Origin of the sequence: Undibacterium sp. (assembly GCF_030683615.1) — a bacterium.
In the GTDB taxonomy this organism is placed as follows: Bacteria; Pseudomonadota; Gammaproteobacteria; order Burkholderiales; family Burkholderiaceae_D; genus Undibacterium; species Undibacterium umbellatum.
In genome coordinates this window covers 1-115,343 of sequence record NZ_JAUXQE010000010.1, presented here as the reverse complement: position 1 = coordinate 115,343, position 115,343 = coordinate 1, and the positions used below count along the sequence as shown (strand labels likewise).

At 51.4% G+C, this 115,343-nt stretch carries 104 protein-coding genes and 1 riboswitch (1 of these 105 running past the window's edge); of the genes, 48 read left to right on the top strand and 56 right to left on the bottom strand.

From position 1 onward, the window contains the following. The 19 genes from Q8K39_RS06195 to Q8K39_RS06105 form a co-directional block, all read right to left on the bottom strand. Positions 1-588 carry the start of a hypothetical protein gene (locus Q8K39_RS06195; RefSeq protein ID WP_305258749.1) on the bottom strand. The gene continues 876 nt to the left of window position 1, outside the view, so 588 of the gene's 1,464 nt are visible here — the first part of the coding sequence; it begins with the start codon at positions 586-588; its stop codon lies beyond the left edge, outside the window. Further along, the gene (locus Q8K39_RS06190) at positions 567-1,100 is read right to left on the bottom strand and encodes a GNAT family N-acetyltransferase (RefSeq protein WP_305258748.1); all 534 of its coding nucleotides are present in this window, start codon (positions 1,098-1,100) and stop codon (positions 567-569) included. Before Q8K39_RS06190 ends, Q8K39_RS06195 begins: the two co-directional genes overlap by 22 nt. A gap of 9 nt (positions 1,101-1,109) precedes the next feature. Further along, positions 1,110-1,304: a hypothetical protein gene (locus tag Q8K39_RS06185; RefSeq protein WP_305258747.1), complete on the bottom strand. Its 195-nt coding sequence runs from the start codon at positions 1,302-1,304 to the stop codon at positions 1,110-1,112. Positions 1,305-1,381: 77 nt separating this feature from the next. Next, positions 1,382-2,866, bottom strand: a complete 1,485-nt coding sequence (locus tag Q8K39_RS06180) for a hypothetical protein (protein ID WP_305258746.1) — start codon at positions 2,864-2,866, stop codon at positions 1,382-1,384. A 52-nt stretch (positions 2,867-2,918) separates the two neighbouring features. Further along, complete coding sequence (locus Q8K39_RS06175) at positions 2,919-4,343, bottom strand: hypothetical protein (protein ID WP_305258745.1); 1,425 nt, start codon at positions 4,341-4,343, stop codon at positions 2,919-2,921. Next, on the bottom strand, positions 4,333-4,491 hold the full coding sequence (locus Q8K39_RS06170; RefSeq protein WP_186956421.1) for a hypothetical protein: 159 nt from the start codon (positions 4,489-4,491) through the stop codon (positions 4,333-4,335). Before Q8K39_RS06170 ends, Q8K39_RS06175 begins: the two co-directional genes overlap by 11 nt. A gap of 2 nt (positions 4,492-4,493) precedes the next feature. After that, complete coding sequence (locus tag Q8K39_RS06165) at positions 4,494-5,330, bottom strand: hypothetical protein (RefSeq protein WP_305258744.1); 837 nt, start codon at positions 5,328-5,330, stop codon at positions 4,494-4,496. A gap of 38 nt (positions 5,331-5,368) precedes the next feature. Next, the gene (locus Q8K39_RS06160) at positions 5,369-5,782 is read right to left on the bottom strand and encodes a hypothetical protein (protein WP_186956423.1); all 414 of its coding nucleotides are present in this window, start codon (positions 5,780-5,782) and stop codon (positions 5,369-5,371) included. 8 nt (positions 5,783-5,790) lie between these two features. Continuing rightward, complete coding sequence (locus Q8K39_RS06155; RefSeq protein WP_305258743.1) at positions 5,791-6,570, bottom strand: hypothetical protein; 780 nt, start codon at positions 6,568-6,570, stop codon at positions 5,791-5,793. Continuing rightward, a complete protein-coding gene (locus Q8K39_RS06150) occupies positions 6,570-7,178 on the bottom strand; it encodes a hypothetical protein (RefSeq protein WP_305258742.1) in 609 nt (202 codons plus the stop codon). Before Q8K39_RS06150 ends, Q8K39_RS06155 begins: the two co-directional genes overlap by 1 nt. Then, a complete protein-coding gene (locus Q8K39_RS06145; RefSeq protein ID WP_186956426.1) occupies positions 7,175-7,459 on the bottom strand; it encodes a hypothetical protein in 285 nt (94 codons plus the stop codon). Before Q8K39_RS06145 ends, Q8K39_RS06150 begins: the two co-directional genes overlap by 4 nt. Then, positions 7,459-7,764, bottom strand: coding sequence for a hypothetical protein (locus Q8K39_RS06140; protein ID WP_305258741.1), 306 nt, complete (start codon positions 7,762-7,764; stop codon positions 7,459-7,461). Before Q8K39_RS06140 ends, Q8K39_RS06145 begins: the two co-directional genes overlap by 1 nt. A 114-nt stretch (positions 7,765-7,878) precedes the next feature. Beyond that, a complete protein-coding gene (locus Q8K39_RS06135) occupies positions 7,879-8,802 on the bottom strand; it encodes a DUF5309 domain-containing protein (protein WP_305258740.1) in 924 nt (307 codons plus the stop codon). 24 nt (positions 8,803-8,826) lie between these two features. Next, positions 8,827-9,807, bottom strand: a complete 981-nt coding sequence (locus tag Q8K39_RS06130; protein WP_305258739.1) for a hypothetical protein — start codon at positions 9,805-9,807, stop codon at positions 8,827-8,829. Between the two features lie 374 nt (positions 9,808-10,181). After that, on the bottom strand, positions 10,182-10,466 hold the full coding sequence (locus tag Q8K39_RS06125; RefSeq protein WP_305258738.1) for a hypothetical protein: 285 nt from the start codon (positions 10,464-10,466) through the stop codon (positions 10,182-10,184). Then, positions 10,450-12,804 carry a hypothetical protein gene (locus Q8K39_RS06120; protein ID WP_305258737.1) on the bottom strand — a complete coding sequence of 785 codons (2,355 nt, stop codon included), beginning with the start codon at positions 12,802-12,804 and terminating at the stop codon, positions 10,450-10,452. The genes Q8K39_RS06125 and Q8K39_RS06120 overlap by 17 nt, the downstream gene beginning before the upstream one ends. 8 nt (positions 12,805-12,812) lie before the next feature. After that, positions 12,813-14,060, bottom strand: a complete 1,248-nt coding sequence (locus tag Q8K39_RS06115; RefSeq protein WP_305258736.1) for a PBSX family phage terminase large subunit — start codon at positions 14,058-14,060, stop codon at positions 12,813-12,815. Further along, entirely contained in the window at positions 14,050-14,370 is a 321-nt protein-coding gene (locus Q8K39_RS06110) for a hypothetical protein (RefSeq protein ID WP_305258735.1), read from the bottom strand. The genes Q8K39_RS06115 and Q8K39_RS06110 overlap by 11 nt, the downstream gene beginning before the upstream one ends. Beyond that, positions 14,363-14,590: a hypothetical protein gene (locus tag Q8K39_RS06105; protein ID WP_305258734.1), complete on the bottom strand. Its 228-nt coding sequence runs from the start codon at positions 14,588-14,590 to the stop codon at positions 14,363-14,365. Before Q8K39_RS06105 ends, Q8K39_RS06110 begins: the two co-directional genes overlap by 8 nt. Before the next feature lie 1,012 nt (positions 14,591-15,602). Here Q8K39_RS06105 and Q8K39_RS06100 point away from each other — a divergent pair. Continuing rightward, entirely contained in the window at positions 15,603-19,130 is a 3,528-nt protein-coding gene (locus Q8K39_RS06100) for a CHASE domain-containing protein (protein ID WP_305258733.1), read from the top strand. A gap of 5 nt (positions 19,131-19,135) precedes the next feature. On the opposite strand, the gene Q8K39_RS06095 is transcribed toward Q8K39_RS06100, so the two are convergent. From Q8K39_RS06095 to Q8K39_RS06085, 3 genes are all read right to left on the bottom strand, one after another. Beyond that, complete coding sequence (locus Q8K39_RS06095) at positions 19,136-20,740, bottom strand: sensor histidine kinase (protein ID WP_305258732.1); 1,605 nt, start codon at positions 20,738-20,740, stop codon at positions 19,136-19,138. A gap of 243 nt (positions 20,741-20,983) precedes the next feature. Continuing rightward, positions 20,984-22,144, bottom strand: coding sequence for a porin (locus Q8K39_RS06090; protein ID WP_305258731.1), 1,161 nt, complete (start codon positions 22,142-22,144; stop codon positions 20,984-20,986). Positions 22,145-22,180: 36 nt separating this feature from the next. Beyond that, positions 22,181-22,597 carry a hypothetical protein gene (locus tag Q8K39_RS06085; protein WP_305258915.1) on the bottom strand — a complete coding sequence of 139 codons (417 nt, stop codon included), beginning with the start codon at positions 22,595-22,597 and terminating at the stop codon, positions 22,181-22,183. 98 nt (positions 22,598-22,695) lie between these two features. Here Q8K39_RS06085 and Q8K39_RS06080 point away from each other — a divergent pair, with 98 nt between their 5' ends. From Q8K39_RS06080 to Q8K39_RS06070, 3 genes are all read left to right on the top strand, one after another. After that, positions 22,696-23,043 carry a hypothetical protein gene (locus Q8K39_RS06080; RefSeq protein ID WP_305258730.1) on the top strand — a complete coding sequence of 116 codons (348 nt, stop codon included), beginning with the start codon at positions 22,696-22,698 and terminating at the stop codon, positions 23,041-23,043. A 148-nt stretch (positions 23,044-23,191) separates the two neighbouring features. Next, entirely contained in the window at positions 23,192-23,404 is a 213-nt protein-coding gene (locus Q8K39_RS06075; protein ID WP_305258729.1) for a hypothetical protein, read from the top strand. A 40-nt stretch (positions 23,405-23,444) separates the two neighbouring features. Further along, complete coding sequence (locus Q8K39_RS06070) at positions 23,445-23,756, top strand: integrase core domain-containing protein (RefSeq protein ID WP_370868573.1); 312 nt, start codon at positions 23,445-23,447, stop codon at positions 23,754-23,756. A gap of 392 nt (positions 23,757-24,148) precedes the next feature. Here Q8K39_RS06070 and Q8K39_RS06065 read toward each other — a convergent pair whose 3' ends face one another. The 4 genes from Q8K39_RS06065 to Q8K39_RS06055 form a co-directional block, all read right to left on the bottom strand. Further along, on the bottom strand, positions 24,149-25,210 hold the full coding sequence (locus Q8K39_RS06065; protein WP_305258728.1) for a hypothetical protein: 1,062 nt from the start codon (positions 25,208-25,210) through the stop codon (positions 24,149-24,151). 78 nt (positions 25,211-25,288) lie between these two features. Continuing rightward, complete coding sequence (locus tag Q8K39_RS06060) at positions 25,289-25,663, bottom strand: hypothetical protein (protein WP_305258727.1); 375 nt, start codon at positions 25,661-25,663, stop codon at positions 25,289-25,291. 48 nt (positions 25,664-25,711) lie between these two features. After that, positions 25,712-25,795, bottom strand: coding sequence for a hypothetical protein (locus tag Q8K39_RS24935; protein ID WP_370868572.1), 84 nt, complete (start codon positions 25,793-25,795; stop codon positions 25,712-25,714). Positions 25,796-25,812: 17 nt separating this feature from the next. Then, entirely contained in the window at positions 25,813-26,274 is a 462-nt protein-coding gene (locus Q8K39_RS06055; RefSeq protein WP_305258726.1) for a hypothetical protein, read from the bottom strand. 382 nt (positions 26,275-26,656) lie between these two features. Here Q8K39_RS06055 and Q8K39_RS06050 point away from each other — a divergent pair, with 382 nt between their 5' ends. The 9 genes from Q8K39_RS06050 to Q8K39_RS06010 all read left to right on the top strand — a co-directional run bounded on the left by Q8K39_RS06050 (position 26,657) and on the right by Q8K39_RS06010 (position 35,654). Continuing rightward, positions 26,657-28,855 (top strand): TonB-dependent hemoglobin/transferrin/lactoferrin family receptor, encoded by a 2,199-nt coding sequence (locus tag Q8K39_RS06050; RefSeq protein ID WP_305258725.1) that lies wholly within the window; start codon positions 26,657-26,659, stop codon positions 28,853-28,855. A gap of 34 nt (positions 28,856-28,889) precedes the next feature. Further along, the gene (locus Q8K39_RS06045) at positions 28,890-30,002 is read left to right on the top strand and encodes a hemin-degrading factor (protein ID WP_305258724.1); all 1,113 of its coding nucleotides are present in this window, start codon (positions 28,890-28,892) and stop codon (positions 30,000-30,002) included. Then, the gene (locus tag Q8K39_RS06040) at positions 29,990-30,907 is read left to right on the top strand and encodes a hemin ABC transporter substrate-binding protein (RefSeq protein WP_305258723.1); all 918 of its coding nucleotides are present in this window, start codon (positions 29,990-29,992) and stop codon (positions 30,905-30,907) included. The genes Q8K39_RS06045 and Q8K39_RS06040 overlap by 13 nt, the downstream gene beginning before the upstream one ends. Then, on the top strand, positions 30,904-31,986 hold the full coding sequence (locus tag Q8K39_RS06035) for an iron ABC transporter permease (RefSeq protein ID WP_305258722.1): 1,083 nt from the start codon (positions 30,904-30,906) through the stop codon (positions 31,984-31,986). Before Q8K39_RS06040 ends, Q8K39_RS06035 begins: the two co-directional genes overlap by 4 nt. Before the next feature lie 20 nt (positions 31,987-32,006). Next, positions 32,007-32,816, top strand: coding sequence for an ATP-binding cassette domain-containing protein (locus Q8K39_RS06030; protein WP_305258721.1), 810 nt, complete (start codon positions 32,007-32,009; stop codon positions 32,814-32,816). 31 nt (positions 32,817-32,847) lie between these two features. Then, entirely contained in the window at positions 32,848-33,240 is a 393-nt protein-coding gene (locus tag Q8K39_RS06025) for a VOC family protein (RefSeq protein ID WP_305258720.1), read from the top strand. Beyond that, entirely contained in the window at positions 33,233-34,066 is an 834-nt protein-coding gene (locus Q8K39_RS06020; protein WP_305258719.1) for a ChaN family lipoprotein, read from the top strand. The genes Q8K39_RS06025 and Q8K39_RS06020 overlap by 8 nt, the downstream gene beginning before the upstream one ends. A gap of 30 nt (positions 34,067-34,096) precedes the next feature. Continuing rightward, positions 34,097-34,369, top strand: a complete 273-nt coding sequence (locus Q8K39_RS06015) for a hypothetical protein (RefSeq protein ID WP_305258718.1) — start codon at positions 34,097-34,099, stop codon at positions 34,367-34,369. 61 nt (positions 34,370-34,430) lie between these two features. Then, on the top strand, positions 34,431-35,654 hold the full coding sequence (locus Q8K39_RS06010) for a DUF2325 domain-containing protein (RefSeq protein WP_305258717.1): 1,224 nt from the start codon (positions 34,431-34,433) through the stop codon (positions 35,652-35,654). Between the two features lie 50 nt (positions 35,655-35,704). Here Q8K39_RS06010 and Q8K39_RS06005 read toward each other — a convergent pair whose 3' ends face one another. After that, complete coding sequence (locus Q8K39_RS06005; protein ID WP_305258716.1) at positions 35,705-36,757, bottom strand: DUF5694 domain-containing protein; 1,053 nt, start codon at positions 36,755-36,757, stop codon at positions 35,705-35,707. Positions 36,758-36,934: 177 nt separating this feature from the next. Continuing rightward, a complete protein-coding gene (locus tag Q8K39_RS06000) occupies positions 36,935-37,858 on the bottom strand; it encodes a LysR family transcriptional regulator (RefSeq protein ID WP_305258911.1) in 924 nt (307 codons plus the stop codon). Positions 37,859-38,081: 223 nt separating this feature from the next. Here Q8K39_RS06000 and metE point away from each other — a divergent pair, with 223 nt between their 5' ends. After that, positions 38,082-40,385, top strand: a complete 2,304-nt coding sequence (gene metE, locus Q8K39_RS05995; RefSeq protein ID WP_305258715.1) for a 5-methyltetrahydropteroyltriglutamate--homocysteine S-methyltransferase — start codon at positions 38,082-38,084, stop codon at positions 40,383-40,385. Positions 40,386-40,606: 221 nt separating this feature from the next. Here the strand turns inward: metE and Q8K39_RS05990 are convergent, their stop codons facing one another. The 4 genes from Q8K39_RS05990 to Q8K39_RS05975 form a co-directional block, all read right to left on the bottom strand. After that, on the bottom strand, positions 40,607-40,822 hold the full coding sequence (locus Q8K39_RS05990; RefSeq protein WP_305258714.1) for a hypothetical protein: 216 nt from the start codon (positions 40,820-40,822) through the stop codon (positions 40,607-40,609). 268 nt (positions 40,823-41,090) lie between these two features. Beyond that, the gene (locus Q8K39_RS05985; protein WP_305258713.1) at positions 41,091-42,425 is read right to left on the bottom strand and encodes a type II toxin-antitoxin system HipA family toxin; all 1,335 of its coding nucleotides are present in this window, start codon (positions 42,423-42,425) and stop codon (positions 41,091-41,093) included. 2 nt (positions 42,426-42,427) lie between these two features. Further along, a complete protein-coding gene (locus tag Q8K39_RS05980; RefSeq protein ID WP_305258712.1) occupies positions 42,428-42,697 on the bottom strand; it encodes a helix-turn-helix domain-containing protein in 270 nt (89 codons plus the stop codon). A 539-nt stretch (positions 42,698-43,236) separates the two neighbouring features. Further along, complete coding sequence (locus Q8K39_RS05975) at positions 43,237-44,121, bottom strand: hypothetical protein (RefSeq protein ID WP_305258711.1); 885 nt, start codon at positions 44,119-44,121, stop codon at positions 43,237-43,239. Between the two features lie 130 nt (positions 44,122-44,251). Continuing rightward, positions 44,252-44,539, top strand: a riboswitch (cobalamin riboswitch). A 282-nt stretch (positions 44,540-44,821) separates the two neighbouring features. Between Q8K39_RS05975 and Q8K39_RS05970 the strand changes: the two genes are divergently transcribed. From Q8K39_RS05970 to Q8K39_RS05925, 10 genes are all read left to right on the top strand, one after another. Next, on the top strand, positions 44,822-46,333 hold the full coding sequence (locus Q8K39_RS05970; RefSeq protein ID WP_305258710.1) for a CoA-acylating methylmalonate-semialdehyde dehydrogenase: 1,512 nt from the start codon (positions 44,822-44,824) through the stop codon (positions 46,331-46,333). 12 nt (positions 46,334-46,345) lie between these two features. Then, positions 46,346-47,506 (top strand): acyl-CoA dehydrogenase family protein, encoded by a 1,161-nt coding sequence (locus tag Q8K39_RS05965; RefSeq protein WP_305258709.1) that lies wholly within the window; start codon positions 46,346-46,348, stop codon positions 47,504-47,506. After that, the gene (locus tag Q8K39_RS05960; protein ID WP_305258708.1) at positions 47,503-48,303 is read left to right on the top strand and encodes an enoyl-CoA hydratase; all 801 of its coding nucleotides are present in this window, start codon (positions 47,503-47,505) and stop codon (positions 48,301-48,303) included. Before Q8K39_RS05965 ends, Q8K39_RS05960 begins: the two co-directional genes overlap by 4 nt. Next, positions 48,300-49,481 (top strand): enoyl-CoA hydratase/isomerase family protein, encoded by a 1,182-nt coding sequence (locus tag Q8K39_RS05955; RefSeq protein ID WP_305258707.1) that lies wholly within the window; start codon positions 48,300-48,302, stop codon positions 49,479-49,481. Before Q8K39_RS05960 ends, Q8K39_RS05955 begins: the two co-directional genes overlap by 4 nt. A 76-nt stretch (positions 49,482-49,557) precedes the next feature. Further along, entirely contained in the window at positions 49,558-50,457 is a 900-nt protein-coding gene (mmsB, locus tag Q8K39_RS05950) for a 3-hydroxyisobutyrate dehydrogenase (protein ID WP_305258706.1), read from the top strand. Between the two features lie 57 nt (positions 50,458-50,514). After that, positions 50,515-51,867: an SWIM zinc finger family protein gene (locus Q8K39_RS05945; protein ID WP_305258705.1), complete on the top strand. Its 1,353-nt coding sequence runs from the start codon at positions 50,515-50,517 to the stop codon at positions 51,865-51,867. A 7-nt stretch (positions 51,868-51,874) separates the two neighbouring features. After that, positions 51,875-54,661, top strand: coding sequence for a DUF6493 family protein (locus Q8K39_RS05940; RefSeq protein ID WP_305258704.1), 2,787 nt, complete (start codon positions 51,875-51,877; stop codon positions 54,659-54,661). Between the two features lie 302 nt (positions 54,662-54,963). Further along, positions 54,964-56,310, top strand: coding sequence for an HlyD family secretion protein (locus Q8K39_RS05935; RefSeq protein WP_305258703.1), 1,347 nt, complete (start codon positions 54,964-54,966; stop codon positions 56,308-56,310). Positions 56,311-56,896: 586 nt separating this feature from the next. Beyond that, positions 56,897-57,691 carry a CPBP family intramembrane glutamic endopeptidase gene (locus Q8K39_RS05930; protein WP_305258702.1) on the top strand — a complete coding sequence of 265 codons (795 nt, stop codon included), beginning with the start codon at positions 56,897-56,899 and terminating at the stop codon, positions 57,689-57,691. Between the two features lie 129 nt (positions 57,692-57,820). After that, on the top strand, positions 57,821-59,935 hold the full coding sequence (locus Q8K39_RS05925) for a peptidase domain-containing ABC transporter (protein WP_305258701.1): 2,115 nt from the start codon (positions 57,821-57,823) through the stop codon (positions 59,933-59,935). Positions 59,936-59,961: 26 nt separating this feature from the next. Here Q8K39_RS05925 and Q8K39_RS05920 read toward each other — a convergent pair whose 3' ends face one another. The 4 genes from Q8K39_RS05920 to Q8K39_RS05905 all read right to left on the bottom strand — a co-directional run bounded on the left by Q8K39_RS05920 (position 59,962) and on the right by Q8K39_RS05905 (position 65,244). Further along, positions 59,962-62,694 (bottom strand): diguanylate cyclase domain-containing protein, encoded by a 2,733-nt coding sequence (locus Q8K39_RS05920; protein ID WP_305258700.1) that lies wholly within the window; start codon positions 62,692-62,694, stop codon positions 59,962-59,964. 141 nt (positions 62,695-62,835) lie between these two features. Beyond that, positions 62,836-63,684: a hypothetical protein gene (locus Q8K39_RS05915; protein WP_305258699.1), complete on the bottom strand. Its 849-nt coding sequence runs from the start codon at positions 63,682-63,684 to the stop codon at positions 62,836-62,838. After that, positions 63,677-64,618 carry a glycosyltransferase gene (locus tag Q8K39_RS05910; protein WP_305258698.1) on the bottom strand — a complete coding sequence of 314 codons (942 nt, stop codon included), beginning with the start codon at positions 64,616-64,618 and terminating at the stop codon, positions 63,677-63,679. The genes Q8K39_RS05915 and Q8K39_RS05910 overlap by 8 nt, the downstream gene beginning before the upstream one ends. 41 nt (positions 64,619-64,659) lie before the next feature. After that, positions 64,660-65,244 (bottom strand): hypothetical protein, encoded by a 585-nt coding sequence (locus Q8K39_RS05905; RefSeq protein WP_305258697.1) that lies wholly within the window; start codon positions 65,242-65,244, stop codon positions 64,660-64,662. A 248-nt stretch (positions 65,245-65,492) separates the two neighbouring features. Between Q8K39_RS05905 and Q8K39_RS05900 the strand changes: the two genes are divergently transcribed. Beyond that, a complete protein-coding gene (locus tag Q8K39_RS05900) occupies positions 65,493-66,272 on the top strand; it encodes a metallophosphoesterase (RefSeq protein WP_305258696.1) in 780 nt (259 codons plus the stop codon). Positions 66,273-66,303: 31 nt separating this feature from the next. Then, positions 66,304-66,576 carry a hypothetical protein gene (locus tag Q8K39_RS05895; protein WP_305258695.1) on the top strand — a complete coding sequence of 91 codons (273 nt, stop codon included), beginning with the start codon at positions 66,304-66,306 and terminating at the stop codon, positions 66,574-66,576. Positions 66,577-66,693: 117 nt separating this feature from the next. Here the strand turns inward: Q8K39_RS05895 and Q8K39_RS05890 are convergent, their stop codons facing one another. Beyond that, on the bottom strand, positions 66,694-68,193 hold the full coding sequence (locus Q8K39_RS05890; RefSeq protein WP_305258694.1) for a DUF4214 domain-containing protein: 1,500 nt from the start codon (positions 68,191-68,193) through the stop codon (positions 66,694-66,696). Positions 68,194-68,528: 335 nt separating this feature from the next. Between Q8K39_RS05890 and Q8K39_RS05885 the strand changes: the two genes are divergently transcribed. Then, on the top strand, positions 68,529-68,837 hold the full coding sequence (locus Q8K39_RS05885) for a hypothetical protein (protein WP_186955102.1): 309 nt from the start codon (positions 68,529-68,531) through the stop codon (positions 68,835-68,837). A gap of 97 nt (positions 68,838-68,934) precedes the next feature. Continuing rightward, positions 68,935-69,441, top strand: a complete 507-nt coding sequence (locus Q8K39_RS05880) for an HAD family hydrolase (RefSeq protein ID WP_305258693.1) — start codon at positions 68,935-68,937, stop codon at positions 69,439-69,441. Between the two features lie 48 nt (positions 69,442-69,489). Here the strand turns inward: Q8K39_RS05880 and Q8K39_RS05875 are convergent, their stop codons facing one another. Together Q8K39_RS05875 and Q8K39_RS05870 are read right to left on the bottom strand one after the other, a co-directional pair. Next, on the bottom strand, positions 69,490-70,278 hold the full coding sequence (locus tag Q8K39_RS05875) for an ABC transporter substrate-binding protein (RefSeq protein ID WP_305258692.1): 789 nt from the start codon (positions 70,276-70,278) through the stop codon (positions 69,490-69,492). An 8-nt stretch (positions 70,279-70,286) separates the two neighbouring features. Next, positions 70,287-71,909, bottom strand: coding sequence for a methyl-accepting chemotaxis protein (locus Q8K39_RS05870; RefSeq protein ID WP_305258691.1), 1,623 nt, complete (start codon positions 71,907-71,909; stop codon positions 70,287-70,289). Between the two features lie 296 nt (positions 71,910-72,205). Between Q8K39_RS05870 and Q8K39_RS05865 the strand changes: the two genes are divergently transcribed. From Q8K39_RS05865 to Q8K39_RS05855, 3 genes are all read left to right on the top strand, one after another. Continuing rightward, positions 72,206-72,721 carry an O-acetyl-ADP-ribose deacetylase gene (locus Q8K39_RS05865; protein ID WP_305258690.1) on the top strand — a complete coding sequence of 172 codons (516 nt, stop codon included), beginning with the start codon at positions 72,206-72,208 and terminating at the stop codon, positions 72,719-72,721. Positions 72,722-73,146: 425 nt separating this feature from the next. Beyond that, positions 73,147-73,530, top strand: a complete 384-nt coding sequence (locus Q8K39_RS05860; RefSeq protein ID WP_305258689.1) for a lysozyme inhibitor LprI family protein — start codon at positions 73,147-73,149, stop codon at positions 73,528-73,530. 3 nt (positions 73,531-73,533) lie between these two features. Beyond that, positions 73,534-74,142, top strand: coding sequence for a hypothetical protein (locus Q8K39_RS05855; protein WP_305258688.1), 609 nt, complete (start codon positions 73,534-73,536; stop codon positions 74,140-74,142). A gap of 12 nt (positions 74,143-74,154) precedes the next feature. Here the strand turns inward: Q8K39_RS05855 and Q8K39_RS05850 are convergent, their stop codons facing one another. The 3 genes from Q8K39_RS05850 to Q8K39_RS05840 form a co-directional block, all read right to left on the bottom strand. Then, complete coding sequence (locus tag Q8K39_RS05850) at positions 74,155-76,590, bottom strand: ATP-binding protein (RefSeq protein WP_305258687.1); 2,436 nt, start codon at positions 76,588-76,590, stop codon at positions 74,155-74,157. Between the two features lie 12 nt (positions 76,591-76,602). Continuing rightward, entirely contained in the window at positions 76,603-77,598 is a 996-nt protein-coding gene (locus tag Q8K39_RS05845) for a substrate-binding domain-containing protein (protein WP_305258686.1), read from the bottom strand. A 311-nt stretch (positions 77,599-77,909) separates the two neighbouring features. Next, positions 77,910-79,817 carry a methyl-accepting chemotaxis protein gene (locus Q8K39_RS05840; RefSeq protein WP_305258685.1) on the bottom strand — a complete coding sequence of 636 codons (1,908 nt, stop codon included), beginning with the start codon at positions 79,815-79,817 and terminating at the stop codon, positions 77,910-77,912. Between the two features lie 638 nt (positions 79,818-80,455). Here Q8K39_RS05840 and Q8K39_RS05835 point away from each other — a divergent pair. Continuing rightward, on the top strand, positions 80,456-81,076 hold the full coding sequence (locus Q8K39_RS05835; RefSeq protein WP_305258684.1) for an RDD family protein: 621 nt from the start codon (positions 80,456-80,458) through the stop codon (positions 81,074-81,076). A 746-nt stretch (positions 81,077-81,822) separates the two neighbouring features. On the opposite strand, the gene Q8K39_RS05830 is transcribed toward Q8K39_RS05835, so the two are convergent. Continuing rightward, a complete protein-coding gene (locus Q8K39_RS05830; protein ID WP_305258683.1) occupies positions 81,823-83,574 on the bottom strand; it encodes a DUF4214 domain-containing protein in 1,752 nt (583 codons plus the stop codon). A gap of 318 nt (positions 83,575-83,892) precedes the next feature. Here Q8K39_RS05830 and Q8K39_RS05825 point away from each other — a divergent pair, with 318 nt between their 5' ends. Genes Q8K39_RS05825 through Q8K39_RS05815 form a run of 3 tightly spaced genes read left to right on the top strand, consistent with a single transcriptional unit; the run spans position 83,893 to position 85,508 of the window. Next, positions 83,893-84,486: a purine phosphorylase gene (locus Q8K39_RS05825; protein WP_186955114.1), complete on the top strand. Its 594-nt coding sequence runs from the start codon at positions 83,893-83,895 to the stop codon at positions 84,484-84,486. A gap of 9 nt (positions 84,487-84,495) precedes the next feature. Further along, positions 84,496-85,137, top strand: a complete 642-nt coding sequence (locus Q8K39_RS05820) for a Vat family streptogramin A O-acetyltransferase (protein WP_305258682.1) — start codon at positions 84,496-84,498, stop codon at positions 85,135-85,137. A gap of 41 nt (positions 85,138-85,178) precedes the next feature. Further along, on the top strand, positions 85,179-85,508 hold the full coding sequence (locus Q8K39_RS05815; protein WP_186955116.1) for a DHCW motif cupin fold protein: 330 nt from the start codon (positions 85,179-85,181) through the stop codon (positions 85,506-85,508). A 12-nt stretch (positions 85,509-85,520) separates the two neighbouring features. Here Q8K39_RS05815 and Q8K39_RS05810 read toward each other — a convergent pair whose 3' ends face one another. Both Q8K39_RS05810 and Q8K39_RS05805 read right to left on the bottom strand, forming a co-directional pair. Beyond that, positions 85,521-86,903, bottom strand: coding sequence for a NarK family nitrate/nitrite MFS transporter (locus Q8K39_RS05810; RefSeq protein ID WP_305258681.1), 1,383 nt, complete (start codon positions 86,901-86,903; stop codon positions 85,521-85,523). 59 nt (positions 86,904-86,962) lie between these two features. Continuing rightward, complete coding sequence (locus Q8K39_RS05805) at positions 86,963-88,207, bottom strand: nitrate/nitrite transporter (protein WP_305258680.1); 1,245 nt, start codon at positions 88,205-88,207, stop codon at positions 86,963-86,965. A 297-nt stretch (positions 88,208-88,504) separates the two neighbouring features. Between Q8K39_RS05805 and Q8K39_RS05800 the strand changes: the two genes are divergently transcribed. The 6 genes from Q8K39_RS05800 (at position 88,505) to Q8K39_RS05775 (ending at position 96,141) form a co-directional block, all read left to right on the top strand. Beyond that, entirely contained in the window at positions 88,505-89,740 is a 1,236-nt protein-coding gene (locus Q8K39_RS05800) for a hypothetical protein (protein WP_305258679.1), read from the top strand. After that, positions 89,737-91,359 carry a hypothetical protein gene (locus Q8K39_RS05795; protein WP_305258678.1) on the top strand — a complete coding sequence of 541 codons (1,623 nt, stop codon included), beginning with the start codon at positions 89,737-89,739 and terminating at the stop codon, positions 91,357-91,359. The genes Q8K39_RS05800 and Q8K39_RS05795 overlap by 4 nt, the downstream gene beginning before the upstream one ends. 390 nt (positions 91,360-91,749) lie before the next feature. Beyond that, positions 91,750-92,259: a chemotaxis protein CheW gene (locus tag Q8K39_RS05790; protein ID WP_305258677.1), complete on the top strand. Its 510-nt coding sequence runs from the start codon at positions 91,750-91,752 to the stop codon at positions 92,257-92,259. Positions 92,260-92,314: 55 nt separating this feature from the next. Next, the gene (locus Q8K39_RS05785; protein ID WP_305258676.1) at positions 92,315-94,066 is read left to right on the top strand and encodes a methyl-accepting chemotaxis protein; all 1,752 of its coding nucleotides are present in this window, start codon (positions 92,315-92,317) and stop codon (positions 94,064-94,066) included. A gap of 278 nt (positions 94,067-94,344) precedes the next feature. Beyond that, a complete protein-coding gene (locus tag Q8K39_RS05780) occupies positions 94,345-95,652 on the top strand; it encodes an amidohydrolase family protein (RefSeq protein ID WP_305258675.1) in 1,308 nt (435 codons plus the stop codon). Positions 95,653-95,763: 111 nt separating this feature from the next. Further along, positions 95,764-96,141: a hypothetical protein gene (locus Q8K39_RS05775; protein ID WP_305258674.1), complete on the top strand. Its 378-nt coding sequence runs from the start codon at positions 95,764-95,766 to the stop codon at positions 96,139-96,141. A gap of 71 nt (positions 96,142-96,212) precedes the next feature. On the opposite strand, the gene Q8K39_RS05770 is transcribed toward Q8K39_RS05775, so the two are convergent. The 6 genes from Q8K39_RS05770 to Q8K39_RS05745 all read right to left on the bottom strand — a co-directional run bounded on the left by Q8K39_RS05770 (position 96,213) and on the right by Q8K39_RS05745 (position 101,483). Next, the gene (locus tag Q8K39_RS05770; protein ID WP_305258673.1) at positions 96,213-96,533 is read right to left on the bottom strand and encodes a hypothetical protein; all 321 of its coding nucleotides are present in this window, start codon (positions 96,531-96,533) and stop codon (positions 96,213-96,215) included. Positions 96,534-96,567: 34 nt separating this feature from the next. Next, positions 96,568-97,305 (bottom strand): S9 family peptidase, encoded by a 738-nt coding sequence (locus Q8K39_RS05765; protein ID WP_305258672.1) that lies wholly within the window; start codon positions 97,303-97,305, stop codon positions 96,568-96,570. Continuing rightward, positions 97,302-98,852: an apolipoprotein N-acyltransferase gene (gene lnt / locus Q8K39_RS05760; RefSeq protein WP_305258671.1), complete on the bottom strand. Its 1,551-nt coding sequence runs from the start codon at positions 98,850-98,852 to the stop codon at positions 97,302-97,304. The genes Q8K39_RS05765 and lnt overlap by 4 nt, the downstream gene beginning before the upstream one ends. A 13-nt stretch (positions 98,853-98,865) precedes the next feature. Then, positions 98,866-99,744 carry an HlyC/CorC family transporter gene (locus Q8K39_RS05755; protein WP_305258670.1) on the bottom strand — a complete coding sequence of 293 codons (879 nt, stop codon included), beginning with the start codon at positions 99,742-99,744 and terminating at the stop codon, positions 98,866-98,868. A 255-nt stretch (positions 99,745-99,999) separates the two neighbouring features. Beyond that, positions 100,000-100,482, bottom strand: coding sequence for a cache domain-containing protein (locus tag Q8K39_RS05750; RefSeq protein WP_305258669.1), 483 nt, complete (start codon positions 100,480-100,482; stop codon positions 100,000-100,002). Between the two features lie 170 nt (positions 100,483-100,652). Next, positions 100,653-101,483: a helix-turn-helix domain-containing protein gene (locus Q8K39_RS05745; RefSeq protein ID WP_305258668.1), complete on the bottom strand. Its 831-nt coding sequence runs from the start codon at positions 101,481-101,483 to the stop codon at positions 100,653-100,655. 164 nt (positions 101,484-101,647) lie between these two features. On the opposite strand from Q8K39_RS05745, the gene Q8K39_RS05740 reads away from it, so the two are divergent. The 6 genes from Q8K39_RS05740 (at position 101,648) to Q8K39_RS05715 (ending at position 109,961) form a co-directional block, all read left to right on the top strand. Continuing rightward, the gene (locus Q8K39_RS05740; RefSeq protein WP_305258667.1) at positions 101,648-102,700 is read left to right on the top strand and encodes a PAS domain-containing protein; all 1,053 of its coding nucleotides are present in this window, start codon (positions 101,648-101,650) and stop codon (positions 102,698-102,700) included. Then, positions 102,697-103,338: a response regulator transcription factor gene (locus tag Q8K39_RS05735; protein WP_186955130.1), complete on the top strand. Its 642-nt coding sequence runs from the start codon at positions 102,697-102,699 to the stop codon at positions 103,336-103,338. The genes Q8K39_RS05740 and Q8K39_RS05735 overlap by 4 nt, the downstream gene beginning before the upstream one ends. An 85-nt stretch (positions 103,339-103,423) precedes the next feature. Continuing rightward, positions 103,424-105,268, top strand: coding sequence for an ATP-binding protein (locus tag Q8K39_RS05730; protein WP_305258666.1), 1,845 nt, complete (start codon positions 103,424-103,426; stop codon positions 105,266-105,268). 25 nt (positions 105,269-105,293) lie between these two features. Then, positions 105,294-106,865: an MFS transporter gene (locus tag Q8K39_RS05725; protein ID WP_305258665.1), complete on the top strand. Its 1,572-nt coding sequence runs from the start codon at positions 105,294-105,296 to the stop codon at positions 106,863-106,865. Between the two features lie 126 nt (positions 106,866-106,991). After that, positions 106,992-109,412 carry a WD40 repeat domain-containing protein gene (locus tag Q8K39_RS05720; protein WP_305258664.1) on the top strand — a complete coding sequence of 807 codons (2,421 nt, stop codon included), beginning with the start codon at positions 106,992-106,994 and terminating at the stop codon, positions 109,410-109,412. Positions 109,413-109,613: 201 nt separating this feature from the next. Continuing rightward, complete coding sequence (locus tag Q8K39_RS05715) at positions 109,614-109,961, top strand: DUF1304 domain-containing protein (RefSeq protein ID WP_370868571.1); 348 nt, start codon at positions 109,614-109,616, stop codon at positions 109,959-109,961. A gap of 1 nt (position 109,962) precedes the next feature. On the opposite strand, the gene Q8K39_RS05710 is transcribed toward Q8K39_RS05715, so the two are convergent. From Q8K39_RS05710 to Q8K39_RS05690, 5 genes are all read right to left on the bottom strand, one after another. Then, complete coding sequence (locus tag Q8K39_RS05710) at positions 109,963-110,859, bottom strand: ion channel (protein WP_305258663.1); 897 nt, start codon at positions 110,857-110,859, stop codon at positions 109,963-109,965. A 64-nt stretch (positions 110,860-110,923) separates the two neighbouring features. Then, positions 110,924-111,430 (bottom strand): rRNA maturation RNase YbeY, encoded by a 507-nt coding sequence (gene ybeY / locus Q8K39_RS05705; protein WP_305258662.1) that lies wholly within the window; start codon positions 111,428-111,430, stop codon positions 110,924-110,926. Next, a complete protein-coding gene (locus tag Q8K39_RS05700; protein ID WP_370868570.1) occupies positions 111,414-112,529 on the bottom strand; it encodes a PhoH family protein in 1,116 nt (371 codons plus the stop codon). Before Q8K39_RS05700 ends, ybeY begins: the two co-directional genes overlap by 17 nt. After that, positions 112,526-113,866, bottom strand: a complete 1,341-nt coding sequence (miaB, locus tag Q8K39_RS05695) for a tRNA (N6-isopentenyl adenosine(37)-C2)-methylthiotransferase MiaB (RefSeq protein ID WP_305258660.1) — start codon at positions 113,864-113,866, stop codon at positions 112,526-112,528. The genes Q8K39_RS05700 and miaB overlap by 4 nt, the downstream gene beginning before the upstream one ends. Before the next feature lie 62 nt (positions 113,867-113,928). Further along, the gene (locus tag Q8K39_RS05690; protein WP_305258659.1) at positions 113,929-114,318 is read right to left on the bottom strand and encodes a hypothetical protein; all 390 of its coding nucleotides are present in this window, start codon (positions 114,316-114,318) and stop codon (positions 113,929-113,931) included. 194 nt (positions 114,319-114,512) lie between these two features. Here Q8K39_RS05690 and Q8K39_RS05685 point away from each other — a divergent pair, with 194 nt between their 5' ends. Beyond that, complete coding sequence (locus tag Q8K39_RS05685; RefSeq protein WP_305258658.1) at positions 114,513-115,028, top strand: flavin reductase family protein; 516 nt, start codon at positions 114,513-114,515, stop codon at positions 115,026-115,028. Positions 115,029-115,343 lie beyond the last annotated feature (315 nt).

Sequence of the window (115,343 nt, the reverse complement as noted above, 5' to 3'; positions counted from 1 at the left end):
GCCGTAAATTAAGTTTCTCAGTGCCGGATTTAAATTTAAATCGTTTTGGCTGGGTGCGTTGATCTGTGCTGCTGGCGCTGCGGTAGCAATACCTGCACGTTCTGCAGCATACCCATTGGGCGCGAAGCTAAGTGCAGCCTGCATCGGATTTGTGTAATTGCTGTACGCCGCCAGCATGTGGGGCGATGACAGCGGATTATTCATCAGATTTAAGGCGCTATTTCGTTGCTGCTCAAAGTCGTAAGCAGAAAATTTGCCAACATAGTTGTCTGACGCCTGATTAGATATGGCCAACCCTGCATTTTGTGGTTGATCCAGATAGCCCTGGAACCTGCTCAAAAGCCCTGGCGTGCCTGCTGTGTAATCGGAATCGGCGTAAACTGGTTGTCCGTTCTCGTCGGTACCATTTGATTTTGCTCCTTCTTTTAAGGTTCTTCCCGTTCCATACAGCATTGCAGCCATGCGCGGGTCAATTTCATTTTTTACGGTTTGATTACTGGGGGCTGATGAAGACGGTCCCCCCTTGTTCATGGCGCTACTGGCTACAGCACCTGCTACTGATGCTATCACTGGTCCTGCGACTGGCATATCCACTCCTTCCTCGTCATACCGAGCATAATCTGGTCAATCAGTTTTCCATCTTTCAGATAGCTTTCACGATTAACGCCTTCAATTTTCATTCCATTCACCTTCGCGAATCTGAGTGCTAATTTGTTGTAATCTGGCACGTTGGTTATTACTTTTTTTACGCCAAGCTGATGAAATAGGTACTTACTCAGCAATTTAACAGAGTCATTCGCTTTCGCTCCCCAGATCCGTGGAAGCAGGCATGTATGCATTTCCACACAAGACTGATTATGATAGTGAACCATGTAAACTCCGGCTGCCCCTTCTTTGTCAGAAATCAGCATCCAGTGAAATGCACCACTATCAGGAGGCACAATTTCGTTTAATCCATCTTCATGAATATGTGGAAATATCGCAGGGTGAGACAATATATCTTTCACAGTCTTCATGTCATGAGTCCGTTCCAACTTCATTTCCATTCCTCCAACTCGTATCTGCTGGCACTGCAGATGCGGATCAAGCAGTATCAGCATGCTTCATTTCTAACCTAACAATACCCACGCAGATGTTGCACCTTTATAGTAATACACCCCTACGCCTGAACCCGGGTTCCAGGATATGCCATCCGCATAACGAACATCGCCATCCCTGGGTTTGATAGGAGCGGCGGTTGTCTTATCCAGATGTCCCAGCCCGATCAAGCTGATAGCGACTGATATTTTCTGTAACTCAGACATAAAAAAACGCTGCATTTCTGCAGCGTCTGTAGGTACTTGCCCAGGGGCGTAATTAACAGTGCCAAGATTGGATGCTCTCACCATGCCCCCATTGTTTCTACGTCAAAATCGAAAGAATCAAGCCGCCATTGAAATGCGGTCCCCGTTGCGAATTTGATGGCTATGTAACGACCTGAAACGAACAGGTCCGATGCGACACTTGAACCTATGGTATAGGTCACATCCGTATAAGTTGGGTCTGCATAAGGTGTCGCCGCTGTTCCTACACTAATGATTACAGTTTCCCCAACGTTCCCGGATATTCTTGCTCTGATACCCCTGACGCATTTGATGCTTTCAGCTGTATCAAACGAAAGCCCCCGACGTTCCAGATAAGCTGGGGGTATGCTACCGTTGAAGCTTGCTGAGGCATCGAGCATGTACAGTTTTCTGTCATTGGATGCCATCAAGACACGGGCAGAATCCGGTGTATAGTCTGGTCCATTCCAGAATGTCAAATCTGAATCCCACGAATCGGAGTCTTGCCCCCAGGCTCCGCCCAAGTCTGTGGACACAGATCCGTAACTTGCATGATTGACATTTGGCAAATCACGAAATGACACCGTTTTGTCTACGAAGTTGTACACCATGGCCTGGTTGCAAGCGCTTGCCCCGATTGAAGGATAAGCGAGGTAAATTTCGTTCAAGAAAGGATTTTTGAAACAAAATACCAATCCCCGGTTTGTCACATCAATGTTTTGAAAAAATGACCTGCGTGTCTGTTTGTCTAGTACAGATGTGGCCGACTGCCCATCATGAACGATGACATCTGAGCCAGTAACGACAAAGTGCCAGCCGTCAAACTCTACCGCGCAATTGCGATTCAGCATGCCAGACATTCCCATTATTTTAGAGAATCTGAATACTGATTGCCCGCCAACATAATCCATTCTATGGGTAGAGTTTTCTGTATAAATGATGAATGAATCCCGCAACGACAAGCCATCCACGATAGGACTGATGGCTTCAGCAAGATCAGTTTCACCAGCATCCTTGGTGGTATCTGCCGAGTCCCACGTTGATGGAAATGCCCCTGGATCAGCAGGATGCGACCATTTCACCAGAAAAGGTTTATTGATGCCAGCAGCGGTGACATTCAGGGCAACCAGAAAATTTTTGTAAGCCCGTAAGGACTTACAGTAAGTATTGGTAGGCCAGTTGACCAGATCAACGAATTTGTTTGAGCCATTCAAGTCCCAGGTCATTGGTATTTTAGACGTGTCACCTACATTCACTATTGGCAATCCAGATAAGAGGGCATGCGTCCATTGATTGACGACACCATTACGCGGTGTCAGATGCGTTATGTCAGTATGTGTTACAGAACCACCCGAATAAGTCACAGCATATGCTTTTCCCGCAGACAAATATACCCAATACCGATTCCCGGATATAGTTACAGCAAATACATACTGGGGTATCACTGCAGGTGAACTATAAACCTCACCATGCCCATAAAATTGATATGCATAGCCGTCAATGAAACGGATGTTCCGGGCATCTGTCCAGGCATTGATGGGCAACTCATGCTGTGACAAGTCTTTGTTGACACCATATTGACCAACTTGCTGCACTTTAACGAGAGCCATATGCACTTAGCAATCCGTAGCGATTTTGACTGACCAGTTGTTGCCCCTGATCTAAGAGACCTTTTGGCTGCTGGAAACTGTTTTGAAATCCCTGGTTTTGCTGACCATACGGGTTCTGCTGATTTTGTTGACTATGTAAACCATACGGGTTTTGCTGGTACTGCTGAAATGGATTTTGTAAATGACTGTTCTGTACGCCATAGCTATAGGGATTCGGGTGTCCTTCTTGTGATTGCTGATTTGCCTGCTGCTGCCCCCAAGCCCCTTGGTTGTGCCAATAGTCCTGCGCTCCGGGCTGATTCGGACTAGACCAGTCCGTATTCACTGCCTTGTTATAGGCGTCTGTCCGCTGGAACGGCTGCACATAGGGGTTTTGTGCTTGCTGTTGTTGCGCCTGTGCTGTCTGTTGTTGATTTGCAGGAGCCTCCATCCCAGCCATGCCATATGCCTGACGCAGATTGAATAACTGCTGCTGCGCATTATTGTATGCGCCATTGTTGTATGCTTTTGCATACGTCTGATGCTCTTCGTCAATTCCACCCAATTGCTTCAATTGCTGAGGAGCCAGCTGAGACATTTGTTGCCGCAGGAATTCCTGCTGAGCAGGATTCATGGATTGCGCCTCAGCAATCCGGCGCTGCATATCGATCAGTGGATCGCTGGCGTACATACCAGATGACTGAACACTATCAAATGGCTTGACCGCCATCTGTTTTTGGCGATTGGCAGCAGCGGTTGCCAATTCGGATTGCATGCGCATAGCGGCAAGTTTTTGTTCGTAATCCGGGCGACCACTTGCGCCAGGCATACCCAGATCACCAGCCTGATAAGGACCACCAACATTTCCCAACGCTGCCATCCTCGCGTTCTGGGCAGCCAGGTATTCCGCTGTGGGCATCCCATTTGCTGTCACAGATTTTGAACCGGCATTGCTCGCTTCTATCGATGTGGCGTCATTAGCTTGCGTACTCGCAGCACTTTGAATATTGCCAGAACCTATACCCTTGCCGCTTACCATGTTTTGTGCAGCAGCAACCTGGAAAGCTTCACGAGCTGAAACTATGCCCTTACTTTTAATCTCCTTGTTCCAGTAGTCGATGCCTGCCTGATCACCCACTTTGCCAAAAGGCGTGTAAAAATCAGCCGCCGAAATTCCGTTGGTGTGAACAGAGCCTGATTCCTGAACATTACCAACACCTCGACCTGAGATTAAATTGTCGCTGGCCGCCTGGTAGAAAGCTCGCTGAGCTAACTCCTGACCTTTGTTGGCAATTTCCCGGTTCCAGTAATCAATACCGGCTTGATCTCCGGTTCTACCAAATTGCTTATACCATTCAGCTGCATTTCTATTATTCAGTTGCGAGCGTAGATCAGTCGGATCTCCAGCAACACCGGTAGCACTAACTGCCATGAATTTTCTCCTCTATTAATGGTTTGGTGAATGCCTTGCCATCCCAATGGTCGCCAATGGAAACCGTATCATCACAAGGGATGTAAGTAGCCACCATGCCTAAAGCTATATTAACTACGATGCCTTCTTGAATTTCTGCGCTTTTCATGATTACCACCAGTAAATGATTACAAGGCCGTCACCGCCCTTGCCAGTGACTGCGCCAACAGTTCCGTCAACTCCACCGCCACCGCCCCCCGGCAACCCGCCGTCTACACCAGTTGCTCCCGGCGAATTTGCGCCTCTACCTCCCCAACCACCGCCGCCTTGCAGTGCGCGCAAAATGCCATTTTTTGGTGAATAAGACCAGGAACCGCCAGGTGCATATTGACCTGATGCGCCACCCAATTGCTGATAGCCTCCCCCACCACCTGCAGAAAAAATACTGCCGCCACCTTGATTCGAGACACCTGCACCTCCGCCACCCCATATAGCGTTTCCTGGAGACGTCGAGCCATGAGACCAACCATGTGCTCCACCATAGTCAGAGGATGCGTTTGCATTGACGCCACCTGAGAGTCCATTCCCACTTATAGAGGGATTTCCCCCTACGTTACCAGAGCCTGCGCTTGCTATCCCGCCACCACCAGCACCGCCACCGCCTCCCCCTGCGCCGCCATAGGCTTCCACAAAAATTCCTAATGCTGGACTACCAAATGACGATTTTCCTCCTGTATTCCCCACCACGTGGTTGCCTGGCGAAATTACCGGCGCTCCGCCCGCACCAACCACAACAGGACAAGTTGTGCCTGGCTTGAGCGTCAAAGCTATGAAAAACTGCCTATTTCTTGCTCCGCCCCCTCCCCCACTTGAAGCAGAAGCAGACCCTGCGGTGTAGCCACCGCCACCACTACCGCCGCCACCAAACACGTCTACAATAAAGTTCAGGGCTTGCGGCAAAATGAAACTGCCGGACCTTTCGAAAATCTGGTAGTTTGGCGATCCCATTGGTGCGCCTGGAAATCCTGGAAAACCTGAAGACATAATCAATAATCCCCCATATGTACACGCACACGCCAGCCTGCAGTCACTGAAGTACCGACAGTGGCATAGAGTGTATAACCAGCTGGAATAGCGCGATTCAATGGAATAACAACTTTCGTCTGACCCGCGACCTCGCTCAATACAGTGGCAGGCAGACTAATTTCTTCCCACAAAATATTATTTGCAGACGTCGTCGTAGCAGAGCCATTATTGAGAAATACACGCAAGACTGATGCCGCATTTGTTCCAACTGGCAAGGCTTCAACGCTCTCCACGAACGCGCCATTCGGGCCTGCTGCAAGAGAAATTTGCGTGACAGGACCAGTACCATCTTTACTGGTATTTGCTACAGTGATCGGAGCTGATATCAGAACCCTGGGTATCAGCGGGAAAATTGGTGAAATATTTGCTGCCATACTTATCCTCAGAAATTGTTGTATAAATACAGTACACTCGCGGCGTTTGTCCCCCAACTCGCGTTAGCACCATCCGTCGTCAGCACCTTGCCCGCATTCCCGGTTTGTCCAGGCAAAACAGGAGAGAAAGCCTGCGCGACAACAAAAGCGCATGTAGCGACTTCGTTGGTAGCCGTTCCTGTCGTTTTGGTTGCAGCGGTGATTGTTGCAGCAGTAAAGTCCTGAGCTCCTGCCCATACTTGGCCATCAACATTACCCTTCGCTGACATGCCAGGTCCACTCAGTTTGCCCGACACCGAAAAATCACCTGTGACGATCTGATTCCCGACCATAGTCAAGTTCCCCGTCATGGTCTGATTCCCAGTCCGCAGCAAAGTCTCTGACCCTGCAATAATGACGAAATTTGTACCGTCATACATCAACAGCAATGGCTGGTTGGCAACAATGTCACCGGCAGTAGGCTCTGCCCCCAGCAAAGTCTTGACAGGTTTTGCGCCGAGTCCAGACACATTCACGGTCAAAGCACCCGTCCCTGCATAGACTGGTCGATACAACAGCATCAGCCCGGTCGTATATGCTAACAAGGCAGTTGCTGGATTCAAGACATGCGCTGCCGCTGTACCCGTTTCTGCCGCAGTAATAATCACAGCGCCTGTGAAACCTGCGAAGCATTCCTTCAATACCGTTTTCAACATGCGGATATGATCATCGCCCTGGGATTTAGGGTCAGATGCTGTTGGATTTGTGATCGTCAGATCATTGATATAGTTTGCAGTTTCTAATGCCATTATTTAGCCCTCACTTGCATGGTTGAACCTGAATACCAGTCTATGGAATTAATGGCGTCCACACTTTGTAAATACAGTTTTTCAAAGGTAGGAATACGCGCATCATTCATGATGAAAGGCTGGGCTGCGCACAAAGCAGCGTACAGGTAGACGTTGGGAAAAGCCGCCAGCAACCAGTTCGTCGTATTGATAGTTGACAAAGCTGGTATGCGCTGCTGATAAGTCAATTCCAGTTGATAAGCTGCATCCGGTACCGGTGCCAATTGCAGCTGTTGGCCAATGACAGAAAATGCTACTGGCTTGCCATTTGCGGCACCTGCGTGATCAGCGCTGAGCTGATCTGGAGAAGCATAACGCAGCACCGTCACCGGATCACTGCGTAATATCAACCTCCTCATTTCCAGCATATCAAGCGGCAAGTTCACATAGGCATTGCCAGCTATTGTCGGTAGATTGCTGTGTACATCCATGGGTCGTGCAACAATATCCGACGACATCTTGGCCTCAGCCAAAGCAATAAAATCAGCAATGAACGGTGTCAGATCAGTACGATGCAACCAGCTACTCACGGCTGTCTGCAGACTTGCATAATCAGTGATAGCGCTCATACCTGGCCTCCCCAGACACGAAAGGCAGACAGTGCAGGATCAGCCAACATGCTCTTCACATGCACGGCTTCCGCCATGAATTCCTGGAAACTGATACCTTTGTCATTCAGATATTTCTCTACGATCACCATGGGGAAAGACGCTGCATGCCGCATATCAGCCGAACCATGCTTTCCTTCCTTGTGCAGAGCTTGAGTATGCTCAGCAATGGCCGTGCAATCCTGCACACGCTCAAACGTAACATCACCACCTTCTACATGGATATTGGTCGTGACTGCCATTACATGTTCTCCAGCGGGGACACCTGTACCACACCCGCAGCAGCCACCTGGATAGCAGCGATCCTGTCATTGCCATTCACACTCAGGATGACCGCATCACCGGGCTGTACCTGCAAATCCGTGCTCAAAGCAGTCGCAGATGATTTGCCAAGCCTCACACAAGCTGGCGCGGTCGCCGCGACACGAATAAAGCGCGGCAATTCGCCGCTGGACATTGTTGGAATAGTTGCAGATGCAGACGTAGCCGAAGTGGCTATTGCCACTCCGGTGGTCTGACACGACACGGTGATGTATCCACCATTCATAAAACCTCCTGCGCTTCACAGCGTTTTAATTCAATTGAAAAAGGCGGGACTTGCACCCGCCAGCTTTTTATGTCGCCATCAAAAACCGATGGCTGCATATTCGAACATCAACAATTACAAGACGTCGTAAATCGCACCATGTGCTTTCGGTGCACGGCATTCCAGTGTGTACTCCACCACCAGTTCACGCTGTACTGCATCGCCTGTCGTCGCCAGTTCGATCGTGCTGAACGGGCGCAGATAAGCCAGAGCCAATTTATCTGCCTGCAAGACAAACACATCACGCGACGCCTGGAAGCGGTTCGGTACCACCTTCAAAGAACCAAAGTCAGATACATACACATCAATCGCCGCATACAGCTTGGCATCTTCTGACTTATCGAAACGTGTTGCATTGCCAGAAAATGTCGAGAAAGTCTGTTTCTGCGCCGGGCCAACCATGATGGTGTCAGGCTCACCACCAGCGCTATAGCATTTCTGCAAGACGTTCTTCAACTGTGCTTCAGTAAAAGCGCGCGGTGTACCGACCGTGCGGCCAGTGTTACCGGTATACGATGCCAAAGTACCGGCATTGTTATCGACGTTATCAACCACCCAACCGATCAAACCACGTGCCTGGCGTGGCGAAGTTGCTGCCACATCGAGTTGACACAGGGCCGACTCCATATCACGCTTCAATTCCAGCGAAGCCATGGACAACTGATAAGCCAGTTCATCCTTGCGACCCGCCGGGTTCATTGCTTGCTGGGTGCCAGAGACTATCACGGTCTTCGATGCGATTTGTGTACGATTACTCAAACGCACAGTCGGTGTCACGCTCTTGGCCGTAGCATTGTCGCCCTCTGCTTGCGCATTGGTGGTCACTGCGCTGGCCAAGTCCTGCGTTTGCCATTCATGCAAAGTATTGCTGGCCTTGGCCTTGGCGGCCATGTTCATCAAAGGCGTCGTGGTTGGTGAAATACGATAAATGATATCGCTGAGATCTTCCTTGTTACCAATTGCGCTGGTTGTTACAAAAGTATTGCTTGGTGCTGTCATAGATTTCTCCGGGGTCTCGCGACCTTAAATAAATTTTGCAAAAAGGGATGCAGCATCTTCAACTCTGCCGGATTTGGCAAGACGCTGCATGGCAGCCTGACGACCATCACCACCGGGCGATTCGCCCACACCCGGTCTGACTACTTTTTGCGGGATGCTCGTCACACGTTTGGCTGCCGCATTGGCTTTGGACATCATGGCGTCGTACAGCATGGCTTTGCGTCCCAGCAAAACTGCCTTGTGGTCAGCAATGCTGTCCACCAGTTGATGTTCAAAACCTTGCTCCAATAAATATCGGCGAATGGCGTTACTTTCGGCCTCAGCCTTTCTGCTGTCTTTCCAGTCCGGTAGCTTGGCAAGAAGTTCTTCCTGCTGCGTATGGAGCACAGACTCCAGATGGTGCGCCTGCTCTGCCTGGGCAATATGCGCCAGGTGTTGTTGTTGCTGAATATTTTTCTGATAAGCCGCTTGTCTCCTTTGATAGAGGTGCTGCTGTTTCAGATATTCAGCTGGGTTGTTGTCCAGCAGATGTTCCCAGTCTATCTGCTGTTGCTGGTTCAAAGCGCCTTCGATTTGCACCGCCATCTTTTGCAGATTGCTGGCATATTCCTGGCGCTCCTGTGTGGCCTTATGGATTTCAGCATCGGCAGCCTTGCGCTGCTCAGCCACTTCCATGGTCTTTCTGGTGTAATCGGATTGACGCAAGCCATTTTTATAGGCATCTGCCAGTTCTGCCTTGGACAAATTGACGGTCTTGCCATCTACTACAATGGTGACAGCCTCATCATCTCCGGCATACAAGTCCTGCTCTGCATCCTCAATGACTGGCTCGGCAGACAAAGTATCATTCCTGTCTCTTCGGCCACTCAAGTCATCCAGAACTTCCTTCTCCAGCGCCTGAGCACTCTTTTCATGTGCCTGCGGCTCCAGAAAAGCACCCAAGGCTTGCGCTGCACCATCTACATTTAAAGCACTACTTGTGGGTTCAGCTACCTGATTATCCATATTCTATCTCCAATCAATGAATGGGATTTCCACCCATTCCCGGCGCCTCGCGGCGTTAAGGCTACGCTGATTAAGTCCTGCTCGTAAATTTTACCTCTTTGTGAATCAATGACTTATCAAAGGTAATGTCGTTATTCGGATACTTGTTCAGCATAGCCTTAAGATTTATCCAGCAGAAAAACCGCTATCGCGGCCATCCAGCGTGCCGGACCACCACTAGACTTTAATAAGTTCACCACTATTGAGCTGATAAGCAGCCTCGCCACATGCAACCCTGACCCAGCCCTTGGCTGTCTGTATCATCGCCACGGTGGGCTGCGGATGAAAAGCCATGGCCACTGAATCCTTCCAGCCCTTGAAGTCTTGAACTACCTTTACCAGCTCTTCAAACGATGCATCAGGCCTTGCTTGTGTTCCACTTCCAGTTGCGCCAGCTTGCCGGTTTCCAGTGTCGTGTCGAGCTGGCTTTTGAGTTTCTTCAACATGGCCAGATACATCCAGAGTTTTTCCCGCCCCTCGACGTCGCGTGCTGGTGAGTTTTTCCATTTTTCTGTGACCTCATTTTCTATATCAGCAAAGGCCTGCTGATAGGCTTCATTCTCCAGCACTTCCCTGGCGCGGCTGGCTGCGTGTACGCGTTGTTCAAATGTGCTCATCATTCACTCCTGTCAGTCCATTTGTCATTTCGGTAGTCATTCCATCCACGAAGCAAGTATCCAGTTGTGGTTGCGGTTGCATCTTTGCCTCCGCTGTAATACGGGCGACCATCATCCTGGTTTCTGCCTCCAACTGCGCTTTCCAACGCTCAAACTCCATGCGTTGTTGAGCTAGTTGAGCATCCAGTTGTGCTTTATGCTGACGTTCCTGCATGTCGTTCTGCGACTGTGCCTGCTGTTTTTGCGCTTCCAGTTGCAGTTCACGTTCACGCAACATGGCTTCCTGCTGCAATTCGCGTTCGCGCATTTGCATCTCCATCATGTGTTTTTCTTTACTCGCCTGCATTTGCATTTGCGTCTTTTGTTGCTCAGCCTGCATCTGCATTTGGGCAGGATCAGACGGTGGTGGCGCTGGCGGGTTTTTAGCCGGATCGATAAAAAACTTGTCGCCATTCTTAAATCCCAACAAGCGCGCGAGTTCAGAGCTGGATTGATAAATCCCTTGCGGATTCGCTATCCCCAAAGGAAAAACCTTTTCCTGCTGCGCCAGCAAAGCCATCAGATGATTCACTTTCTGGTCTTTATTACCCAGGCCTATGCCGACGTTGATACTCACATCGAACTGGTTGCGCCATTCACGCGGATCAATATCCACCCAGCCATTTGATAATCTGACCTGTGCCTTCTTATCCTGATGCTGGCATATCAATTTCAATACCAGTTTGAACAACTCAGTAAAGCCTTCAGCAAAATTGCGTGAGATCAAATCCAGGCGCATGTCTGCCTTGTTGGTAATGATATTCATCCCCTGCGCAGTCTGGTTCAATCCGTCAGAATCATTGCCCTGGCTATAGCGCGTCCAACCCGTCTTGTTTTCCAGGTCTTGCTGTATGTAGTCCAGCAAACCCATTGCTTCACCCGTATTTCCTTGCGCCTGATCAAGCCTGCCTACCGCGCCAGGCTGTTTGATACGCACCACGCCACCAGGGCGTGAAGTCAGCAAATCATCCAGATTAACCTGGCCTTCTACGGCGTAATAGCGGCCATTGACGTTGAGATAAAGATTATCGAGCTGGCTGCGCAGGATACTGGTCTTGGTCTTCTGGCTTTCCATCGCCAGGTCGGCAATCGACAAACCAAAGAAGGTATGCGGCAATGGTACTGGCGTGATATCCACGAAAGGAATGAAATCCACCTCTTCATTGTCGAGCAACTCATTACCGGCCACCGTCACCTTGCGCAATTCACTGATACCATCACCATCAAAATCACAACGCACATAAGCTTCCGTAATCCAGATCTTGCGCTGGCTGTCATCGGTATTCGTGACTTCGTCAGACAAATAGGCATTTTCATCATTCCAGCTCAATCGCTGTATGCGTTCCAGATTCAAGGCTTGCCCCTGATCTTCGCCACTGATATTGTCCAAGTTCTTATAGCCCATGGATTTTAGCTCAGACACTGTGCGCTGCACCCTGTGCCCGACAAATTTGGCCGTCTGTATATCCTTGGCATTGCGCGCTATCAAAAATTCTTCAGGTGGCACATTGTCTATCTGTATCTTGCCGCCAGTCTTCACGCGCTTGCAAGTAATGTCATAAAATATTTCAGGTGGCTGTGACTGGATTTGCTGAAGCTGCGCTTGCAGTTGCTGTACAGCTGAATTAACTTGCTGATTTGCTGGCGGCATGTTCGGCTGGCCAGGTGGCTGGCCGGGATGCTGAACATTCGCTTGCGGTGCCTGCATCGCCTGCTGAAGTTGCTGGTTGATTTGCTCTATCGCCTGCTGACGCTGTTTGGCATCATCCTCATCTGGATAAGCCTGCTGGGCAATGACTTCAACTTCCGGGTCATCCAGAATTTGCGCCAACTCAATCTGGCTCAAGCCTTTGTATTCTTCTTTTGCTTCTTCAAAGCGGGTATCCCACCACACCTTGACGATGCCATTTTTTTGCAGCAATGCATCCTTCATCCACACATAGGCGATCTTGTGACCATTGTTCTTTTTAAAGAACAGGTAATTGATATACTCCGTCGCGGCCTTGGCTCTGGCTTCATCATCCGGGTTTTGCGGTTCAAACTCCACGATGGAATCGCCACCACAAAACGTCACCATCAATTGCGGCAGCATTGACTCTATGGTGTCACGCACATCGGTAGAAACCACCGATGAACGGCCATCCACTTCTGGTGGTGACAAGTCACCAACCGCCAGGCCCAGATAATAATACTCCGCCTTTTGCCTGGCTTGCGACAAGCGCGAAGATGAATAACCCAGGCTCTGGCGCATTTCTGTCTGCACCAGTGCTTTCAATTCGTCTTGAGATAAAGCTTTAGCCATTCCATCCTCTATGCATAAGTAAATTTAGGGTAAGTCAGTTTGCCGCCCCATTCTTCATTCGACATCGCCTCTACATTGATGCAGATATAGCGCAGGTTATCCGCACCATGGCTGAACTCGTCATGCAAGGGTGCGCCAGCTTCATTGGTGCTTTGATTGATCACACGGCGATAACGCTTTACGCATTCAATCAAGCGCGCAGTTTTATCCGCATCAAACCACAAGCGCCCAAATGTCATGCGCGTCAGACGTATGCCATCTTCCACACTCATGCTGGGTGTGATTGCCACGTCCCAGCCCAGGGCTGTCATGATTTCTTCTGCGCTCTTGCCGGTTTTAAAATCCTTGTTGCGGCCATCGTGAGGTAAAAATAGTTTTCCCCAGTTCATATTCTTTTGCTTCAATAAAGCTGAGTAATAATCCAGGGTTTGATGGCTGTCTTCCAGGTATTCAATCACCCGCAATTCCGAACTTTGTCTTTGCACCAGGCTGATCGCCATCGCATCATTCCAACCCAGGTCAACCACCACATGCACTTTCAGCATCGGGTCATACGGCACATGACAAATCCTGCCCAGTGCGCCAGCCACTTCGTGGTAATAAATCGCTCCACTGACAGCGGGTTTGCATTCACCATCCCAGATATTTTTATAAGCTTCAGGTTCACGTTGCATGCAGGTTTGCCTTTCCCTTTCCAGCACTTCAGGGAACCAGGGGTTATCCCGCCAGTTCATCAAGATCGAGACACAATCATGCGGTGGCCTTGCGACAAAGCGCTGATGGGTAGGATCAGTTTCCAGTTCAGGGTTGTAAGTCACCCATATTTCTGATCCCGCAGTCCGTATCGTCGGTATCAAAATACTCCAGGACCTGTCCGATACACTCTGGCCTTCTTCTATCCAGACCTTGGTGCAGCCTTCAAAGGATTTGATACTGTCAGCTGTCTGGTCAGACAAACCGCTGAAATAAAAACGCGTGCCATTCATGCCGCGAATTTCTGACTCATACACCTGGTAAAAGTGACTTAGCCCAAGAGCCGCAATCTGGTCACGCAAAAGCTGGTGTACCGATTGCTTGATGGATTTCTGCAATTCACGTGCACATAAAATCCGCTCCACATTCTGCACACCCAGCAACAACAAGGCGCGGGCGAAACCCCAGGACTTGCCACTGCCTCGTCCACCACGCGCCACCTTGTAACGTGCTGGCTGGAACAGGAATTCCAGTTTTTCAGGGAACTCACATTCAATCTGCATTTGGCTTGACCAGTTTGATGGCGATATCACTAATCAGATGTTCACCGTTTTCTCCTGCACCATTGACTTGCAGAGGCAATATCTTCAAATATAAAACTGTCCAGAATGCTTTTTCATTGGTTGGGTCTTCCCGTGCCCATTGCGCCAGACGCAAAGCACCGCCGAGTTCTTCACCGGCTTTGGCAATCGCATCCCTGACAGTCGGTGTTGATAGGCTTACTGCTTTCTTTGGTCGTCCACGTGTCTTGGTAGCAGGTTTAGTCGCGGGCTCTGATGCGACCGCGGCCTTCACAATTTTGCTTTCACTCATTTGTTTCCAGGATGCCTTGCGGCTTGTCCTGCTCCAGGTTTATCAGCATAGACATCATCGATGTATCGTGGGCAGCGCATGCGCACATTCCCATGACTCCCGTCAACGCCCTAAAAGATTTACCTGTCTGCTGCTTCGCGATCAGTATGGTCAGCACTATGTGGAGGGTGATACGCTTGCGATCACAAACAGGTAAAAGCCTGAGCGCCAGCACAAACATGTTGCGCGGCGCGATTCCGTCGAATTTCTGCGCTCATCAACAAAACTCGCCAACAACGCGCAGAAAACAAAAAGCCCCGCTGCTTTACAGTAGCGGGGCCAGATCAACTCTAACAAATCAAATTCTTTAGGACGCAAAACGCCCTGAGTAGAACTATATACTGATTATTTAATCAGTGCAAATTTTTCTTAAGCTCCAACATTGGCAGGGAAATTCCCTGAGAATACGGCGCAGAAGTTTAAGAAAAATCCTGCAGGTCAAAACCAAAAACCCCACTTTTTACAAAGCAGGGCTCGTGGTTTTTATCTGAGGGATACTACAACTTGGCAACAGGACGCAGCTCGCCCTGAACAACACTATATACTGATTATTTAATCAGTGCAAATTTTTCTTATTACAGCTTAGCACTTAAACGAGGCAAGAAAACAACATCTAGATTCGACCCAACGAAAGTTTTAATAAATAAAAATAATCAATAAAAACAAGGCTTTAAAAACCAAAAACCCTACTTTTTTCAAAGCAGGGTCCGTGGTTTTTATCTGAGGGATACTACAGCTTGGCAACAAGGCGCGACTCGCCCTGAACAACACTATACACTGATTATTTAATCAGTACAAATTTTTCTTAACACAGTGTTTCGTATGAGAATCACAAGAAAAAACAGCGTAGATAGCGGCAGACAGCTACGCCTGCAAGCCTGTGTATTAGCAAAGAAATAGGCGTGCAAATTCCACAAGATCAATATAGACACAAGGGCTTGCTTTCAGTCATATAATTATCCAAAGCAAATTTTTGACTAAGAACCTGTTCACGATCTGTAGCGAGCGGGCGTCAGCGGGGCCTGGGGAACAAGAACGCAGCACAAAAAGCGGAGTGTACTCGAGTGCATGAGCATTTTGAGCAGCAAATGATCCCCGCGTAGACTCCGGTTGCGCACGCGCAGTAAGATCGTGAACTGGTTCTAAGATCGCAAACAGGTTCTAAAAGTGTTCACTATGGGGAGCCAGGTATCTTGCCCGCATCATCCTTGAACAATGCCGACGCTCTGGTCGTGAGGAATCTGCAACTTGCTTTCGTCTATATCCTGTTTGGACGTATCGCCTTGTTGCTGGCAATTCCTCCCGGCTATGCCATTGCCGTATTCCCTCCGGCAGGCATTGCCGTCATCGCCGTACTGACCGGAGGTTATCGCCTCTTGCCGGGTGTGGCCCTGGGTTCATGCCTGTTCAATCTGTGGATAGGCTGGGAAAGCCAAGGGCAACTCACGGTAGCTACAATCGCTCTTGCCCTGCTGGTTGCCACCGGTGCCCTGTTGCAAGCCGTGGTCAGCACCTATCTTATCAAAAGCCTTGTTGGCTACCCGGCTGCACTGGATACTGAGCGCCATGTTGCCCTCTTCCTCCTACTGGCCGGTCCGGTTGGTTGCCTGATCAATGCAAGTATTGGAATTTTTTCCCTGTTCACCCTGGGGTTACTGCCAGTGACTGACATGTTTGGCAACTGGCTTACTTGGTGGATAGGTGACATCCTTGGTGTCCTGATCGTCGCACCATTGGTCATGATACTGATAGGACAACCTCGTACTATCTGGAAATCCCGTCGCCTTAATGTAGGCGTACCTTTGCTATTGACCTTATCCGTCGTTGTTTCCATCTTCCTCTACGTGCGCGAATCTGAAGTAGAAAGGCAAACAAAAGAGTTCGAAACCGAAGCCAGCCGAATGGTGCAAGCCATACAGCATAGATTCGATTTCCAAAGCGAATTCCTGTGGAATATGGAACGGTTTTTTACCAGCTCCGAACATGTCTCGCGGGAAGATTTCGGCAGCTTCGTCAGCAAGGTACTGCAAAGAGAAAGCACCATCATCGCTGTCGATTGGGCGCCCGTGGTGATGCATGGCGACAGACCCGCCCATGAAGCCAAAGTCAAAAAAGAAACTCACATTGCATCCGGCATCAAAGAGAGCCTGGACAACATTAATTTCCGGCCTGCAACAGAACGCCCGTTTTATCTGCCCATAGAATATGTCGAACCATATGCAGTCAACCAGGCCGCAATGGGATTTGACCTCTACTCTGAAGCTGGCAGAAAAGCTGCCATAGAAAAAGCGCGTGACACCGGTCAGTTGATTGCCACTTCACCACTCAACGTTATCAGGACGGACAGATCAAAAAGTGGCACTGGCAGTCTGATTATTGTGCCCGTCTATGCACGTAACAGTCCAGTGTCAACAATAGAACAAAGGCGCGCTGCTTTTCGTGGCGTCGTCCTCAGCGTATTGCACATAGATGAACTAGTCAGGCAGGTTTTTTCTGAAGAAACACGCGCCCAGGTCCTGTTCCGCTTGCGTGACCTCAATAGCCCCGCTGACAAGAGCGAAATCTACAACACCCTGGGCCAGTATCCCACAACAACCCGATTCCACAGTAGCATCCTGCTCGGCGACCACCAGTTTGAATTCACCGCCCGCCCCTCGCCTGTCTATTGGCAACTGCATCGTTCATTGTCTGCCTGGGCCACCCTGATAGGCGGCTTATTCTTTACCAGCCTCATCAGCGTGTATTTACTGGTCGTCAGCGGCAATGCCTTTCATATCGAACACAAAGTCAGACAGCGTACGCTGGAACTGCAAGCCAGCAAAGAAGAATTGATACGCAGCGGCCTGCTACTGCAAACCGTCATGGAAGGCACAGAATCCTACATCCATGTACGCGATCTTGATGGCCGCTACCTTTACATCAACAAGGAATACGAAACCGTCTTCCAGATGAAGCGTGAACAACTGATAGGCAAAACCATAGAAGATGTTTTCCCCCCAGATCTAGCGAGGAAGTACCGCAGTGCAGAACAAACCGTCATCGCCACCAAGACCGCCTTGCGCACCGAAGCCATGGTGCAGCAAAAAGATGGCATGCATACTTACCTCGTCGTGCGTTCCCCCCTCATCAATGCCAATGGTGAAGTCTTTGGGGCTTGCGGTGTCGGCACCGACATCACACAGCGCAAGCGGGATGAAATTGTCCAGTATGAAAACCTCATGTTGCTGCAAGCGGTCATGGACAGCACCGCATCGGCTGTCTGCTTACGCGACAAGAATGGCTACTACCTCTACGCCAACAAAGAATACGACAAGCTCTTCAAGCCCGCCAATATCGCCAGCCTGATCGGCACAAGCGTCTTTTATGTCTTTTCCAGAGACAAGGCAGAGCAATACATGCGCATGTCTGCTGAAGTCATCCAGACCGGGACCATACGCCGCACAGAAATCTCCCTAACAATCGAAGGGATCGACACCACCCACATCCTCATGCTCACGCCCTTGCGCAATGAATCGGGCGAAATTTACGGTATCTGCACTGTCGGCACAGATATCAGCCAGCGCAAGAAATCCGAAGAAGCCATCCTTGCCCTCAATGCTCAACTGGCAGCCACCACCGCCTTGCAAAACGCCATACTTGACAGCGCCAACTTCTCCATCATCGCCACCGACACCACTGGCCTCATACAAGTCTGGAGCAAGGGCGCAGAACTCATGCTGGGTTACTCTGCAACAGAAATGATAGGCGTGCAAACACCAGCCTGTCTGCATGACATGGCTGAGCTGACGCACCGGGCCGCAAAACTCAGCCAGGAATTTGATATACAGGTAAGTGCGGGCTTCGGAGTCTTTGCTTTGCGTGCATTGCGGGGCTTGGCCGATGAGAGTGAATGGACATATAAACGTAAGGATGGCAGCCACCTGCCCGTCATGCTCTCAGTGACTGCACTGAAGGACAGCAAAGGTGATATATCCGGCTTCCTCAACATCGCCTACGACATCACCGAGCGCAAAAAAGTCGAAGTCATGAAAAACGAATTCATTTCCACCGTTTCCCATGAATTACGCACCCCACTGACCTCCATACGCGGCGCACTGGGTTTGCTGATGGGCGGTGCGCTAGGAAAGATGCCTGACAGTGCCGAAAAAATCCTCGACATCGCCACCAAAAATTGCCAGCGCCTTGTCAGGATGATCAACGACATCCTCGACGTAGAAAAAATAGAATCAGGCAAGATGGAATTCAATTTCGCCCAGGTACATTTGATTCCCGTATTGGAACAGGCCATCGCCGCTACTGCCGCCTACGCAGAACAGCATAAGGTCAGTCTCAGGCTGCAAACAGCAATTCAAGGCGAAGATGCCGACATCGTCAGAATAGACACCGACCGCATCACCCAGGTCCTCATCAACCTGCTCTCCAATGCAGCCAAATTCTCACCCCACGGTGCCAGCGTTGATGTGCTGCTGACCTCGCAGCCAGGGCAATTGCGCGTCGCCATCATCGACCAGGGCATAGGTATAGCGGATGAATTCCGCGATCGCATCTTCCAGAAGTTCGCCCAGGCTATTACTTCTGAGCTCCAAAGAAAAGGCGGTACTGGCCTGGGTCTGAGTATTTCCAAAGCCATCATAGAACATCATGGCGGACAAATTGGTTTTATCAGCACCATCGGTAAAGGCAGTGAATTCTTCTTTGTTCTGCCGATAGACAACAAATGACTATGTCAGCTTCGCGACGGTGCGATCAAGGGAAGTTTAATCAGAAATTCTGTACCCTTACCAATGACAGATTGCACCGATATGCTACCGCCAAGTACACCATGAACAATATTATAAGAGATATGCAGACCTAATCCTGATCCCCCCTGTCCCAGTTTGGTGGTAAAGAAAGGGTCGAATATTTTTAAGATATTCTCTTTCGATATTCCGCAGCCGTTATCTTGAAAAGAAATAATCAGCTTGCCATCGTTGTCATTATCTGTGCTGGCAACCAGTCTGATCATGCCTTGCTCGCGTCCATCGAAAGCGTGGATCAGTGCATTGTTAAACAAGTTGACAATGATTTGCGTCAGTGGTCCAGGAAAACTGTCCATGTTAATGTCTGGCTCGACATCAATTTCCAGGCTGATTTTCTTTTGCTTTAACTGCAATCGCAGTGTCAATTCGAGCTCAAGAAGAATTTTTCTCAAGTTAAAGCTCCTGCGCATCTCACTGGTCTGATCAACTGCGATAGTTTTAAAGCTGCTGATGAGCTCCGCAGCACGTGAGATATTATTGACCAGCAAGACATCAGCCTCGCTAATTGTCGAAAAGAGACGATCTAAATCGGTTCTTTTCAGCCTGCCATTTTCATAAGCTTGATGCGCTTCCTTGATTTTATCAGACAGTGTAGTCGTAATAGTCAGCGCATTACCTAGAGGTGTATTGAGCTCATGCGCTACTCCTGCTACAAGCGATCCCAGGCCAGCCAACTTCTCCGAATAAACAAGTTGGTCTTTTGTGTCCTGAAGATGCTGCAGGTGCTCTTCTTGTAATTTATAGGCGTGTGCCAGCTCACTGGTTCGTCGCGCCACACGATCTTCAAGTTGTTGGTTCAACTCTGTTATCTCAGAAATTTTCCTATTGATTTCGTTTGCCATGATATTGAAGTGCTGGCTCAGGATTGCCAGTTCATCGCTACCAGATACCTGAATAGAATGAAGATAATCACCTGAGACAATTGCCTGACTCGCCAGGGTGATTTCCTTGAGACGCCGGGAAATTCTCATACCCAGAAAAAACATAATCGCGAAAACAACAAGTAGAACTGTGCAGCTTCTCACTAGCGAGTTACGCTGCTCCTTGACTACCGCATCGACAAGACTCCTGGTCGATAAGCCATACTGCAAATACCCCTCTTCACGTCCGGGCAGCAAAAGTGGATTGCGAATATGAATTTCAGTGCGTTTTAGGGCCGAGGTTTCAAGTTGATCGAGTGTGTCAGGAGCTGGAATCTCGCGGGGAGATGTAAAGGTGCTCAGCAGGATACGCTTATCATTGCCACCGATAACAACATAAGTCACGCCATTATCAACTTGCTCATCAAGCATCTCAGTAAAAAAAATGCTTACTGTCTTCAGGTCACCTTGTCCCAGATAAGTTGACACCGTCATGTTCAACAGCTTCGAAGTCTGAGTCACGTTGGCTTTAACATTTTGTATGACCGCAGTTTCCAGAGTACGACTGCCGTCATACAGCACTGCAAGAATCAACAAGGAAAAGGACAAGACGGCAGTGACAGTGAAGTAGCCAAGCAGTGAATTTAAAAAAGAAAGGGCTTTGACTCTCATTGAATTTGCACAATATTAAGTGCCGGTCGAATATGCGCTTGATACAATTTCAGCCGCCTTCAGACTTTAATAATTTTCGGCCCAGGAGTCAATTGCCCATCCTGTAAGCGGTGCATATGGTCAATAGCAAGCTTGATTCCCATGATGGACCACTCAAGACCTGACGAACCAGACGCTGGACACTAATACCAAATGGACTGCCGTTGGCAGTCCATTTCGCTACTGAAAATTTTCTATGCCCTGTCAAAATGTCCCTTGAACAGAAACCGACAATAGCTTGGAATCACCAAAAAATTTATACGGATAACGAGACTTGTCTTTGGAAATGTCGTACTGCACCTTGAGTGAAGTATTTTTCATAAAATCCCAGCGCAAAGACAATACATGCGTTTTCCTGGATTCAATCGGCTCATTCACCGTTGTGTATTGCGAATAAGTGTACATCGGTGTGAGTGAACCATAGTTGTAGCCAACACCAATCAAAGCATACTTATAGACATTATTGATCCCAAGTGAAGGCTCCACTTGTTCAAACCTGTCGATCTCAGATTTGATCAGCCAATTCTTGTAGTCCATATTTGCAGAAATGCCCATGATTTTCGTCGGCTGGTCCTTGACGATATAAGTTGTGCCCAGAGTAGGATCACTTTGAGATGCTGTTTCATTATGACGCATCATCATTGCACGAAAATCAAAGATGCCGTTGTTCACCGATATTGATCCACCCAAAATCTTTTTCCATGAATCATCGGTAGGCGTGGTATAGTAAATTTTCGTGTAATAAGCATTATTTTTTTGAGTGAAGCTACCTGTCCATGCCGCTGCCGTCATCGCCCAGTTGGAGTCACCCAACTGCCTGCGGTAGCTGACGTTGGCACCGTTATAAGCATAAATTGGCCAGCCATACACGTCTGGCGCAGGACGTACCCAGGGATAAGCGTAACCTATGTAAAGATAATCACTGTAGTAATACAAGGGAATACGGAAACGCCCCGCCTGGAAAGTGAAATCCGAGTCAACTGATGGCTGCCAGGTGATGTAAGCCCAGTCTACCGTTGGCTTTGAACCTTCGTTAGGATTGAGTGCGCGCGAAACAAATTGCGCCGTCGCAGAAAGAGTTGGGCTGAATTCTTTTTTGATCTGTATGCCAACTAATGACTCCTGATCAAACTGCCAGCCCTTTTCTTTTTCATAGACCCCAGTATATTCCCATGCCTGCACGGTACAAGGGCACTTCCATTGCTGGTAAGTCCAGGGGGCAGAACTCCCTTGCGACGAACCACTCAAGACCTTGGCACCTGTCAGGCTATAAAATCCGGTCAGCTTTAGCGAACCACTTTCATCCAGATCAATGGCATTGGCCAAAGCGGGTAACAACATCAACGCCAGCAATATTTTTTTCATCGCATATCTCCTAAATGGCTTATCAGCGCTTCATGTTCAAGGAACAAGGGCGACCACTTTAACGCTGTCATCGACGGCAGATTTGTCTATGTAACCTATGGCATTTTGATTTTCACTCACATACTTCTTGACCTCAGCACCTGTCTTGAATTCCTTGGGCGCTTTCGCCTTTCCTGTAAAAAGCAGCTTGGACCAAATAGCCTGAACTTGTGCAGGTTCTTTTTCCAATACCTTTTTATAGAAATCGGCGCGTGCTGGTGAGTTTTCCGGCAACTCTACCGGAGAAAAAAGTGTAGAGCCGCCCAGATAGAATTGTGCGACCTGAGAGAGAAACATCTTTGTGGCTGGATTTTGCGGATGAACGATAATCGCTAACTCCGCCTTTGCTGAAACGCTCGCCAATGAGAGTAAAAGAGCAAGGACAGCAACCCGCTTATGGAATTTGAAGATCATCACACTTCCTCCAAGAAGGGCAGCAATAGGAGAAACAATCTATACCCTCGTATTGCCGATTCAAAACAGACGCACATGAGATTCTTAAGCTAAAACCAATGAACCAGAATGAAGCATTCCTCGATTTTTCGTTTTACCAAGCAAATTCACTATCCATTTCTAAGCCTAGAGTAACATTGTCCAGAGCAGAATTGAGTGAGACAACTCGACTTTCATCAGGCCACTGTTGTATTCCTTTCACAGCGATCGTCGAAGCTCACTGGACAGATGCACTTCCGACATCAGTCTTGGTATTTGAAAAATCTTCCCAGCAAACGACATTGACAGACACCGATTTCCAGAATGATGTAAACACGACATTAGAGCATCGCTCTAACATCCTTGAATCGGTAAACGTGCCAGCAATCCTGATGAAAGAGTATCGATCGCCGATGACCGTTTCATGACATAGAGCAAGAGGCCGTTACTGCGCTCCCTGGCCGTGGCGCTACCTATGCCAACACCGTCATACAGAAAAGTGATTGCCAATGGCAATGCTGATTTATCTAAGCACACCGCGCTACAGGCCAACGCCCAGGAATAGACATCTCCCCAATGAGAGAACTGGCCGACACTGTCAAACAAAACACCGCTGGTGCCGAACATGCCAACAACAATGCCCTTTTCGCATCAGCCTTGGCGCAGGAAGGCGGCATTGCCTTCCAGACCATCATGCTCGCCTTGAACTTATCTGTAGGAGCCACTCGCGTTTTGGAACAAGGTAAAGGCTCTGCCGCCGTTGCGACTCAAATGCACGAACTTGCATAAGGTTTATCTAGTGAAGAGAAAGAAATCGGAGACCTGACAGATTTGTCGCAATTTCAGACCTGCTTTACGAATACTTCAGGAATTCAGTGCGCCGGGCAAGCCTTGGCAGAACGGCAGGATTGAGCGTTTCTTTTTAACGTTGAAAGAGAAATTGAATTTGACTACCCCGGTCAATGGCTTGATGCTGGACTGTTTGCTGAGGGATTTTACGACCTGGTATAACCTGATCAGGCCGCATCAGCATTTGCATGGATACACGCCTGCTGAAGTCTGGAGAGGGATTAACCCATACACCACACCGCCTAAATCTGTGCATCAGTTTGAGGCGTGGGATTGTTCATTGCAGGGATAGTGTTTGCGGCGTTAGTAAATATTAGCTGGACCAAAATGTGTATTTTAAGTGGACAAATTAGCTGTTCAGGATGAAGCTCGCCACGATCAAGTAATTTGCAAAAATTTTAATCAGCGAAACAAATTCAGTTGTTCGCACTGATTAAAATTTAGTCGGTTTTGTGTTCAATCTCACCAAAACCTCCATCAGATTTTGCAAAATTTGCAAATCGGACGGAGTGATTTGGTTTAACTGAACAGGGCACGACAGGCACTGAATCGCTTTGATATAGAATTTGGCCAGCGTATCAATGCTCACCAATAGTTCCGGGAGAACTAACACAATTATTTTTTACAGGCTCTGCATTTTCCAAAATAAACCAAATTCATGCATCAGTTCTCTTTTCAAAGAGTTCATTCCTGGGATACCTTGTTTTTTTTCTCATTCTTATGCTGCAAAAGATAACTGATGGTTTGTTCTAGATTATCTCGATACTCTTGGTAATATGCTTTCACCGAGTCGCGGTAATAGTTAACCAATTTAGGAAAGTCAGGATTATTGGCCAACCAAGCAACCATCAATGCTCGAGATTCTACATTGGGAGCCGTGTCACGACCAGGCAAGTTCACAGGATTCAATTCTTTATCTACGCCATCAATGTACTTACATTGCTCCAGAAATGGCAGTACCTTCTCTTCAACTAAAATGCCAAGGTCATGCAGCGCCATGGTTAACTCATCGAAATTCCTTACTGCTGGCTTTATTTTTGTTTTCGTGAAGTCATCCATATTTGCTTGCAAAGTACCGTGTACAGCATCTATTGCATAAATTTTTTCACTTAACGCTTCCAGTTCATCAAGACGAACACCAACAACGAAAGAAAAGCAATACTTCGGTGAATAATTGTAAGTGACAAACGTTATGCCTTGATATCCCCCCGAGATAATTCTTTCAAATTTTGACTTGCTTTTTTTAAACACAAATCCATGTTTCTCCAGCATGGGTTCCATGTAAGAAAGAATAGCATTTTTTACGGTCTTTTCATTCCAGGGCTGACTCTGTGCGGCAAGCTGCTTTTGATGCTGAATGAACTTCACAGTCAGTTCGCTATTCGGGTGATATAGCACGCCTTCCTGCGGATCAATCACGCTGAGCTGCAACTTGCCCGCACAGACAAGGATATGAGCCAACACTTCTTCATGTTGGCTATCCATATCCAGCATTGCCATCTGTGCACCAAAATTATTTATCAGTGGGCTATCTGACCAAGGGCAATCTTCTCTCCCTTCGTCATATTCTGAGTAACTGGATTGGCAGGGATAAACCTTAACCAATTGTGCATATAACTTCCGCAAGTTTGGATCTATCTTACCTTGCTCTTCAGAGTAGACATGTTTGATTTGCTCAGCTTGCGCCAGTGCCTGCTGGTTGTCGTCCGATAATGCAGCAGCGTAAATTTCTATCAGATAACTCATATCAGTAAATTAAAGAGAAAATGCTTATCGAAGCGGCTCATTAAAATAAGCCGCTTCAGTCTATTTTTTTATTGTACCTTATGTTGCAGCAGTTCCCTTCAAAGCCTTATCCATCTGCGCCTGCAAAGCACTTCCCAGAGAATGCCCCAAACTATCCAGTAAAGCCGCCATCGCCAGATCGCCATCTTTCACTGCTGCTGTGGTTGTACTAGCGCTCTTCGCAGCTGCACTACCGTTGCTACCTGATGTTGATGATGAAGTGCTCACCGAAATCACAATCGCACTACTTCCCGACGTTGCCTGCATAGGCATCGCCGTCAAGCTTGTGGTTTTGCTGTTCGTCGTCGTGGCTGGTGTCGCCGGACTCACCATCATCGCATAACGATTAGCTGCGTCCATCGCCATCGCCATCGCTGTTGTGTTTCTACTGACCTGTGTTTGTTTCGCTGGCATCCCCTCAGCATGGAAGCAGCAGCTATTGGCGATCTAGACATCGCTGTTTCAGCAGTTGACGACAACATTACTATCGATCACACCACTGCCACCGTGCACTGTTGCCAACGGTGCGACGATGCTGGCGTTCAAGGCGAAGTTAGTGAAGCTCAGTTTTTTGATTGCACTACCGTTGAAAAGGGCATCGCATTTCCTGGTCGCGGGGAGAACTGGAGCATGAACGGTACGTCCCCTTGGTTGATGCTGATCAACTCTGTTTCCGCAATCGTTCGCTTCCAACTTTGAGTGCGGCCGCCAAACATATCTGGAGAAAATGATTCAATCAAGACGTCTTTGTCTATCGTGAATGTCCCGGCAAAGCAACTTGGGTCACAGTCCCCAACTTCTGGCGCACGACCATGCTTAGCAAGGTCCCAGAGATTGTCAGTCACATTTTCTGTGAAAGTCCAGAAATCAAAAGCATGATCTCGGTAGCAGCTGATCCAATTGCCAATGGCATAGTAGCGTATGTAGTGAAAGCGAACGCCATGCATGCGCACGCCAGCATGCCATTCTTCCCACTCTCGAGGGCCAGAAGCATAGAAACCATCAAACAAGAGCTTTGCTGTCATGATCAATTTTGTCAAGTGAGCCAAAGAATTAGTGTACGTTCAGACAGTCACGCGTGGTAAACAGGGACTCATTTGCCTGAATACGATCAGAATTCTATATCGCTTTGCCACCCCTTTTTAAAAAGCACATGGGCAGGTGCAAGTGAAGGAAGAAAATCCCGAAAAAGGACTTGCAAAGAAAAAGCCTTTTTCGCTTGCAGGTGAGAATGATTCTCATTTATAATAAATTCAGTTACAATACATTGATCGCAAAAACTCCCCTTTTTGCGATGCTCCCAGCCTTAAGCACGGTGCAACATTTGTGCTGGCCAGGGAGTTGTACACGATACACACCAGCCAGTCGCCGCTAGCCAGTGTCCAATTTTTTAAATTAGGAAACACGATGCTAAGCAAGACGCAAATCGCCCTGGCGCTGGGTATGGCATGGGGCATGGCTCCGGCAATCACTTTTGCACAGACTCCCGGCCCGGTCCCGCCAACAGAAGCAACTACCCTTAAAGATATTAGTGTCACCTCTACCCGCACTGCCCGGACTGTCGATAGTGTGCCTAACACTGTTACCGTTATCCCTGCTGCCAGGATAGAGCAAGAAGGTGGGCGCGATATCAAGGACCTGTTCCGCAATGAACTGGACATCAGTGTGCGCGCTGCCCCTACCCGCTTTACAGCGGCTGGCAGTTCGGTTGGCCGCCCTGGTAATGAAGGCATCAATGTCCGTGGTCTGGAGGGCAATCAGGTCTTGATGCTGGTTGATGGTACGCGTGTACCGGGTAGTTTTTCGTTTGGCGCATTTGCGACAGGCCGTGGTGATTTCCTTGAACTTGATGGCATCAAGGCGGTAGAAATTTTGCGTGGGCCTACGTCTACGCAGTTTGGTAGCGATGGTCTGGCGGGTGCAGTCAGCTTCCGCACGCTGGACCCGTCAGACTTGCTCAAAAAAGGCCAAACTTTTGGCGGCTTCGTTCGCTCTGGCTACGCTAGTGTAGACCGCTCATGGCGCAATACTGCTGCCATCGCTGGTGACAATGGCAGTTGGCAAGGCTTGCTGCTGCTCAGTGACCGCCGTGGACATGAGACAGAAAACCGTGCTGACAATGATGCAAAAAACGTCAACCGCACCAAACCTAACCCTGTTGATTTCAACGCCCAATACCTGCTGGGTAAAGCCATCTTCAAAATCGACGGCAATCAGCAATTTGAAGCCAGTGTCGAAGCGCAAAAACGCACACAGGATACTGACGTCTACTCAGCACGCGCCGTCCCGCCACTGGCATCCACCAGCACACTGGACCTGGACGCCCGCGACAAGGTAGAACGCAACAAGCTCAGCCTGGCGCATCGCTATAAGAACCTGAACTCCAGCTGGTTGCACAATGCTGAGACACGTCTTTACTGGCAAGATGCCAAGGTCAGCCAATACTCGGCAGAAGACAGGAACACCGCCGCTGACCGTACCCGCGACAATCATTACAACACTAGGATCATTGGTTTGTCCAACATCATGGAAAGCAATTTCTCTGGTGCTGTAGAACAAAAACTCAGCTATGGCTTTGACTGGAACCGTACAGAAGTAGCTGGCCTGCGCAATGGCACGGTAGCGCCATTTGGTGAAAGCTTCCCGGCCAAGCCTTTCCCTGATACGACGTACACAGTCACTGGCGCATTCATCCAGGATGAAATCGAAGCTGGCAAACTGAGCATTATCCCCAGCCTGCGTTTTGATCACTACAAGCTCGCACCTTCCAGCGCAGGCTACACTGGTGGCGCGGTTAGTACCTTGTCTGACAGTGCAGTCACACCACGCCTGGGCCTGGTATGGCAACTCGACGCTGCGTTTGCACCTTATGCACAATTCGCCAAGGGCTTTCGCGCACCTACTCCTGATCAGGTCAACAATGGTTTCACCAATCTGGCATCCGGCTACACCAGCATAGGCAATTCGCAACTAAAAGCAGAACGTGCAGACAGCTTCGAGATTGGCTTCCGTGGCAAGGTCCAGGGTTTGCGCTATTCATTCGCCGCATTTGACAATAGCTACAAAGACTTTATCAGCCAGCAAGTAGTACGTGGCACCGGCACGCCTGTTGACCCACTGGTATTCCAGTACATCAATCTGGCTAAGGCACAGATCCGTGGTGCAGAAGCCCGTGCAGAATTGCAAATCGACAGCAACTGGCAAGCCACTGCAGGTGTCTCCTACACCAAGGGCGACAGCGAAGTTGCTGGCGTAAAGACGCCGCTAGACACCATCAACCCGATGAAATTGCTGGCGGGCGTTCGTTATGACAGCGCGGCCTGGGGCGCGCGTGTGCAGTTCCAGCATCATCAAGGCAAACAACTGGACAGGATAGCGCCAGCAGCCACACCACAGTTTGCACCAGGCTCTTATCACGTCGTAGACCTTGGTGTGTACTGGAAACCCATGCCCAGGCTGACAGTCAACGCCAACCTCAACAATGTATTTGATACCAAATACTGGGCCTGGTCTGATGTACGCGGCCTGGCCAGCAACACCAACGTCAAAGATGCTTACACCGCCCCTGGCCGGAATGCCCAGGTATCTGTCCGTTATGATTTTTAACGAATTCTTACGAATTTTTAATAGAGGAACCGTCATGCCAGCCCAACATTTGACCCCGCAGCAAAACGCTCATGTACGTGAACAATTCGCCAGCATGCGCCGCGAGAAAAAAGCCAGACATCGTGACATCGCCATCGCACTGGAGATCAGTGAAGGCGAGCTGATCGCCGCCCATGCAGGAACGGCAGCCATAGAAAGCAACTGCCTGTTGCGCGCCACCTGCCTTCGTACAGAGTGGCCAGACATCATGGCCGCAGTAGAAAGCCTGGGCGAAGTCATGGCACTGACACGCAATGCCTCTTGCGTCCATGAAAAAACTGGCAGCTACAACAAAATCAGCCACAACAACCATGTCGGCCTGGTGCTGGCAGGTGAAATCGATTTACGGATTTTCTATCAGCAATGGGCATTTGGCTTTGCCGTGACCGAGCAAACAGAAAGTGGTGAAGAACGCAGCGAACAAAAAAGCCTGCAATTCTATGATGCCACCGGCACGGCCATCCACAAGATTTTCATCAAGCCACAAAGCAATGTGGAAGCTTATGAAGCCCTGGTGGCGCGCTTTGCTGCTGTTGAACAGCAAACTGGCATACCAACAAAAGACACCGCAGAAAAAATGCTGGAACTGGCTGACAAGGACATCGACGTTGCAGGCTTCCGTCAGGCCTGGGCATCGCTGCGCGACACCCATGACTTTTTCGGTCTCATGAAAAAATATGCCGTAACACGCACCCAGGCACTGCGCCTGGCAGATGCCCAGTTTGTGCAGCAAGTAGACGTCAGCAGTTGCCAGGACCTGTTGCAGGCTGCCGCTGCCGAAGCAGTGCCCGTCATGGTGTTCACCGGCAATGTCGGCATGATACAAATCCATTCCGGCCCGGTCAGCAAGATTGCCAAAATGGGGCCATGGGTGAATGTGCTCGACCCACGCTTCAACCTGCATCTGCGTGAAGACCATATTGCCAGCGCATGGATCGTCAAAAAACCAACCACAGATGGCCTGGTCACTTCGCTGGAATTGTTTGATGCCGATGGCGAAACCATTGCCATGTTCTTTGGTGAACGCAAACCCGGTAAGCCAGAACTGTGTGAATGGCGTGCACTGATCGACAATCTCTTATCTGAAAGCCAGACATGCGCAGCCTGAATCCCAGTAATCAACAACGCAGACTGGCATTGAAGCAACTGGCCGGGATTGCTGGTGCCAGCATGCTGGCACCGTGGGCCACTGCCGCAACTGGCAAAGGCAAGCAACGCATCATCAGCGTGGGTGGAGCGATCACGGAGATCATCTTTGCCCTCAACGCGAACAATGACCTGGTCGCCGTCGACACCACCTCCAACTTCCCTGAGAGCGTGCAAAAACTGCCGAATGTCGGCTATGCCCGGGCGCTGTCGGCAGAAGGTGTACTTGCCCTGGCCCCTACCCAGATCATCGCCAGCGAAGATGCAGGCCCGCCTGCCGTTATACGTCAGTTGTCCTCCTCCGGTATTCCGCTGGCAGTCTTGCCTGCGCATCACAAGTTTGAAGGCGTGCTTGACCGCATCAGGCAAATCGGTGAACTGACCGGTACACAAGCGCAGGCCGCCACCCTGATGCAAGGCCTGCAGAAGGAGTGGGCCAAGGTTCGCACTCCGATAGAGCAGCGCAAGAGCAAGGTGCCAAAAGCCGTGTTCATCCTCGCCCATGCGCCTAACCAGATCATGGTGGCTGGCCGTGAGACCGCAGCCCATGCCGTGCTTGAATATGCGGGCGCAAGCAATGCCCTGACTGCGGCCAATGGTGGCAATGGTTTCAGTGGTTACAAGCCTTTGACACCCGAAGCCATGATCGCTGCCCAGCCTGACATCATCGTCGTGACTGATCAGGGCCTGAAAGCCTCGGGCGGCATAGACTCTGTGCTGAAACTGCCAGGTGTGGAACAAACACCAGCTGGCCGCAAGCGCCGTGTGCTGTCGCAAGAAGCCATGCTCATGCTGGGCTTTGGGCCACGTTTGCCAATTGCAATCAGCCAGCTTGACAGTGCCATCACACGGGCCATGCAGGCATGAAAGTATCAGCGACCATGGCTGGTGAATTGCCACAAAGTTTGCACGCGAAGCGTGTGCAAGGGAGCAGACCTGGCCTGCTGCTGTTGCTGGCTATCTCACTGATCGCCGCTTTGCTGCTGAGTGTGCAATTCGGTGCCGTGCCTGTCAAATTGCAAGACTGGTTGACCTTGTTCAATTTCAGTGATGAGCCAATGACTGGCAGCAGCTATGTCTTGTGGGATATCCGCCTGCCACGCGCTCTGTTTGCCGTGCTGGTGGGTGCTGCACTGGGCATGTCAGGTGCATTGACGCAAGGGCTGTTCCGCAACCCGCTGGCAGATCCGAATTTGCTGGGAGTCACTGCCGGTGCGGCTGCGGCAGCGGGTTTAAGTATCGTCGTCTTGTCTGGTCTGCCCTTGCCCATTCCCATGTCCTGGCGCATGTGGATCTTGCCTGTTACCGCATTCAGCGGGGCGCTGCTGGTGTGCTTTGCGCTCGATCGTGTGGCCCGCTGGATTTCACCCGGCTCCATCGTCGGCCTGCTGCTGACAGGCATTGCCCTCAATGCGCTGGCCGCTGCCGTGCTGGGTCTGTGCACATATCTGGCAACAGACGAGCAATTGCGCAACCTCAGTTTCTGGACACTGGGTTCTCTGGCCGGTGCCAGTTGGCTGGCTGCTGGCTTGCTACTCACCTTGCTATTGCCAGCCTGGTGGTGGGTCAGGCGCATGATCAGCGCCATGAATGCCCTGGCTCTGGGCGAGGCGGCGGCTGCCCATGTCGGCATTGATGTACGCCGCCTGCGCAGCCAGGTCATTGTGCTGGTCGCCGTGCTGACCGGGTTTGCGGTAGCCTGGTGCGGCATGATCAGCTTCATCAGCCTGGTCGCGCCGCATCTGGTACGCACCATGGGTGGGCCAGATCAACGACAGGTGATACCACGCTCCATGCTCATGGGTGGCTTGCTATTGCTGGTGGCTGACACTGTGGCTCGCTGCATCGCCATTCCGGCGGAAGTACCAGTGGGTATCTTCACTGCCTTGCTGGGCAGCCCTTTCTTCCTGATCCTGCTGCGTAATGCGCGTGGTCGTTTAGCCTGAGTCGTCTACATATCATGTTAATGAAAACCACTACACAACAGAGTTTGCTCCAGCTTGACGCAGTCTGTGCAAGACTGGGCAAGAAAGACTTTGGGCCTTTTAACCTGACTATAGCCAAGGCAGAAAAAGTCGCCATACTCGGCCCCAGCGGTGCAGGCAAGTCCACACTGCTGAAACTGCTGTCCCGTGAATTGAAAACCAGCAGCGGCAACATCGCGTTTCAGTCGCGTCCGTTGGCAAGCTGGTCCTTGATGGAACTCAGCCGCTCGCGCGCCGTCTTGCCACAAAACAGTGATGTGGCCTTTGGCCTGGAGACCGACCTGGTCATCAGCCTGGGCCGCGTCAGCCGTGCCCATGATCCTGAACTGTCCAACATCGTCAGGCAAGCAGCAGGCCTGGCTCATGCTGCCCATTTGCTGGGCCGCCGCTTTGACAGCCTTTCTGGCGGTGAACAGGCACGCATACAACTGGCGCGTATCTTTGCCCAGCTATGGGACCAGCGCGATGGCCTGATACTCGTCGATGAACCGCTGGCTGCACTTGACCCCGGCCTGCAATTTGACCTGCTTGCCAGCCTCGAAGAATATGCGACAGAACGCCGGCATGCCATCGTCGCCATCCTGCATGACATCAACCATGCGATGCAGGCATTTGAACGTCTGCTGCTGGTAAAGAATGGCCAGCTCGTCGCTGATATCGCCAGCAACCGCGAAGCAGTACCGGCACTGGAAGACTTATATGATATCGCCCTGACTTGCATGCATAATGAAGAAGGTGATTTGCTGGTCACCCCTTTGCGCGCTTCATCACGCGCCAGGAAAAGTGCATAGCCAGCAGGAACAAAGTTAAATGAGAGAGATCATGCAAAAACTGAAGATGCTGGATATCAAGGCCTATGTGCCTGCAAAAAACTATGAAATCTCCCTGGCTTTTTATCAGGACCTGGGATTTGAACTGATCTTCAGCGATGACGGCTATGCCCAGCTCAAATATGAGCATTGCAGCTTCATGCTGCAAGAATTCTACCTTGCAGATCACACCAATAATTTCATGATGCACATTTTAGTGGACGATGCCGAAGGCTGGTATCAGGCCATCGCGTCATCCGGCATTGCAGAAAAATACCAGGTACGCCTGACCCCTATCGTCGAACAGGCTTACGGCATGCGCGACTTCACTCTCACAGACCCAAGTGGCGTTCTGTGGTTCATAGGCCAGGACATCGACGATATGGATACAGGTAGCAATGCATAAAATAACTCTACTCGCAGGCTTGGCCACGGCCAGCCTTTTATCAGCATGCGCGACCCAGGCTGAAAAACCAGTCAGCGGCAGCAAGATATTATTATTGGGCGAAGTCCATGACAACCCTGATGGACATGCGCACCGCTATGCTGACCTGCAAAAAATGGTCGTCGCAGGCTGGCGCCCGGCCATCGCCATGGAACAATTCGATCGCGAAAACCAGGCCGAACTTACCCAGGCACAGGCAGCTTGCACCGACGCCGACTGCATCATCAGCAAGGTCGGCAACAAGCGCTGGGAATGGCCGCATTATCGCCCCGTCATCCAGCTCGCCATCGATTACAAACTGCCGCTGCTGGCAGCCAACCTTTCGCGCAGCGATGCGGCTCGCGTCATGCGTGAAGGCTATGCGGCTGTGCTCGACAAGAACACCATCACCAGCTACAAGCTCGACCAAGCCTTGCCCACCGTAGTAGTTAATGGCCAGCGTGCTGCCATGGAAAGCGGCCATTGCGGCAAGATGCCAGACAATATCGTTCCCAGCATGGTCAGGGCGCAAGTCGCCCGCGATGTCTGGATGGCCAAGGTCGTCACTGACAATGCCGACCGTGGTGTCGTCCTGCTTGCTGGCAATGGTCACGTCAGGCGCGACCTCGGTGTGCCGGTATGGCTGCCTGCCAGCCAGCAAGCCAGCCTGCAAATCCATGGCTATGTAGAAGATGCAAGTGGCAACAAGCCCGGCGACACCTCGCTGTACGACGTCAGCCATGTCGTCAAGACGCATGCACGTCCTGATCCATGCCTCAGTATCCCAGCACCTAAAAATCCAACTTAGAAACCAAATAAGCCTAGCGCAGAGGAACACATGAAACATCAGCCATCAGCCAACTCGTGCCAGCACCTCGGTCTGGCTTCAAGCAAAGTCGGCGAAGTCATGATCTGCCCTGAATGCGGGGTAGTCCACCTGTCTTTGAACCATGTGTCCCTGCGCTTTGATGTCGAGGCTTTCCGCGTGTTGGCCTATATGCTGGCAGAAGCCCAGTTGAATATAGAAAGCTATGATGCGCGCCTGCCCAAAACACCGGAAGCACCTCATGTCACCGGCTTTGAAATAGCACCCGGTAAAAAAATGCATTAAGCAAATCATCAAGCAAACTTATGCAACATCACCTGGTCAGAAGTATCAAGAGGATTACCGTATGTGTGAACATGACAAACATAGTATTGCACTAACACCAGAAGCCACGCCAGCGGGGTCACGCCGTCGCCGCATCTGGGATTTGACGCATGAATGCCATTGCCCCGTCATCGGCGTCTGCATACCCTTGACTACGCTGCGACGCATCGTCAACAAGGCCATGAATGGCCAGGCTATTGCCGAAGACTATGAAATCCACGTTGGCGCTATTGCCGAATGTGGTCGCCGCAATCGCCTCTCAGAAGCCATACAGCAAGAGCTGGAACAACGCTATGCCCGCACCATACAGGAATTTCGCGGCGCAAAGACAGTAGAAGCAGTCACCCGACTGTGGCTGGCCGCCATCGACAAGGGCGACGTTGCTGGCGCGTTCTGGGCCGCACTGACCCACCCGCGTTGCGATGCCGATTTGCAAGACGGCTTATGCCGCGACATGCACATGCTGCAGCACCAGGCAGGTGCCAGCGTACGCATAGATATCGCCCGCTTCAACGCCCTGCTTGAACAAAACAAATTATTGACCCGCGAACTGGGCCGCGTGCAGGAAAGACATAACCGCGCCCTGGCTGAGAAAACCCGCGAGATAGAAAAACAAAACACCCAGTTGATACAACTGCGTGCAGAAAGCATAGGCAAGGACAGCAGCATCCATTTCCTCAGTTGCGATATCGCAGCGCTAAAAGCAGAAATCCCCGAGCTGGAAACCCGCCAGCGCCTGCTCAAGAAAATCGAGCAAATGGCTGTGCGCCAGACCGACATGGAAAACCAGATACGCGAGCTAAAACAAAAACTCGCAGAAGCCAGCAAAACCACCGCCGACATACAGGAACAGGCAGCCGAACAAAGCAGGCAACAGCCAGAAGAAAAAGTCTACCCCATCACCCTGCACCTGAAGCAAAAAACTGTGCTGTGCGTAGGTGGCCGCAGTGGCAATGTGCCCACTTACCGCGACCTCATAGAACGCATAGGCGGCCGCTTTGCCCACCATGATGGTGGTCTCGAAGACAACCAAAGCCTGCTCGACGCCAGCCTGGCCGCCGCCGATCTCGTCATCTGCCAGACCGGCTGCATCAGCCACACCGCCTACTGGCGCGTCAAGGATTTCTGCAAACGCACAGGCAAACGCTGTGTCTTCGTAGAAAACCCCAGCGTTTCATCACTGGCGCGTGGGCTTGAGCAATTTGGCAGCGAAGAGGAAGGTGTTCAGGCCAAAGTGACGATCTAATAAAAGGTATCCGGCGCACTAGATTTCTATCCCAAAAAATATGGGGCGCTTCACTTCAGGATATCGAACGCATCCACAATCTCCACCCCCTGCATCTGCCCCAGCCAGCTATCAAACCAGGGTTTATGGGAGACACCGACGATAGACAATACGCGGGCACCTGGACGCTCGCGGAAAGTCTCGCGAATATTGCCGACCATGCGCAAATTACGAATCTCCCACCCCGCTACCCACATCTGCGGATAGCCTTCCGCTGACTTCGCACGCATCGACGGGATAATGTTGGCTTCTGCATATATGCGCAAACTTTCAGGTTCATTGATGTAGCGGTACAGGGGCAACAAGTCATTGGCGAGCGTCAGTTCATCTTCACGTTTCTTTCGCACATTCAAGCCAGTATTACCTGATGCCCATGCAGACTCTATGGAACGGACAAAGGCTTTGATGTCCGCTACATCGATACGATCACCGGTATGGTTGTCGACCGCATGGACACGCTGCAAACCCAGTTGCGCTGCCAGGCGAGCAGCAATCTGGTAACTTTCGTTATTGCGCTTTGCTGTCTGCGTGAGTTGAGCAATCAGCACCTCATTCAAGCCATCGCCAGCACGGCGCTCAGTTTCTGCCAATTGCAGCCATTGCACATAGGCAGATGCGGTATCGTACGATGCCAGGAACAAGGCAGCCAGACGACGGCGCTGCGCCGCCGTTGCCTGCTCTGGCCAGGCTTTCAGCATCTTGTCTGCTTCAGCCATCGCCGCTGGTGCATCCAAACCCGTAGCCAGCCTGGCTGCTTCGACCGATGCACAATAGTCCGCACCATATTTGGCAACATGACGGGCGGCCATGTCGCACTCTTCGCCTGATTCAGTTTCTATCGTAATAATCTCTGGTTTGAATTTCGCCAACTTATCGAGAACACCGCCCAGCGATGCAGGATTGAAGCTGGCTGGCATGCTACGCAAATGCACAGTCCCCAACACCAGCACCTGGGCACGAGGCCCGGTCATATCACGATCCAACGCTGTCAAATCAAGCTGCGCCTGCGCCAGAACCGGCACCATTGCACCTGCAAACAAAATCCGTTTTACCCATTGCTTCATGTAGTTTCCCCAGATTGATCAAACTACGCGAATGTAGGGCATAGCGTGGGGGTGAACAAGAAGAAGAGGACAGGATGCAGTTACAGCAGTCTGGAATGCAAAAATTACAGAACAGGACGTAGTGCTAAAAACATCCATTCATACGGATATCAGAACTGTCACTCAATCGCCGCGCATTCAGATCAACTCTATACTCTGCAAATTCAAATAACTGCTCTCCCGTATCGTGGTCACAAAATCGCTGAGGTAAGCCTTGGCAGACAAATCTGGCAGGCAGGCCGCATAGAGCCTGCCAGTCAGCCCATCCTTGGTAATGCGCTTGGGCAGTACATAATCGCGGTTCACATAGTTTTGTGCGGCCCATACCGGCAAGGTGGCTATGCCACGCTTGCTGGCGACCAGTTGCAGCATGGCGACTGTCAGTTCTGTCGTGCGGCGTGTGGTGTCTATACCAGCGGGCTTCAAGACCTGGCGCACCACATCCAGCATTTCATCCGGCACGGGATAGGTAATCAGGGTATCGGTCGCAAAGTCTTGCGCCACCAGATAATCACGCTTGGCCAGTGCATGGTCTTTGGCAATCAGGGCAATGATCTCGAAACGAAACAGGGGATGATAAGCCACGCTTTCAGCCGCATCCATTTCCGAGACAATGGCGACATCTGCCTTGTGGCTATACAGCAGCCCGACAGGATCAGCCTGGAAACCGGACACAATATCCAGTTCCACTTCAGGCCAGCGCTGGCGGAACAAGTCCATGGCTGGCATGAGCCAGTCAAAACAGGTATGACATTCCACCGCGATACGCAACTGCCCTGCCACGCCCTGCGCCAGACGAGCGAGGTCGCGCTCACAATTGGCGACTTGCGGCAAGACGCTGTCGGCCAGCTGCAGCAGGCGCTCACCCGCAGGCGTGAAGCGTATGGGTGTGGTCTTGCGCTCGAATAGCGGCGTGCCGTGATGCTCTTCCAACAACTTGATCTGGTGTGACAGGGCAGACTGGGTGACATTCAGCAAGACCGCAGCCCGCAACAAATTGCCGGATTCGCGCAGGGCATGCAGGGTTTTCAGGTGGCGTAGTTCTAGTATGGAATGCATGATCTCCTGGCCTTGCAGGCCTCATTATGAATAAAATTCAAGATGATTCTTAAAATATGTCGTTTGAATCATAGTCAATTCTAACTCATCATGCGAACACCCACAGGACTTTTGCAAAATTGTCCCAGCAAGGCGTCAGCGACGAAGACAGTACGAATAGTACGGCTAGGCGCTGCAACGCAGCTGGGGCAGTTTTGCATAAGTCCTCCCATGATAGGAGAATGAAATGACAACCACAGCACACACCCTGGGCTTCCCCCGTATAGGCGCCCAAAGAGAATTGAAATTCGCGCAAGAATCCTTCTGGCGCGGCGACATCACAGAAACTACCCTGCGTGAAACCGGCAGCGACTTGCGCGCCCGCCACTGGGGTTTGCAGAAGCAGGCTGGCCTGGATATGGTCAGCGTTGGCGACTTTGCCTGGTATGACCAGGTCTTGAACACCCTGGCCTTGCTGGGTGCCCTGCCCACGCGCTTTGGCTTTGATGCAAAAAAACTGAGCCTGGCAGACTACTACGTCGCCGCCCGTGGCAACCCAGAGCACTTTGCCATGGAAATGACCAAATGGTTTGACACCAACTACCATTACCTCGTACCTGAATGGACAGCCGACACCAGCTTTGATGGCGGCGTAGACTGGCTGTTTGAAGAACTGGCACAAGCACAGTACCTGGGCCACACCGCCAAAGCAACCCTGGTTGGCCCTTTGACCCTGCTCTACCTCGGCAAAATCAAAAGCGGTCTGGACATCAAACTCGATTTGCTACCCAGGATCATCCCCGCCTACCAGCTCCTGCTGGCCCGCCTGCAAGAACAAGGCGTTGAATGGGTGCAGATAGATGAGCCTATTCTGGCACTGGATCTGGACAACGCCTGGCTGGACGCCTTTGTGCTGGCTTACAATGCCCTGGCACAAAACACACCCAAGATCCTGCTATCCACTTATTTCGAATCAGTACAAGAACGCACCACCCTGCTGCATGCCCTGCCTATCGCAGGCCTGCACCTGGACCTGGTACGCGCACCACAGCAACTGCCTGCCCTGCTGGCCAACTGGCCGCAAGACCGCGTATTGTCCGCCGGCGTCATCGATGGCCGCAATATCTGGCGGGCTGACCTGACAGCCCTGCTGGCCGACTTGCAAGCCGCCCATACACAACTCGGTGACAACTTGTGGCTGGCCACAAGCTGCTCATTACAGCACGTACCAGTTGATCTGGCAGCAGAAACCGCACTCGATGCGGAAACCCTGAGCTGGCTGGCTTTCGCGACGCAAAAACTCGATGAAATCGTCGCCCTGAAACAAGCACTGAATGGCAATGCTGCCAGCGTCGCCCATCAGTTCAAGGCGGCTGACCAGGCCGTCGCCAGCCGCCGCACGTCAGTTCGCATCCACAACCCCATCGTACAAAAACGCCTGGCTGCTGTGACTGAACAAGATGTGACACGCCACAATGCATTTACCCAGCGCATCAGCCAGCAACAGCAGCGCTTTGCGCTACCGCTATTCCCCACGACCAGCATAGGCTCCTTCCCACAAACCAAAACCATACGCCAGGCACGTGCCGCCTATAAGCGCGGTGACTTGTCGCATCTGGAATACCTGGAAGCCATGCGCGCAGAAATCCGTCTCGTCGTTGAGCAACAAGAAAAGCTGGACATCGACGTGCTGGTCCACGGCGAGCCAGAACGCAATGACATGGTCGAATACTTCGGCGAACAACTCTGGGGCTACGGCTTCACACTCAATGGCTGGGTACAAAGCTATGGTTCACGCTGCGTCAAACCGCCCTTCATCTATGGAGACGTGTATAGGCCAGAAGCCATGACCGTCAGCTGGAGCCAATACGCCCAGAGCCTGACCAGCAAACCCATGAAAGGCATGCTGACTGGCCCCGTCACCATGCTGCAATGGTCCTTCGTGCGCGACGACCAGCCACGCTCTACCACCGCCTTACAAATCGCCCTGGCCCTGCGCGATGAAGTTGCCGACCTCGAGAAAGCGGGCATAGGCATGATACAAATCGACGAACCCGCCTTCCGTGAAGGATTGCCGTTGAAACAGCAAGACTGGTCCGCCTACCTCGACTGGGCAGTACGCACTTTCAAACTCAGTTCAGCCGTCGTCAGGGATGATACGCAAATCCATACCCACATGTGCTATTCAGAATTCAACGACATCCTGCCCTGGATCGCCGCCATGGATGCCGACGTCATCACGATAGAAACCTCGCGCTCGGACATGGAATTGCTCGACGGCTTCGGCGAATTCGCCTACCCGAATGACATCGGCCCCGGCGTCTACGACATCCACTCGCCACGCGTACCCAAGGTCACAGAAATGCAAAGGCTGCTACAAAAAGCCCGCAGCGTCCTCCCCGACGCCCGCCTCTGGGTCAACCCCGACTGCGGCCTCAAAACCCGCGACTGGCCAGAGACAATAGCTGCGCTGGAGAACATGGTGCAGGCTGCCAAGTTGCTGAGGGCGACTGTGGCAGTGGATGATAAGGAGCATCAGGGTTGTTGCTGATGGGTTTTAGTAAACTAGCTTGATTTGATGCATGAGGCACATGTTCACTGAATTGTGAGTAAGTGCCTTTTGCTTTCATGCTTTTGGCTAAAATTAACCGGACTGGCGCTGAAGTGGCGTTCGTAACGTGTCGTCACAATTGTTTATATCAGGTTCTTTGAGGTTCGAATGTTCTGATTCCAAGTGTTGCGAGTCAGTGTATTTACGCTGTTCAAAAAATGTCATTCCTGTATTTGGTTTCTGCGCACTGTCGCAAAACGAGGCGGGTTATAAAGTTCATGCGCAAGTCTCACAATCTCGCTGACATCTTCTGCCGATGCTTCTTGATAAAGTTTCACTTTCTCATCAACGATTATAAAAACTTGCGAGAAAAAACTATCGTTCGCAACCAATCGCAACAAATCCGCTTTTGCTGAACCCGCATCACTCGCATGCATTCCCGACATCTCTGATACACGCGCCCTGGATTTCAACCAAGACATTAGTGCGATAGAAATAAGACGCAAAACCAGTGCTTCAGTATTTTTTTGCGGCGCTTATCATTTCTGGAGCAGCAACACCTGAAGCGATAAAATCTGCCAGCGCTTTGATAAGGGCCAGGGCTATTTGCCTTTTGTTTTGAGTTGAATTGGGCATTTCTCGCATCTGTAATTGGTAAAAATCAAATCTCGTTTAATTTTTCGCTCCCCAAAATTTCTCATTTTCTCAAAGTAACTTGCTATCCACTTCCGAAAAAAACCGCAACTGCTGCCTGAGCATGCCATCCCGAATGCTGCTCCAAATCTGCTCAGGAAAATGTACTGGCAATTCGTGCTCAACCTGCGCCAAGGCATCTGGCACATGTTGAATCAGTCGCTGCATTTGCGCAAAACCATCCACAACACCCGTCTGCGCGGCCAGCCCCTGCCAATGTCGTACATGCATCTCACTCATTTTGAAGAGCGCATTCTTTGACCTCAAAGCCATGGCCATCTTGATTTTCTTTTCCTGCAATTGATTTGCACCACGCCCTATCACCGGCCAGGCTGACAGAATATCGTACATCGGTGTCATGTGGTAATCACCACCGGCATGCAGAGAAATTGAGAAGTTTTTGGCATGACCATCTGTCGCTGCCAGCAACCAGAATGCCAGGTTCATCAATGCAAAATTCAGTTTATCTTTCGCTGCGCTGACACTACCTTCCAGTATGTGCAGACATTGCGCAATGCCGGGTCCACCATCGGCATCATATTTGTTGTCCGGTGCAATGCCGCTGGCCTGGCAGAAATCTTCTTGCGGTAATCTGGCTATCCAGTCTTGCCCCATCCATTTTCTGTCAAAACGTTCCACCACCAGCACTTTTTGCGTGCCAAATTGTGCGATGTCAGCCTTGGCTACTTCAAATCTCAGTGCATTCATGATACGCATGCATAGCCATTCATTTTCTATGGAACCTGACATATCGGCGCGCATGCCGCCAATCAGGCCTAAAGGCAGTTTCAGGATATGTGTCGTTGGCGTTGCGCCATGGGGTACGTGCCATTGCCCCTCATACCAGAGCAATGCGGTTTTTTCTTGTGCCCCCGCCAGTGAAATGCGGAAATCGTCGATGATGTCGCTATCATCATCACTGGTCACATTCAGCAACAGCTTTTCAACTTCACTGTCCCTTAGTCTGGTCGCGGTAACTTTGTCAAAGCCGTCTGGCTCCATGTCGAGCGGTAGAATTTGTACAGCACCGACGCAGTCTCGCCCTAGAGCTTCGAGCAAGTCTGGCACATTTGTGGACAGCAGTTGATAACGATGGCTTATGCGTTGCCTGATTTTTTTATTGTCAGGTAGAAGATTGTCAAAGTAGTTTTTTACCGCCGGGCCACGCAAGATATTCTTGCCTGCCGTAATAGGTAAAGAGAGTGACAGTGAACGAGCCGCAGGCGATCTGATCCAGCTTTCTTCATACTCAAATTGATGCGTATCTGTACGATCCCAGCTCCACACACCAACCAGCAAGCCGTTCATCCAGACATTGAGTGAGCGATGAATACGAGCCTTGTTCATGATTACCAATCCGGTTTGGTGTCGTTATCGGGTTTGCCTGCTGCAGTCTTAACTTCATCACGCTTATAGATAGACAAACCACAGCCGAGCAAATGCAGGATGCTCAGCATCTGGTCCAGGCTTACCGCACCGGGGTTATTTTCAATATTGGCAATCCTCACCTGCCCCACGCCCAGTAATTTGCCCAAGGCGGCCTGAGACAGGCCCTGTTGACTGCGCAAGGATTTGAGATGGCTGCTAAGCTGTGTTGCCAGACTGATTCGGTAGTCCATGATGTTCTCTGCCCTCCCTAGCCTGAACATGTCATTGCCTAATAGGAAACGATGATAGGAAACGATGATCACTTTGAAGCAATGACTTCAAGTTATCACTCAAAAGCAATAAATTCAATATATCACTTTAAAGCGATATTTCAACATTATCACGTATAAGCAGGACTTACGCAAAATTGTCCCAGCAAGGCGTCAGCGACGAAGACAGTGCTTTAGGACGACCAGGAGCTGCAACGCAGCTGGGGCGGTTTTGCGTAAGTCCTAGGTATAAATTTCTTTCAGTTGCAAGCCCCCAAGAGATCCCCACACTGGTGAACATGGCCAGTGATGTCGCGACCTGGCAAGGCGACGATGTGCTTCTGCACATCACCAAACATTCTTGTCTATTAGTCTTGCTGGGCAATGTGGGCAAGGTGGAAAAACACAATGAGAGATGGTTTTATAGCGACGACTCGTATAGATTTGTCAACATAGCTGAGAAATAATGGCGTTTCGACTTTGAAGATAGCAGGCATTTTTTCGCCTGTGAGCTCACCGCACTAAAAATCTCCAATCAACTGAAATTTCTCATCGACAGTTTTTGCCAGCAAGTCCATTTCCTGTTTATCTTTAGGATACGGATAGGCCTCTATCCCTTTTACACCATACCTCGACAAGGTTTTTTCGTCGGGGAAATACGCGATTGAATCAGAGGTGCCATTGACGGTAATCGATATGCCGAATTTCTCTTTTTTCTGTATCAAGTCACCTAAAAAGTCTTTGAATTCATTCTCAGAATCAAATGTGTAATTCTCTCCTCTGGCTGACACTTTATACGTAGTCGTCTGTATTGCTGGCGCAGTTAGTTCATGCGATCTTTTTAAGAGCTCTTTGTTAAAGCCAATTACCTTGAAAAATGCGTCATCTTCTCGCCAAAAAGCTGACATGGAAACAGAGCTAGCTTTTGTTCTATTTGAGCGTGATTCCTCGATGGGTGCAATTCCGTAAATCCCGCCATGAAAACCCAGGACGGATTCAGGTAAAAGTGACTTTCTATATGCGGCAACAAATAGATAATTCGCACACGAAGACATGCAATATCGATCAACGATGAGATGGATTTTTCTTTTATTGATTTCCTTTGCCATGGCAAGCGCCCCCACCACGCTGCCACCACCGGAGCGGACGATGATGGTTTCTACACCCTGGCGTAAATAAGCAAGCATAGGCTTCGCATCCGCATCAACGATCTCACCCGTCATGCGCAAGAGCTTATTTTCTGAATCAAACTCATACGTGGCGGACATAGCCGAATCAGATAAAAACAGCCAAAAACTGAAGACAAGCGTTTTTCCGATTTTGAAGAAATTCATTTCCATGACCTTATTTGATACAGATGGTAAAACCTTCAGCACCGCATCAGGGCTTAAAGAGATGTGATACATGCAACATTTTAAATATACAATAAAATTGAATATTGTTGATTATTTATTATTTGGGAGCCACTGCCACGCTGGTAAAACTCATCTTGAATTTTTTTCACCAATTAACGTTTACGTTAACGTCAATTCTTATGCTATTCTAAAAATAACAGGTGCACGGCTCAATCTCTTGGGCTGTGTTAAACGGGAAAGTGGTCGTCCTGATCGCTGTCGCTAACAAGTGACAGTAGCTATCAAGACCTAAATACGTGTTTACGATCGCGCTCGCGCTTAAGATAGTAAATATGTTCCAAGCCCCTGCTGCCTCCGCAACGGTAGGCAAGTGCGGTTACATCATCCACGCCACTGGTCATGCATGACTGGGAAGGCGATGTAACAAGACTTGCAAGCCCGGATACCGGCCTGTTGATCGCTGAGAAAAACATTGCGGAAGGCGGTGTTTGGGATATGGCATGGCACGCCTGATGGCGGGCGGGTGCTTGTCTTCAACATTGCTTCTTACTTTTTTTCCCAAGGTCTGGTCACGTACGGAAGGTGCGTGGCGGGTGTACGTCCACACGGCGCATGCCCATGGTCAGGATGGTTGCTGCAGCAGGTTTCTGCATGCGGTGGCCGCCCTGTTTTTCAGGCATCAGTGCGGCTGTTGTTGCGGGCGTGGCCCGCCGTCTGTCCGTGCGCAATCAGGAAGGTTTAGGAAAGCATCATGTCTACTCTTACCCAGGCTCCCAACGTCAAACTGCTCATCAACGGCGAACTGATAGACTCCAAATCCACGCAATGGCGCAATGTGATCAACCCGGCCACGCAACAGGTGCTGGCCCATGTGCCGTTTGCCACGCCAGATGAAATGCAGGCCGCAGTCGATGCTGCCAAGGCCGCTTTCAAGACCTGGCGCAAGACAGCGATAGGTACACGTGCCCGCATCTTTCTCAAATACCAGCAACTGATACGCGAAAACATGGCCGAGCTGGCCGCATTGTTGACAGCCGAACAGGGCAAGACCCTGGCTGATGCTGAAGGCGATATCTTCCGCGGACTGGAAGTAGTCGAGCACGCCGCCAATATCGGCAACCTGCAAATGGGCGAAATCGCCAACAACGTTGCCAGCGGTGTTGATACCTATACCCTGAACCAGCCGCTGGGCGTGTGCGCTGGCATCACCCCTTTCAACTTCCCGGCCATGATACCGCTGTGGATGTTCCCTATGGCGATTGCTTGCGGCAATACCTTCATCCTGAAACCGTCCGAGCAAGACCCCATGGTCACCATGCGCCTGGCTGAGCTGGCCATGCAGGCTGGTGTGCCGCCTGGCGTGCTGAATGTGGTACATGGTGGTGAAGACATCGTCAATGCAATTTGCGACCACCCTGATATCAAGGCCGTGTCCTTCGTTGGTTCTACCCGCGTGGGTACACATGTTTACAATCGCGCGACACTGGCGGGCAAACGTGCACAGTGCATGATGGGTGCCAAGAACCACGCCATCGTCCTGCCAGATGCGAATAAAGAACAAACCCTGAACAACCTCGCCGGTGCTGCCTTTGGTGCGGCTGGCCAGCGTTGCATGGCGCTGTCTGTGGTCATCCTGGTTGGTGAAGCAAACCAGTGGGTGCCAGACTTGCTAAACCGCGCCCGTAGCCTCAAGATCAATGCAGGTGCAGAAGCTAATACGGACATAGGCCCGGTCATTTCATGTACTGCCAAAGAACGCGTAGAAAGCCTGATCGCCCAAGGTATTGCTGAAGGTGCGACACTGGTGCTGGATGGCCGCGCACCACAAGTGCCAGGCTATGAGCATGGCAACTTCGTCGGCCCTACTGTCTTCACTGGCGTCAAGCCAGGCATGCGTGTGTATGAAGAAGAAATCTTTGGCCCGGTATTGTGCATCATGCAGGCAGATACTCTGGCCGACGCCATCGCCATCATCAATGCCAACCCTAACGGCAATGGCACCGCACTGTTCACCCAGTCTGGCGCTGCCGCCCGCACCTTTGAAGAAGATATCGATGTAGGCCAGATCGGCATCAACGTGCCTATCCCTGTGCCTGTACCTCTGTTCTCATTTACTGGCTCACGTGCATCCAAACTCGGTGACCTGGGGCCTTATGGCAAGCAGGTCATCCAGTTCTACACCCAGACCAAGACCATCACGGCACGCTGGTTTGATGACAGCGTCAGCGCTGGCAAGGTGAATACCACCATCTCACTGAAGTAATCGGAGGCCATCATGGACTTCGATCTTAGTGAAGACCAGCGCGCCTACCAGCAATCTGCCCGCAGCTTCGCCGCCCATGAAATGACGGCGCAAGCTGCGCATTGGGATGCCACTTCCCACTTCCCACTGGACGTCATCGCCCATGCCGGGGAGCTGGGATTTTGCGGGCTGTATGTGCCGGAAGAGCTGGGCGGGCTGGGTCTGACTCGGCTGGATGCAGCCATCATTTTTGAAGAGCTGGCGCGCGCCTGCCCTTCGACCACGGCTTATATCACGATACACAATATGGCGAGCTGGATGATCGCCAACTGGGGCACGCCAGAAGTGCAGCAGAAATGGGTGCCCAGGCTGGCCGCAGGCAAGAAACTGGCTTCGTATTGCCTGACCGAAGCTGGCTCAGGCTCTGACGCGGCCTCACTGCGCACCAGCGCCCGCCTCGATTGCGACAGCTATATCCTCGATGGCAGCAAGGCCTTTATCTCGGGCGCAGGTGCCACCAATATGCTGGTCGTCATGGCGCGCACAGGTGGCGATGGTGCTGGCGGTATCTCTGCCTTTGCGGTACCGGCAGATTTGCCCGGCATTAGCTATGGCAAGAAAGAAGACAAGATGGGCTGGAACAGCCAGCCCACCCGCACCGTCAATTTTGACCAGGTACGCATACCGCGCAGCCACTTGCTGGGTGAAGAAGGCGAAGGCTTTCGCATTGCCATGCGTGGCCTGGATGGTGGCCGCATCAACATCGCCACCTGCTCCATCGGTGCGGCGCAGTCAGCACTCAATAGCGCGCAAGCGTATATGAATGAGCGCATGCAGTTCCAGAAAAAACTGTCTGACTTCCAGGTGTTGCAATTCAAGCTGGCCGACATGCAAACCGAGCTGGTCGCAGCGCGCCAGATGGTGCGTCTCGCCGCCAGCAAGCTCGACAGCAAGGCAGACAATGCCTCAGTGTATTGCGCCATGGCCAAGCGCCTGGCAACCGACACCGGCTTTGCCGTCTGCAATGAAGCACTGCAAATCCACGGCGGTTACGGCTATATACGCGAATACCCACTGGAGCGTTTCCTGCGCGATGTCAGGGTGCACCAGATACTCGAAGGCACGAATGAAATCATGCGCGTCATCGTCGCCCGCCACATGCTAAACCAACCCGCAAGCGAGGAATTTTTATGAGCCACCACATAAATTATAGTAACTACACCAATCTGCAATGCGAAATCATCGGCCACACTGCCCTGGTGACCCTGGCCAACCCACCCGCCAATACCTGGACTGCTGCGGGTTTGCAGGCATTGACGCAACTCGTCAATGACCTCAATGCGGATGCAGATATCTATAGCCTTGTCATCACAGGCTCAGGCCAAAAATTCTTTTCTGCCGGGGCAGATTTGAAGCTGTTTGCCGATGGCGACAAGGCCGTGGCACTTGACATGGCACGCCGCTTTGGTGAAGCATTTGAAACCCTGAGCCGCTTCCGCGGTGTTTCCATCGCCGCCATCAATGGCTATGCCATGGGTGGTGGCCTCGAATGCGCACTGGCTTGCGATTTGCGCATTGCCGAAACTCACGCACAGATGGCCTTGCCAGAAGCCGCAGTCGGCTTGCTGCCTTGCGCTGGCGGCACACAAAATCTTGCATGGCTGGTCGGTGAAGGCTGGGCCAAGCGCCTGATCTTGTGCGGTGAACGTGTCGATGCTGCCACCGCCCTGCGCATAGGCCTGGTGGAAGAAGTGGTCGCCACTGGCGGCGCACTGGAACACGCACTGGCACTGGCCAAACAGGTTGGCAAGCAAAGCCCCAGTAGCGTCAAGGCATGCAAGCAACTGATACAGGGTGCGCGCCAGCAACCCATGAACACCGTGCTCCCACAAGAACGCGAAGCCTTCCTGGCCTTGTTTGATACTGCCGATCAAAAAGAAGGCGTTACTGCCTTTTTGGAAAAACGCCCACCCGTGTGGAGGAATGCATGAGCGACTCCCCAGTCCGGTTCCACACCCTGCCTGCTGCCAATGGCATGCAACTAGGCGTGGCCACCCTCAATTCAGAAAAAACCCTGAATGCACTGTCCATGGAAATGGTGCAATTACTGGGCAAGCAATTGCAAACCTGGGATGAAGACAGCAGCATCGCCATGGTGGTCTTGCAAGCCGCTGGCGAAAAAGCATTTTGCGCAGGCGGTGACTTGCAAAACCTGTACGCCAGCATGCGCGAGCATCATGCATCGGATAACAAAGACGACTTGCTCGGCAATGCCTATGCGCTGGAATTTTTTGAACAGGAATACCGCCTCGACTATCAAATCCATACCTACCGCAAACCCATATTATGCTGGGGCCACGGCATCGTCATGGGTGGCGGCATAGGCTTGATGGCCGGTGCCAGCCACCGCGTCGTCACAGAAAAATCCCGCCTCGCCATGCCAGAGATAGCCATAGGCCTGTTCCCCGATGTAGGCGGCACCTGGTTCCTGAACCGCATGCCGGGCAAGCTGGGTTTGTTTTTGGCATTGACGGGTGCCAGTATCAATGCCAGCGATGCACTGTTTGTGAAACTGGCCGACGTGGCCTTGCCACATGCCAGTAAGACAGATGTGCTGACGACTTTGCAGGCTGCTGCCTGGAGCAATCAAACATATCAGAACCACCAACGCTTGAGCCAAATCCTTCATGAATTCTCGGCGCAATCCAGCGACACCACTGGCCCCTTGCGTGCCAATTTCGACTTTATCAATCGCCTGTGCAGTGCGGCTGATTTGCCTGCCATCGTCGCGGAAATATTGGCGATAGATGCAGCACAGCAGGAAGAACATCCCTGGCTGCAAAAAGCCGTCAGCAGCCTGCAAAAAGGCAGCCCGACTTCCGCCTGGTTGGCACATGCCTTGCAGGAACGCGGCAAGCATTTTTCGCTGGCAGAAGTCTTTCGCATGGAGTTAGTTGCAGCGCTGGCATGTGCGCAAGGTCACGATTTTGCCGAAGGGATACGGGCTTTGATCGTGGACAAGGATCAGAAACCGCAATGGTTGCCGGGTAGCCTGGGTGAATTGCAGTTGCAGAACGGTGAGCGTTACTTTGCGCGTCTTTGGACGGCAGAGCAGCATCCTTTGCGGGATTTGGGTGCGGGTGAAAATATTCACAAAAGAGCCGCGTAAGTATCAAGCCCAACCTACGAAACCTTAAAATCCCCTCCCCTTCAAGGGGAGGGAGCTAAAACCAGGAGATAACCACATGTCAAACCAATCCAAAATCGCCTTCATCGGCCTCGGCAACATGGGCGCACCGATGGCCCTTAATCTGCTCAAGGCAGGCTACCCTCTCACCGTCTTCGACCTCTCCCCCACTGCACTCAAAACACTGGCAGACGCAGGCGCTCTGGCCGCAGGCAACGCCAAACAAGCCATAGAAGGCGCAGACATCGTCATCAGCATGCTGCCCGCCAGCCGCCATGTAGAAAGCCTCTATCTCGGCGACGAAGGCATACTCGCTCATATCGCCAATGGCGCACTCATCATAGACTGCAGCACCATCGCCCCACAATCTGCCAAAAAGGTCGCGCAAGCCGCAGCCGCACGCGGGTTGGCGATGGTGGATGCCCCGGTCTCAGGCGGCACAGCGGGTGCAGCCGCTGGCACACTGACCTTCATCGTCGGCGGCGGCACCGTTGACCTCGAACGCGCCCGCCCCGTCCTGAACGCCATGGGCAAAAACATCTTCCACGCCGGTGAAAATGGTGCCGGGCAAACCGCCAAAATCTGCAACAACATGCTGCTCGGCATACTCATGGCAGGCACGGCAGAAGCGCTGGCACTGGGCGTGGCGAACGGGCTTGATCCCAAAGTCCTGTCCGACATCATGAGCAAAAGCTCAGGCCGCAACTGGGCACTGGAACTGTACAACCCCTACCCCGGCGTCATGGAAAACGCACCCGCATCACGCGGCTACACTGGCGGCTTTGGGGTAGACCTGATGCTCAAGGACCTGGGTCTGGCAACCGAGGCGGCGCTGGGCAGCCAGGCAAGCATCCCGCTGGGTGAAGCTGCGCGTAACCTATATGGCATACATAGCAAAGCCGGTGCAGGAGGCAAGGATTTTTCCAGCATACTTGAGCTGCTTCAGAAAAAGGAATAGAAATACTGAGTCACGGGCGCGATGACAATCGCTACACAAAGCGATATGCTAGCGCCCATGACTACCCAAGCACACGCCTACCATTACCTGCAAGCCTCGGCCCTGACAGACGATGTCAAACCCCGGCTGCAACTGGCCACTTCTGGCGCGGACGACAAAGCAGTTGTCGCCCACCCGCATTTTTTTGAAGGCCTGCTAAAGCAGCCGCGACTGTCGGCAGAATTGCTGACTGCAGTACATATCATCGTCGGCTCGCGCTTTTTCACACCTGCCAATACACTGGCAAAAAACCTCATGCTGGCTGACCCTGTAGTCACATCGGGTGGTGGCATCTTGCGTTTTGAAGGTTTTTCTTCCTGCTGTAGTGCTTATGTGCGTGTCGACATGCTGCCCGACAGCTATGAAGGTGATGTCGTCGGCAAGGGTACGACCAATGTCGATTTCAACGCCCCTATGCGGGCAGCGCTGGCAAGAGTGCGCGACGCTGCTGGCCTTGCACTATCAGTCGGGCAAGATGCCTTTACCCTGCATGCTGGTGGCAATAGCGTCGTCGAGAAGAAAGTCGAGCTGCCATTGCGCTGGATACGTGGCATGCTTGAAGTACAGTCTTACCAGGCTGGCATGCGCAAAATCGTCGAAGTCAGCGGGGCAGAAGCCCTGCGCTTCTTGCGCTCTTTACCCAAGGCATCGACCAGCAAGACGCCGCTGTGGATATCGCACGGCCCCTTTGGCTTGCGCACCACGACCAGACCAGAGCCAAATAGCATACGCCTGGTCGACAGCACCCGCCTGCGAGTGTTGGAAGCCTTGCTGCCACGGGTGAAGTCCATGGCTATTTTTGCTGATGAAGCACAGCAAGCCAGCGCCTGGGTCTTGCAATTTGCCGGTGCCCGCCTGACGTTGGCCCTGAGTGCCGAAGTCTGGCGCGGTTTTTCTGGAGAGGGCCAGGCTCTGCGCGCACTGATGAATATGCAGGATGCCAATGCCCTTCCCCGCCTGCGCGCGCATTTGCAATGGCAATCCACGCTGCAAGCTCCAGCCTTGGCGCAACAACTGGATTTATCGCAAGCCAGCATAGAAGACAGCCTGCGCATACTTGGCGTCTCTGGCCTGCTGGGATTTGATGTGACGGAAGGCAGTTACTTTCATCGCGTGTTGCCATTGGATCTGAGCATGGCAGAAGACTTGCACCCACGCCTGGCTGCTGCCCGCGAATTAATAAAAGACAATGCGGTCGCCATCATTAATAAACAGCCGCTCGAAGCCACCGTCCAGAGTGCAGATATCCAGCACCGTGTGCGCGAAGTGGACGGTGAATTGCGCTGTACTTGTCCATGGTATGCCAAGCACCAGGGTTTGCGTGGGCCTTGCAAGCATGTGCTGGCAGTGGAAGCAATGACAGAAAATTAGGACACCCATGGCAGAGCAAAAAATCGAAGCCGCATTTGTTGCAGCAACTCCGCTGGAAGAATTCATCGTCGCGGGAAACTATCAGGGCATGATGGCCTATCTGCAAGCGCAGGACAAGGCGCAATGGCAGCAGCACAGGGCCCGTGTCCTGCGCATGAACAAAGCCATGGAAAAATCGCGCTACACTTCAGACATGAGCAAGTCTGCCTGGCGCAGCAAGGTCACGGATGAACAATGGCATTGTCTGCGTGCCGCCATTTTCTTATGCGGCAATGCCGATGACGTTGCAGAAAACTGCTGGCATTATCTTTATCAACCAGCCGAGCTTATCGAACTCTGGAAAAAATACCAGCCAGCTTCCACAGAGAATCTGGCACTCACGTTGATATCGCAAAGGCCACTCGCATTTCGCATCGTACAAAGCCTGCTGATTAACGGCTTGATTGAACGCCCAACACATGAGAATTACTTGCTGGGCCTGATGAGCCAGGAAATGCGTTCAGACCTGGTGCCGGATGTCGCTTACTGGATCAAAAATGACCCGGACTTATTGCAAGGCCCGCTATTGCAGTTGTTCGACATCGAAGGCACGACCGATATCAGTTTCGCCGGACGCGATAAGTACACGCATAACCCTGACAACACCTGGCAACAGTTATTCTTGAATTTGTGCCAGCAAGGCGTGTATCGCCGTGAAGTCTTGCTGGATAAAACCCTGAGTGCGCTGGAAAAAGACTGGATACAATTCCGCTCTGGCTGGTTCTCGCGCTTCCATGATGCGCTTGCACCCACGGTAGAAGAAATGAGCGCATTCAGTGAACGCTATCTGGGTCTATGCCACAGTCGCATCCCTCCTACCGTCAGCATGGCGTTAAAAGTGCTGGGCAGGTTGCAGGAGGCAAATGCCATCAGTAATACCGCATTGCTGACTGCCCTGCAACCGCTGCTCTCATCTGCCGTCAAGGCGCAAGTGGATGCTGCACTGAAATTGCTTGACCAAATGATCAAGCAAAATGCCAGTCTTGCACAAGAGGCTGCGTCTGTCGCCGTGTTTGGCTTACTTCATGAAGCCGCCGATATGCAAAAGAAGATCATCACACGCCTTGACAAGTGGGGCATGGACGCAGCTACGCAAGAGCAGGCCAGGCAATTGCTACCCCATGTTGCCACCAGTAACCGTGAAGCCTTGTCAGCCTTGCTGATCACCGATGCAACAGACGGCTCCGCTCGCGCAGTAACAGACACAATACATCAACTACCCAGCCTGCAAGCACTGCCATCGCCCATCTCCAGCCAGCGTGCGCTACCTGTTATCAATACGATTGATGACCTCATTCAAGCCTGCGCCCATGCCTTTGAAAACCATATTGACACAGACTGTTTCGAAACCGTCTTTGAAGCCCTGCTAAGACTTGCTCCATTTTCTGCAGAGGCAAAAAAACAGTTTAGCCCTGTACTCAAGCGTGCCAGGAAAATGAAGCCCGTTGCCGACAACTGGCATCATTTGGACAAGCCTTTGGCACGTGAACTGGCGCGGCTTCTGGCTTTTATGTTTGAACAAGAGAGACTGCCAGCCGAGCGCCAATTTGCCAAAGGTCATTTCGATGTACACAGCGTTATTTGCCAGCGCACAGATGATCTGATGGATATCCTGATGCAGGGAAAATCTGTTGCCCCCCTGGCCGCAGCCACCCATCAGCGCGGCTACATTGACCCAGCCATCCTGATAAAGCGCGCCCGTGATCAACACGCATCTGGCCTGCAACAGCCCGTGCAAGAACAGGTGCTCAGCCTCTTGCGCCTCGCCCCCAGTAACGATCCCGCTTTGCGCCAGCAGGCAGCCAGCCTGCCGGATACACCCTACCACCATGCCTTGCGTTATGCACTGGGTTCGCAAGTCAGCATCGCTGCCAAAGGCAAGGATAGTGCCTTGTATATTGCAGCGGCACGCGCCCGTTATCCAGATGAAGATGACCCCAACCTCATCCAGTTGTATGGCGATTTTGGGCCGGATGGTGCTCACGCTGCGCGCTATCGCTTTGACATTGAAGCCAGGGAAAGCGAGTACACGACTTTCTATGACACCTATTTGTCGGTGACACCAGCGCCCAGACCAATAGACCCAGTCTACCTGAGCATACTGCGTCACCCTCGCGATGAAAAAAGCGATGGCAAAATCTGGAGGGGGCAAGACTTCAGTGGCGGCAATGAGAGCCAGATATTATGGTCAGCGAGTATGCTGCCTTCCTGCCTGGAAGCCGTATTCGCCGAAGGTACGCAAGCCATTGCCAATAATCTGGATTGGTGGGAAGTAGCATGGCAGAACAAAACCTATCTGAACCTCCTGCTGGACCCCACCGTCCCCATGAACGGTTGCGCCATCACCTTGCTGGCCTTTGCCCTGGCAGGCAAAGAACCAGGCCAGACTGCCATCGCCATTGATGCCCTGGTCGCCAGCTGGCTGGAAGGACGGCTTGAAGCCGCAGCATTGGCCAATGTCATTTGCGGCTTGCTGGCAACGCCGCAAGTCAAGGCCAGCCGCTATGCCAAGAGCCTGAGCAAGGCAGCACGCGCGCATGCAATGGCACCACATCTGGTATTCCAACTGCTTTGCACCATCGTCACACAAAACCCGCAAGCACCGCCCAAAGACATGGCCATGCTGCTGGAGCTCTTGAACGAATTACGCCTTGAACTGACACAAAGCCTGCCAGAGCATACCTTGGCAGCATTGCAAATCATGCAGATAGGTGGCAAGGGCAAGACAGCCCTGAAGGCTTTGCTGGCTGGATGATACTGCTTGTCAGCAGATCACCACAAAACAGATCACCGTAAACAAGCCCAGCTTTTTGGCGAGCCTGCGCAAAGCTGCATGCACTGCAGCAGGAAAAATCCTGCGCGCGCGATTCTAGCAAATGAATGTCAAATAGTGTTAAAAGTTAATGGAAATATATTTTTAACTTTTTTTGACATTTCTCCAGAATTTTCATTTATGCTTTAGACAAGTACACAGGAAAGCTGTGTTTTTGAATTATTGCAGTAGATAAGTAAAGATGTCAGTTGGATCGCAACAATTTGTAACAAGTAAGGCTGTCAATGAGTAACACCAGCCCCTTGTTCCGCCCTGAAGTTACCGCAGCATTAGGCAGTCAATGGATGGGTGCCATCCGTCTGGCGCAACCGCTCTCTGCTTCTTTGATTGCCATTGTTGCCCTGGTCATCGCTGCGGTGCTGATCACTTACATCACTCTTGGCAGCATCACCAAAAAAGCCCGTGTCACAGGTATCACTGTACCTGTCGGTGGCCAGCTTAGCGTGGCTGCACCCAATGCCGGTATTTTGCTGACCAGCCATGTCACAGAAGGCGAGCAAGTCAAGGCCGGGCAAATCCTGTTCACACTCAGCACAGAACGCCAGAACAGACAGGGTGAAATCACCGCCCTGGTGGCCCAGCAACTCGCCAGCCGTGCCGACAGCATGGCCGCAGAACAAAGATTGCGCCAAAGCCAGTACCAGGAAAAAAAACAGGCCTTGCAGCAAAGACTGGCCAACCTGGCGCAAGAACATACTCATCTTGAACAAGAGCTGCTGCTGGCCCAGCGCCGCCAGCACCTGGCACAGCAAAGCCTCGCCAAGTATGAAACCCTGCAAGGCAATGGCTATGTCTCTGCTGCCCAGACCCAGCAAAAGCAGGAAGACCTGCTCGACATCAGCACCCGCCTGAGCACTTTGCAGCGTAGCAAAACCCAGTTGCAAGCCAACCAGATTGCCCTGCAATCAGAACTCGACACCTTGGCAAACAGCCTGGCCACAGACCTGGCACAAATAGAAAGAGCCAAAGCCAGCCTCAAGCAAGAAGCCGCAGAAAACGCCAACCGCCAAGCTGTGCAAATCGTAGCAATGCAATCAGGCACAGTCTCAGCACTGACCAACCAGCCAGGGCAAGCCATCAATGCCGGGCAAGTGCTGGCGAGCCTGATACCTGTGGATGCCAGGGCGTCCAGCTCTACCGATGCTGGCAATGCTGGCAAAACAGAAGCAGCTTCGCTGGAAGCGCATCTGTATGTACCCAGCCGCACAGCAGGTTTCATCCAGGTCGGCCAGGAAGTCTTGATACGCTATGCAGCCTTCCCTTATCAAAAATTTGGCCTGCACACCGCCACTGTCACGGATGTCAGTCGCACCCCCTTTGCTCCAGCAGAACTGCCCGCGCATCTGGCTACCACGATCTTGAGCAATGCCCAGCAAGCCATCAATGGCTTCAACACGAACGAAGCGCTCTACCGCATCAAAGTCAGGCTGCATGAGCAAAGCATCAATGCATACGGCCAAGCGCAAATGCTCAAGCCAGGTATGACGCTCGAGGCAGATGTCATACAGGACAAGCGCAGGATTTGGGAATGGGTGCTGGAGCCAGTGCTGGCAATGAAGCAGCGAGCCTAGGAGCAAGTAGCAAAGAATTTCAGAATTCGATGCTGAGTCTGTCAGAAAACCCCAACAGACTCAGCCCGAAATACCGTTCAAGGTGGTCAAGACCGAGAACGGAGCAGTAAAACCATGCCATGAGGTATGGTTCACTTAACCATGTATAGGAGTATCACAAAATGCGTTTGATTACAAATGAAGAATTGTTGGTTGTGGCGGGTGGCGATTCAGACCTTGACTGGGGTAGTTAGCCAATTATCAAGGGTGAAGGGGATCCGGATCTCGGTGCCTGGGACAATATTGGCGGATTTGATGCGGCTGCAACTCGCTCTTCAGGACAGAATAGCTGGGGTGAGCCTGGGCCTGCCACTCAGCCATCTCGGCCAAACGACCCACCTCTCCAACCAATAAACTTTATTACGCCTAAAGGATTGGCTACATGGCTCGGCGTTGAATTAGTAATTGAGATTCTCAAACAAAATCCAAATATTGATGTAAATCAGGATCGCGGACTGTAAGCCATTATCTACGCGTGGCTAGAACAGATTTATTACTCGGGCCACGCGTATGCAATAAAAGTTATCAAACCCCAAGGACAAAAAAATTGAAAAATATATTGCGCTATTTTTTTAGAAACCTTGCTGTTTCATGGTTAGTATTGTTTTTTATTACCCTTACAACAACGCTGATGGGATACGACGAAAAAGTGATAACGGTATTCACGTTAATCGCGTTTAGTATGTGCTTCGTTGTCCAATATGTTGCGAGCGAAAAAAAACTCTACACTGAATCTGGTAGCATTCCCATTTTTCATAAAAATGATGCGAATCAAGTATGGAAAAGTATTTTTTTTCCACTAGTTATTTTTGCATTAATCACTAGCATTTTAGCGATTGGAGAGAAAATCTCATTCAAAAGCGATTTAAAGATAATACAGATTAATTCTTTGCTTTTAATATTTTCGGTAGCTGCATTGGAAGAAGTATTTTTTCGTGGTTATCTACTGGCAGCGTTAAGGAAGTTGGTACGAATTGAGTATGCGATGCTCTTCTCCAGCGTCATATTTACACTATGCCATATTTATAATGACACTACGACTCTGACATACATTTTTCATTTCATGTTTGGCCTTTCGATGGCTGCGATCTCTGTTAAATACAAGTCGTTATTGTTTTCAATAATTTTTCATTCAGTATCAAATTACTCCCTCGGTGTAAGCAGTAGTTATTTTTCTAGTTTGTTCAATAGTGATGGCCTGTTCCAGTTGACTAATCGTGCGTCTTCAGAATTTTACATGCAGCTTTGTCTAACTGTTTTTGTTCTTCTCATTATATTTTCGTTAAAAGACATTCATTGGATGAAACACAAAGATAAATCTCGAAAAGAAATGAATTCTTGAATGAGATGCAGGACGTAGGTTGTTAAGAGTGTGGCATTACCATATTTTTGTCGTCTTATCGCCTATGTAATTTATCTTACTCTCCAAGAAAAACAGACTTTTGTCGCTTAGCGGCCAAACACTAAATCCATGTCACCCCTCCTCCAAACCGAATCCAGCGAATGCGGCCTGGCCTGTCTCGCCATGGTCGCCAGCCATTTTGGCTACCACTCTGATCTTGCCGATCTGCGCCGTCAATTCTCTATCAGCCTCAAAGGTGCAACACTGGCGCAGCTGATGCGTCATGCATCTGCCATGCAATTGAACAGCCGTCCCTTGCGTCTTGAACTGGATGAGCTAGATCAACTGGCTTTGCCCTGCATACTGCACTGGAATTTGAATCATTTCGTCGTACTCAAAGCCGTGCGCAAGGATTGGCGTGGCAAGGTCACGCTGGTGTTGCTGGACCCGGCAGTGGGTGAAAGGCGTGTTCCTGTTGAGGAAGCGTCCAGCCATTTCACCGGCGTGGCACTGGAGCTGACGCCCAGCCCTTCATTCAAACCCAAGGATGTGAAGAAACAAGTTGCCCTGCGCGATCTGACTGGTCACATTGTTGGCTTGCGCCCTGCTATTGTCAAGGTATTGGCGCTGGCTCTGGCGTTGGAAATTTTTGCGATTTGCTCGCCGCTGTTTAATCAGTTTGTGATTGATGAAGTCATTGTCAGTGGCGACAAAGAATTGCTGGTGGTGCTGGTGTTTGGTTTTGCGCTCTTGATGGTCACCCAGAATGCCATAGGCCTGGCGCGTAGCTGGTTTTTGATGCGCTGGAGTATGGATATCAGTCTGCAATGGTCAGCGCGCGTGTTTGCCCATCTGGTGCGTTTGCCGGTTTCTTATTTTGAAAAACGCCATCTTGGTGATGTGGTATCGCGCTTTGGTTCGATAGGGGCGATACAAAGTACCCTGACTTCGATGTTTGTCGAGAGTGTGCTGGATGGCTTGATGGCCGTGCTGGCGCTGGTGATGATGCTGGTGTATAGCTTGAAGCTGAGTATGCTGGTGTTGGGTGCGGTGGCTCTTTATGCAGGTTTGCGCTGGGCTTTTTATCAGCCCTTCCGGGAGGCGTCACAAGAGCGGCTGATATTGTCTTCCAAAGAGAGTTCGCACTTCCTGGAAACCATGCGTGCCGTTACACCTCTCAAATTGTTTGGCCGTGAGACTGAGCGGCTGTCGCGCTGGCAGAATTTGAAGATCGATGTGCAAAACCGTGATATCAAGACGCAGAAGCTGTCCATCATCTTCAAGGTCAGCAATACCCTGATCTTTGGTATTCAAGGCCTGGCACTGTTTTATATTGGTGCGGGCCAGGTCATGCAAAATACCTTGACGGTGGGTATGCTGATAGCTTTCTCCAGCTATGCGGGGACTTTCACTGGCCGTATTTCCAGCCTGATTGACGTGTTCATCAGTTACCGCATGCTGAGCCTGCATAGCGAAAGACTGGCGGATATTGTGCTGGAAGAGGCGGAGGCAGAAACTGCTGTTGAAACCGATATCTCACGCATCAAGGCAGTGATCACCCTCAAGAATATCAAGTTCCGCTATGCCGAGGGTGAACCCTGGGTATTGAAGGATGTCAACCTGACCATACCGGCGGGCCAGAGCATTGCGCTGGTCGGACCCAGTGGTTGCGGCAAGACGACCTTGTGCAAGATCATTTTGGGTTTATTGAAACCAACAGAAGGTGAAGTGCTGATAGACGATATCCCCATTACTCAGTTGGGCATCAAGACTTATCGCCAACTGGTGGGCACGGTCATGCAGGAAGATGTCTTGCTGGCTGGTTCCATCATGGACAATATTGCTTTCTTTGACAGCCATTGTGATCAACAAAGAGTAGAAGAATGCGCCAGGCTGGCGGCTATCCATGAAGAAATCAGCAAGATGCCCATGGGTTATCAAACCCTGGTGGGTGACATGGGCAGCAGCCTGTCTGGTGGACAAAAGCAGCGTGTCTTGCTGGCGCGTGCCTTGTACAAGCAACCCAAAATACTGGCGCTGGATGAAGCGACCAGCCATCTGGATGTGAACAATGAGCACAAGGTCAATCAGGCACTTGGCAATTTGCAACTGACGCGCATCATGGTGGCTCACAGGCCAGAGACCATTAATGCGGCTGAGCGGGTGGTGTCGCTGGCGGACGGGGCTGTGGTAGAGGTGCGGGCTGCTGTTGCGAAGGAAGAGGTGGGGTTGAAGCTGGCTTGAGCAAGCACATTGATTGATATCAATATCTAGTCCAGCTGCAGCACCTTGAAATTATTGCGCCCTGCGTTCTTGGCCATGTACAGGGCTTCATCTGCCTTCTTCAGCAGTTCATTGGCGCCAGCGTTTTTTTCTGACGAAATTGCCACGCCTATGCTGGCGGTGACCATGAGAGAATTTGTTTCTATATTGAAAGGCGTAGTCATGGCCTGCACGATTTTGTCTGCCACCATGTCGGCTTCGCTATGCATATTCAGACCTTCCAGCACAATGACGAATTCATCCCCTGCCAGGCGGCCTGCCAGGTCGGTCTGGCGTATGCAATGCCTGAGGCGATTGGCAAATTCTTGCAAAACCAGATCACCGGCATGATGACCCAGGCTGTCGTTGATGCGCTTGAACTTGTCCACATCCAAAAACATGACAGCCATCAGCCTGCCGTTGCGCTGTGAGCGGGCACTGGCCTGTTCCATTCTTTCATTGATCTGGTTGCGGTTGGGCAGGCCGGTCAACGTATCGAACCTGGCTAGTGCCAGCAATTGTTTTTCTACTGCCTTGGCGTCACTGATGTCGTTGATGAGTGTATTAACCCCGACCACTTTACCGCTTTCATCATATTGCGGTACATAGGTGGCGTGATAATAGCCAGTCTGGCCAGCGATACTGATCTCGGTTTCAAATTCTGTTTTTTCACCTGCCATGGCCAGTTTGTAATGGGTTTGATGCTCTTGCAGCATGGTGCCACTGAGCAATGAAGAAACGGGCTGGCAGCGTATCTGTGGCAACGGCAAATCAAACCAGGTCTCATAGGGCCGGTTGATGAATTGATAGCGATTTTCTGTATCGATCAGGCTGACAAAGGCCGGGATATTGTCGGCAATGGTGCGCAGCAAGCTTTCGCTGGCAGCCAGCTTCAACTCAGCTTCCTTGCGGGCGGTGATGTCGATGACCATAGAGTAATAACCCAGGGTTTCACCCTTTTCATTGATATCTGGCACATACTCGTATTGCAGGAAGCGTTTGATATTGCGCTCAGGTGCATAGCGTTCAAAGGACACTTTTTCGCCGTGGAGGGCTTGTTGTATTTTGCTTTTTAACTCAATGTAGGTTTGTTCGCCAAATACTTCTGCAATTGTTTTTCCTAGCAAATTGCCAGGTTCCAGACCAGGTATCTGACCATAATTGCGGTTGCAGAACTGGTAGCGCTCATTGGCATCAATATAGGCGATCATGGCCGGTACATTGTCAGTGATGGTGCGCACCCGTTCTTCACTGCGCATCAAATCATCCTGTACCCGTTTGAACTCGGTGATATCTTCCACCAGCACAAAGAAACCATCGACTTGGCCGGATTTGTTGAAATCGGGCGCATACGTAACCCGGTCCCATTCCCAGTGGCCATAACGCTGTATGCGGCGTTCATAGCGTGTCCATTCGCCATTAAGTACCTTCACAACATGCGGCCTGACTATCCTGTCATAGATGTCCGGTGTCGCCACCTCGCGCATGCTTTTTCCGATGACATCGGCAGGCTCCATGTGCGACAAATGGGCTATGCGTTTATTGGCAAAGGTGTATTTCTCTTCATGATCGATATAGCCGATGAAGGCCGACATATTATCGGCAATCAGTCGCAACTTGTTTTCACTGGCGCTCAAGGCTGCCTCTGCAGCACGGCGCTTGGCCATGGCATCATCGAATGCCTTGGCGAGGTCACCTATTTCATCTTTGGGATAGATCTTTTCCTGCAGTGTATCCATCCAGTCAGGCACGGCGTTATTGACCTTGTTACGCAGATGCTGCAGGGGTTTCAATTGCCAGTACATGAACCACCAGCCCAACAGTAACAAGATCATTAACAAGCCGGAACTGGCAAGGGTGATTTTTTTCCTGACGTCGGCGATGATGACAAAGGCTTCACTGGAAGGATAGGCAGCAGCAATTATCCAGTCCACCGACTTGAGCCTGCGATAAGATAAAATTGCTTCATCATTTTCGCCGTTGCGCGAGATCAGGCTGCCCTCCAGCGCGACGTAAGCAGCCTTTGGCAATGGATGTTTATCTGGCCGCTCGTGACTATCGGCAAGTATGCGGCTGCTTTCTGGATGGGCCACAAAAATACCCTGTTGCGTTGTCACATAAAAATAGCCATTGCCACCAATTCTTGTAATCGCCAGGTCGGCCAGGAAGCTATCCTGCTCCAGCTCGATAATACCCGCCAGCACGTAGCGCAACTGGCTATTGCCATCAAACACGGGAACGCACATGACGATCAGGGGACGGCTGGATTTTGTGCCTTTTTGGGGTGGGGAGATGAACAGTTTTTTGTGGTTGAGCACTTCCTGGAAATAATCCCTGCCAGCCAGATTGATTTTGCCGCGATCATCTGCGTCATGCAATACTGCCACCAGTTCCCCCTGCAAGTTTACCACCGCCAGATTATCAAACAAACCGCTCAGGCTTTTTTGGTGTGACATGAATTCTTGCAGTTGCTCCTTGCCAGCGTCGTCAGTTGCCAGGTCAGTCGCCAGCAGGATCAGGGCATTTTTCCTGAGCTCGACCTTTTGGTCAACTTCATTGGCCATAGCCAGAATCACGCTGTTCTGCCTGGCCACGATGAGTTTTTCCAGGGCTTGCTCGGAAACCGAGGTTGCCAGCCAGGACAGCAAGGCCAGGGAAATGACAAAGAACACCGCCACCGCCATGGTCAGGCGGGTTTTCAAACTGATGTCGCGAAATCGAGAAAACCGGCTGGACGACATGGCATTCTGAATTGAGAATTGGTCTTGAAGCCGATATTAGCATTCGTGACCATGGTGACAATCAAAATTTCATTTTATGCCTGGCAATTCCAGGGCAACGTGGTAAATCCACCCTCACTTTTGCAAAATTTGCACGGCAGTCTATGAATAGGCACCCAGCCTGTCATCAGCATGGCAAGCCAGTGTGTCCCTGGCATCGTGGTGCTGACCCTGCTCTGGCGGGCAAAGTTCTGAAGCAGCGGGTTCCTCCGTTTTGTGCTGTGACGCTGGTACAGCAGCAGTAGGGGCTGCCGCATGGCTGAAATTAAGCCCTATATCATGACTGTAGTAGAGCCATGGATATGCCGCATTATCATAGCCTTGCTGGTGTGTGCTGATGTTATCCTGCCGTGTGTCGTTTGCTTGCACGCCAGCTTGCCGTGCAGCGATCTGGCGCGCCCGCTCTGCCAATTGGCGGATATAGGCTTGCACATCGGCAGGGATGGGGTGCCCGCTAGCCTGATAGCTTGCCAGCTTTTGTATGGCGGCCTGGGTTTCATAGTGCAGCTTTTCCAGCTTTTGCTTTTCTTCAGTAGCGCTGGATATCTTCTCATCAGCACTGCGTATCTCTGCCCCCTTTTGCTGATCCAGAAAAAAAGCCAGGCGCACCTGCAAACTTGTCAGCGCAACGGCTGCGCCTGGCTGTGCAAACAGGCCAAGTAGCTTGCGGTTTTCCCTGAACACCACCCGCACCACATCATCCACAAAACCGGGGCAGGCCAGCACCAGGGCGTCCAGCACTGATGCGGAAAACCCAGGTAGCAGGCCCGCCACCCGGGTTTCCAGCCATTGCCGCTTTTGCTGCTGCAAATATTCCAGAAATCTGCCCAGCCTGGCAATTTCATCGTGCATGACGAGCAAGGCATGTTGCATGCCTTGGATCGCTAATTGCATGTCCGGCAAGCTTGTATCCAGTGCAGGTGGGGTAGTGCTGGCATGTGTGTCAAGCATGAGTGGCCTTTTCCTGAAATTCGCCATCTTCACGGCGGGATAGAAAATAATCGACAAAATACTGCCGCAAAGCGGGTTTGTGCATATCTGCATGCCACTCCAGCGCCTGGCCAGCACGCACATTCAAATCTGTCCACGGATTGAAGCCCAGGTCTGTGATCTCATGCATGCGCAAAAAATAGCGCCTGTGCCGGGCCTCACCATGCCACAGATGGCGGATTTCTCCCTTTACCACGCCAAGCCTGCCCTGCACCTGCTGATAAAACCGCCGCCCCCAGGCTTGCAAATGGGCAATCTGGGCATGATCATGCTTCAGGGCATTTTGTATGCAAAAATTATAGTCGCCATAAATGGCGTGCGCCATGAAATGATCGGCACTACCTGATATTGCCGCCTCATACAGCCCAATGCTGTCAAACAGGCTGCGCCGCATGGCCCAGCCATAGCCAGTATGCCCATGCGTATCATAGCGCCCTGCATGCAGGCTGCCAGGCTGCTCTTGCATAACGGCGGCAAATGAAGTGACACGGTCAGGTTGCGCGCCCTCTTGACCATCTTGTTGCAGGCGCAGGCAACTTTGCCATACCTGTGCCACAGGATATTGCTGCAAGACAGCGACCAGTTCCCTGACCCAGTTTTTGTTATCAAACAAAATATCGCAATCCAGCCATGCCACATAACGACAACTGGCAGGCAGCCATGAGGCAGCCAGGTTCAGCAAGCGCTCTTTTTGCCAAAGCAAAGTCGCTGAGCGCAACTGCAAAATATCGACGGCCGCAGGCAATTCAAAAGCAGCATCACCAAATGCACACTCCACCGTAATACAAGTCACCCCCACCGAGCGCATGCCCTGCATGAAGACATCATAATTCTGCCGACGAGAGACATACCGGCAGGGGTTGAAATAAGTGGTGAGGACGACGAGTTCAGACATGGTTTCATTTATACACTTGCATTCCAGTACAGGGACTTTAATCAATATCCTGCATGCCGCAGCAGGTCGCCACTCTTCCAGGTATCTATCATGCACTGGAAGATGACCTTCCCACGTTCGCTCAAATACAGCCCTTCTTCTTTTTTACCAAAATCCGCACGGTAAATTTCCAGATAGCGGGCGGCGCAGGCCCGCTGCTCGTGATTCAGCGCCAGATAAAGCTCCATCCTGCCAAGCGGGAAAGAAATCCATGCACCATCCGTCAATTCATGACCGATCTCGTCAAAATCAGCCACATCTGGTGCCAGCGGCAACAGCAGAGCATCAGCTACTTCCGCAGGATAATCATGACTGTCACCACCATAATAAAGGGCGAAAGCCGCCAGTTTCAAAAAAGCAGGCAGGTAATACACTAATGCAGGCAATGGAAATAATTTCAGATTGTGCGAGAGGCAACAATCCAGGCGACGCAGGCTAAACCCCGTTATTTCGCGCCAATTGTATTCCCCAAAAATCTCTTGCGCCTCAGAGCCTATCCTGTTCTGCGGCCAGATTATTGCTGGTCGCGCTAGGGGGAATGCCGCATTGAGCTGGTTTTCAAAATTAAAATAGTCAACGATATTCATCTTTCCTTGCTCATCTTAAAAAGACATTACACCAGACCATGCTAGATTGTGGCCTCATAAAAGCATACACAAAATCATGCGTGATATCTAAAATCACGTCGCACAGTTCATTCCAGAAAACACATACCTAAGGCGATATCCAAACACCATGAAATTCCAGTAAACTAAAGCCGCGAGCCGAATTCACCAAAATCGAATGGCAACGAAATTTAGTGCACTTACTATAGCCCATTATCGCCCCTTACCCCATGCGCATACAAATCCTGTCCGACCTGCATCTTGAAGCCTGGGGTGATACTGCGCCCTTTGGCAACCCTGCCATCAGCCAGCCTGATGTCGTGGTACTTGCCGGTGATATCCATGCGGGCAACCAGGCAGTGAGCTGGGCGGCGCAGCACTTTGCCGGCATCCCGGTCTTGTATGTACACGGCAATCATGAAGCCTACGGCAAGAACCTGGAAGACATGCAAGTTGATATTGCCCGGGCTTGCGAAGCCACGGAGAACGTGCATTTTCTTAATGCCAGTGAATATCAGATGGGAGATATACGCTTTTTGGGTGCGACGCTATGGACAGATTTTTGTCTGTTTGGAGAAGAGCAACGTTACTTCACCATGACAGAAGCGACAGACTTGATGCCTGACTATCAGCGCATCACTCTGGCTGCACAAGGCTATCGCAAACTTGTCGCTGATGACACTGCGCTTATCCACGCCAGGCAAAAATCCTGGCTCAACAAGCGGCTCAATACCCCGTTCCCTGGCCGCACCGTTGTCGTCAGCCACATGGCCCCTTCATCGCAATCCGTCTCACCCCACTATGCCGACGATTTGCTCTCCGCCGCCTTTGCTTCGCAACTTGATGAGCTGGTCAAGAAAGCAGATTTATGGATACACGGCCACATGCATGAAAGTTTCGATTATCACTTGGGAAAATGCCGTGTCATCTGCAACCCCTGTGGCTATCCGCTGCACAGTGGCAGGATGGAGAATGCTGACTTTGATCCAGACTTGATCGTGAATCTATAGAACTCATTTCAGAAATAGGATGAGTGCGAACATGAAAAAACTGAAGATCCCTATTGCAGCCTTACTGCTTTATATGCTTGCCACATGCTGCTTCGTGCTACCCCTGATCTTCACCTCATTGCAATTTGATGGTGGCGCAGGATACGCTATCACAATGTACTGGGCAGGTGGTTTCATTTCTGTCCTGATGGGCATGCTCTTTCATTTATGGGACAGGTCGCGTCATGCGCCAGGACAAAAGATCTTTGCAGCAGGCGTGGACAAGGATGTCGTTCCGCGCAGGCTGGGAGAAACTGAAGAATGAGAAGGGGGAAGCGTTACTCCCAATTCTGGTAGCGTCCCCACATAAGACAAACTCAGCCTGCCTTGCTCTCATTAGAATTGCGAAGCAGGCCGAGAATGATTGACTACTCTGGCAAACTCACCCCAGCCACAATTTAAATTCAATACCATTCTGGATGCTGCCTATGACTTGCGCCTGGTTTTCTGCGCTTTCGCAGAAGCTGGCGAGTGCACCAGCCGCCGTGATCTGGCCTTTGCTGAGTTGATTATTCCAATAATCAAAACCCGCCTGGTCTGGCGCACGGTGCAAGACGTTTTGATAGAAGTTGGTGATCAGAGTCGTCGTGGATGGATTGGCACCATATAGCTTCTGGAATTCTGCTGACTGGAAGAACCCTGCAGCCACCGTCGTCAGGCTGGAGCCCTTGTCCATGTCCTTGATCCAGTAGCCCAGGCCTTCAAGGTCAGGTTTGCGGTCAAATGCTGCCTGGTAGATGCGATAAGCCTGGCCTGCATTGCCATTGATATCTAGCGCAAGACTCTTGTCGCCAAATTGCAGTCGCTCGACATTAACCAGATTATCCACATCACCATTGGATTTGACACGCATCTGGTAACCTGCGCCCACCGTGGTGACAGTATAATTGCTGGCAAATCCGGCCATGATGACTGTATCCATGCCAGTGCCACCATCGATATTGTGATTACCCGTTAAAACATTGATGGCATCATTGCCGCTACCGGCATTCACATGCAGGCGTCCGCCACCGCCATTGATGGTGATCAGGTCGCCACCCGCGCCAGAGGCAATCAGGTAGTCGGAATAAACTGTTGCTGGCAAATCCACACTGATAGTGTCGGCACCGCTGAACAGCGACTCATCTGCCAGCATTTTTTCATCAATTTGCTGGTTGGCAGCCACATTCACGGCAACACCCGTGACGCGGTTATAGCTGCCGTCGCGGTACTCAGTGACGGAAGATGTCATCACTCCACTCACGCTGGACTTGCTCAAGCCCTGTGCCACGCTGATGGAATTGGATGAAAGATTAAAATTGCCATCTATATTGGCCGACACAATGAATTTGTCGGCAGTTGCTGTCACCCGGCTGATGGTACCAACGTTATTGCCGCTCATATCACCCTTGATCGAACCCTTGACCGTGATGCTGACATTTCCTGTTACCGCATCATAGTTCGGACTATAGCTGGGAAGTAACGTGGCAAATGTCAGATCTGTCAGCACTACGCTGGTCGGCGTAATGGATACAGAATTCGCACCATTTACCGTGGTATTGGCGTAGTCGAAATTAAACTTTCCGTTTTGAACAATCGACATCAGGCCACTGCTATACAAGCTCAACTTGGTAGCCGAAGCCTTGCCCTGCAAGGCATAAGGGTCTTCCAGCACCACTCCTGTATAGGTAGTACTGGCACCGTCAGGAAAACCTATGCGTACCTGGCTGCCACTGAAATCGAATGAGGAATAATAAGCATGATCCCTGGCCCAGAGCGCGCCCAATTTGGGAAAAATATCAAACAAAGTTCCAAGACTACCGTTGGTTGGTGGAACTTTGATGAGTTGCTGATAATTTGCGGTAACGACTGTTTGTGACAGTTTGATGTTGATATTTGCCATGAATTGCGATTAAGAATCTTAAAAAATGAGGAAGCGGATAATTCCGCCAAACTTGCTCGAATAGCGTTCTAAACGAGCATTAAACCCGGCGAATGCTACAGAATTATTTTTCACGCCGCAATGAAAATGGCATTTTTTATTGAAAAATTATTAATATGAAAATCAGGCTTTAATTTCCCAAAGACATTCTTGATGCTCATTAAAGGTTAAATTATTTAACAAATATAATTGCCAATTGAATAATATTGGTTTATATTTTCATAATTATAAATTCATTCACTTGTCAGCAGGCATAGATCACTATCACCCAAGACATCATGACCCAGGGAGTACGCATGAAGCACATTCGCCTCTTGATTGCCAGTACGCTATTTTTTGCCTTGTCAGCTTGCGACGGCGGTTGGTCAGGCTCTCGTTACCAGCTTGTGACTTCATCCGATGGCAAGGTCTACAGACTGGATTCACAGAGCGGCACCGTGCATTATGTCACCCCGGAAAAAATGCTGGCGCTGAATGATGAACTGCCCACCTTGCACATAGGTGAGTATTATCAGATGGCCGATGCCTCAGGCAATGTCAAGTATCTCAAGTATGTAGGTAATGCCCAGTTTGAAAAGAGCCCGGCGTCTAGCCAGGTGAAGTGATCCGATACAACTTACAATCTCAAGCGGATATGAACTGCCTGCTTGGCAGTTCAAACCAGCCACATGCAGTGCTGGTCGATTGAGTCACGGATAGATGATGGCAGTAAAGAAAAGAAAATTAATCGTTTTCGATCTTGATGAAACGCTGGTTCATGCAAGCAAGACAGAGTTGGGCCATCCCGCCGCTTTTGCATTCCCACCCTACTTTGTCTATCAGCGTCCCTTTCTGGCAGAAATGCTGACAACAATCGCAGCAGAATATGATTTGGCAGTTTGGTCATCTTCATCAAGGGAATATGTAGATGCGGTAGTGACGCACGTCTTTGGCGCGCGTTACCCGCTGCAGTTTGCCTGGTCGGTAGAGCGCTGTGTACAGAAAGTGGATGTCAGGAGTAACGGCTACGTATACATCAAGGACCTCAGAAAAATCCAGGGACAAGGCTATAAGCTTGAACAGATAATGATGGTGGATGATTCACCTGAGAAAATTGCCAGGCAGCCCAAAAACCATGTGGCAATTGCAGCCTACACAGGCCATCAGGATGATCGGGCGTTACTGGACTTGATGCAACGCTTGAAATCCAAAAATACAGCGGCAGCGTAAATGCCAGCCATGGAGCGTGTGACCCTGTGATGGCTCTTCGGGCCGGGCTCACTCCTGATAGCGTTCAAATATGCGCCTCAATTCCCCATTTTCCTCAAGCAAAACCAAAACGGCAGCTATCTTCCTGACCAGTTCAGGAGACATGGTCTTTGCCATGCCCAAGTAGAATTTCTCTGTCAGTTGTGGCTTGCTCAATAAGCGTATCTTGTCTTCCAGGCCGGCCTGCCTGATTGCCAGGCCTATGCCGGGCTTGCGGTGGCAATAGAAACGGCCGCGTCCTGCCAGCAGCTTTTTCAAGTTAGAGATGGAGGAGGTTGCCGTGTCATCTATCTTCAGGCCACCCATCTGCGTAAGAATATCAACAATACCAAAGCCGCGCAGGGCCAGGATGATGCCTTCATTACCGAGCTTGCGTATGTCATCCCAATCTCCGACTGAGACAGTATCATCTGCCCGCACGGCCAGCAGGTAATTGACAGTAAACAGTGGCGTTGGCGCGAACTGGTATTGTGAGGTATTGCGGGCTATGCGTTGCACGCCGCAGATGACATCAATATTTCCAGCATTGAGTGCAGCATCAATACGGGCGCGCGGTTGCCAGATCTGATCACCAACAAATCGCAGCTCAGAATCAGCTTTTTCCATCGCGCGCATGATATCCACACACATGCCGCCTACGGCAAGCTTGCCTTGCGGATTAAGGATCGCAATATACTTTGGTTCGGATGCTTCCTGAGCGGCAGTGCGTATTTCAGTAACAGCACAAGCGGGCAGCATGAGCGTCAGGAGCAACAATTTCAATAGGCCTTGCAATGCCCATAAAGGACGAAATTGCATGAACCTCATTACCTATATGCCAGCCACTTGTCTGATTTCACAGCCTGAACTGATGTAGGCGCATAACTGCCAGAACTTGCATGCGTGAATTGCTGCAACTTGAAAATACTGACCACATTCGACAAATTGCCCGCCTGATCCTGCAAGCTCTTGGCCGCCGCAGCAGCTTCTTCAACCAGGGCGGCGTTTTGCTGGGTCACGCCATCCATTTGGATGATGGCATTGTTGATCTGGTCTATGCCGGCAGACTGTTCTTTGCTGGCATCATTGATCTCATTCATGATACTCGTTACTTTTGCCACACTATCGACGATCTCGGACATGGTCGCCCCGGCCTGATCGACCAGGCGAGACCCCTCGCCCACTTTATCGACCGAATCAGAAATAAGAGACTTGATTTCTTTCGCAGCGCTGGCTGATCTTTGCGCCAGATTGCGTACTTCAGAAGCCACTACGGCAAAGCCCCTGCCCTGCTCACCGGCACGGGCGGCCTCAACTGCGGCATTCAGCGCCAGGATATTGGTTTGAAATGCAATGCCATCAATAACAGCAATAATATCAACGATTTTTTTCGATGAATCACTGATCGCACCCATGGTCGCAACGACTTGCGATACCACGGTGCCTCCCTTGACAGCAGCGTCAGACGCCGCATGCGCCAGTTGATTGGCATCACGTGCATTTTGTGAGTTCTGCTTCATGGTGCTGGTCAACTCCTCCATGGAAGAAGCAGTTTCTTCCAGCGAACCAGCCTGGCTCTCGGTGCGGGCTGAGAGATCCATATTGCCATTCGCAATATCGGATGATGCGCCAACGATGGTATCGGTACTGGTGCGCACCTCACTGACAATATTCACCAATCCATTATTCATGTCCTTCAAGGCCTGCATCAACTGGCCGGTTTCATCGCTGGATTTCACTTCGATATTTGTCGTCAGGTCACCGTCTGCCACACTGCGAGCCATTTTCAATGCATGATGCATGGGCCTGGTAATGCCTACGGTCAAAAACCAGGCACAGGCACTACCAAAAATAATAAATACGATGATCATTGCGCTGATCAGCATGAAGCTGTTTTTGGCGATGGCATCGACTTCCTTGCTCAGATCATCCACATCTTTTTTTTGAAACTCAAGGAAATCAAGTTCGCTCTTTTGGTATGCATCCGACACCGGCATAAATTGATCAAACAACTTTGCGGCGGCTTCCGCCTGACCGTCTTTTTTTAACTTACTAAGCTGGTCACGCATTGCAATGTATTGCTTGCGCACAGCAATGATGTTGTCGAGCAGTTTTTTCTCTTCTGGAGAGCTGATATGCTCTTCCATGTATTTTTGTATTTCATTATTCCGCGCAGTAGATGCCTTGGCATCGCTGGCAAAATATTCTGCCAGCGACTCATCACTACTCTTCACTATCGCCAAAGTACGTTTGAGCCCGGCTACGGTAATCCGGTACCATTCCTCGGTCATGCGCTCTTTTTTGAGCGGTTCCTGCATCATGGAACGAGTACTGTCAGCAACCTCATTCAAGCGCCACAAACCTAGCCCGGAAGAAATCGTCGCCAACAACATGACGAGGCCAAAGCCCAGGGCGAGACGTATCCCTATGTTCAGATTTTGAATTTTCATTGCCTGTCTCCTGGACATTTTTGTAGCAAGGCACTGCAGAGCTGGAGTTGCCCCCGGGATATCCCCATGGGCCAAACCCGATCTTGCCTTTCACCTTTCTTTACTAGCTCTGGCGAGGCAAGAGTTCATTGTTTTATTTCTTTCAAGCATATCGGGCTATTGCTAATCTGCAAGTCAGCGATTGCAAAATGCCGTTAAAACAATATAATACAAGCCTCTCACTTAAGGGAAAACAGTTGAGCCTAGCGAAATTTTCCATGCTTTCTTGAAGCTTATTTATTTCTTCTGTCTCAACCATGCCACAACTCCATGCTATTCGCGCTGATATCACCAAACTCCAGGTCGATGCCATCGTCAATGCTGCCAACTCTTCCCTCCTGGGCGGCGGCGGCGTTGACGGCGCCATCCACCGCGCAGCCGGGCCAGACCTGGTCCACGAATGCCGTCTGCTTGGTGGTTGCAAGACTGGGCAAGCCAAAATCACCAAGGGCTATCGCTTGCCCGCTTCTTGCATAATCCATACCGTAGGCCCGGTCTGGCGTGGTGGCTTGCAAGGTGAACCTGACTTGCTGGCTTCTTGCTATCGCAACAGCCTGGAACTGGCGGCCTCAAAACAATTGCACAGCCTCGCCTTCCCCAGCATCAGCACGGGTATTTATGGCTATCCGCTAGAACTGGCAGCGCGTGTTGCGGTTAATACCGTCAGGGCTGTAGCGGCAGAACATCCCGTCGTAGAAGAAGTCATCTTTTGCTGCTTTTCAAATACTGATCTTGCGGTCTATGAGACGGTGATACGAGAACTCCACCCGTGAAGAATTGATTCTGGATCACGCAAGGTGTGTGGCTTGCGCTTTACTGCGGTTTTGAATTTGGGGTTACTGTTGGGTTTGACGTTGGGGTTGCAGTTGTTTTTGAAGTTGGCAGTTCCCATGTGTAGGCTTCTTTTGCATCTTTTTCTTGGCGAGACAAGAATAGGATGTAGCTGCCAGTCTACCACCGGCCTGCGATTACAAATGACGCATGGACGCACCTAATTTCGCAGCATCGAAAACATGACGAATCTGACATAAATTCACCAAATAGCTTACCACTAAGGCCTCTAGATTCCAGCTAAGCTCACACAGGAATGACACTTAAGAGAGTTTCGGTGATTAGACATTACTTAGCCTGGTGATATATATTTTCAGACTATAATCCAGACATTGAAGCACCTAACTTCAAACTTGACGAGCCCATCATGCGCCATCTCATTCTCCTTTTCACTCTCGCCTGCACCACCAGCTTCGCACATGCCATCGACTGCAATAAAGCCTCCAACACGATGGAAATCAATGAATGCGCTTCCATCGAACAACAAAAGGTCGAAGCCAAACTGAACCAGGTGTATCAGCGCGTGCTGAAAGGCTTGGAAAAAGACCATGCCTCTGACCGAAAATTCGCTGAAATGAAAAAGGCTTTCGTCGATGCCCAGCTTGCCTGGATCAAGTTTCGTAAAGCAGAATGCGATGCCGTCTATCACAACAATATCGGCGGCACCACACGAAATGCCATGTACATCAGTTGCATGCAGGTGCGAGCAAAACAACGTATCGCAGAGCTGGAAGAATTTGAGAAAAATTGAACCATGCGCGTTAGTGAAGCCCTCCAGCTTAGTTATGAGCAATACCTGCATCCTGTAGAAATAGACGGCTTCCTCATCATCTCAGGTCACTTTGTCTGCCTGCTCGAAAATGAAGCTGCCAGCCAATCAAAAGAAGGACAGCGAGGCATACTGGTAAATCGAGCCGCACTTTACCCGCTGGAAGAGCAGGCAATTCCAGGCTTGGCTGGTAGCTCAGTTTCGATAGTGGGTAACATTCGGGTGAAGGCAACCATTACACATACTGGAATTGCCATAACGCCTGTCTACCTGCCTCACATTTATGAATTCAGCTTTTCCTTACCCGGGTATCCTGATATTCCTGCCTTTTCATACAAACATGGCGACACTTTTGTTGATGTTTACTTGCAGGCTCCAGGAAACCTGACGGCCAAAACGCTGAGTCTGTTGAAGCCCCTGTTTCCCTCATCGCTGAACATCATGGAACTCAGACGTCTATTGTCTGAAGCATCCGAGCATCAAGTTGCCCATCATGTCCGTGGCGAAGAATTGCAAAAAGTCTTGGGCACACTTGAAGCAGCTGTTTGTCAATGGCGTATAGAGGAATGCAAAATCCATCGGGGTGCACCGTAAAAGATATCAATATCAAATTTGATGATCCGTCTCCCCCTGCAACATCGGCGCGCACAAAGGCAGGATCAGGATAAAACTGCTGCCCTCGCCCACCCTGGACTGCAAACTGATGGCACCACCCAGTATGCTGGTGACGATATTGTAGGCAATGCTCATCCCCAGACCAGAGCCACCCTTGCCAAGCTTGGTGGTAAAGAAGGGATCAAACACACGGGAATGATGTTCATCGGATATGCCTATGCCATTGTCGCTGAAAATAATTTCCACCTGTTCTGGATTAAGCATTCTCGCTTTCAGTGTCATCATGCCATTGCTGCGGCCTTCAAACGCATGTGACAAGGCGTTGGTGACAAAATTGGTGATGACCTGCCCCAAGGGGCCGGGATAACTGTCCATCATGACACCACTGACCAGTTCACAATGCATGTTGTGTCCGGATTTTTTGTACATAGGTACAAGCGTGGCAACGATTTCTTCCAGTGTTTCCTTGAGCATGAAGGGACGGCGCTGGTTACTGGACTGATCTACGGTCACTTGCTTGAAGCTGCTGATCAGTTCATGCGCATTGCCAAGATTGCGCATCAACAACTCTGTCCCTGTGGTGATGGTTGCCAAATAATTGTCGATGGAGCTTCGGCGCAGCTTGCCGGATTCGAGAGTGGCCCTGAGTATGGCAGACTCGTCCTGCAAGGTACTGGCGACGGTCACGCTATTGCCTATCGGGGTATTGAGTTCGTGGGCGATGCCAGCCACCAGTGAACCCAGAGCGGCCAGCTTTTCTGAGCGCACAAGTTCATCCTTGGTACGGTTCAGGGTGTTCATTGCTGCGGCAAGTTCCCGGTTGGTTTGTTCCAGTACCATGGTGCGCGAATGAACTCTGGATTCAAGCTGCTGGTTGATTTCCAGTATTTGCTGCTCCGCTTCGCGCTGGCGGGTAATGTCGACACAGCAAAAAATGTACAGCTTTTCATGCTGAAATTCTATCGGGCGACCAAATAATTCGCAAATAAGGATGCGGCCATCCTTACGCCTTTGTTGCACTTCAAAGCGGTCAAGGTTATTCGCTGTTTGCAAGGTAGTCACCATGTTTTCGCGCTGCTTCAAATCAACCCAGAGCCCAAAGTCACGCGAGCGTTTGCCAACCACATCTTCACGCTGGAAACCAAATTGCATCAACCAGAAATTATTCACGTCGACAAACTCGCCATTTTCTATGCGTATCAGTGCTAGCGCCATGGGCGATAGCTGGAAGATAGCAGAAAATTTATATTCGCTCTGTGTCAGTTCCTGCTCATGACGCTGGCGCATTTGCAGGGTTTCGAGAAAAGCATTGAACCAGGCCACCAGCTCGGTAATTTCATCCTGACCTGTGGGGAGCGGCAAGGGTCTGCTGATATCGAATTTATTCTCTTGCAGTAGTCGAAAGCCGTCAGAGATCGCCTTTACGGGTGCCACCATCTTGCGTTTGAAATGACGTCCGGCCAGGGCAATGACGCCGAAACACATGAGCATGACAATCGTCGCCAGCAAGGCGATGCGGTTCATTGGTGCAAGCAGGGTCTGTTTAGGGATGACACCAAACACGCACCATAAACCATCTGCCGTGCAGGAATAATTCACCAGCGCCTTATGCGGGCCGAGCTGGCGCTCGGTGCTACTAGCTTGTCCAACAGGGACACTCCTCCGCAATGCTTCAATCTCGCCAGGTGCAGCCTGGCCGATATTGCCGGGTTCTGGTGCATACACCAATCGTCCCTGAGCATCAGTGACCAACAGATAGGCTTCCCGGCCCAAGTCCAGCCGGGAAAAATTCTCGGCCAGATACTCCGTGGAATAATTGATGAGCAACATGCCCACCGCCTCTGAGTCGCGCTTTTCTTCCGAGTAGCGGCGTATTACTTTGACGGCGGTCAAGACCTTCCGGGCTGGTGACGCGGTGTTCAAATTGTCTTCCACCCCTAACCAGATCAGAGATTGTGATGACTTGACGGCGGCCTCATAAATTCGCTGACGCTGAGCATCGTTGACGGCGGGCACGGCCAATGTATCCCCCACATAGAAGCGATTGCCTTTCGCAGTGAACAAGTCTATGGACACCAGTCCTTTCAGATTGCTATAAGCATTAAGGCTTTGCCGTATGCCGACCTGGGTGGACAACTCATCAAAAGAATTGCGCTCCTTGCTGCTGGAGGCATCGGTATTGGCAATTGCCAGACCTATCTCTTCTATGCTGGCAATACGCGCGGCCAGACTTTCTATCTGAGCAGTTTGCAAGAGGAGGTAATCACGCTGGTTACTGATCAATTGTGCGCTGTAACTGTCAGCCAGATCAATCACGGTGCGTTTGACCATGTCAAACGAAACGATGGCATAAGCCAGCAAGGGCAACACGCTGACGACAAGCAGATAAGCGATCAGCCTGATTGTGATATTCGTCTTGAAGTTCAAGGGCTCGTCCGCTTATTTTAAATTGTTTGCAGTGACCAGTCGGGTGTTGAGAACTGTGACAGGAGGCACCTGATCACCCTTGAGCCCGCGAAATGCCAGCATCACGCCGACATATCCCTGCTCGGCGGCGTTCTGATCCACAGTAGCCAGCAAACGCCCTTGCCGGATGGCAGCAACGGCCTCTTCCAGTGCATCATAGCCGATGACTGCAACATTGGTCTTGCCACTATCCTGCAAAAATTTAATCGCCCCCAAGGCCATCATATCGTTGGCGCAGAACAAAAGACGTATCTCAGGGTGTTCGCCCAACAGACGGCTGGTCAGATCGCGTGCCTCGTCGATTTTCCAATTGGCCGATTCCCTGGCGACGACTTTAATCAGCTTGCTGCTGGCAAAAGCCTGCTCTGCCCCCTGCACCCGCAAGCGTGAGTTTTCTGTGCTGCGTATACCTTCGAGAATGGCGGCAGCGGTCGGCTTGCTGATTTGATCAACGGCATACTTGACCGCCTCAAAGCTGGCTTTTTCATTGTCCACACCGACAAAGGGTATGGCTTGCATACCCTGGCTTTGCATGGTTGCCGCATCGAGCCGGTTATCCAGTCCGACGATGACGATGCCCTTGTCCTGTGCTTTCTTCAGCACTGCCACCAGCCGTTTGGAATCTCCTGGTGCAATCACAATGGCCGCGATCTTGTGCTGGATCAGCTCATCCACAATTTGTATTTGTTGCTCTATCGAAGTCTCTTGCGCACCAGTCTTGACAACGAGATCAACACCATATTCCTTGCTTGCACGTCTCGCCCCCTGCTCCATTTGAATGTAGTAAGGATTGGTCAGCGTCTTCATCACCAGGGCAACGCTGGGGCCAGCCCTGGGTTTGGCAGCCTCGGCAGGTGCCTGTGTAGCCACCGCACGGGCCTTGCCATTATCTGCCTCGCCCTGGCAACCAAGCATCGTTAAAGCGAAGAAGCCGACCGCAATGGTCGTTAGCGATTGACACAGTTTCATGATTTCTCCCGTCTGCAGGCAAGTCCCCAGCTTATGCTAACACCAAGCAGACTGCGTGGGGGGCAGTCTGCATTTGTGAAATTTTGTCAATCATGAACAGGCCGGGACATGACATTGCACAGCATTGCTGGCTTTGGGCTTGGGTGGCAAGTGAACACGAAAGACCTCTTATAAAAAAAGCAGCCCGAAGGCTGCCTAAGAACATGGGCATGCATATTATGCATAGGGCGCACAATACTTACACCGAGGAGGAGTATGTTCAGACAAGAGCATATCAATGCGCTGTGACGGCAACATGACAGCCAACTGCATCAAAACTCCTCCCAGTCCTCCGCTGAATTTTGCGCTTTGCCGCCAGCCCGCGCTGGCGCCGCCTGGCTGGCTTTTGGTGCTGCCGCAATTTTCGGTGCAGCAGATGTCGCAGGTTTTGCTCTCTGTACAGATGTAGGGACGCTGGCGACTGCTGCCACTTGCCTGCCATCATCAAGCTTGAACATGCTGATGATTCTCGACAAATGCTCGGCCTGTTCTTGCAGGCTTTCGGCAGCAGCGGCGGCTTCTTCCACCAGGGCGGCATTTTGCTGTGTCATTTCATCCATCTGGGTGACGGCGCGGTTGACCTCTTCTATACCTGAGCTTTGTTCCTGGCTGGCAGCAGTGATTTCGCTCATGATGTCAGCCACCTGCTTGACCGAGGTGACGATCTCGCCCATGGTCTGGCCTGCTTCATCCACCAGGCGCGCACCGGAATCGACCTTGCCTACCGAGTCATCAATGAGGGACTTGATTTCTTTGGCTGCCGTCGCAGAGCGTTGTGCCAGGTTGCGCACCTCGGATGCCACAACAGCAAAACCGCGCCCTTGCTCACCGGCACGGGCCGCCTCTACTGCAGCATTCAGCGCCAGGATATTGGTCTGGAAGGCAATGCCGTCAATCACGCTGATGATATCGACGATCTTTCTGGAACTGTCCTTGATCGACACCATGGTGTTGACCACTTGCGACACCACCTCGCCACCCTTGCCTGCCACAGTAGCGGCAGAAGCCGCCAACTGGTTGGCCTGGCGCGCATTGTCGGCATTTTGCCTGACGGTGGAAGTCAATTCTTCCATCGACGAGGCGGTTTCTTCCAGTGAGCTGGCCTGGCTTTCGGTGCGTGCAGACAAGTCAGCATTGCCTGATGCAATCTCGCCGGAGGCGAGCCGGACTGAACCACTGGTGGCGCGTATGTCGATGAGCACCGCCGCGATCTTGTCGACAAAGCGGTTGAACGCTTCGCTGATTTGCGCCAGTTCATCACGGCCATCGGCAGCCAGGCGACGGGTCAGGTCGCCTTCGCCTGTCGCGATATCGGCCATGGCATCTCGTACCAGTTCAAGACGCTTGAGGGCTCGTGCAACCAGAGTGGTCAACAGAAGTGCAGCAAGCGCCACGACGATGATGGCGGTGACAGCCGATGTCGTCAGCATGGCGGACAATGCCTGCGTGGCCTCGGCACGGTCAAGCACGGTCGCCAGCAGCCAGTCAGTGCCAGCGATTCTGGTGACAAACAGCATGCCATCGCGGCCATTCAAATGAATGATGCTACTGGTCTTTGATGCCTCGGTAGCCGTCAATACTTCCGTCGTCAGCTTGGCATCCAGTTCACTGAGGGGTTTGAGTGTCAGTTTTTCATTAGGATGGGCGATGATCTTTCCACTACCATCGAGCAGAAAGGCATAACTGGCAGGGGTAGGTTTGATGGAGGCGACATTGCTGGTCACAGCATCAAGCATGACATCGGCTGCCGCCACTGCCTTGATACCGCCCTTGGGGCCGATGGGGTCGGCAAAGGTAACCACCAGTTTGCCAGTGCTGGCACCGATATAGGGCGTGGTAATAATGGGGCCGCCTGCTTCGCTGGCCTTGATATACCAGGGCCGTGCAGTAGGATCATAATCGGCAGCCCGTTTGCGCTCTTGCGAAAACACCGCGCGCTTGTCAGCAAAACCTATATAGGCCATGTCAAACACACCAGCCTGTTCGCCCGCCTTGAGTGCGCCCAAGGGTTCTGGCAATTCCGCCGCCAGCTTCAGCGAAGCAACTGCGGCCTGCTTGGACTTGACCCACTCGGTAATGGCGCTCGCGTGGCTTTCAGACAATTGCAATAACTGGCTATTGAGCGCATCCATGGTGCGCGAGCGCGTGGTAAAGAAATTCGCTACTACCATGGATAACATGGCTATCACTACTATGGTCACACAAATGCTAATGAGCTTTCTACGCAGTGACGAAAAAAACATACCAGTTCTCCAATACTTTAAAAAGTCGGGCAGGATAGTTTACAACGCGAACTTTTGCAGAATAGCATTCATTTCATGATGCGGTAAATACAGTAGCGCTACAAATAAGCTGACCGTATTTTCAGTTGTTTCTTATATGGGCATGAACATCCTTTGCATTGTCCCTGTTTCGGCACAGTTGCAATTTTGCGACGTTGCCACATGCCAATAGTGTCGATATCGATAGTCTGGATTCTGGTCCCATTTCGCTGTTCAGCGGAGAATATTCTGTCATTTTTCTCAACATTCTTCCGCAGTGCGGCAAATGCGAGTGTCGTTGCAATTGTTAATTTTCTTTATGAACCTATATGTATTTGGCCTGGCCTTTGATTTCCTGCTAAAGCACTGGTATCTTTAGTCGCACACGAGTGCGTATTCACTTCAGACCTTGCCAGCAGATAAGCAAACATCCAATACCAGCGCCCCTGACTATGCAGACCAGGCAAGCCTGATTTTCATGCTGCACCTGAACAAAAGACGGACCGTGTAATATCTTGCAACAATTTTACCGTATGCAGCCCGATGCATGAACTATCATGGATCGGATTCCTTTCAATTTGACTTTACAAGCAAAGATGGATGCACTACGCGCACAATTGCATGACACTTACACGTCAAAAGAGACCGGGGACTTACTCGCGCTGGGCGTCAGGCCAGGCTTGCACGAGCATGAGTATGCCACGATAGAATCGGTACTGTCAGTGCGTGGCGTCGATATTTCAGCAGTGCAGGAACAGCGCCGCCAGCATCTGAGAACGACAGCAGTGGCCGATACCAAGGATGAAAAACTGGCTGGCGTATCCAAGCGTCTGATCGCTCAATTCATCGATACGGTAGGTGTGGCACTGTTGCTGGTGCTACTGGGTTTACTGATCACGGTGACCATGCCCAATCTGTTCAAACAAACCAACCGGGTGATCTTGATCTTGTGGTTGCTGTACCTGCTGTTCAAGGACGGCTTTGATGGACAGAGCCTGGGCAAGCGCGTCATGAAAATACGTGTGGTGCATGCTGACACTGAGCATCCCTGTAGTTTGCAGCAATCCTTGTTGCGCAATCTGGCTGTGCTCACGGTGGTGGATTGGGCGTTTGCACTGGGGCGCAAACAGTTGCGGCTGGGGGATATGCTGGCGAGGACCAAGGTGGTGAGGGAGTAGTGGGTGGAACTTATGCTTATTGCATAGTTTCGACACAACTTCACCAGACTCATCGCCCTGCAATGATAGTGAATCGTATTTAAGTCATTCCTGCGTGTTTTTGGCAGGAATTCACAGGACTAGCACTCCAGCGACGTTTGCAGCAAACTATTCGCTGCACGAACTTCATGCCTTGAGGAATTTTACGATTTAGGTATTTCAAATACCAGCACACGTCTTTTAAGACGTGCAGGCTGGGGGTAGCCCGGCAGCTAAATTCAATGCAATTTGAATCTCCGTTACATTGACGTTGCTTTTGACTTTGGGATTGCCTTTGATCTTTGCCGTTCCGATGTGTCGATGCCTTTGCTGCGAGGCAGAAAATGGAAAAAGAAATGACCGTTGTTTGAGCGAAGCGAGTTTCGGGCATTTCCCATTTTTTGACTTGCAGCAAAGGGGACCCCGCAGGGGCAGCGACGCCTCGGTCGCCTTTTTTCGCTTACTTTTTTGGCGAAGCAAAAAAGGTGAGTAGCTGCAGGGCTACCCCCGGCCTGCAATCATTGATTACGTGTGCAGGTATTTGAAAATCTAACTCGTAGAGTCTGCAATTTTGAATTTATTGCATTGCGCGGCATGCAACGAACGCCGCTGGAGTGCCAGCCCGGTGGAGCGCCAGCCCGGTGGAATGACATCACTATTATCATGGCATCTTGAAGATGAGCGCACCTGGTGACAGTAGCAAGATGCCTGTCATCGCAAAGCCATCATCACAAGAAATTCGTTACATCAAAACCCACCAGGCTCAGGTTATTGATATTCTTCAAGGTGCCTACCAGCACGATTTCATCCGGTGTGATGTTGTTGACATCCAGTTGATTGATTACATACCAGATGCTGGCGTCGCCAATGATGTCAGCGGTGATCAGCACCATCTTGCTGGCGACGGTGGGGCCGGTGTAGGCTTTACCAGTGCCAAACAGGGCGGCAAGTTTTGACGAATCAAGGGCATTGCCCTGTACGGTCAACACATCGCCATTGGCCCATGCCTTGGGTGTCGTGGCGGCGGCATTCACGGCGGCGATCTTGGTAGTTCCTGTCTTGTTCAGAAAGGCAGAGAAATTCAATACGTCGCCACCCTTGCCTATGGTGAAATTGGTGATGGTATCAACACCATTGGCAACCGGGGTGATGCCAAATACATAGGTGTCAACCGCGATGCCACCCTGCATGGTGTCATGGCCACCGCCACCAGTGAAAAAATTGGCGTAGCTGGAGCCCTGCAGCAGATTATTGGCTTCATCCCCTTTGATGGTGGTAGTCACGGTTACCTTGGTGCCTGAGGTACCTGTGCTTGTTCCGGTGCTGGTGGTGGCCGGTGCAATCTGGCTCAGATCAACATAATCCACCTGTCTGATGTCGCCACTCAGCAGGGCCAGTGGCTTGCTGTCGAGGGTCAGGGTGTCCAGATTCAAATCGATCACCAGAGGGGTGGTCAATGCGCCTTTGCCGCTCAATAGATGATTGGTTTCATTGAGTGGGATGTCGAGGTAGTTCACCTGTAAATCAGTCTTGACTGCATTCAGGATATTGGCGACCTTGCCGCCGATGAAAGCAGCGTTATCCAGTGTAACCGTCAGGTTAGCGACGTTATTGATACTGGCATGCGCAGTCGCCTTGCCGCTCAGCGTCAGCGTCGCCGTGGTATCCGTGGTCTTGACCAGAGTGCCAGTCAGGCCCGCAGGCACATTGGTGAGCTTGCCCAGGGCGGCGCCGATATTACCCTTGAAAGTGTCGCCAGTCAGGGTCAGGATGATACTGCTGGTCATGCTGCCATCATTGAGCTGTTGCTCGACAAATGCCGGTGCTGAATAACTGATACTACCTATGGTAGGTGTTACTTCCGATGCCTGCGCCACTTTCAGGACCAGTTGTTCTACATTGGTGGGGGCAGCCGCGGCTTCGGCAGCCGTGGGCATGCGCCCTATCAATGTCGTGTACACCACGCTGGCATATACCTTGGTTGAGGTAGAAATCTTGAATTCTTGCGACTGCGCAAACTGGTTTAGTATCTCACCACGCGCCATGCCGTTATTCATCTGCTCTACCCAGTAACTACGCCCGGCAGCATCGGCTGCACGTCCCAGCACATTTTGGTAAATCAGATCCAGATACTGCGAATTCGACAATTTTGCCCCGTATTTGGCGACAAACTCTTCAGAATGTGCAAACACGTCGGCAATCTGGCTATTGCTGCCACCATTCCTGTGAACCCCCATCCAGAACACAAAGCCATCAGTATCAGGAATGCGGTTAAACGCGGCAAGATACAGGCGCACGATCTGCTCGGCGGCAGGGCTGTATTCCGGTGCGATCAAAAAACTGTATTCCACTCCGGCACGGGTAAGCAAGCCAGAATCCAGACGCGAGGCATACAAATCCACCGTCTGTTGATCGGGTTGTCTGTCCCACAGTATCTGGAACAAGCCTGTGATAAATTCTTTATTGGTTTTGGCCATCATTGCACCCGCAATATTTGCAGCAAATGTTGAAATCGAAAAAAACGAGCATTCCTTGGTTTACGGCAAACTTTTTCAAAATTCCAGTGTCTCATGGCATGATGAAAAAATTCTCCTTCGGGAAACCAGGCAAATGTCTGGCTTGTCACACGGCAAAACCCTGATTGAAGCAGTAGATTTAAGGAGTATATGCCAAAAAATTTCAGCGCGATTCCTACAACAGCAGTTGAAAAGCCAGCCAATTCGATTTTGTTATCGCTGCATACTTGATAAAATATACATCATCCGCTCGTTGCCCTGACCAGCAGAAAGTACCACATCATGAAAATCGTCATTCTATTCCCTACCCAGACTGAAGCCAGCCTGTTCCAGCGCGAAGGCATCATCTCCATCGTCTCTGGCGTGGGCCTCACTGCCACGGCCCATGCAACCCTCAGGGCCATTTATGAATATGAGCCTGACATGCTCATCATGGCTGGCATTGCTGGGGCTTATCCGCATTCCAGCTTCAAGGTGGGGGATGTGGCGCTGGTAGAAAGTGAAGTCGAAGGCGACCTGGGCTTCTTTACTCCCGATGGTTTCACCCATCTGGCACACCTGCCCATCGATATGGAATTTGAGCGCCGCCACACCCTGAACTGCCCTTATCTGCCAGCAGGCACAGAGTTTTTGCGGGCGCGCAGCATGTCACTCAATGCTGCCATGGCCCACTATGTTGACACCGAATTCGTTGACCTGGAAAATATGGAAGGTGCCGCTTTCTTCTACACCTGCCTGCAAGAAGATCAGCCCTTCCTGGAATTGCGTGCCGTCTCCAACTTTGTCAATGTCGATAACGATGAATGGGATATGCAGGGTTCCATCAAGGCTATGACCAAGGCGCTGCATCAGCTACTCGATAACATACAACACTGATTTTTACTTATGCACGGACCAGACCCTTACAACAAACACCCCATGCAGGGTTTCCCTCAGGTTTGCTATATCAAGAATACCGTCAGCAACCCCAATATACTGATAGGTGACTACACCTATTACGATGACCCGGAAGATTCGGAAAATTTTGAGCGCAATGTGCTCTATCATTTTCCTTTCATCGGCGACAAACTCATCATCGGCAAATTTTGTGCCATTGCCCGTGGTGTCAAGTTCATCATGAATGGTGCCAACCATAATATGGCAGGGGTATCGACCTATCCCTTCCAGATATTTGGCAATGGCTGGGAAAAAACACCGATGGACCTGGAAGCCTTGCCCTACAAGGGCGACACCGTCATCGGCAATGATGTCTGGATAGGGTATGAAGCGCTGATCATGCCGGGCGTGAAGATAGGCAATGGCGCCATCATCTCTTCCCGCTCGGTCGTTGTCAGCGATGTACCCGCCTACACCATCGTCGGCGGCAATCCAGCCAAGCCGCTACGCCAACGCTTTACACCGGATGTCATCGAGACGCTGGAGCAAATTGCCTGGTGGGACTGGCCTGGAGAAAAAATCAGCCGCCATATCAGTGTCATCACAACTGCCGACATTGGTGCCTTGAAGGCCTGTGCGCAGGCTGAGTAATGTAACCGCAGCTGCTTCGTTTTATTCTTGCAAAGTTCACCATGAAAATTTCAGATATTCCCTTTGGTACCACAGACTGGTCTGCCATAGAAAAAACCGAACATCCCGGCATCACAGGCAAAGCCTTTTGGCGCACATGCAAGTTTGGTGATATCCGCGTGCGTATGGTCGAATACACCCCTGGCTACCTGGCAGACCACTGGTGCAGCAAAGGGCATATCCTGCTTTGTCTGCAAGGCGAAATGCAAACCGAACTCGACGATGGCCGCGTGCTGACTTTAACCGCAGGCATGAGCTACCAGGTGGCGGATGGAGCGGAGGCACACCGCTCATCCACCAGCACCGGGGCCAGTCTGTTCATTGTCGACTAAAGCAATGTTTCCTCAGCAAGGCATTTCTGCACCTTTGCGTGAGTAATACCACCAGGTAATCGCCATGCAGGAAATATAAAACGCGATAAACACATACAAGGCGGTATCTGGTGCGCCTGTCATCTTGATCGATGTACCAAAAGTTTGTGGGATAAAGAAGCCGCCATAGGCACCAATCGCCCCCGAGAAACCCAGCACAGCCGCTGACTCTTTGGCGGCTTCCACACGTGCCTGGCGCAAGGCGGCTTCGCCTTTGCCGAGCACGGCGCGTTCTCTCTCGGTCATGAAGATCACCGGTATCATGGCAAAGGTGGAGCCATTACCCAGGCCAGTCAAAACAAACATACAGATAAAAGACAGCAAGAACATCATGAACTGGTGTTCATGCAAGCCCGGCAAAATACCCAGCAAGATCACCGCCACCATCGCCACAAACACCCAGAAGGTCAGGCGGGCACCGCCCAGTTTGTCTGCCAATATGCCGCCAATGGGACGTGCCAGCGCACCAGCCAGGGGGCCAAGGAAAGCAAATTTGGCGACTTCCACTTCAGGAAACTGGGCCTTGATCAGCATCGCAAAGCCAGCAGAGAAACCGATGAAAGAACCGAAAGTGCCAACATACAACCAGCACATCAGCCAGTTATGTTTGCGTTTGAAAATCACCGCCTGGTCTGCAAACGAAGCTTTGGCAGAGGCGATATCATTCATGCCAAACCAGGCCACCACCGTGGCCACGACGATAAAAGGCACCCAGATAAACCCGGCATTGGCCAGCCAGAACATTTGATCCGTATTCGTTTTGGCCTGATGGAACAGGTAACCATCACCAGACACTGCGGCACCAAACATCGCCGAAGAAATGACAAACGGTGTCAAAAACTGCACCACGGACACGCCAAGGTTACCAATGCCGGCGTTCATGCCTGTTGCATAACCCTTGCGTGCCTTGGGGAAAAAGAAACTGATATTAGCCATACTGGAACTGAAATTGCCACCACCAAAACCGCACAGCAGCGCCAGCACCAGCAAGGTTGAATAACTGGTGGTGGGGTCTTTCAATGCAAAGCCCATGCCCAGCGCCGGGATCAGCAAACTCGCAGTAGAAATGGCAGTCCATCTGCGGCCACCAAAGACCGGCACCAGGAAAGAATAAAATATGCGCAGGGTTGCGCCCGATAAGGCGGGCAAGGCGGTCAGGAAAAATAGCTGGTCTTTGCTAAAGTGAAAACCTGCCTTATCCAGATTGGCTGCCACCACACTCCATAGCATCCAGACAGAAAACGCCAGCATCAGGCAGGGAATCGAAATCCACAAATTGCGGCTGGCGATACCGCTACCCTCTTTCCGCCAGAATTCAGAATTCTCTGGTTCCCAATGACTTAATACATGACTCATGTCGTACTCCTTTTATATCGTTTTGCTACGGATACTCAATAACCTGACTGCTTTATTGCTCACGCTGGCAAGGCTGCTTGCGCTGCCATCATGCCCTCGCGGCGGAACTGGAAGTGCATCCATACCAGCGACACGCAGACCGTGCCATACAAGAGCATGAAACAAGAACTGCGTACGCCGGTGATATCCACAATTGCACCAAACAGGATGGGCAAGACAAAGCCACCCAGACCACCCGCCAGCCCGACAATGCCGGACACTGCGCCAATATTGCTGCTGTAATCGTCAGAGATGAATTTAAATACCGATGCCTTGCCAACTGCCATGGCAATGCCAACCACGAACAGCAATATCGTGAACAGCAAAGGGGTCAGGCTAATGTGAAAACTTTGTGGCCCGCGTACAGTCTGGATAGTGAAATCAGTTTGTGGATAAGACAGCAAGAAGAAAGCCACCCAGCAAACCCACATCACCCACCAGGTCACTTTGTAAGCGCCATATTTATCTGACAGCCAGCCACCAAAGGCACGCAAAACACCGCCGGGCAAAGAGAAACAGGCTGCCAGCAGCGCGGCTTCTTTCATGCCAAAGCCATACTCAGTGACATAGTATTTGGTCATCCACAAACTCAAGCCGACATAGCCGCCAAACACCACCGAGTAGTACTGGCAATAGCGCCACACCTTGGGGTCTTTCAGCATGGACAACTGGGCCATGAAGCTGACATTTGATTTCACGTTGTGAGCAGGATCAGTGGCGGAAAACACCCAGAAGATCAGGGCCGCGGCCGCCATCATCACGGCATATACCTTGGGCACCAGGGTCCAGCCAGCCGCTGCAATCAACGCAGGTGCAATGAACTTGTTAACGGCAGCACCAGAATTGCCAGCCCCGAAGATACCCATGGCCAAACCCTGACGATCTTTCTTGAACCAGCGGGCAACATAAGGTGTACCTACCGAAAACGAGCCACCGGCCAGGCCAACGAACAAACCCAACACCAGGAAATGCCAGTAAGCCGTGGCATAACTGATCAGATAAATCGGGATTACGGTGAACAGCATCAGCAAAAAGAAGACGATGCGGCCACCAAACCGGTCAGTCCAGATACCCAATGGCACCCGTATCAAGGACCCGGTCAGGACCGGCATGGCCGTCAGCAAACCGAATTCTGTCTCGTTCAAATTGAGACTGGCCTTGATGGGGATACCAATCACCCCGAACATCATCCAGATCGTGAAACAAACGGTGAATGCCAGCGTACTGGACCCTAACACCGCATTAGCTTTGCCTTCCCTGGCCATGATTAACTCCCTATGCTTTTATCAGTACTGACAGCATAGGGACGCAGGCACAGGAAAGAAATTCGCCGTTAGGTTGTCAGGGTGCAGGCAAAAGGAGGGCTTGCTAGTCCGGAAGAACTAGCTGATAAGGACTAGTGAAGTGTCACAAACATTAACTACAGTCTTTGAACGGCGAGCAAATTCACACTACACGCCGGCAGTTTTTGGTCAGTATTGCAAGCATCAAAATGTTTTGTGCTATCATCGTCTTAAACTTTACATTACTGACGCCCGAGAGACCTCAGCACAGAGAGCACAATGCAGACCAAACTACTTTTGTCAGGCTTACTTTTATCTGCATTTTCTTCGGTGCTCGCCCTGTCTGGTTGCAAGGACAAGCCTGCCGCTCCTTCTGTCGGCACGGCAGTCAGTGCTGATGATTCCTATAAGGTCAGTCCCAGCCCCTTTGCGCGAGCTGCCTATTCCTGGTGTGATGCCACGCATCTGGCCATCACCGTCAAATCCAGTGACGAAACACAAGCACTGCGCAACTTGTACCTTGATCTTGCCCATCCTGACCAGGCGCAGCCTATAGAATTCAGCGACGAACAGGGCAAGAAGCCGCGTTTTTCCGTCGCTGATTGCCGCGACAACAAACTGCTGATCGCTGCTGAGAGCACAGGCAAATATCCAGGACCTCATTACCAGGATGACTTGTACCTGATGCCTCTGGGTAAGCCCGCGCAGTTGCTGATGGTGGCAAAAGACAGCCCGGCTACCCGCGTCAGCCTGTCCGGTAAGTATCTACTGGCCAGCATGCCGCGCACTCTGGATGGAAATGGCTACAAGCTGGACCCACAATGTACAAGATTTGCCAGCACAGAATTCAAGACCCTGTGCTGGGACGTGAAAGACAACGATATCCTGGCGCTGTCGCGCTTCGTCATCCAAAAATACCTGTGGCAGGACAGGGTGTCGGTACGTGTACCCGGTGCCGGTTTCAAGGACGTGCCCAATACCAAACCCGCCATGCAGGCTGAGGCTGGCAAGCCAGCGATAGAAAATGCCATCCTGCTCAAGGACCTGAACAATAAGCTCATCGCCCGGCTTGATGATGACCCACAGTTCGAGACTTACTGGATGACTTCGTATACCACCAATCCTGATGAAAGCATGTTGTATGCAGCCTGCAAGCGCAAGGGCAAGTCAGCTTTCACCACGGATTTTGACAAGGTTTGCCGCTATCGCCTGGACGGTGCTGCCCATGCCTGGGAAGAAGTATTCAGCTTCCCGCTGTCCGACCAGATTAAAAAAGGCATACAGGAAATCAGCATCGATGCAGGCGGCAACGTTTTCTTCTCCATGCCAGGCAGCAGCGGCAAAGAGGGGGGTATCTGGAAGTTTGATGTCGCCAAAAGCAGGGTAATTCAGATCGTGCCAGGTGAAGCCAATCAATCCGATGGCAAGCCCAGTATCTCCGCCGATGGCAAGACACTGGTTTTTGAACGTGAAGGTGCTCTGCACTTCGCCTATCAGCAAGGGGAAGCAAAATGAATGGTTTTGTCGGCAAGGAAGTCGCCCGCCAGGTTTCAGAAAATGTCTACCAGGGCACGTCTGGCGCTCAACTGCCGGCGGGGTATCAGATCGATAAGAGTTTTGCCAACAAAGGCGAATTCAAGGGCGATAACGGCGTGTACATGTATGCCTTGATGCCCACTGCAGACAATACCAGCGTACCCTCCAACACCCGCATACTGGGTATGCGCGGGACAGAAGGAAAAGCCACCGACGTCTATGCCGACATCGCCGATGTAGGGCATGGTCAGTTTGGTGCGGCGAAGCCTGCTGTCAATGCCTGGCTGGCCAATAACATCAAGGCTGGTAACAATATAGAAGTCACCGGCCACAGCCTTGGCGGCGCACTCGTGCAATGGACTGTCAATGACAAGAACCTGCAGGCGATAGCCGGCATACCCATGCCGCCTTCAAAGCAGGGGCTGCCCATGGCAGATATACAGTCGCACTTGCATTTCACGACCTTCAATGCGCCTGGCATATCCAAGGTGCCAGGGACTACGCCGCAAGACCGTACCAGCGCCATCAGTGGTGAACACCATGTCATTGCCTTTGAAAAAAAGCCCGGCGCCATACTGTACTCCGGCGATCCTGTACATTTGCTTGGCGGTGAGCATGTTGGCGGTGCCATGGTGGCGCACAGCCCCAATTATGCGGGTCAGAGCTTTATTGAAGAACATGTAGCCCATTCCATCGTTAATAAATCAGGTAACTGGAATGCCCCGGTGCTGCCACATTACAAGGCCCCGGCGATTGATGCCAGTGAATACCAGGCTTATGTCAAGACCATGATGGGCGCACTGGGCCAGGACGGCCAGCCCAAAAGCGAGTCACAGGCTGCTGCCAAAGCGGCATTGGCAATCTATCTGGCAGGCGGCAAGCTCGGCTATGAAACCATCAAATCGGGCGTTAATACAGTAATCGATTACAGCGATAAAGCCATCAACTACGCCAGCCAGACCGTCAAGCTTGGTGTCAATACCGTGGCCGATGCCGGTGGCAAAGCATATGAAGCAAGCGCCCATGCCGTCAAGAGCGGCTTCAATACTGTCGTCGATTACAGTCAAAAAGCCGCCAGTGCCACTGTTCAGACCGTCAAGCTAGGTGTCAACACCGTGGCCGATGCCGGTGGCAAAGCATATGAAGCAAGCGCCCATGCCGTCAAGAGCGGTGCCCATGCCTTGGTAGATTATGGCAGCAAAGCCGTCAATGCCACCACGCAGACCATCAAATACGGTGGCCATGTCGTGGCAGATACCGGGGCCAAGGCATACCACGCCATGGCTGAAGGCGGAGTCAAGGCATACAAGGTCCTGGAAGATACTGCCAAGTCTGGCGCTCATGCTGCGGTTGATTATGGCAGCAAGGCGGTCAATGCGACTGCTCATGCAGTCAAAGCCGGCACCAACATCGTGCTCGATGCCGGCAGTGCCAGCCTGGATAAGATGGCAAAACTAGGCATGGAGGGGCGCGCCATGCTCAGCAGGTCAGCGATGGATCTGGGCTTGCTGTCTGCGCCTTCGACACCGTCAAGCCGCATGGTAGAACGCGCCAACCCACCGCCTTCAGAGGCCGCCAATCACAGGGTCAAGCCTTAGCCACCTGTTGGCAGTCTGCCTGCGGGCGTGATAATGGTACATCAATAGAAAACGAGAAGCGGTCGTGCTGACTACCTGTGCGCTGCTTTTCTCGTATTTGTGTGAGATGGTTAAATCTAACAAAAAAATATTTCCATCAGGAAAAATTTCGTTTAATCTTCTTCATATGCAAAACCACTAAAAATCAATTGCACATTGATCGAAGATATCCCTTCAACACTAATTTGATTTTTGTCGTTCTCGTTGCCCATCCCCCGCAACGAAAAAAGCAGCCACCAACGGCCTAAATCCGCCGCGTTATAAATCCTGTATTTTTTATTCTGTTTGCTCTACGTTTGAGACCAGGTCTCTGCAGGCATTCAGCACACGGTTCAAACGAAAGGAAGTCTCATGTCCGCACCACAGCACATTGAACAATCCGCAGCCAAGCAAATCCAAGCAGATCACGGCGCACAAGAATATCTGGTATTCACCCTCGGCCAGGAAGAATATGGCATCGACATACAAATAGTGCAGGAACTGCGCAGTTATGAAGCGGTGACCAATATTGCCAACTCGCCTGACTATATCAAGGGTGTCATCAACCTGCGCGGCAACATTATCCTCATCATAGATTTACGCCTCAGGCTGGGTTTGCCAGTGCGTTTTTATGACCAGTTCACCGTCGTCATTGTCGTCAACCTGGGTGGACAGCAACTCGGCATCATTGTCGATGGTGTCTCTGATGTAATTGCCCCTCAGTCTGATGAAATCCAGTCAGCGCCGCAGCTCGTCAGTATCAATGAGGCTTGCCGCTTCAAAGGTGTGGCAACCATCGACGACAGAATGATCTTGCTGACTGATATCAGCCGCCTGGTCGCCACCAATGACATTTGTTTGCTTGAAGAAGTTGCTGCTTGAAGCCGCCCTTAAGAGACAAGTACACCGACTTAATTCCATTCCTCTGGAGTAGCAAATGAATATCAAGAACTTGAAAATTGGCCAAAAACTCGGCCTCAGCTTTGTCATCATCGTCTCATTATTGTTAATCATCTCCGTCATTGCCTACCTGCGTGTAGATCAACTCAAAAATGAGCTGGACCTGACGAACAAGGATCGTTATCCCAAGATTGTCCAGGCGCATATCATCAAGGATGAATTGAATGAGATAGCACGCAATATGCGCAATATCCTGTTGATGACAGATGCCGAAGCCCTCAAGGTTGAATATGCCAATATGGATGAATCCACCACCATTATCACCAAGGCGATAGAAACGCTGGATAAAACGATCACTTCCAAGCGGGGGCGCGAAGACCTGGATGCATTGCAGGCTGCGCGTCAGCAGTTCTTGGCGGCGAGAGTAAAATTTAGCCAGGTGGCCCGTGACGGCAACAAGGAAGAAGCACTCGTCCTGTTGCTTAAAGAGGTGCGTCCTGCTCAAATAAAATATTTTAACGTCCTCGGCGATTTGATCACCTATCAAACCAGCCTGATGGAGGCGGCAACCGCAGAGGCAGAAACCATTGCCATACAAACCAGAATAATCATCATCGGCCTGAGCACGGCAGCATTGTTGATCAGCAGCCTCCTGGCTTTCTTCACAACCCGTCTGATTACCCGCCCCATGCATGAAGCAGTGGCACTGGCAAACAAAGTGGCCGGTGGCGATTTGTCTTGCGATATCCAAGTTACCAGCACGGACGAGACTGGCCAGTTATTGTTGGCGCTGAAAGGCATGAACGACAGTCTGGCAAGCATAGTTGGTGAAGTGCGCGCTGGTACTGACACCATTGCCACCGCATCAAATCAGATTGCAGCAGGCAATATGGACTTGTCCTCCCGTACAGAAGAACAGGCCGGCTCACTCGAAGAAACCGCTTCTTCCATGGAAGAACTGACCTCTACCGTCAAGCAAAATGCAGACAATGCGAGACAAGCCAATCAGCTGGCAGTGTCAGCCTCTGACGTTGCCCAAAAAGGTGGTGATGTTGTAGCGCAGGTGGTGCAAACCATGGTGTCTATCAATGACTCCTCGAAAAAGATTGTTGACATCATCGGCGTCATCGATGGCATCGCTTTCCAGACTAATATCCTCGCTCTGAATGCAGCAGTAGAGGCAGCCCGTGCAGGTGAACAAGGTCGTGGTTTTGCCGTGGTGGCAAGTGAAGTGCGCAATCTGGCACAACGTTCTGCAGCCGCAGCCAAAGAAATCAAGACCCTGATCAGTGATTCCGTAGAAAAAGTAGGTGCGGGCACCAGACTGGTTGACCAGGCCGGTGCGACCATGGAGGAGGTGGTACAAAGTGTGCGTCGTGTGACCGACGTGATTGCTGAAATCAGTGCGGCCAGCAATGAACAAAGTACTGGCATAGAACAGATCAACCAGGCCATTGTCCAGATGGATGAAGTCACCCAGCAAAATGCATCTCTGGTTGAAGAATCCGCTGCTGCCGCAGAATCCATGCAAAACCAGGCCAGCAGCCTGTTGCAACTGGTGGCAAGCTTCAAGCTGGGCGCTGGTGCCATCCAGACTAATCTCAATGTGGCAAAGGAAACGGTAAGGCAAAGTATCAAACCCGCAGCCAGCAAGTTGAGCCTCAAGACCCTGACACGCGGTGGAGCAACAGTTTTGAATATCAAGAAAGTGGCTACTAGTGTTAATGTGCGGCCAACCCGGCAATACGCCAGTGCCAATGCGACAAATGGAGAATGGGCAGAGTTTTAAACTGACAGTGCTCTGATTCTCGTGAAAAAGCCAGGCCTTGCCTGGCTTTTTTGCGCCGTTTTTTTGTAAGAATACTATTTGTCGCACTAAATTCGGATTCTTTCCAACAGATGAAGCTGACATTCCGCTGCTTTTCAGACAGGCGACTGCTGCATTGACACGCACCAGCAAAAACGGCCATGTCCCAGCGCGCGTAGGGCTGTGCTATATTCCCAGCGAATATTTGTGTACTACTTTATTGGTCTTTTCGCACTCTATCCATCATCCGGGAACATGGCATGTACAAAAACAAAGCACGCAATCTCGTTCACACCATTCTGTTTTCCAGTCTATGCCTGGGCAGTAGTTTCCTGCATGCTGAAGTCAAGCCGCTGCCGCTGGAAACCATCGCCATCAAAGCTGGCCGTTTGCTGGATGTGGAAAACGGCAAGGTCTTGCGTGACCAGCTCATTGTGATAGAGGGCGAGCGCATAATTGCCATCGCGCCCATCGCTGGTACGCCAATTCCAGCCACAGTCAAAGTCATCGACTTGTCCAAATCCACAGTCTTGCCCGGCCTGATCGATGCCCATACTCATTTGACCAGCAACCCACGCCAGCATGGTTATAGTTCACTGGGTACATCTACTGTACGCGGCGCCCTGTACGGCGTCAGGGCCGCACGTGACACTTTGCATGCAGGTTTTACCACCGTGCGTGATGTTGGCTCAGAAGGTTTTGCTGACGTTGCCCTGCGGGACGCCATCAATGATGGCGATTTTCCTGGCCCGCGCATACTCGCGTCCGGCTATGCCCTGGGCATCAAGGGTGGCCATTGCGATAATAATTTGCTGCCGCCAGAATACAATGATGTAGGTAAAGGCGTGGCTGACGGCCCATGGGCAGCACGCAGTAAAGTGCGTGAAATGGCCAAATATGGGGCAGATGTCATCAAGATTTGCGCCACTGGTGGTGTCTTGTCCAAAGGGGATTCTCCTGGCTCGCAGCAATATACGCTGGAAGAAATGCAGGCCATTGTGCAGGAAGCGCACAAGCTGGGTCGCAAGGTTGCCGCCCATGCCCATGGTGCCAGCGGCATCAGTGACGCCATCCGTGCGGGAGTAGATTCCGTCGAGCACAGCAGCCTGATAGACGCAGAAGGCATCAAATTAGCCAAACAACATGGCACATGGCTGGTCATGGACATCTATAATGACGACTATATTCTCAGCGAAGGTGAAAAAGCTGGTTTCTTGCCAGAATCGCTAGCCAAGGAAAAAGAAATAGGCCAAAAGCAACGCGATAATTTCCGTGCTGCCCTGCAAGGCGGTGCCCGCATGGCCTTTGGTTCAGATGCTGGCGTCTATCCGCATGGTGACAATGGCAAGCAGTTTTATTACATGGTCAAATATGGCATGACACCCATGCAAGCCATACAGGCAGCCACCATCAATGCGGCAGATTTGCTGGGTTTGAAAGACAAGCTCGGCAGTATCAAGGTCGGCAAACTGGCAGACATCATTGCTGTTGATGCAGACCCGCTGGTGGATGTGACCAGCCTGACCAAGGTGAGTTTCGTCATGAAGAATGGCAAGGTGTATAAGTAAATTTACAACATCAAGACCTCTCACCACAGAGGCACAGAGAAGGTCAGAAGAAAACCAATAGATCATGGTTATTTGATTTTGACTTCTCGTTTTCCATTTTAGAAAGTAGCAATGAATCAAAAACTCAGCATAGATGAATACGACGCACTGGAGCAATTAAGCAAGCTGCCGCGCAATACCAAACCGAATGCCTGTATCAGCCGCAATGCCAAGCGCCTGTGCGGCATCAAGTTCATGACCTACCGCAAGGACGGCACACTGGAACTGACCGATGCAGGCAGACAAACCCTGTTCATCAAACAATGCATCGATGGTTTGCGCGCGATTGCCAACGACCCGGACGCCACCCTCCCCGGCCCGGTAGCCACCTTCCTGGGAAAAAAAGCCCACGTCGAAGTCAATGCAGAAACAGGCAAGATGACAATTACCCAGCGGGGTCTGGAATGCCTGGCGGATATTGATGCGCAGATGGCGCAGGGGAATAAGTAAGCTTAGAAGTGGGGGGTCGGGCTTTTTCAAAGCATCTCAGGTAATTACCAATGCGTACGATTACGCTTGCGCTAATCGTACCGACCTGAACTCGTCAGCTCTGTACATGCAAACTCTATTTCACCGGTTTCGATTAAGCTTGCAACTGTTTTACGGATCGTCTCTTCATCAATGGACTCAACGACTATCATGTCTGCTGCCCATACATAGGTGCCATTCGCGCACTCTCCCGTGGTACGGAATTTCTCTAAAAGATGCTTCAGATTGCGAAGCGTAAAAAAAGTCGCCGCAAATTTTCTGCCATCAAACAAATCAATTTGAACGTCAATATTCTCATCTGCTGCAGATAATACTTCATCGATTGCATGACTTGTTAAAGAAAAATTCTGCATTGGGTTTTCTCAAATCAAGTCAAGCATTTCAACATTAAGCCGACAATCCATGCAAGGCCAATAACACAGCAGGCCAGGCATTGCTTTGCGGATCAATCACAGCAAAATGCCCGGCATCGGGCAGCAATACCAATTGCGTTTTGGGAAAAGCCTGACAGTAAGCTTCAGGCACAACTGGTGGCACAACTTTATCGAGGCTGCCTTGCAGCACTGTCACTGGCACTGCTGGTGCGGGTAACTGCATGGGGTCGGCGTCCGGGCGTTCAGCCGGATTTTTTCCTAGAAACTTCAACACTGCACCATCACCCAGTTTCAACTCATGCGCCATGCGCAGATCAGCAGCAGGAGCCAGGGCAAGCACACCTGTCAGCATTGGTGTCGCACATTTGACTGCAGCCCACAGTACCAGATGCCCACCGGCAGAGTGCCCGATCAATATGATCTTGCCATTGTGTTGCGCCACTTGGTGTGGCAGCTTTTCTATCGCGCTGGCAATATCTTCCAGGCTGGTGTCAGGCTTGCCGGGGGTGCGGCGATATTCTGGCGTGATAACCGTCCAGCCTTCTGCGGCCAGCGCGCTGGACATCGCCTCGGTATGCTGCCTGTCATATTCTGGTTTCCAGAAGCCGCCGTGTATCAACATCAGCAGTGGGCGCTGTGCGCCATCCTTGCCAAAGCGTATGTCGGCTACCTGGTCTGCATGGCTGCCATAGACCAGGCTGTGGTCAGGCGGGTTGCCCTTGCGGGTCAGGATGGAAAGGTCTTCTGTCATTTTTTTACTCTGCGCCCCAACAAAAACGCTACAAAAATCCCCAGCGCTGATAAACCTAGTGCACCGAGGTTGCCGATGAGGATGTAGGGTGTGATGCCGGTATAGCCCTGCACAGTCGCTGCCAGCACGGCGCGGGTATTCTCAGGCAATAATTGCTCTACTACGCCACCTGGGACTATGACAGCAGTAGCACCGGTATTGGTCGCCCGCAGCATGGGGCGGCCAGTTTCGAGGACGCGCATCTGCGAAATCTGCAAATGCTGGGGGATGGCGAAAGAATTGCCGTACCAGGCAAGATTGGAGGCATTCAGCAAGATGTTGGCGACAGGCTGGCCTGCGGCATGTTGGGAGGATAATTGCGCGGCGATTTCTTCACCGAACAAATCTTCATAGCAGATGTTGGGCAACACCCACTGGCCAGATACTTTCATGGCTGGCTGTATCGGGCCAGAGGTAGAAAACTCACCCATGGGGATGGACATCATTTTCACGAACCAGCGAAAACCTGGCGGGATAAATTCACCAAAAGGCACCAGATGATGCTTGTCGTAGCGGTAAGGCTGGGCATACTGGCGCGACATGCCAAGCACGCTGTTTGAGTATTGCTCACCGCCATCATGCACGCCCACGCCAAGGATGACGGTACTGGCTGTATCTTGCGCAAAGGTGTTCAACAAGGGCAGATAATCGGGCGGCAGTTGCGAAGTCAGCATCGGCAACGCGGTCTCTGGCGTGACGATGAGGTCTGCCGGGGTTTGCGTGATCATGTCGTGATACAGGGCCAGCGAGTCGTTCAGATGTTCCTGGCTAAACTTCATGTCTTGCGCAACATTCCCCTGCAACAGGCGCACCTGTATGGACTGGCCTTGTGGACTGGTCCAGCTGATTTTCTGCAAGCCAAAGCCAGCACTAAATACGGCAATCACCAAAGCAGGCAGTGCCAATTTTTCCCTGCGGCTACCATCCGTCACCAGCAACAGCGCCAATGCTGCAGCCAGCAAGGCATTCAGCCAGCACAACCCCAGCACACCGATGACAGGAGCGAAACCGGCCAGCGAGCTATGGGTATGGGCATAGCCAGAGATAGTCCAGGGAAAACCGGTTAAAAAGCAGATGCGCAGCCATTCAGCCACAGTAAACAAACCGGGCAAGATCAGCAAGCCAGCGACGGTAGAAGAAATTTTCCAGCGCTGTTGCAGCCAGCGCATGCCCCAGGCGGCGGCAGCCAGATAGATGGACAAGGCCCCGGTCAGGAACATCAGGGCCAGCAGGGACAATACACCGGGCAAACCACCAAAGACGGTCATGGCGTACACCAGCCAACTGGTGCAGGCTGTCAGCCAGCCCAGGCCATACCCCCAGGCCAGCCAGCCAGCGCGTTTGCGGCTGATGGCGCGATCGCCTTCACGCAAGACCTGGCTGAACAACAGCGCCAGGCTAACGATCTGTACAGGCCAAAGATGGAAAGGCGCAAACGACAATACATTCAATCCCCCTGCTACCAGCATCAGCAGGAAGGATGAACGTACAGAAAGTGAAGATAACAAAGACTTTGCAGCCTTAATCATCGGACCTCACGGCAGGTCTTTGTTCCACCAGCAGCATTTGTACTTCACGCGCATCGGCGCGCAAGACTTCAAAGTACAGGTTGCCTATCGAGAATTCATCGCCCATATGCGGCACCTCGCCCATATAGTCAGCCACATAGGCACCGATGGTTTCAGCATGGTCAGACCCCAGCGTCGTGCCCAGGGTGTTGTTGAATTGCTCAAGATCGGTCCAGCCCTTCATGCGCCAGCGTTTGCCATTACCCTTGCCTTCCAGCGCCAGGATATTGTCTTCTTCTTCCTCGAAGTCATATTCATCTTCGATATCGCCGACGATTTGTTCCAGCACGTCTTCAATCGTGATGAGACCAGAAACGCCGCCGTATTCATCCACCACCATGGCAATGTGATTGCGGTTGGCACGGAAGTCGCGCAGCAGGATATTGAGGCGCTTGGATTCAGGGATATAAATGACAGGGCGCAACATGTCGCGCACATCAAATGCATCCGAGGCGTAATAGCGCAGCAAGTCCTTGGCGAGCAAAATGCCGACGACCTTGTCCCTATCACCATCAACAGCCGGGAAGCGGGAATGCGCTGTCTCCAGCACTTCGGGCATCCATTCTTGTATGGGATTGGAAATATCGATGACATCCATCTGCGCGCGCGGCACCATGATATCGCGTGCGCATAGGTCAGATACCTGGAACACCCCTTCTATCATTGCCAGTGCATCGGCATCGATGAGGTTGCGTTCTTGCGCGTCATGCAACACTTCCAGCAGCTCGGCGCGGTTTTCAGGTTCAGGAGAAATCAGGGCGGTCAATCGTTCAAACAATGACCTATGGGGTTTAAGGTCAGATGGTCTGACCTTACTAGAGTGCTCTTGCATAATAGGCTTAACGCCGTTGTTTCAATCCTACAGAATACAACAAATGTAGGGAGTTTCCCAAATTTTGCAGTACTTAGTTGCAAAAAATATAGTGTTTTCATGCCGAAATCGAGAAATTTCGCTAAAAACAGACAAGCGCTCAAAAAAGCATCACAGCGTCATGAAGCTGTCATCATTGTCGCCTGAAAGACGTGAAAACCAGCTGACAAGGGCAAAAAATTGCCTCTGTCAGTTGGTGTAAATGAGATCGGACGTTTATTTGGTTTTCAAAAAATGATACCCGCAGGCAATCAGCAAATCATCGACTTTCTCTACATAAGTGAGCTTGGGTTCCAGTTGCTGGGTCGCCGGGTTGATGAAGGTGTACTCCGCACTCCAGCCAGAATTACCCTTTTCTACTGCCTTGTAAAAACTCTTGATGATTTCGACACCATTCTGGTCTTTCAAATCCATGATGTTGACGCCTATCATTTTTTTCAGGGCAGTATGCGCCACAGCCGTGCCCTTGGGATCGAGTACGATCAGGAATAATTCCCTGTCCCTGAATTGTCCAGCCTGGTCGCTGAATGCTGCTAGCGACTTTTCGCGGCCATTGGCTTTATAAAAAGCCACCGCTTTTTTCACCATCGCCACCGCCTCTTCCTTGGTGGCCCTCTCTGCTGCCTGCGCCATGCCTGACCATGCCAGCACGCTGACTGCTATCATTACGGAAAAAAACCACTTTTGCAGTTGTTTCATTTTTATTCCTTTCAAGTGCAGATGAATTAAGCCAGCCTGGCACAGCAAAACAGGCAAGCCGCTGAACACAAACGAGACGACGGTTTTATCTTATGCAACTTTGCAAGCAGTCAATAAATAGTGTGATTGATTTCACGATGTTTTTTATTTGAGGCGGAACTGATTTCAAGTTAGTTGGCAATTTTCCCATGACGCCAGGGCACGGTTTCTGATTCAACTTCCGGCTCGTCCTGTTCAAGCACACAGTCCAGACTGTAATTTGCCACTTGCAAAGGCAGGCTGGTCTGCACTGTCAGTTGTTCCAGCTCATCTTTTTGCACACCCAGCACCAGCAGATTTTTTTTCACGTCACCGAGCAAACCTTGCAAAAACCTTGGCAAGTTGTCTGCATGACCAGCTGAGGGCAGGCATAACCAGCGCAAGCTTCCCCGCCCATTAATGGCAGAAATGATTTCACCCGCTTGATTACCGAGTGTAGGCGGTATTTTTCGACTCAACCAGCAAAGCTCAGGTAGTGGCTGTGCCTGTTGCTTTTTTGAGCGAAATTCTTGTATTTTTTTCCTTGCCTGATCTGCATTTTGCAATTGACGGCTGGCATAACCCCAGCGCTCCATGTAATGACTGACAGTACGCAGAGGCAGGCTGACACCGGTTTGTTGCCGCACCAACATGGCCATGGCATCCCGCCCCCACAAGTGATATGCCAACCCATAGGCCGATGGTGCAGCATCTTCTATCATGCCTCTCAGGAGTTGCTCCTGTACCGCAGTCAGCAAGCGTTGCTGGCCATTTTTACGGCCGCGCATGGCGGGCTGCGGGACGACATTGCCAGCCTGCTCATAGAGCTTGATGATTTTAACGACACCGCTATAACTCATATTGAGTTTGCTGGCGATACGCGCCCTGCCCTCTCCCGTCAAATGCAGGGCGACAACTTGTTTCCTGATGTCGTAAAGAGTATCGTCACTAAGACTGCGGATATCTGTTTTTTCTGCGTTCAAGATAATAGACCCGGCTGGACAAAGATGCGGAGCTTAGTGCACACAGGGTGGCGAGCGCATGTGCAGGAAGTCATATGACTTTTCACACATGCAATGCTTGGGTAAGACCAGTACAGTGCGGATTTTTCGCCAGGTACGCAAAGAAGAATGCAGCGAGGGTCAACATGGAAAGCAAGGAAACCAGCAATGCCAGCCAGGATGTGGCAGCACTGGCCCTGTTCGTCATCGACAACTCGCCTGCCATGATGGCTTACTGGAATGCGAATTTGATTTGCCAGTTCTCCAACGATGCTTATGCTGACTGGTTTGGCAAGTCACGTGCAGAAATGAAAGGCATTGCCATGCGCGATGCCCTGGGTGAAATCTTTACGATGAATCGCAAGGAAATTCAAGGGGCACTGGCGGGCGAAAAACAGGTATTCGAGCGTGCCGTGCGCGTTGCCGATGGCAGCCTGAGACATAGTCTGATGACTTATACTCCACGCTTCAAGAGCGGGAAGGTACATGGCTTTTTTGTCCATGTGGCCGATGTCACGCCACTCAAACTGGCCGAAGTTGAACTCAAGTCCGCCTATGCCGAATTAAAAGCTACCCAGATACTCTTGAGTGATGCGGTACGTGAAAATGAAAGAGTGCGCATCGCCCGCGACTTGCATGATGTCCTTGGTCACCACCTGACAGCGCTGAATCTGCATCTTGATCTGGCGCTCAGGCAAGCTTTGGAACAAGACCAGCATGCAGCAAGCAGCAAATCACTGGCCATTTCACGCGATCTGGCGCAAAACCTGTTGAACCAGGTACGCACCGTGGTTGCCATGGAACGCAGCAATCATGTCAGCGATGTGCGCCAGGCCTTGCAGTCACTGTGCAGCGCCATACCTGAGCCTGTGGTCACACTGGAATTTGCCAGCAATGTCGAACTGCAATGCCCGGTGATGGCACATACGATTTTTAGTTGCGTGCAGGAAGCCATTACCAATTGCATACGCCATGCAAGGGCCAAAAAACTGCATATTCACCTTGCCCGCCAGCAAGATGGCATTGTTTTACTGATGATGGATGATGGTAAGGGCATCAGCAAGGATGAACAAGGCCATGGCTTGGCCGGCATGCACGAACGTGTCGCCGAGCTGGCTGGACGCATGCACATCAGCAGCCAGGCGGATGAAGGTTTTCACATCCACATCTGGTTGCCACAAAAAGAAGTACAGCCATGATACGCGTCATCCTGGTCGATGATCAAAATCTCATCAGAACCGGCATCGCCGGCTTGCTAGCCATGCTGCCGGATATACTGGTCGTAGCAGAGGCCGCCAACGGCGAAACCGCCATTGAACTGATAGAGCAATTGCAGCCAGACGTGGTTTTGCTTGATGTCAGGATGCCAAAAATGTCAGGCATAGAAGTCTTGCAAGAATTAAATGCGCGCCAGCACTTGCCAGCGACCATATTACTGACTACCTTTGATGATGACGAAGCGCTGTTTCATGGCATGCGCGCTGGTGCCAAGGGCTTTTTGCTCAAGGATATCTGCCTGGAGAGGTTGAGTGCCGCCATTCGTAGCGTGGCCCGTGGCGAATCCCTGTTCCGGCCCGCGATTACCGAGCGTGTCTTGCATGGCCTGCAAGAACTGGCACCTGCCTATGTGGCAGAACAATTGCACGACCCGCTGACGCAACGCGAAATCGAGATCCTGGCTCTGATGGCGGGAGGTTTCAACAATCGTGAAATTGCCGACGCACAAGGCACCAGTGAAGGCACAGTGAAAAACCAGGTATCGAGTATATTGTCTAAACTGGCTGTGCGTGACCGGGTGCGGGCAGTTTTGCGCGGACTTCAACTAGGGATCATTTAAATTTCCCTAAATTACACTATTCACTGCCACATTTTTTTTCAATTACCATTGAGCATCAATCACCGCTGAAGTAAGGCGTGTTGACATGTCTGCCAGACAAAAGATAAGTCAATACGCCCAGGCATCAAATACTTGGGATAGAGCAATCACGGATGATGAGTTGATGAAAAAAAGTGGCGACAAAGCCCAAACCCCTCCCATAGAAAATGCGGCCATCGCACTCAAGGTCATCGACCACCTGAGTGCCATGACCGGCTATTGGAATACCGATCTGATTTGCCAGTTTTCCAACAGCGCCTACTCGCACTGGTTTGGCAAATCCAAGGAGCAGATGCGCGGTATCTACATGCGAGATGCGCTGGGACCTATCTTTGAAAAAAACCTGGCCAATATACAAGCCGTCTTGCGCGGCGAATTACAAATTTTCGAACGCGAAGTCGTTATCCCTGATGGCAGCATACGCCATAGCCTGATGACTTACACACCCGACATCGTCGATGGCAAGGTTTGCGGTTTTTTTGTCCATGTGGCCGATGTCACGCCCTTGAAAAAAGTCGAATTCGAGCTGGCTGCCGCCAAGGAAGCCGCCGCTGTCGTGGCCGAACAAGAACTCACTACCCTCAAGCAAACCAACGCCACACTGGAACGCCTGGGTGCCATAGGCCAGGACATCACGGCCCATCTGGAAACCAGCGTGGTCTGCCGCAGCCTCTTCCGCCATGTGGCAGGTTTGCTGGAAACCAGCAGCTTCAGTGTCTTGCTGGTGGATGATAGCAGCCTCAGCCTGCATCCAGCCCTGCATATGGAGTCAGGACAGGAGCGCGAACACAACAACATCGAACTGAGCGACCCCATACACCCATATAGTATTTGCGTACGCGAACTCAGGGATATCTGCATGGATATCCCGCCGGACCATGTCAGCGATTTCAGCCAGGCTGCAAACACCTGCACCAATAGCACTACCCTGGCAGACCGTGATGATGTACATAGCCTCTTGTGCGCCCCCCTGCGCGTGGCAGAAAGTACGATAGGCGTGATGGCCCTACAGGCGCAGCGTGCGCAAGCCTATGGCGAACGCGAGCGTCTGATCTTCAAGACCCTGTGCGCCTATGGCGCGATTGCACTGGAAAACGCCTTTGCCTACCAACGCCTGCAAAACGCACAGGAACAACTGGTGGCGCAAGAAAAAATGGCGGCGCTTGGTTCTCTGGTCGCAGGAGTGGCGCATGAGCTCAACACGCCTATAGGCAACAGTGTACTCACCGCCTCAACCTTGAGTGAAAAAACTGCTGTCATGGCTGAACAACTCAAGAACCAGTCACTGCGCCGCTCTGACCTGGAAATTTTCATCAAACAGGTTCAGCAAGCCAGCAATCTTCTGGTTCATTCACTCGACAGCGCCGCCGACCTGGTCATGAGCTTCAAACAAATCGCCGTCGACAGAACCACCGCACAAAGGCGCGAATTTGATTTACGCAAGACCTGCCATGAGCTATGCGCCACCATCGTCAACCAGATCAACGCCCGCCAGCATCAACTGATCCTTGACATACCAGATGGCATCCTGCTTGACGGCTATCCCGGCCCTTTGGGCCAGGTCATCATGAACCTCATCAACAACGCCTTGCTGCATGGCTTTGAACATATATCAAGTGGAAAAATTATCATTTCAGCTATCGCCATAAACAAAGACAAGGTACAGATCCGGCTGGAAGACAACGGCTGCGGCATGAATGAACATGTGCTGGGACACATCTTTGATCCCTTTTTCACAACAAAAATGGGGCGCGGAGGGACTGGTTTGGGCCTGTCCATCAGTTATAACATCGTCACATCCATACTTGGGGGTAAGATAAAGGCGTATAGCCAACCAGGCATGGGCAGCAGTTTTACACTGGATTTACCACGCCATGCGCCTTTGCAATGATTTGGGACGAGAGCAAAACAACACTATGGCGACAGTCAACGCACAAGAACAGCGGAAGGTGATTTTTGGTTCTTCCCTGGGTACCGCTTTTGAATGGTACGACTTCTTTGTGTTTGGCACTCTGGCTGCCATCCTTGGCCCGCTGTTCTATTCAAAAGAGCTGGGTGAAACCGGCGCCTTCCTGGCAGGCCTGGCCACCTATGGTGCCGGCCTGGTCCTGCGCCCTTTTGGTTCGCTGATTTTTGGCCGCATGGGTGATGTGGTCGGCCGCAAGACGACCTTCATGATGACGATGACCTTGATGGGTGTTTCCACCGCCGGAGTAGGCTTGTTGCCGACTTATGAAACGGCAGGCATCCTGGCCCCCATCTTGCTGGTCATCCTGCGCTGTCTTCAGGGACTGGCGCTGGGAGGCGAATACGGCGGTGCCGCCACCTACGTGGCAGAACATGCCCTGCCGGGCAAGCGCGGCTATGCCACTGGCTGGATACAGATTTGTGCCAGCCTGGGTTTTTTCATGTCCCTGGTCGTGGTACTGGCTTGCCAGTCCATCATGGGTGAGGCTGCCTTCAAAAGCTGGGGCTGGCGCATCCCCTTCCTGATCTCGGTATTACTGTTTGGCGTCTCGCTTTATATACGTTCAAAACTCAATGAATCCCCGGTGTTTGCCGCTCTCAAAGCCAGCGGCAACTTGTCAACTGCCCCGGTGCGTGACAGCTTCACCAACTGGAGTAATATGAAATACGTCTTGCTTTCCCTGTTCGGCGCGGTCGCCGGGGTGGGCATAGTCTGGTACACCGGGCAATTCTATGCCCTGATCTTCCTGCAAAAATCCCTCAAGGTAGATTTTTCCACTGCCTATATCCTGATGTCGGTCGCGCTGGCACTGGCGATACCGTTTTATGTTGTGTTTGGCGCCCTGTCCGACAAATTTGGCCGCAAGCGCCTGATGATGCTGAGTTTTGTGCTGGCCAGCGTCAGCTACATCCCCTTGTTCCAGGCCCTCACCCATTTTGCCAACCCGGCGCTGGAACAGGCCATGGCCCGTACACCAGTCCGCATGCAATCGAATGAATGCAGTGTGCGCCTGTTCTCTGGCCCCGTCAGTGATTGCGATAAAGTGAAAGAATTCCTCAACACATCAGGCGTCGCACACAGCCTGCAAACCAGCAACCAGGCTGGTGTCACCACCAGCATAGGCTCAGCCAGCATTAATGGTTTTGACACCAGGGCCATCAAAGCCGCGCTGGAGCAAGCTGGCTATCCGGCCAAGGCTGATCCTGCCGCCATCAACAAGCCCATGGTCGTGTTGATCCTGTTCGTGCTGGTGTTTTATGTCTGCATGGCTTACGGCCCCATTGCCGCCTACCTGGTTGAGCTCTTCCCTACCCGCATACGCTACTCCAGCATCTCCCTGCCCTACCATATAGGCACGGGTTACTTCGGCGGCTTCATGCTGTATTTCGCCACCCTGATCGCCACCAGCACGGGCGATATCTATTCCGGCCTATATTACTCAATCGCCGTGGCGCTGATGTCTTTGCTGATAGGCGGATTGTTTTTACCCGAGACCAAAGACTGGGATATCAGCAGATAATTAGCTGCCGTTCTCGTCGCTGATACCCTGTGCAAACTTTGACCATTCTCCGCCAAGGATGGCCAATACTTGCATTACAATGACACTCCAGCAACTGCAACTATTCTTTAGCGCCCACCCGCCTCCATGCACCCCTGTCTTTTGATACTGACATTCTGGCTAGCGTATCCTGTGCTGGCACATGCCACTGAAGAGCCGTTTAACGGTGCTGCTGCACAGGCAACAGGCTCCGTCACCGTCATGGCCGCCAATCCTGGTCCTGCCTTTGCGCTGCCATTTGGAGCGGTAACTCCTTTACCTGGCGCGTTAGCCATTTCTGCCAATGGACGTGTTGCAGCACATATCAGCGCGGCGGGGCAAGTGCTGTTGTGGGATGCCAAAACTTTGATCACACTGGCTACGCTGGAACCTGATGCGCCGGTTGTCCCCCCTGATACGGCAGAGACTGAAGTTGTCGTCGCTGCCAGCAACAAGCACCCCACTGCGCTGGCGCTCAGTGCTGACGGTGATTTGCTAGCGATAGGCTATGCGGATGCGCGCGTAGAAGTCAGATCAAGCGTTGATCTGCGCTTGCTGCGAGACTTGAAAGGGCATACGGCAACAGTAACAGCCCTGAGATTTTCTGCCAATGACAAGCAACTGGCCAGTGGCAGCCAGGATGCCACTACTCAGTTGTGGGAAATTGCCAGCGGACGAAGTCTGCACATCTTTGATTCGCTCAATGACGGCGAGGGTAACCACGGGCGCGTGATTGACGTCAGCTTTAGTGGCGATGGTCGCAGCCTCATTGTCAATGAATGGTATAGCCGTTTTTATGACGTTGGCCGTGGCAGCAGCCTATGGGATCTTGCTACTGGTCTGGAAATTGGCAACCGGTCTTCCGTGCCGCCAAATGTCGACAACGCCATGCGTACCGGCCACGCCCTCGGTGGAAAGGGCTGGTTATTGGCCTACACTGGTACCAATGGTTTGCTGGTCGAGCGCCTGGATAGTTGCCAGCCAGCCCGGCAAATGCCTGCCGGTGCTTATGCCGATACCGTAGCTGCTGATACTCGAGGCCGCTGGGTGGTCGCAGCAGACGAACAGAGTTTGCATTTTTTTGCCGTAAACGGCAGCCAGCAAGAATATTCCGTGGCGTTGCCCGCCAAAGCGATGGCAATGCAGGTTGCAGAGGATGGCCGCAGTATTTTTGCACTGCTACTGACGACCAGCCAGAGTAACGGCAACGAAAATTTCATCTTTGGTCGGGACGCAGGAGCTGTGACAACAGCCAGCCTGTACCGTCTGGCAGTGCCTCCTGCCTTGCTCGACTTGCCACCGTTGCAAGTGAGCACGCAAGCCAGACTTTGCCCTGCCAGCGAGGCGGCACGCAGGATGCAGGATTTCAAGCTACCTGCCCGGGCGCGGCAATTGCCTTTGCATGCCAGTTTGCCGCCAGGTAAACAAACGCAAACAGATCCCCAACATGCAAACAACCTGGCTGACAGTAGCAATCATCAGGTCGCCCCTGTAAAAGAACTGTATTTTGGCCGGGACGACAAACTTTATGCTCTCTTTTATGCAAACTCTGATTTAAAAAAAGGTGTCGCAGTGTGGCAAGTGCAAACCGGGCGCTTGCTGAGGGCGCGTTTTGACACGGACATCGGCGAGTCCACCATGCGCGTACCTGAAGGATGGCTAAGCGAGTCAGGTAATATCACAGACATATTGACGGGCAAGCTTGTTTATCAATATAAACCGGACGATACTTTCAGCCATACCGCGGCAGACCAGGATACCGGCGAGGTTTTCCGGTCTGTAGGTGGTGTTATTCAGCACTATAGCGCCAGAGGGCAGCGTATGCCGGATATCAAAGCCAGCGCCCTGGTCCGCCGCAATGAGGCGACAGCAGATGTGACGACTGAGAACACAGTCCCCGCCATCACCGCCCGTAATGGCAGGCTGGCTGCCTTGTATGCTGATGGCTCAGTGCAGGTATGGCGGATGAAAAAATCGCAGTGGCAGTTGAAGTCAGTACGCTACCCTGCTGTCTTGAAAAATGTAGATATGGATGCCGGGCGCATCAAACTGTCTGCAGATGGCCGCCACTTGCAAGTAGAATTTGAAAATGCCAGTGGTGATGGTCCTACGCACTACATCAGCTTTACACTGGGTTCGCACAAAAAAATCATCCATGATGTTTTATTGTCCCCTCTATCGGCCCGCGCCAACAGTGCGGCGGTGGCCGACACCCGTGGTCACCGTCTGGCAGTGATCGATTTTACGCAGGCAAAAACCATCGCCCGTCTGCCACGGCAAGCCAGTATTGACGACAATAATGCTTACCAAAAACCAATCGCCGCTATCAGTGAAGATGGCCGCTTGCTAGCTAGTGCATCCTATGATGGCTTGCTACGTGTCTGGAATGTGGACAATCATCAATTAATAGGCGAGGCGCATGCAGGCAAGCCTGTTTCCGCGCTTGCCTTTGCGTCTCATGGGAAACAAGTTGCAGCCGGGTTGGTTGACGGCCGATTGCTGGTGTGGCGCATTCCAGCCCAAAAGTGATGTCATCTGCCTGAAAAAGCTGCTTGCCACCTCCGACAAAATGACTTTTGTTGTGGTTTGAGTGGCAGGCAAGCGGCTGGCAAATTTGAGCTGGCGTGCCAGACCCGCCAGTTATGGCAGTTTCAACACTGTTTAAAAGCGGGAGGATCAACTATGATCAATACAGTCATAAAAATCTAACCAGGAGAAACCGTGTACCTCATCGCCAACGTACTGACCGGCATCGTCGCCGCCCTGCATATCTATTTCCTGGTACTGGAAATGTTCTTGTGGGACAAACCCATGGGTTTGCGCACCTTTCGCAATACACCAGAAAAAGCAGAGACCACCAAGGTACTGGCAGCCAACCAGGGTTTATACAATGGTTTTTTGGCGGCTGGCCTGATCTGGGGTTTGCTCATGGGTGGACCCGAAGGCTTTCATGTGAAGATTTTCTTCCTCACCTGCGTCATCATTGCCGGTGCCTATGGTGCCTATTCAGTCAGCCGCCGCATCTTGTACATACAGGCAGCTCCGGCTTTGCTGGCTTTAGTGTTGTTGCATTTTTAAATCAGTTTTCCGGCGCGTCGACGATCTCTTCTGAATCATGGAAGCGGGTGTAGTGGATGTGCTGGACACTGTTTGCATCGCGGTTGCTTTCAAACACATCCACATAGCGATGGTTCCAGTGGATCTGGCTGCAAGGGTAATAGTGGCGAGCCCTTTGCGGCTGGTTGGTGGTGTCATCCACCCCTTCTATACTTAGTATCAGCGAAGCATTCAACTTGTGCAGCCCATCTGCGTCAAGGCCAAACAGCGGGCTGCTCTCATCAATGACGTGGATGACAGTCCAGCCCAGAATAAAGATGGGATGCTGCTCGCGCTCCAGCTTCATATCCGTGATTTTACGAAAACTGCCCATGGTGGCGGTGCTTTCATCACGCATCAGTCGCAGTTTGGCCGTCGCCTCGCTGATGATATTCATGCGTGAATTTGCCAGGCGTGTCAACAACACCCGTTTGCCATCCATAACGTGGCTGACGGGGTGTTCAGCGAAAATAATACTGGAACGCGGACGCGAGAAACGCGCAAACATGACGCCGGTAATCAGTGCCACACAGGCCATGCCAACAAAAATCTCCAGCGTGGCGATGGCATGCCCATACACGGTTTGCGGATGCATGTCACCATAACCAACCGTCGCCAGTGTTTCCACACTAAAGAAAAACGCGCCCAGAAAGTTACTCGGATACAGATTGCCAATGGGATTGTCGCCTAGCATGAACAGCGCGGCAAAGCACAAATTCAAGACCAGGAACACCACACCTACGCCTGCGAAAAACACAGGCCAGCTGGAAGTCATCGCATAGTAATAAATGTCTTGCCAGAAGTGGGTATGTAAACCATGGGCAACGACAGAGCGGCCACCCATGCTAATGCGGCGGCCATGTGATTTATCTTGGGTCATGTTGGGGGCTTTCTGATGGAATCCCCTGCCCCTGCAAGGGGAAGGAACTTAAAACGAAACAAGCTTACTGATATGGATTCTCCAAGCCCATCCCTGCCAGTATCTCTATCTCCAGCGCCTCCATCTCTTCAGCCTCATCTTCCTCTTCATGATCATAACCCTGGGCATGCAGGACGCCGTGGACGATCAGATGTTGGGCATGTTCGAGTACGGTTTTCTTTTGCTCCGCAGCTTCCTTCTCCAGAACATCAGTGCAAAGGATAATGTCAGCCTGGGTCACCTCGGCATCTTCATCCTCGGTATAGGCAAAGGTCAGCACATTGGTGGCGTAGTCCTTGCCGCGATAGTCATGGTTGAGCACCCTGCCTTCTTCAGCATCAACAAAACGCAAGGTGATTTCTGCCGGAAAAAACAGCGCCGCCTGCACGGTCTTGCGTATCAGCGGGCGAGTCAGAATATCTTGCAGGCGCTTGTCGGCATATTGCACCGACAATGTCAGTTTATGCTTGGTGACAGCCTTGGATTCAGCTTTAGATTCAGCTTTCGATGCAGTTTTACTTTTTGCGACCATGATGGGCAGAGCTTAAGGGGGTTGCGGGTTTCAGCAAGCCGATGGCGGCGCTGTTGGCGGTGGCGCTGGCATTGGCACTTTCATAGGCATCGACGATGCGGGCCACCAGCGGGTGACGTACCACGTCCACGCTGCCAAAATGGGTAAAGGCGATACCTCGTACACCATCAAGCACCTGGCAGGCATCGATGAGGCCGCTCTTCACGTTGCGCTGCAAGTCTACCTGGGTAGGGTCACCGGTAATCACGGCCTTGCTGCCAAAGCCTATGCGCGTCAAAAACATCTTCATCTGTTCCGGCGTGGTGTTTTGCGCTTCATCGAGGATGACAAAAGCATGGTTCAAAGTGCGGCCACGCATGTATGCCAGTGGCGCAATCTCGATGACCTGCTTTTCAAACATCTTTTGCGTGCGGTCAAAGCCCAGCAGATCATACAGCGCGTCATACAAGGGTCGCAGATAAGGGTCTACCTTTTGCGCCAGATCACCTGGCAAGAAGCCCAGTCGCTCACCCGCTTCCACTGCCGGGCGGGTCAGCACGATGCGCTTGACGGCATCACGTTCCAGCGCATCGACGGCGCAAGCCACCGCCAAGTACGTCTTACCAGTACCGGCCGGGCCTATGCCAAAGCTGATATCGTGTTCAAGTATGGCCTTGATGTATTGATTCTGATGCGGCGTGCGCCCGCGCAAATCGCTGCGGCGGGTTTTCAGTATCGGGCTTTCTATGTCCTCATCTTCCGGCAGCGGTGCGTCCACATCCACTGCATCCGCCGGGATATCGTCCTCATCATCGTCCTTACCAGCCTTGCCTTTTTTCAGGCTCTTGCTGGCACGTTGCTCTACCAGTGCCAGTTGCACTTCATCGATGGTGATGATTTTTTTTGCCAGACCATAGAAATGCTCAAGTATCTCTATCGCTTTTTCGGCATTGTGGCCGCTGACGATAAATTTTTCACCACGGCGAAAGATCGTCACATCCAGTGCCGATGATATCTGCCGTAAGTTCTCGTCCAATGGCCCGCACAGATGTGCCAGGCGGGTATTGTCCAGTGGTTGAGGGATGAAGTGCGCTACCGGCACGGGTGTTTTTGCCATTATGCTGTCACAGCCTCTTCGACTAATTCGCCGCGTAAGGAATAATTAAAGGATTCGGTAATGCGGGTATTCACCAGCGTACCGACCAGGTCTTTGGAACCCGCGAAATTGACGACGCGGTTATTCTCGGTACGGCCTTGCAATTCATTCGGGTCTTTGACCGACGGGCCTTCTACCAGAATACGTTGCACCGTCCCTATCATGGCATTGCTGTATTTCTTGGTGTTGGCATCAATCACAGACTGCAAATGCTGCAGGCGGCGCAACTTCAACTCTGCCGGGGTATCGTCAGCCAGATTCGCTGCTGGCGTGCCAGGGCGCGGGCTAAAAATAAAGCTGAAGCTGTTATCAAAACCGATGTCATTGATAAGCTTCATCAGCGCATCAAAATCTTCGTCCGTCTCACCAGGGAAGCCGACGATAAAATCAGACGACACTGAAATATCCGGGCGCACCAGCCGCAAGCGGCGCAAGACGGATTTGTATTCGATGGCGGTGTAGCCGCGCTTCATCGCCGACAAGATGCGGTCGGAACCATGCTGTGCAGGCAGGTACAAATGATTGACCAGCTTGGGCACCTTGGCATAACAGTCTATCAGGCGCTGGGTAAATTCTTTGGGGTGGCTGGTGACAAAGCGTATGCGCTCTATCTGCGGGAACTCGGCAATGTATTCGATCAACAGCGCAAAGTCGGCAATCTCGCCATCTTCCATGATGCCACGGTAGGCATTCACGTTTTGCCCCAGCAGGGAAATCTCTTTGACACCTTGTTCAGCCAGGCCTGCTACTTCTGCCAGCACATCATCAAAAGGGCGCGAGACTTCTTCACCACGGGTATAAGGCACAACGCAATAACTGCAATACTTACTGCAACCTTCCATGATGGACACATAGGCACTCGCACCCTCAACGCGGGCCGGTGGCATATGGTCAAACTTTTCGATTTCAGGGAAGCTGATATCGACCTGTGAGCGACCAGAAGTACGGCGTGCATCTATCATCTGCGGCAGACGGTGCAGAGTTTGCGGGCCAAACACCACGTCCACATAAGGGGCACGTTTGATGATGGCATCACCTTCTTGCGAGGCCACACAACCACCAACACCAATCAGCAGCTCAGGTTTTTTACGCTTGAGTTCACGCAGACGGCCCAGGTCTGAAAACACTTTCTCGGATGCCTTTTCGCGCACGCTGCAGGTGTTGAGCAAGATGACATCGGCATCGTCGGGATTATCGGTTTTCACCATGCCGTCGTTGGCATTGAGGATATCTGCCATCTTGTCCGAGTCGTACTCGTTCATCTGGCAACCGAAGGTTTTAATAAATACTTTTTTTTGCATAATTTTTTACTTACAGTAGAGGTAGCTGCACAGCGCAAGGCAGACTTACCCCTGGGCACAACTTAAAAATTCTTGTTCTTGAAAATCTGTGGTTTCCATTCCTGCACCGGAGGCAAAGTCAGCTTGCGCTCAGCCTCGTTCAAGACCCAGATTTTGGTGACATCACCAAAATTATCTTCTACATAATTGATGATGATGTAATTACCAGTCATTTGCGAAGGTGAAACAAACAGGTTTGCATCATCAAATATACGCAAACCAGGGGCCGTATTGACCGCTTTTCCATTAATCAGCACGTCTGGATAGCCCGACATATTCAAAACCCCGCGCTTGGTATTTTCGGGGAAATTGCGCACATCCGGTATTTGCGCAAAAGCTGGCAAACTTGCTGTTGTCAGCACAGCCAGCATGAAGAACAGTATTCCACGGCGTAAAGCCAGCAGCATAGGCATACCTCAGCACCTCTTTGGTGAATTAAATTCAAGGAAATCAACTACTTAGGCCAAAATACGGCAAACTGGCAAGCCAGCAAGTTTAACACAGTCAGCGCCACACTTCCTATTGCAGGATAGCAGGCAAACATGTCGCAAGAATCCAGGAAGCCTGAAAATCTGGGATAATGGCAAAAAAAGAATGATGGAACCCCATGCACACCCGCTCACCCCGCTCTGAAAAGCGTGAATTTGATACCCGCCACTTCCGGGATGCCCTGTCGCAATTTGCCACTGGCGTCACCGTCATCACCACCCGGCTGGCAGATGGTCAGTTTTTGGGCCTGACGGCTTCCTCCTTCAATTCTGTTTCACTCGACCCGCCCCTGATACTCTGGAGCCTGGGCACGATCGCCAACAGCCTGCCTGTATTCACTGGCAACTCACACTACGTTGTTAATATATTATCGAGTGAGCAAGCCTGGCTGGCCGAGCAATTTGCCAGCCGCAAGACCGACCGCTTTGCCGGCGTTGAATACACCCTGTCGCGCACTGGTCACCCTATCCTGACAGGTGCCTCGGCCTGGTTTGAATGCCATAACCGCAGCCGCTACCCTGAAGGCGACCATGTCATCTTTGTCGGTGAAGTTGAGCATTGTGAGTTCACCAAACAGGCGCCACTGGTGTTCCATTCTGGCCAGTTTTTGCGCCCTCCCATCGATATCAAATAAGCTCTGCATGAGTATCCCTTTTTCTGCCGACCTGGTCGGCTATCTCGCTGCCTGCCTGACTAGGGCGTGTTGACATACCTTTTAGGCAAAGCGTTCTCACCATATCGCGGGCTGGCAAGGCGTGCGGTGCAGTCAGGGCTGGTGCCCCTGACAAGACGCGCAACGCAGTCCAGCGTGCGATATGGTGGGAACCCGGAGGGAATGGGCCAGAAACCTCGCCTGGCGTTGTTGTGCGTCGCTCACTTGGCTCGCCAAGCAGCGCTCCGCACACCTAGCCAGACAAGGTTTCTCACCCATTCGCTTGCCTAAAAGATA

Coding starts and splice junctions, on each gene's coding strand:
- Q8K39_RS05915 (WP_305258699.1), bottom strand. CDS start 63,684: ATGCTTGACACACATGCCAGCACTACCCCACCTGCACTGGATACAAGC.
- Q8K39_RS05855 (WP_305258688.1), top strand. CDS start 73,534: ATGCGCGTTAGTGAAGCCCTCCAGCTTAGTTATGAGCAATACCTGCAT.
- Q8K39_RS05755 (WP_305258670.1), bottom strand. CDS start 99,744: ATGCAAGAGCACTCTAGTAAGGTCAGACCATCTGACCTTAAACCCCAT.
- Q8K39_RS05740 (WP_305258667.1), top strand. CDS start 101,648: ATGGAAAGCAAGGAAACCAGCAATGCCAGCCAGGATGTGGCAGCACTG.
- Q8K39_RS05765 (WP_305258672.1), bottom strand. CDS start 97,305: ATGACAGAAGACCTTTCCATCCTGACCCGCAAGGGCAACCCGCCTGAC.
- Q8K39_RS05940 (WP_305258704.1), top strand. CDS start 51,875: ATGGCAGAGCAAAAAATCGAAGCCGCATTTGTTGCAGCAACTCCGCTG.
- Q8K39_RS05770 (WP_305258673.1), bottom strand. CDS start 96,533: ATGCAGAATTTTTCTTTAACAAGTCATGCAATCGATGAAGTATTATCT.
- Q8K39_RS06170 (WP_186956421.1), bottom strand. CDS start 4,491: ATGAAAAGCGCAGAAATTCAAGAAGGCATCGTAGTTAATATAGCTTTA.
- Q8K39_RS06165 (WP_305258744.1), bottom strand. CDS start 5,330: ATGGGATCGCCAAACTACCAGATTTTCGAAAGGTCCGGCAGTTTCATT.
- Q8K39_RS05790 (WP_305258677.1), top strand. CDS start 91,750: ATGTCCGCACCACAGCACATTGAACAATCCGCAGCCAAGCAAATCCAA.
- Q8K39_RS06025 (WP_305258720.1), top strand. CDS start 32,848: ATGCAAAAACTGAAGATGCTGGATATCAAGGCCTATGTGCCTGCAAAA.
- mmsB (WP_305258706.1), top strand. CDS start 49,558: ATGTCAAACCAATCCAAAATCGCCTTCATCGGCCTCGGCAACATGGGC.
- Q8K39_RS06150 (WP_305258742.1), bottom strand. CDS start 7,178: ATGAGCGCTATCACTGATTATGCAAGTCTGCAGACAGCCGTGAGTAGC.
- Q8K39_RS05885 (WP_186955102.1), top strand. CDS start 68,529: ATGAAGCACATTCGCCTCTTGATTGCCAGTACGCTATTTTTTGCCTTG.
- ybeY (WP_305258662.1), bottom strand. CDS start 111,430: ATGGTCGCAAAAAGTAAAACTGCATCGAAAGCTGAATCTAAAGCTGAA.
- Q8K39_RS06175 (WP_305258745.1), bottom strand. CDS start 4,343: ATGGCAGTTAGTGCTACCGGTGTTGCTGGAGATCCGACTGATCTACGC.
- Q8K39_RS06010 (WP_305258717.1), top strand. CDS start 34,431: ATGTGTGAACATGACAAACATAGTATTGCACTAACACCAGAAGCCACG.
- Q8K39_RS05785 (WP_305258676.1), top strand. CDS start 92,315: ATGAATATCAAGAACTTGAAAATTGGCCAAAAACTCGGCCTCAGCTTT.
- Q8K39_RS05970 (WP_305258710.1), top strand. CDS start 44,822: ATGTCTACTCTTACCCAGGCTCCCAACGTCAAACTGCTCATCAACGGC.
- Q8K39_RS06035 (WP_305258722.1), top strand. CDS start 30,904: ATGAAAGTATCAGCGACCATGGCTGGTGAATTGCCACAAAGTTTGCAC.
- Q8K39_RS06105 (WP_305258734.1), bottom strand. CDS start 14,590: ATGTTTGTGCTGGCGCTCAGGCTTTTACCTGTTTGTGATCGCAAGCGT.
- Q8K39_RS06090 (WP_305258731.1), bottom strand. CDS start 22,144: ATGAAAAAAATATTGCTGGCGTTGATGTTGTTACCCGCTTTGGCCAAT.
- Q8K39_RS06040 (WP_305258723.1), top strand. CDS start 29,990: ATGCGCAGCCTGAATCCCAGTAATCAACAACGCAGACTGGCATTGAAG.
- Q8K39_RS05860 (WP_305258689.1), top strand. CDS start 73,147: ATGCGCCATCTCATTCTCCTTTTCACTCTCGCCTGCACCACCAGCTTC.
- Q8K39_RS05795 (WP_305258678.1), top strand. CDS start 89,737: ATGAATGGTTTTGTCGGCAAGGAAGTCGCCCGCCAGGTTTCAGAAAAT.
- Q8K39_RS06020 (WP_305258719.1), top strand. CDS start 33,233: ATGCATAAAATAACTCTACTCGCAGGCTTGGCCACGGCCAGCCTTTTA.
- Q8K39_RS05845 (WP_305258686.1), bottom strand. CDS start 77,598: ATGAAACTGTGTCAATCGCTAACGACCATTGCGGTCGGCTTCTTCGCT.
- Q8K39_RS05875 (WP_305258692.1), bottom strand. CDS start 70,278: ATGCAATTTCGTCCTTTATGGGCATTGCAAGGCCTATTGAAATTGTTG.
- Q8K39_RS06140 (WP_305258741.1), bottom strand. CDS start 7,764: ATGAATGGTGGATACATCACCGTGTCGTGTCAGACCACCGGAGTGGCA.
- Q8K39_RS06045 (WP_305258724.1), top strand. CDS start 28,890: ATGCCAGCCCAACATTTGACCCCGCAGCAAAACGCTCATGTACGTGAA.
- Q8K39_RS05935 (WP_305258703.1), top strand. CDS start 54,964: ATGAGTAACACCAGCCCCTTGTTCCGCCCTGAAGTTACCGCAGCATTA.
- Q8K39_RS05965 (WP_305258709.1), top strand. CDS start 46,346: ATGGACTTCGATCTTAGTGAAGACCAGCGCGCCTACCAGCAATCTGCC.
- Q8K39_RS05960 (WP_305258708.1), top strand. CDS start 47,503: ATGAGCCACCACATAAATTATAGTAACTACACCAATCTGCAATGCGAA.
- Q8K39_RS05925 (WP_305258701.1), top strand. CDS start 57,821: ATGTCACCCCTCCTCCAAACCGAATCCAGCGAATGCGGCCTGGCCTGT.
- Q8K39_RS06190 (WP_305258748.1), bottom strand. CDS start 1,100: ATGCTGATACTGCTTGATCCGCATCTGCAGTGCCAGCAGATACGAGTT.
- Q8K39_RS05780 (WP_305258675.1), top strand. CDS start 94,345: ATGTACAAAAACAAAGCACGCAATCTCGTTCACACCATTCTGTTTTCC.
- Q8K39_RS05690 (WP_305258659.1), bottom strand. CDS start 114,318: ATGCCTATGCTGCTGGCTTTACGCCGTGGAATACTGTTCTTCATGCTG.
- Q8K39_RS06160 (WP_186956423.1), bottom strand. CDS start 5,782: ATGGCAGCAAATATTTCACCAATTTTCCCGCTGATACCCAGGGTTCTG.
- Q8K39_RS06185 (WP_305258747.1), bottom strand. CDS start 1,304: ATGTCTGAGTTACAGAAAATATCAGTCGCTATCAGCTTGATCGGGCTG.
- Q8K39_RS05890 (WP_305258694.1), bottom strand. CDS start 68,193: ATGGCAAATATCAACATCAAACTGTCACAAACAGTCGTTACCGCAAAT.
- Q8K39_RS05865 (WP_305258690.1), top strand. CDS start 72,206: ATGCCACAACTCCATGCTATTCGCGCTGATATCACCAAACTCCAGGTC.
- Q8K39_RS06005 (WP_305258716.1), bottom strand. CDS start 36,757: ATGAAGCAATGGGTAAAACGGATTTTGTTTGCAGGTGCAATGGTGCCG.
- metE (WP_305258715.1), top strand. CDS start 38,082: ATGACAACCACAGCACACACCCTGGGCTTCCCCCGTATAGGCGCCCAA.
- Q8K39_RS05920 (WP_305258700.1), bottom strand. CDS start 62,694: ATGTCGTCCAGCCGGTTTTCTCGATTTCGCGACATCAGTTTGAAAACC.
- Q8K39_RS05900 (WP_305258696.1), top strand. CDS start 65,493: ATGCGCATACAAATCCTGTCCGACCTGCATCTTGAAGCCTGGGGTGAT.
- Q8K39_RS05880 (WP_305258693.1), top strand. CDS start 68,935: ATGGCAGTAAAGAAAAGAAAATTAATCGTTTTCGATCTTGATGAAACG.
- Q8K39_RS05985 (WP_305258713.1), bottom strand. CDS start 42,425: ATGAACAAGGCTCGTATTCATCGCTCACTCAATGTCTGGATGAACGGC.
- Q8K39_RS06030 (WP_305258721.1), top strand. CDS start 32,007: ATGAAAACCACTACACAACAGAGTTTGCTCCAGCTTGACGCAGTCTGT.
- Q8K39_RS05710 (WP_305258663.1), bottom strand. CDS start 110,859: ATGACCCAAGATAAATCACATGGCCGCCGCATTAGCATGGGTGGCCGC.
- Q8K39_RS05830 (WP_305258683.1), bottom strand. CDS start 83,574: ATGATGGCCAAAACCAATAAAGAATTTATCACAGGCTTGTTCCAGATA.
- Q8K39_RS06110 (WP_305258735.1), bottom strand. CDS start 14,370: ATGAGTGAAAGCAAAATTGTGAAGGCCGCGGTCGCATCAGAGCCCGCG.
- Q8K39_RS06085 (WP_305258915.1), bottom strand. CDS start 22,597: ATGATCTTCAAATTCCATAAGCGGGTTGCTGTCCTTGCTCTTTTACTC.
- Q8K39_RS06135 (WP_305258740.1), bottom strand. CDS start 8,802: ATGACAGCACCAAGCAATACTTTTGTAACAACCAGCGCAATTGGTAAC.
- Q8K39_RS05725 (WP_305258665.1), top strand. CDS start 105,294: ATGGCGACAGTCAACGCACAAGAACAGCGGAAGGTGATTTTTGGTTCT.
- Q8K39_RS05810 (WP_305258681.1), bottom strand. CDS start 86,903: ATGAGTCATGTATTAAGTCATTGGGAACCAGAGAATTCTGAATTCTGG.
- Q8K39_RS05835 (WP_305258684.1), top strand. CDS start 80,456: ATGGATCGGATTCCTTTCAATTTGACTTTACAAGCAAAGATGGATGCA.
- Q8K39_RS06095 (WP_305258732.1), bottom strand. CDS start 20,740: ATGAGAGTCAAAGCCCTTTCTTTTTTAAATTCACTGCTTGGCTACTTC.
- Q8K39_RS05990 (WP_305258714.1), bottom strand. CDS start 40,822: ATGCATGCGAGTGATGCGGGTTCAGCAAAAGCGGATTTGTTGCGATTG.
- Q8K39_RS05750 (WP_305258669.1), bottom strand. CDS start 100,482: ATGAAACAACTGCAAAAGTGGTTTTTTTCCGTAATGATAGCAGTCAGC.
- Q8K39_RS06115 (WP_305258736.1), bottom strand. CDS start 14,060: ATGCAGATTGAATGTGAGTTCCCTGAAAAACTGGAATTCCTGTTCCAG.
- Q8K39_RS05945 (WP_305258705.1), top strand. CDS start 50,515: ATGACTACCCAAGCACACGCCTACCATTACCTGCAAGCCTCGGCCCTG.
- Q8K39_RS06145 (WP_186956426.1), bottom strand. CDS start 7,459: ATGGCAGTCACGACCAATATCCATGTAGAAGGTGGTGATGTTACGTTT.
- Q8K39_RS05815 (WP_186955116.1), top strand. CDS start 85,179: ATGAAAATTTCAGATATTCCCTTTGGTACCACAGACTGGTCTGCCATA.
- Q8K39_RS05980 (WP_305258712.1), bottom strand. CDS start 42,697: ATGGACTACCGAATCAGTCTGGCAACACAGCTTAGCAGCCATCTCAAA.
- Q8K39_RS05720 (WP_305258664.1), top strand. CDS start 106,992: ATGCACCCCTGTCTTTTGATACTGACATTCTGGCTAGCGTATCCTGTG.
- Q8K39_RS06080 (WP_305258730.1), top strand. CDS start 22,696: ATGAACCAGAATGAAGCATTCCTCGATTTTTCGTTTTACCAAGCAAAT.
- Q8K39_RS05685 (WP_305258658.1), top strand. CDS start 114,513: ATGCACACCCGCTCACCCCGCTCTGAAAAGCGTGAATTTGATACCCGC.
- Q8K39_RS05775 (WP_305258674.1), top strand. CDS start 95,764: ATGAATCAAAAACTCAGCATAGATGAATACGACGCACTGGAGCAATTA.
- Q8K39_RS06155 (WP_305258743.1), bottom strand. CDS start 6,570: ATGGCATTAGAAACTGCAAACTATATCAATGATCTGACGATCACAAAT.
- Q8K39_RS05895 (WP_305258695.1), top strand. CDS start 66,304: ATGAAAAAACTGAAGATCCCTATTGCAGCCTTACTGCTTTATATGCTT.
- Q8K39_RS05870 (WP_305258691.1), bottom strand. CDS start 71,909: ATGAAAATTCAAAATCTGAACATAGGGATACGTCTCGCCCTGGGCTTT.
- Q8K39_RS05735 (WP_186955130.1), top strand. CDS start 102,697: ATGATACGCGTCATCCTGGTCGATGATCAAAATCTCATCAGAACCGGC.
- Q8K39_RS05840 (WP_305258685.1), bottom strand. CDS start 79,817: ATGTTATCCATGGTAGTAGCGAATTTCTTTACCACGCGCTCGCGCACC.
- Q8K39_RS05820 (WP_305258682.1), top strand. CDS start 84,496: ATGCACGGACCAGACCCTTACAACAAACACCCCATGCAGGGTTTCCCT.
- Q8K39_RS05730 (WP_305258666.1), top strand. CDS start 103,424: ATGTCTGCCAGACAAAAGATAAGTCAATACGCCCAGGCATCAAATACT.
- Q8K39_RS06015 (WP_305258718.1), top strand. CDS start 34,097: ATGAAACATCAGCCATCAGCCAACTCGTGCCAGCACCTCGGTCTGGCT.
- Q8K39_RS05975 (WP_305258711.1), bottom strand. CDS start 44,121: ATGTATCACATCTCTTTAAGCCCTGATGCGGTGCTGAAGGTTTTACCA.
- Q8K39_RS05825 (WP_186955114.1), top strand. CDS start 83,893: ATGAAAATCGTCATTCTATTCCCTACCCAGACTGAAGCCAGCCTGTTC.
- Q8K39_RS05955 (WP_305258707.1), top strand. CDS start 48,300: ATGAGCGACTCCCCAGTCCGGTTCCACACCCTGCCTGCTGCCAATGGC.
- Q8K39_RS05910 (WP_305258698.1), bottom strand. CDS start 64,618: ATGTCTGAACTCGTCGTCCTCACCACTTATTTCAACCCCTGCCGGTAT.
- Q8K39_RS06055 (WP_305258726.1), bottom strand. CDS start 26,274: ATGACAGCAAAGCTCTTGTTTGATGGTTTCTATGCTTCTGGCCCTCGA.
- miaB (WP_305258660.1), bottom strand. CDS start 113,866: ATGCAAAAAAAAGTATTTATTAAAACCTTCGGTTGCCAGATGAACGAG.
- Q8K39_RS05805 (WP_305258680.1), bottom strand. CDS start 88,207: ATGGCCAGGGAAGGCAAAGCTAATGCGGTGTTAGGGTCCAGTACGCTG.
- Q8K39_RS06075 (WP_305258729.1), top strand. CDS start 23,192: ATGAGAGAACTGGCCGACACTGTCAAACAAAACACCGCTGGTGCCGAA.
- Q8K39_RS06060 (WP_305258727.1), bottom strand. CDS start 25,663: ATGCCAGCGAAACAAACACAGGTCAGTAGAAACACAACAGCGATGGCG.
- Q8K39_RS06125 (WP_305258738.1), bottom strand. CDS start 10,466: ATGATGAGCACATTTGAACAACGCGTACACGCAGCCAGCCGCGCCAGG.
- Q8K39_RS06130 (WP_305258739.1), bottom strand. CDS start 9,807: ATGGATAATCAGGTAGCTGAACCCACAAGTAGTGCTTTAAATGTAGAT.
- Q8K39_RS06050 (WP_305258725.1), top strand. CDS start 26,657: ATGCTAAGCAAGACGCAAATCGCCCTGGCGCTGGGTATGGCATGGGGC.
- Q8K39_RS05905 (WP_305258697.1), bottom strand. CDS start 65,244: ATGAATATCGTTGACTATTTTAATTTTGAAAACCAGCTCAATGCGGCA.
- Q8K39_RS05800 (WP_305258679.1), top strand. CDS start 88,505: ATGCAGACCAAACTACTTTTGTCAGGCTTACTTTTATCTGCATTTTCT.
- Q8K39_RS06065 (WP_305258728.1), bottom strand. CDS start 25,210: ATGAGTTATCTGATAGAAATTTACGCTGCTGCATTATCGGACGACAAC.
- Q8K39_RS06120 (WP_305258737.1), bottom strand. CDS start 12,804: ATGGCTAAAGCTTTATCTCAAGACGAATTGAAAGCACTGGTGCAGACA.